This is a genomic window from Bradyrhizobium sp. UFLA06-06 (assembly GCF_054820065.1).
In genome coordinates this window covers 1-115,343 of sequence record NZ_JADFUD010000019.1, presented here as the reverse complement: position 1 = coordinate 115,343, position 115,343 = coordinate 1, and the positions used below count along the sequence as shown (strand labels likewise).

Here is a 115,343-nt window from a genome sequence, read left to right as displayed (position 1 = left end):
AGGCGGACCTTCCCCGGTTCCTCGCGCAGCATCCGTTGCATCATCTTTACGGGGGCGAGCATGCCTTCCTGCTCGATCGCTACACCGGCGCGCTGACCGCCGCAGGCTTTTCCGCGATCGACACGCTGGCGCCGCTGCAAAGCCCGATTAACCTGTTTCCCTATACGCTGGAGACCCTGAAATCGGCGATCGTGACCAGGTTGACGCAAAAGGTTCCGGTGGCGCCGCTGTGGCGAACCGCGTTTGCGTCACGCCTTGTGTTCGGCTCGCTGCTGTCGATGGCCGAGCGTTTCGACAATCGACCGGGCCGGCTCTACTCTTTTGTCTGTCACAAGGCCTGAGCGATGATCGTCTGGGTCACAGGCGCGAACGGGTTCATCGGCCGCCATCTCGTGCATGAGCTGGCGGCAGCGGGCCATGCGGTGCATGGCGTCGGGCATGGTGCGCTCGATGCAGCGGAAGCCCGGCGGCTTGGTTTGCAGAGCTGGATCAACGGTGAAATCGACGCGGCCAATCTCAACGCGCTTGCCACAGCCCACGGGCTGCCGGCGCAGATCTTTCATCTGGCTGGCGGATCGTCGGTCGGCATCTCGATCGAGCGGCCGTTCGAGGACTTTTCGCGGACCGTGGCGAGCACCGCGCGGCTGCTCGAATGGCTGCGCGGATCGGCGCCGAACTGCGCCGTGATCGCGGCGTCAAGCGCGGCCGTCTATGGGGCCGACCATGTCGGCCCGATCGCTGAAAGCGCAATCGCAACGCCGATGTCGCCCTATGGGCAGCACAAGTTGATGATGGAGCAATTGTGCGGGAGCTACGCGCAGTCGTTTGGCATCCGCTGCGCGATCGTGCGGCTGTTCTCGGTCTATGGACCCAATTTGCGCAAGCAGCTGCTCTGGGACATCTGCTCGCGGCTGGCGGCCAAGGAGCAGGTGCTCACGCTTGGCGGGACCGGCAACGAAATCCGCGACTGGACCGACGTGCGCGATGTCGCAAGGCTGCTCGCAAGCGTCGCGGCGCCGTCGCCGCAGGCGGCTTTCCGGGTCATCAATGGCGGGTCGGGTCGCGGGACCAGCGTTGCCGATATCGCAGCCGGTCTCATCCGGCAGTGGGGCAGCAACACGGTTGTGCGACACTCGGGCGTAAGCCGGCCCGGCGATCCCGTGAGCCTGTTGGCCGACGATGCCGTGCTGCGCCAGATCGGGTTCGATTGGCGCATTCCGCTCGATCAAGGCCTTGCCGATTACGTGGCCTGGTTCAAGGGGCAGGCTTCGTGACGCCCCGCCCATTGCGGTTCGCGTTCAGTCACATTTCGCGACGGCTTTGGGCCGGCGGCTACAATTATCAGCGCAATCTGTTCGCGGCGCTTGCCAGGTTTCTGCCCGGCGAATTCGTTCCGATCGTCTTTGCCGGGACCAGGGCCGAGGAGAATGAGCTCGCGGAGCTTGCCGCAATACCGGGTGTCGAGGTCGTTCGATCGGAAGCATTCGATGGACAGCCAGGGTTGGCCGCGGCACTCGGGCTTGGTCTCGATCGCGGAGCCGCGGCGGCGTTTCGAGACGCCGGGATTGATGTCGTCGTCGAATCGGCACGTTTCTTTGGTTGGCGGCTCGCGCGTCCGGCGGTGGCATGGATTCCGGATCTGCAGCACCGCTCTCTGCCGCAACTGTTTCCAGCGACGGCACGCTGGCGCCGCGAGCTTGGCTTTCGCATGCAAATCGCCTCGGGCCGAACCATCATGCTGAGCAGCGAGAGCGCGCTGCGTGATTTCAAGGCCTACTATCCAGGCGCAAGAAACAAGGTCTGCGTGGTTCGCTTCGCGACCCAGCCGCCGGCCGCGTTCCTGAACACCGACCCGTCGGACGTGATCGCGGCATATGATCTGCCTGCGAACTATTTCTACCTGCCCAATCAGTTCTATCGCCACAAGAACCACCAGCTCGTCGTCGACGCCTTGACGATCCTGAAGGGGCGGGCGGTCGACGTGGTGATCTGTGCATCCGGCAGCAAGGAAGATCGGCGCGAGCCGGGCTATTATGATCTGGTCAACTCCGAGATCCAGAAGCGCGGCCTTGAAGCGCACTTCCGCCACCTTGGCGTTATCCCGCTGCCGCATGTCTACGCGCTGCTGCGCGCCTCAACCGCACTGATCAACCCATCGCGCTTCGAGGGCTGGAGCACGACCGTCGAGGAGGCGAAGTCGTTTGGCGTTCCGATGATCCTGTCTGACATCGACGTGCATCGGGAGCAGACCGCCGGTAGCGCCCGCTATTTCGGCGTCGACGATCCGGTCGCGTTGGCGGACCACCTGATGCAGGCCGCGCAGGACGCTCACGGGCCCATCATACGGAACGTCGTCCCGCACCAGGACGACAACGTCAGCGCGTTCGCAGCGAGTTTTGCGGCGACAATGCGACAGGCCGCAGGTCGGGAGCGTGGTGAACAGATCGGAAGATAGACGTTAGTCAGCTCGCGCGAGCGCTCCTTCACCCGGTGAGGTTGACGTTCATCGCGTGAACGGGTTAGAGGTGAGCTCAGGCGCCGGATGGGATTTCAAGCCATAGCGGCTCGAATGCGTTTCCCGTCGCATTGTCCAAGAAACCCAAGCGGATATAGGTCAGTCACTCGTGTGCGGCATATTCGGCCTAGTCGCCAAGAACGGGCTCGTTGATGCTGATCAAGTCGATCGACTGACCGATCTCGTCGCTCACCGCGGTCCGGATGGACGCGGAGTGAGAGTCAATGGCGCGGTCGGGTTAGGGCACCGGCGGTTGGCCATCATCGACTTGACTGACGACGGCGCGCAGCCGATGCGCGATCGACTTCTTCCGATCTGGATCACCTACAACGGTGAGATCTACAACTATCTCGAGCTTCGTACAGAACTCGAAGCGCTCGGTCACGTCTTTCATACCGCCTCCGACACCGAGGTCTTGCTGGCGGCCTATATCCGCTGGGGCGAGAAGTGCCTCGACCGTTTCAACGGCATGTGGTCGTTCGCGATTCACGACGAGCGCGACAATACGCTGTTCTGCGCGCGCGATCGTTTTGGCGTAAAGCCGTTCTACTTCGCAAACACGGCGACGCAGTTCGCCTTCGGCTCGGAAATTCGCCAGCTGCTTCCCTTGATCGGGCGTTCGATCGCGGACGACGATCTCGTCAGGGATTTTCTCGTCTGCGGTTTGAGCGATCACACCAGCCGGACCTTCTTCAAGGGGATCGAGAAGCTGCCGCCCGGACACAAGTTGCGCGTCGACGTGTCGACGGGGCGGATCGAGATCGAGCGCTATTACTCGCTAGCGCCTCGTTTGACCGTGGGGAACGAACAGGATGCGGCCAGGTTACTGGCGGAGCTGCTCGACGACGCGACGCGCCTGCGCCTGCGCTCGGATGTTCGCGTCGGAACCTGCTTGTCGGGAGGTTTGGACAGTTCGAGCGTCGCGACGCTGGCCGCAAGGCACTACGCGTCGTCCTCCAACGGTCGCTTCTTTGCCATCACTGCGGTGAGCGAGCAGGCGGCGAACAACGAGGAAGCCTACGCGGCCGACGTCGTGGAAAAGGCCGAGCTGAACTGGTTGCGCACCAAGCCGAGCTATGAGGATTTCGCATCGACCGCGGAAGCCTTGCTCGAGGTGCAGGAAGAGCCGTTCGCTGGTCCCTCGATCATGATGCAATACGAGGTGATGAAGACGGCGCGCGCGAACGGCGTGATTGTGCTGCTCGATGGTCAGGGGGGCGATGAGACGCTGCTGGGCTATCATCGCTATTATGCGGCGTGGCTCCGCGACCAGCTGGATCGCTCTGGTGTAAGCGGATTTTTTACCGCCTTCCGCGCGGCCACACAGGCTGGCGTTTCGGCTCAACGCTTGCTGATGTACCTGTTTGGCGCCAGCTCGGCGGTGCTAAGGGCCACATTCTACCGTTGGCGATATGCCTTCCTGAAGAACCCGGACTTGCCGGAGTGTCTTCGCCGTTTTGCGCGGGAGACGAGGGACGCGCAGGAAATGCAGGTACTGGAGATCACGGAGACCAATCTGCCGATGCTGCTCCGTTTCGAGGACAAGAACTCGATGCGGTTTGGGATCGAGACGCGATTGCCGTTCCTGGATTACCGATTTGTTGAGTTTGCGTTGAGCTTGCCAACGCGCATCAAGTTGAACAACGGGTGGACGAAGTGGCCGCTCCGTGCAGCCATGCAGGAGGTTCTTCCGACCAGCATCTCCTGGCGCAAGGACAAGATCGGTTTCGCCGCGCCCGATCAGCTATGGCTCAATCGACACTCGCCTGCGATGTATGAAAAGGTGGCCGGCAGCGCACTGCTTGCTCGGTACGCGGACATGGCTGCGGTGAAGAGGAAATTTCACCGGCTCGACCTCGGAATGCGCTGGCGGCTTTATTGCGTGGCGCTTTGGGCTGAACGCTTCGGGGTTGAAGCTCCATGAAGATCTGCATGTTGTCGAGTGTCCATTCGGCCGATGACATTCGAATCGTCGAGAAGGAGGCGCGAAGCCTCTCCGAGGCCGGTCACGACGTGACTGTCGTGGCGCGATCACCCCGTCCGAGCGATCCAGGCCGCATTGAATTCAAGTTGATCGAGGTGCCGCCGGTTGCCCGATGGAAGCGCCCGTGGGTCGTGGGACGAGCGGCGCTCGCGCTTGCCCGCGCGACCGGCGCGGACGTCGTGCAATTTCACGATCCCGAACTGATTCCCTTCGCGCTGCGGCTGAAGAGTCGACGTTGCAAGGTGATCTACGACGTCCACGAGGATGTGCCGGCGGACATCTATTCCAAGAGATGGATTTGGCCCTGGATGCGGCCCGCTGTGGCGCGCGCGATGGAACTGGTGGAGCGGAGCGCCGCGCGCCGTTTTGATGCGATCGTGGCTGCGACGCCGGCCATTGCCGATCGCTTTCGCGTCTATGGTGCGGCCGTCACGCTGGTGCGAAACACCGTGCGACTGGGCGAATTCATCGAGCCGACGCCGACGACGAGGCGCCGGCGGCAGGCGGTTTACGTGGGCCGGACGAGTTTCGATCGCGGGTTGGTCGAAATGGTGGAGGCATGTGCCGCGGTGCGTTTGCCGCTCGTGCTCGCCGGGAGCATCGGCCGCGAAGAAGAAGCCTGGCTCGAGAAATCTTCCGCCGACGTATCATACCGGGGCAGGCTCGGGCGGGGCGAGATAGCGGCGCTGCTGAACGAAAGTCTCATCGGTCTCAATCTGCTGTTGCCCGAACCGAATTATTTGCTGTCACTTCCAACCAAGCTTTTTGAATACATGGCCGCCGGGCTGCCCGTCATTTCAAGTGACCTGCCAAAATCAAAGGAGATCGTCGAGGCGGCGGGGTGCGGATTCGTCGTGTCGCTCAACGATCGCGCGGCGTTGCTGAACAGCCTGTCCATGCTCGCGGATGACCCAGAAGGGGCGATCCGATTGGGGCTGGCGGGACGGGCGGCGGTCGCCGGGAATTTCAATTGGCAGCATGACGCGCTGGAGCTCAACGAACTCTACCGACGATTTGCCTCGCTCGGAGCGGTGGCATGAACATCTGGCTGCTGCATCCCTTTGCAGGAGGTCCGGGCCTGGGGCGCCACTATCGTCCGTTCTGGCTTGCCGACGCCTGGAAACACATGGGGCATCGGGTGCTGGTGGTCAGCGCCGCCTTCCATCATCTGCACAGGCAGCCGCGCGTTCCGGGGCCGCAGCGGATCAACGACGTCGACTTCTGGTTTCTGGATACACCGCGTTATGCCGGCGGCAGCCTGGGGCGGCTTCGGAACAACCTGAGCTTTGGGCCGGCCTTCCGCTCGGCAGCGTCTGCAATCGCCGCGCAGTTCGGCAAACCGGATCTGATGATTGCGTCGAGCCCGCATTTGTTCTTCATCTCGGCGGCAGATCAGATCGCGCGGCAATTCGATGCCAGGTTCTGGCTGGAGGTCCGCGACCTCTGGCCGGAGAGCATCGTGGCGCTTGGAATGACCCCCGCCTGGCATCCGCTGATGAAGGTGCTCGGCTGGAAGGAGCGCTCAGCCTATCGCGCGGCAGATCGCGTGATCTGTCTGTTGGCCGGAGCTGAAGCCCATATGCGCGCGCGTGGCTTGCCGTCTGGTAAGTTCACGTGGATCCCCAACGGAGTGTCCGACGGTGAAATACAGAGCGCGCTGACGATCGAAAATCTGGGTCACCCTCTGATCGATCGCATCAATCTGTTGAAGCGGCAGGGCAGGCGCGTCGTTCTCTACGCCGGCGGCATGGGCCCTCCAAATGCCGTGGAGGCCATTCTCGACGCGGCTTCCATCCTCGGCAAAGCAAACCCCGAGATCCATTTCGTGATGATCGGTTCAGGCACCTCGAGGGAGGCGTTGAGACAGCGGGCGGCCACGCTAGCCAATGTGGAGTTTCACGATGAAGTCGATCGATCGGTCGTGCACGGCATGCTGCATGCCTCCGATTGCGCCGTCGTGGCCTTCCACAACAACGCGCTCTATCACCATGGCATCAGCCCGAACAAACTCTTCGACTACTGCCTGTTTGCCCCGCGGAGCGTCATCGCGTGCGAGGGCAGGGCGCTCGCGGGGCTTGAAGAGCTGGTGACGTCTCGATGTGCACCGGATGATCCGCCAGCGCTCGCCAAGTCCCTGGTCGTAGCGCTGAATGGCCCGGAGCGTTCGCGGGGCGATCGGATCGCCGCAGCCCGGCAGTACAGTTACTCGGTGCTGGCAGCGCGGTACTTAACGCCATTGGATGACCACGCCTGACATTTGGTGGGGACGAGATGTCGGTTCATCCGATAAATTCTTTTTAAAAACAATGACTTGATCTGTTCATCGCGTGAACGATTTGGCTTGACGTTCATCGCATGAACGCGCTAATGCACGCCTTGCAGGAATTGGCGCATGGCAAACACACTCCCGACGGACGACAGAGACAGCGACCGACTTGTGCTCGGTCTGCTCACCTCCGTTGAAATCGACGGGGCGCGCTCGCAGCGGCGCATCGCGGCGGAACTCGGAATCGCGCTTGGCTTGGTCAATGCCTATTTGAGGCGCGCCATCAAGAAGGGGTTCGTCAAGGTTGGCCAGGCGCCGGCCCGTCGATATGCCTATTATCTCACGCCCCAGGGCTTTTCCGAAAAATCAAGGCTCACCGTTGAGTTCCTCTCTTCGTCGTTTTCGCTCTTTCGAAGAGCCAAGGAAGAGTATTCGCGCGTGTTCGATCGCGCTCAGGTGCTGGGCTTCAAGCGAATTGTTTTTGCCGGGAAATCCGATCTTTGCGAAATAGCCATCTTGTGCGCCGTGGACAGCCCGGTGTCCATCGTTGCCGTTGTCGATGCCGATGAAGCCGCGTCACACTTCTTCGGGATCGAAGTGGTGCCGTCCTATGCCGAAGTGGCCGAGCCGTTCGACGCGGTCGTCGTTACACATCTCAACAAGGCCAGGGATGTGTTCGATCAGGCTGTCGATATGTTCGGGCCGGAAAGAGTATTGACGCCGGACCTGCTGGGGTTGCGTCCGCCTGGCGTGCAGAGAGTGGAATGATGGCAACGGAAGCGCAGCTCGGCCTCAGCTGGTATGTCGTGCAGACGCACGTCAATGCCGAAGTGAAGGCGGCGGCCAATCTGGTCCGCCAGGGATTTGGTGTCTATCTTCCGCGCTACCAAAAGCGCCGCAGTCACGCACGCCGGGTCGACGTCGTCGCGCGGCCGCTGTTTCCGCGCTATCTGTTTGTCGCCATCGATCTCGCAACGCAGAGGTGGCGCGCTATTCAATCGACACTCGGTGTTTCCCATCTGGTCTGCTTGCATGGCAGGCCGGCGTCGGTGGAGAACGCCGTGGTCGGGGCGTTGAAGGCGCGTGAGGACGAAGCCGGTTTCATCGCGCTCTCGCGTCGGTCTCCCTTTGCGCCCGGAGACAAGGTGCGGATCACCGAGGGGGCGTTCGCTGATAGTCTCGCGCTGGTGGAAGGCGTCAGCGATCATGAGCGTGTCGCGGTCTTGCTCGACCTGTTGGGGCGCAAGGTGCGTGTGATGGTCGGCGCCAATCTGATTGCCGCGGCCTGACGGCGTCTGCCGTCGGCAGGCGTGGTGGTAGAGAAATCCGGCTCGGGGTGGTGCTCGATTCACCCCGAGTGCGGTAGCTTGGAAAAATTGAACTTCGTTGGGAGGCGTGAGAAGCCAGATGCATTCGTTTGCGTTGATAGGAGCAGCCGGTTACGTGGCGCCGCGTCACATGCGGGCGATACACGCGGTAGGCGGAGATCTGAAGATCGCCTACGATCCAAATGACTCAGTCGGCATTCTGGATAGTTATTTTCCCAATGCCCACTTTTTTACCGAGTTCGAACGATTTGACCGCCACGTCGATAAGCTGCGGCGGCGCGGCGAGAAAATCGACTACGCGTCGATCTGCTCACCCAATCATCTGCATGATGCGCATTGCCGGTTCGCCCTGCGATCAGGAGCCGACGCAATTTGCGAGAAGCCGCTGGTTCTGAATCCATGGAACATCGACGGTCTCGCCGAGATAGAGCAGGATACCGGCCGGCGCATCTCAACCATCCTGCAGCTGAGGCTTCATCCCGCCATCATCAACCTGCGGGAGAAGTTCGGGACGAGCAACAAGCGCCACAAGGTGGAGCTCACTTATATCGCCTCACGAGGCCGCTGGTATTACACATCCTGGAAAGGCGAGGATGCCAAGTCGGGAGGGGTCGCCACCAATATCGGTGTGCACTTCTTTGACATGCTGAGCTTCGTGTTCGGTTCGGTCAAGCGCAATGAGGCGCATCTGCGCCAGCGCGAGCGAGCGGCCGGATTCCTCGAATGCGAGCGGGCAGACATCAGCTGGTTTCTGTCGGTGGACAGCAATGATCTGCCGTCTGATGTGCAAGGCAAGAAGACGACCTTCCGCTCGATCACCGTTGATGGTGAGGAGGTCGAGTTCTCGGAGGGCTTCACGGATCTCCATACGCGGAGCTACCAGGAGATTCTGGCAGGGCGCGGTTTCGGCCTTGACGACGTGCGGGCTTCGATCGACATCGTGTCTGCCTTCCGCCAGGCACCATTGACCACCGGGCATGAATGGCAGCATCCGTCCGCGCGTGGGGCGTCGACCAAATGAGCGAGATGAAGGATGATCCCCGATTTCCGGGCGTGCTGATCCACGCATCCAGCTACGTGGACGATGGCGTGATCATCGGGCGAGGTACCAAGATCTGGCACTTCTGCCACGTGCTTCCCGGCACCGTAATCGGTCAGAATTGTTCGATCGGACAAAATGTCATGATCGGGCCGCGCGTAAAGATCGGCGCCGGGTGCAAGATTCAGAATAATGTGTCGCTCTACGACGGTGTCGAACTCGCAGACGACGTGTTTTGCGGTCCGAGCTGCGTGTTCACCAACGTCAACAATCCGCGTGCCGATGTGTCGCGCAAGGACGAGTTTCGAAGCACACCCGTCGGGCGCGGCGCCAGCATCGGTGCCAACGCCACTATCGTGTGCGGCCATTCGCTCGGCGAATACTGCTTCATCGGCGCCGGCTCTGTCGTGACGAAGAATGTGCCGGCATTCGCCTTGATGATTGGCAATCCGGCGCGACGGGCCGGCTGGATGAGCCGAAGCGGAGAGCGGCTGGGCGCAGATCTGGTCTGTCCGCGAACCGGCGAGAAATACAAGCTCGACTCGTCAGGAGCGCTCAGCGCTGACGCCGGCTAGCGTCGTGCAATTCGAGGAAGTCGATCGACGGGGCAGACCAAGGCCCAAGGAGCTTCTTCTCCACCGCATCGATGAAGCTGATGGAAAATGAAATACTCATCAAATCTGAATGTTTTTCGACTTCTTTCGATCTACGGAGCGCGCGTTATCGAGGGGGTGGCTCACGACGTCCGCCAGCGTTATCTTGGATCAGTGGTCGGCATTGGTTGGGCAGTCCTTCTGCCCGCGATGCAGCTAAGCATCTACGCCGGATTGTATGCCTTCGTATTCAAGGTCCGCCCCAGCGGTCTCAATGAGTGGGGCTACATCCTGCTGGTCTTCTCCGGGCTCGTTCCGATCATGGCCTTCAACGAAGCGCTCACGAGCTCAATTTCCTCGGTCTCTGCAAACAAGAATCTGCTGCTCAACACCGTGTTTCCCGCGGAGTTGATCCCGCTGCGATCCGTGGTGGCGGCGCACTTCCCTCATCTGTTCGGTCTCGCAATCACGCTCTGCCTGGGCTTCGTTCTTGGGCGAACTGATTGGAAGGCCATCGTGCTCGTTCCCGTGTGCTGGCTCCTCCTGTTGATGTTTGCGACTGGAATTGGATGGATACTTTCGCTTGTCTCGTTGATTGCGAAAGACATTCAGCAGGTCATCGGACTGGTTCTTATGGTCATGATGATCATCAGTCCGTTCGCCTATACTCCGGAGATGGTTCCGGGGGTCATGAAGCCGCTGCTTCTCCTGAATCCACTTTCCTACTTCGTGCTGACGTTTCAGCAGCTCATCTGCTACGGCAACTGGCCCGACCCCCGCATTTTCGGCGGCGCAGCTCTGATAGCGATCACGAGCTTTATGGTGGGATATTCGTTCTTCCAGCGCGCAAAGGGTGTGTTCTTTGACTACGCTTGAGCAGTTCGCGATCAAGTTCGAAGCGGTTTCCAAGATCTACAAGCTCTATGGAAGTCAAGGCGACCAGCTGGTCGACGTTCTTGGCCTGCAGCGCTTCGGATTTCGAACCCGCCAACAGCCGAAGATTTTTCCTGCGCTCAGCGACATTTCCATCGCGGTGCCGCGTGGCCACAGGATCGGGATCATCGGGCGGAACGGGGCGGGAAAGACCACGCTGTTGAAGCTGGTCTGCGGAAATTTCTCGCCGACACATGGATCGGTGTCGGTGAACGGGGAAGTTCAGGCGCTGATGGCCGCGGGCCTCGGGTTTCATCCGGAACATACCGGGCGGGAAAACGTCGAAGCGTCATTGCAGTACAACGGCCTTCGCAAGGACGAGTATCGGGACGCAGTCGAGGGAATCATCGAGTTCTGCGAGCTCGGCGACTTCTTCGATCAGCCGATCAAGACCTATTCGTTGGGCATGCTGGCGCGCCTGATGTTTGCCGCCGCAACCGCGATCCGGCCGGAGATATTGATCGTCGATGAAGTCCTCGGCGCTGGGGATGCTTACTTCGTCGCAAAATCGAAGGCCAGGGTGGAGGCCCTGGTGCGAAGTGGCTGCACGATGCTGCTTGTTTCCCACTCAATGCCGCAGGTACTCGAGCTGTGCAGCGAAGTGATCTGGCTTCACGAGGGCAAGATCCGCATGCAGGGGGATGCCTTCGCAGTGGTGAAGGCCTATGAGGAGTTCGTGCACGGAGGGGGCGATCAGCGCTTTCAGGCGCCCGTGGTTTCGTCTGCCGCCGGCGACGATGGCGCAGCGGCAGGGGCTGCTGGTTCAGTGTCGCTGCCAGCGCGATCAGAAAAGCCCGCGGATGGCAAAACAACATTTGATCGAGAGGTCTTGTTGCAGGAGCCGCATTTCGCTCCACACGCGACGGCAGCTGTTTTTCCGGCGATCGAGCCGCCCCGGGATTTCAAGTTCGTCGCGCGTGGTGGGCTATCGAGATGGGCATCAAGCGGCGATTTGAAGCTGTCCGGATTTACGATGGTCACGGAGCGCGGAGAGACCAACAGATTGATGGCGCTGGCGCCGGCCAAGCTGGTGCTGAATGTGGTTGCCTACGTGGATGGGGACTTTGAGTGCCGATACGGCATCGTCGTGCTCGACTATTTGGGAGCATGCCGGGCAAAGCTCATAAGTCCCCCCGACAAGTTTTCCGCGACGAAAGGACAAGAACGCTGCGTGGAAATGCTGTTTAATCCAGTGCAGCTCGGGCCGGGTGAATACGTTGTAAGCCTCAGTATCCATGGGGCCGATCACCTGGCAAAATTCAACGGCACCGTGCGTCACGACTTGTTGTCGCGAAGCTTCGATCTGATCGTTGAGGTTCAGGAATCTCTGGTTGACGTTTCCGCGGACTTCTTTCATTCGGCGGAGTGGCAGTTCGCTCCCGATCAGGACTCGGGTTCGAGCTTGAATCCGGAGGCTCGGCATTTGCTGGATACCGAGATTCGATGACAGGTCGAGTGATGCGGGTTCTGGTAGCCTATTCGGCTGCCGCGAATGTTGTCCCAACAACATTGGAATACCTTACTGCGCTGAAGGACCTTCCCGGCTGCGAAGTCCAGTTCGTGCATTGCACGGACGATGCACGGCTGAATTTTGACATCAATGAATTCGATGTCCTGATCAACAGCTACAGTGCGCGGCTCTGTTTTGATTGGTACTTGAACCCCGATTACGTGCGAGCCGTTCTGTCGTTTCGTGGCCTGAAGATCGCAATAGCGCAGGACGAGTACGATCGGACAGGTGTGCTGCGGAGTGCGATCAGGCGCCTCGGCTTTCACGTTCTGCTTACAAGCGTTCAGAAGGAATTCTGGCCGCTTGTGTACCCCGCGATGCAGCTGCCGGGTGTTGCTTTGAGGCAGGTGCTGACGGGATACGCGCCGGCCGCACATCCGGATCGCCGGATCAAGCCGCTGGCTGAGCGACCTTTTCCGATCGGTTATCGCGGCCGTCAAATCGGCGCGAGGTACGGACGGCTCGGCTTTGAGAAATTCGAGATTGGCCGCTACATGGCCGCGCTTTGCGATGAGTTGGGCCAGCCGCACAACATCAGGACTGATGAAGCCAGTCGAATCTACGGCGAGGACTGGTTCAACTTTATCGGTGACTGCCGAGCTATGCTTGGCAGCGAGAGCGGAAGCAACGCCTTCGATTTCGACCAGGAGCTCGAGCGGGAGATTGAGCGATTCCGTGCCCTGCATGGCCGTGCGCCTGAATATCCAGAGCTGGCTGACTTCCTGGCGCCTTTCGAGCAGCCATTTGATACCGGACAGGTCTCTCCGCGTGTGTTCGAATGCGCTGCGATGATGACGCCAATGATTCTCTTTCGAGGACGCTATTCCGATGCGATCGTCCCGGATGTTCACTACATCCCGTTGGAGAAAGATTTCTCGAACGCCCGCGATGTTCTGGCACAGCTTGACAATCTTGAGTCCCTGCAGGGCTATGTGGAACGAGCTCACGAACATCTGATTGCATCTGGTAACTACAGCTACCGTGCGCTCACTTCGGTGATCGCGTCCGCGATTGAAGAGCTTTATCCAAGCGTCGTCACAGATCCCGAAAGGCAACATTGGCAGTCGGTTGCGCAGCCGTGGCGATCTCCCCATGATCCGCAGGATCCCTACACGGTCGCATTGTCGGAGGTGCCCACCGACGTACCTCAGTTGTCAGCCTATCTGTCTGCCAAGCAGGACCATCTAAGGCAGCTGCTCGAACCGAGGAGCGAGCCGCAAAATGATGCTGTGCCTCAAGCCGCGGATGATGTTCCGCTGGCCGAAGATGATGCTCGTCAGGTGGCGGAGCCGGTCGAGCCGGATATGAGTCCGGTTGGGCCTATCGGGAAAATGTGGAGAGCGGTGCCTGGGAGGGTCAGAAGCCGGGTCAGTCCGCTATTGGCATGGTTGGCGAGATAATTTCTCTGATTGCCACCGGCAAACGCCGAAAGGCGCTCATGTCCGAGCCGTATGGGCTTCGTTGGCGTCGAGGTGAGTGTTGATCTCGTGGCCGGTAATTTCGCTGAAGGACCAACCAAAGTGACACGGCAGGCGTTTGACGTTTTGGTTCTCTACGTCAATTCGGTAGGAGCTTAGATCAATGTTGAGGCGAATAGGAGCATCTTTGGCGAACAAGTTTAAGGGCGGCCGCACGGTGCTTGCGGCTGCGACCTCGCCTCACACCGAGGCCGATCCCTCTTCTGAATCTTACTGGAGCGACTTCAACGTCACGCTCCATAAGAAATTCTCTTCGCCGGCGGAGTCTCTCGACTATATGCATTGGCGAAACGACCAATATGTCGACTACATCAAGTTTCTGCCGGTTTCGTCTCACGATGGCGAGGTGATCGTCGATTACGGCTGCGGTCCCGGTCACGACCTAGTTGGGTTTCTAACGTATTCCCGCCCTGCAGCCGTGTATGGCATGGACATTTCCCGCCCGTCGCTGGCGGAGTCGGCGGATCGCCTGCGCGTTCACGGGTATGATTGCAAGCTTATCCACGTATCCGAAACTGACGATCGCATCCCTCTTGATGATGGAACGGTTGATTATGTGCACTGTTCCGGAGTGCTCAATCACGTCCCGAGCCCGGAGAAAATTCTGAAGGAGTTTCGGCGAATCCTGAAGCCGTCGGGATACGCGCGGTTGATGGTCTACAATCGCAACAGCATCTGGGTTCATCTGTTCGTTTCTCACGTCTTGCCGGCGAGCGACGCAAAATATCGCGGTCTTTCGCGTGAGGAAGCCTTCAGGCGATCTACCGATACTTTCGACTGTCCGATAAGCCGAAATTGGACGACGCAAGAGATGAATGAGCTTGCGCGCATTTCGGGGTTCAGTGCCAAGCACATCGGGAATGCGGTTTCCATCTTCGAAATGTCGTTGCTGCCGCAGCGGTTCACGCCGATGATGGATCGATCCTTCGACGCTGAAAGTCGTCAGTTTCTCTCGAGGCTGGAATTTGATGCCAGAGGTGTGCCGTATGTCGACGGACAGGCCGCCGGAATTGACGGCTGCTACGAGCTTCGGAAAGTGGAATGACATACTCCGTGTACTCGAAGACACTTTCCATTGCTCGTTGCGGTAGTCGCGCGAGTGGGCCGAGTGTCCTGACTCAGATGTCGTATCGCTGATGTGCGGCATATTCGGCGTGTTCGATCGCGGTGGATTCCGCATGCCACCGAGGGATCTCCTCAAGGGGTTGTCCGTTGCTGCGCACCGTGGTCCTGACGGAGAGGGGGCCGTCTGGTTCGATACGCGACAGGGCAGGGGGAAAGTCATTCCCGACGGTGATTTGTCTGCAAATGGAGATGAGGCCAATCTCCTTCTTGCGCACCGGAGGCTCGCCATCATCGACCTGTCGGACTCCGGCCATCAGCCGATGGCGTCCGATGACGGGCGACTCTGGATCACCTACAACGGCGAAATTTATAACTATCTTGAACTGCGCGCCGAACTGGAGGGGCGCGGGGCTATATTCCGCTCTCATTCCGACACGGAAGTCATTCTTCGAGCCTATGAGGCATGGGGACCTGATGCTTTCACCCGCTTCGTCGGAATGTGGGCGCTCGCAATCCTCGATCTTCGCCAACGTCACCTGATTCTGTCGCGCGATCGTTTCGGGATCAAGCCGCTTCACTATGCTGCGGTCGGCGACCGCTTTGCGTTTGGTTCGGAGATCAAGCAACTGCTTGAAGTCCCGTGGGTGCCACGGACGCTCAACACCCGAGCGGTGTACGATTATCTTCAGTACGAGATTTCAGACGTCAGTGACGAGACGTTTTTTGCCGGTATCAGCAAGCTCCGTCCTGGAAGGACGCTCGTATTGCCCCTGGACCAGGGCGGGCTGGACGAGCGGCGGTACTACACCCCCGCCGCGGGTCCCGTGCTCGAGGGCATTTCGCCGGAAGAGGCGGCCCGACGATTCCGCGAACTGCTTCGCGAAAGCGTTCGCATCCATCTACGCGCCGATGTGCCGGTGGGTACCTGTCTTTCGGGCGGACTGGACAGCGGCGCCATTGCGGTGCTGATGCGGGATATTTCACAAGAATCGCAATTGCCGGTCGAGAGGCACGCGTTTAGCTGCCACTTCGACATCGCCGTAGCGAATGAGTTGGAATTCACCCGGCAGAACATGGCTGCAGCCGAGGTGCAGCCGCATTTCATTGAGCCGGGCGACAGGGACATTGAGGCGGACCTGCAAGCTCTCATATGGCATCAGGACGAGCCCTTTGGGTCGACCTCCATCTTCGCGCAGTGGTCGGTGTTTCGCTTGATACGTGATAGGGGCGTGAAAGTGGTGCTCGACGGGCAGGGGTCGGACGAGATGCTCGGAGGCTACGCGAGCACTGTACCGCACTTCTTCCTGGAGATGGCTGCGAAGGGGCGATTCCTGAAGGTATTGCTTGAGAGCTGGCAGTGGTCCCGCATGCAAGGAACACCTTGGCATACGACTCTTCCATGGAGCCGGCTGCGCGGGATATTCGCCGCCCTGGCTGGCGAGAAATCGCCACCAGCGAGCGCGCCTCAGCTCCCCTGGATGCGGGCGGATTTCGAACGAGCATGTGCTGACGCATCGCGGACCAGATTGCAGTCTTTTGAGACCAAGTGGGACGCCAAGGCGCCATTCGCGAGCGTGCTTCGCCGCTTCTTCTTCGAGAGCAACCTGCCGGCGCTGCTGCGCTTCGAGGATCGAAACTCGATGGCTTTCTCGGTTGAATCCAGGGTGCCGTTTCTCGATCATCGTTTGGTTGATTTTGCATTTGCGCTTCCGTCTGACATCAAATTCCGCGGCGGCTACGCGAAGCGTGTGCTGCGTGACGCGATGGATGGAATTTTGCCGGAACCTGTCAGGATGCGCGCTCGAAAGATGGGCTTCGCAACGCCGGAGCTGCACTGGCAGACAACCGTGTTGAGTCCTCTCATCTCGGATGCCGTAAACTCGGATGCTCTTGCCGATTTCATCGACCGCGACGGCGCCCGCGCCGCTTTCTCGAATATCAAGGAAGCTGGCCGTCTCGACTTTTTGCCTTGGCGTTGGCTCAATCTCTATATGTGGCGGAAGCAGTTCAATGTCTGATCGCTCTCACGTATTTTCGTTTCTTGTATCGTGGAAGCCTGGACTCCCGAACTGCCTGATTGCTGGGTGAAGAATCGGATGAAGGACGTGGACCGCAGGCCCGTTGTTGTTTCGCTAACGCCGCTGCCATTGTCGGCTGACAGCCGGACGCTCAAACAAGTCACCTCTGTGCATCGGTTTGGATTCAGATCGATTGTCATCGAGGGGGCGCCGAGCCGCCTTGCCGATGAGCCAATCCCGTTCGAGATCATTTCGATCGGCGCCCGCGCTCAGCCTCAAACGTCCACTGATTCTGCGCCAGTCGCGGCCGAAGCGGTCGCAGCTCCACCCCCCGTGGCTGAGGAGAAATTAGCTGCCGCTGCTCCAGATCCCGTTGGAATTCAGGATATCAAGAGCCTGTCGATACTGCAGCGATGGCCTATTGGCCGGCTTGCCCTTCGTATTCCAGGCTTGAGGCGTGTCGCGCGCGCCCTGCAGCGCAACCTTCTTCGAGCGCTTGTTTCCCTGAATGGAGGCAAGCAACTCCAACAGCGTCCCTCTATCGCGCAGATCATTTTCGCTCTTCCCTACGCGATGATCCTGCTTGCCAGGGAAGTCGTGGGGTGGTTGCCCACTCGAATTCTTCCTGCTGGAATCTCCCAATCACTCCGTGCTGCTGCCATCAACCCTCTGGCCTTCGCTAACTATCTCGCGACATACCTTGATCAACACGTCTTTAAGGTCCTTTCCGTCACTCCTCGTGCCGATCTCTACTATCTTCACTCATTCTATCAATTTCCTGCGGTTTTCCTGCTCTGCCTTCGGTATCGAGCCAGGATGATCTACGACGCACATGATTTCTATCAGCATCAAAAGGAAGACCCCACTGTCTCTTCCTATTGGAAGAAGTGGGTGATTCCGTTCGAAGGCGCGATTGAGGCCGCATGTATCCGGTTCGCCTCCGACGTCGTGACGGTGAATGAGGGTATCGCAGCCTTGATGCGCGAACGGTTTGGGTGCGAGCCGGTGATCCTGCGCAACGCGCATGATTTCCGGTTGGATCGTCAAGTTCCCCGGACAATCCGCGACGCGATTGGTCTCGCGCCGGAAGCGTTCCTCGTCGTGTTTATCGGAAACTATAAGTCGGGCATGACCCTCGAAGGCGCCTTCGACGCCTTGGTATCCCTGCCGAAGCACGTTCATCTCGCATTCCTGGGCGGACGCTATCCCGATTGCAACGACGCGCTAGCGACGCGTGGCCTGGAAGGCCGCGTGCACTTCGTTCCGCCCGTGCTGCCACAGGAAATCGTCCCCGTCGCTGCGTCAGCCGACGTCGCGGTCCTGCTCTATTTCAAGAGGACTATCCAATATCCCAACATCCTGCCGAACGGCTTCTTTCAGTCGGTGGCGGCAGGGTTGCCGCTGGTTTATCCCGATCTCGAGCAGATCCGACGCGTTGCCGAGCGCCACAAGCTTGGAATCATGGCCAATGCGCAGGATGCCAACGAGATCAGATCAGCGCTCCAGCTGCTGGTCGAGAATGACGAAGTTCGCGAGACCTTTCGGGAAAATGTTCGGGTAAGCCGTCAGGAGCTTTGCTGGGCGTATGAGGAGCGAACGCTCGAGCCGCTTCTTAATCGACATCTCAGCAAGTCGGCTCCAAATGTGTCGCGCATTGAAGACAAAGTTGCGCACTGACTGAGAAGTAACAAGGTGACAAAGAAGAAAGTTCTTTTCCTCGACCAAAACGGAACCGGGAAGGTCGTCCTGACGGCTGCGACGGTGCTGCGTGGTGTTTTTGGCGTAAAGGCAGGTGCTCAGCCTCCCGGCCCGCTCCAGCGCAGTGCACTGGTACGCAACCTCTATGCGCATTTGTATGACTTTAACCAGCGCCTCTCATACGTTAGGGACTGGCGCGATGCGTTTTGCCGGTCTCCCAAGCTCGATGTAACGGTTTGCGACATCAACAACCTGGTCGATCTTGGACGCCATCTGCTGCGCATTCGATCTTACGATCTCATCATCGTGTCTCATGTCGCGGCCGGCGACGACCTGTCGCTGATTAGCCGAGCGGCTCCATTCCTGGCCCGCCGCGCTTGTCCCATCATAGTATTCCTTGGCAACGAGTATGATCTGCTCGATCAGAAGCTCGAGTTTTGCCGGGAGGTGAAAGCCGAATTCCTCTGCAGTCAGCTTCCCATTGCGGCGGCCGAATATCTCTATGGCGAGTTGGAAGGAACGCGCATCCTTGCGACGCCGCACGCGCTCAATCCTTCCGTATATTCACCGCAGCCTGATGCGCGTCGTGATATCGACGTGGGGTTTGTCGGTGACATCTATTGGCCCTTTGTTGGAGATCGAGAACGAACCGATCTGATTGGGTATTTTGAAAAGCACGGCGAGGAGCTGGGCATTCGATGTGACATTCGAGGTGGCCGCTCGTCGCGAATGCCGCGCGACGATTGGGCTGTCTTCCTCAATCGCTGCCGCACCTTGATCGGCGCGGAATCTGGGACCTATTACCTCAATGAAAAAGGCGCGCTTCTCGATCGCGCCAGAACCTACAACCTGAAGCAGAACCAGGATGCCAGCTTCGAGGAAGTGTTCGAGAAGTTCTTTATTGGCGTCCCCCGCGGCGTGTCGGGCAAGAGCATCTCGTCAAGGCACTTCGAAGCGATTGGTACCAAGACCTGCCAAGTCCTGATCGAAGGAGGCTATAACGGCATTCTCAGGGCCAACGAGCACTATATCCCCGTGCGGTCCGACCTGTCGAACGTCGACGAGGCTGTCCGTGCGCTCCGGGACGAGACGCATTGCCGCGAGATTGCGGAACGTGCCTATGATTTGGCGATGTCCGGGCACACCTACGATCATCGCGTGGCCGACATTTTGGCACGCGCTCTTTAGCCAATGGGCAGATAATTCAAGATGTGCGGAATCGCGGGAATCCTGAATTTTGATCGGCAAAGGCCGGTTGATCGCGAACTGGTCGTGGCGATGACAAGAGCTGTCGCCCATCGAGGTCCGGACGCCGAGGGCATATGGGTGAACGGCCCTGTGGGGCTGGGTCACCGTCGCCTTTCGATCATCGACCTCTCGGTGGCCGCCGAACAGCCGATGGTTTCCGACGACGGACAGGTCCGCATTGTCTACAACGGCGAAGTCTACAACTTCGTCGAGCTGAGGCGCGAACTGCAAAAGAGAGGCTATGCCTTCCGAACCTCGTCCGATACCGAGGTTATTTTGCAAGCCTATCGATGCTACGGCGTGGACTTCCTGACGCGGTTGCGAGGCATGTTCGCGCTGGCGATCTGGGATGCCGGGCAAAGGACGCTGCTGCTCGCACGCGACCGGATCGGGATCAAGCCGCTCTACTATCATGTTGGCCAGGACGCCGTATCGTTCGCATCGGAGTTGAAGTCACTTCTGGCGGACCCGCGCACGCCGCGCGAGGTCGATCAGGCGGCGCTGGCGGACTTCCTTCATCTCCTCAGCATTCCGGATCCGCAATCAATTCTGAAGGGAATTCGGCGGCTCGAGGCCGGTCACGTGCTTATCGTTCGCGGACGTGATGTGCAGGACCGCGAGTACTGGAGCGTTCCCTTGCCGGCCGCTCCGCGCGCTCTTTCGCTCGCCGACGCTTGCGCTGAATTCGATGAGCGTTTTGGAGGCGCCGTTCGAAGCCATCTTGTCGCGGATGTACCGGTGGGCGCTTTCCTCAGCGGTGGGGTCGACTCGAGTTCGGTCGTCGCCTTGGTCGGGCCGCAGGCCAGCGCCGGCATGCGAACCTTTTCTGTCGTGTTTCGTGGGGATGAGGTTTTCGACGAGGGACCTTATGCCAGGGCCGTGGCGGAGCGCTATGGTACCGCGCACCGGGAGATAGACCTCGGCGCGGAGGCGGGCGACTTTCTTCCCGCGATGGCCTGGCACTGCGATGAACCCTTTGCCGTGTCATCGGCGCTCGGGATCTACTTTCTGGCCAAAGCGGCGAGGGACGACGGAATCAAGGTCGTTCTGACGGGCGACGGCGGTGACGAGGTGTTTGCCGGATACGCTTGGAGGCACCAAGACTTCGTCCCGCTGCGCGGGCAAAAATACGGCCCCCTGCAGCGGATTCTCGCTCGGACTGGAGCCATCGGCAATCGAATTGCTCCGGGACACCGGTTGTGGCGCGCAATGAGCAGGGATCAGCGAGAGTCGGGGCGCTATATCGACAGTTATGCGTGCTTCCGGGACATGGATCTCGTGGATTTTGTGCACCCTGATCTCTGGCCTCATCTAAAGGAAGCGTGGTCGAACAATATCACGGCCCAACACTACGATGCGACGATCGGTCAGCCGGAGCTGACGCGCAAGCTCTACACCGATATGAAGTCATCGCTGATCAGCGAGATGCTGACCAAGGTCGATAGGCTCACAATGGCCGCTGGCGTTGAGGCGCGCGTTCCATTTCTGGATCACGAGCTGGTCGAATGGGCATTCTCATTGCCAGGCGATCTCAAGATCAAGGGAAGCGAGGGCAAATTGATCGTGAAGAAAGCCATGGAGTCGCATCTGCCAACCGACATTCTCTACCGCCCCAAGGCAGGCTTCAATCTGCCGCTTGGCAAGTGGCTGCGGACTGGGTTGAAGGACATGGTCTATGACCTGCTTTCGCCAGCAAGCGTCGCGCGCAGGGGATATTTCAGACCCGATGTTGTCTCGACAATGGTGGATCGTCACATGAAAGGCGGCGACGATATCGGCAACCGGCTGTTCGTGCTGCTCATGCTCGAGCTTTGGCACCGGCAAGTTCTTGATCCCGGCCATTCTGCAATGACCGTCGGTTCGGCGGCTTAGCGGGACGAAGGTGGCAGCTTCGATGACCCGTCCGTTGAAGATTCTGGCGATTGGTTACGCTACGAGCACCCATGTCGTGAACCGGGTGCGCTGTTTTTCCCCCTTGGGGCACAAGGTCTACCTGCTGAGTGCTCCTCCCGCCGCCGGACTGAGCGAAATCATAGAACTCACGCCGTCTGTTCGCCCTGGACAGGATGAATGGATCTCGCGCCTTGTGCGTTTGGGCAGCAAGCTGGCCCGGCGGGATCTGAGCGGACTGTCCGATATGGCGCGGCTGTTCTTCGATTTCCGTCGGCTCGTCAGGACGACAAACCCGGACGTCATCCATGTGCATTACGCATATAGCACCTGGGCGTGGCTGGCAGGCGCTCTGGGATTTCGACCTCTGGTGGTCAGCGTCATGGGGGGCGACGTCCTCTACGAAGAGCAGGGGGCGCCGACGCAACGCGGAATTGCGTTGACCAAGAGACTCTTTGCGGTAGCCGACCGCATAACGGCAAAATCCGACTTCCTGATTGGCAAGCTCAATGAGCTCGGCGGCTACGGCAGCAAAGCGACGCGCGTGGTGTGGGGAGTTGATCCGCAGCAGTTCCGGCCGATGGATGCGTCAGCGCTTCGCGCCGAATGCGGAATTCCGGAAGGCGCCCGGGTCGTGCTCAGCCCGAAGATCCTTCAGCCGTTCTATAATATCGATGTCCTTGTCGAAGCCATGGCGTTGGTGGTCAAGCGGGTTCAGTCGGCGCATCTGGTTGTCACGGAATATGCTGCCGATCCGCAGTACCGCGCAGAACTCGTGGCGCGGATTGAAGCGCTCGGCCTCGCGCGCCATGTCAGCTTTGTTGGCCGCATCCCCCATGACCAGATGCCGATGTTCTATTCCATTGCGGAAGTTGCTGTCGGAATCCCGCGCTCGGATGGCCTGCCGCAGACGCTTCTCGAAGCGATGGCCTGTGGGGTCCCAAACGTCGTCGGTCGGCTCGATCGCTATGGTGAGATTGTCAAGGACGGTGAAAGCGTACTGTTTGCCGACATCGATCCCGCTGATGTCGCCAATGCGATCCTTCGCCTGCTCGAGGATGAGGCCTTGCGTGAGCGTATCGCTGCCAGGGGGCGGACTATCGTTGTCGAACAGGCCAACTTCCCCATCGACGTGCAGCGTGTCGAGGCGATGTATCGGGAATTGGCCTCGAAGCCTCGAAAGCGCGCCTTCTATCGTCCGCTCATGCTGGTCGATGTGGTCCGCTATTGGCTACGCGTCTGACATGAGCTTGCGCCCCCACTCCTGGACTCCCGACCTTATTTCAATTGGATAACTCGCCAGCATGAAGCCGATCGTTCCACTCATCTGCCCTGAGACGGGTGAATCACTGCAGCCATTGCCGATGTCCGACGACATCTCCAACCGGACAACGGCGCTAAAGGCATCCGGTGGTCGTACGTATCCCGTCGTCGGGGGCATTCCGCGCTTTGTTGCGCCGGAGAACTACGCCGCAGCTTTTGGACTGCAATGGAAGACTTTCCGCAAGACCCAGTTGGACTCCTTTACGGGAACGTCGATCAGCCGGGATCGGCTGGAGCGATGTCTTGGCGGCTTCGACGCCGTTCGTGGCAAGAAGGTCCTGGAGGCAGGTTGCGGCGCGGGGCGGTTTACCGAGGTGCTGCTATCCGAAGGCGCGGAGGTGTTTGCGTGCGACCTTTCGACCGCCGTCGAGGCAAACCTGGAGAACTGCGGGGGAAAGCCGGGCTATTTCGTTTGTCAGGCCGATATCCGTGCTCTTCCGGTTGCACCTCAATCATTCGATGTCGTGATCTGCCTTGGAGTCATCCAGCATACCCCCGACCCAGATGAGACCATCAAGGCCCTTGCGGCTCACGTCGCCCCGGGGGGGCTTCTGGTGATCGATCACTATCGATACAGCCACGAGGACATGACCAAGACGCGCCAGCGGCTGCGCAAGTTCCTTATTCGGCAGGATGCAAAGCTTGCGATGAATTTCATCAAGACGCTCGTTGCGGTCCTGTGGCCCTTGCACCGCCTGAGCTGGCGCTACCGAAAGCTTCCGCTCGGCAGCAAATTTCGGCAGGCCGTCCTCTACTACTCGCCCGTTCTCGACTATCACGACTATTATGGACAACTGGGACCCAAGCTGCTCTATGCTTGGGCTGTCCTGGATACTCATGACGCGCTCACCGACCGGTACAAGCACAAGAGGTCGACAGAGCAGATTGCGCAAGCGCTCGATGCGATCGGCCTGGTTGGAGTCGAAGCGAACTACGGTGGGAACGGCGTAGAGGCGCGAGCTCGCGCGCCCGAGCTGTCTCCCGGAAGAAGTTGAGCTATCGAGTGTGGCCGCCGCGCCATGCACAGAGGTAGCTTTCGGATCTCAGGACACTGCTCTCATGGCGTGGGATTGAACGGTCCGGCGCAACCGTGTGATTGCGCCCATTCCTGAATTCGAAACAGCTTAGGGTTATCGTATGTGTGGAATTGCCGGCTTCCTGTCGCTAGGCTCCGATCCCTTTCCCAAGGGAGAGGCAGCGCTGCGCGCAATGTCCTCGCTGATCAGTCATCGCGGTCCCGATGGGGCCGGCGAGTGGACATCGAGGGACAGGCGCGTGGGTTTCGTCCACCGACGGCTCGCCATCATCGATCTGTCGACGGGTGGCGCGCAGCCGATGATTGCGCCGAACGGCACCGTCATCACGTATAACGGTGAGATCTACAACTACATCGAACTGCGCAACGAGCTGTCGTCCGGATGGGCGTTTCGTTCGACGTCAGACACGGAAGTGATCCTTGCCGCTTATGACAAGTGGGGAGACGATTGCGTTTCTCATCTGAGGGGAATGTTCGCATTCGCGATCTGGGATGAGAGACGGCAAAGACTGTTCGCCGCGCGAGACCGTTTCGGGATCAAGCCCTTCTACTATACGGAGCAGGACGGCACTCTGTTCTTTGCATCAGAGGCCAAGGCTTTGTTGCCCCTGCTGCCGGAGATTCGCACTGACTCGACCGCGCTCGCGGAATATCTGACGTTCCAGTATACGATTGGTGCCAAGACGCTCTTTGCGCATGTCAACGCACTCCTGCCTGGGCATGTGTTCACAGTCGACAATGGAAATGTTCGCGTTCAACGCTACTGGGACGTGCAGTATGTCGTCGATTTCGACCACAGCCCGAGATATTTCGAGGAACGATTCAGGGAGTTGATCGCCGACTCCATGAATGTCCATTTGCGGGCTGATGTCCCGATCGGCGGCTACGTGTCAGGAGGACTCGACTCGAGCCTCGTCGCCCTTCTGGCTTCGAGTCACGATCATCGCAATCGTCTCGCTTTCCACGGCCGCTTCACGGAGTACCCGGGGTACGACGAGAGCCGCTATGCGCAGGAAGTGGCCAACCGGGCCGACATGACGGTGCATATCGCGGATATCACCGCGGAGGATTTCAGACGCTCGCTGCACGATGTCATCTACCATCTTGATTTCCCGGTTGCCGGCCCGGGCTCCTTTCCGCAATTCATGGTGTCCGCGCTCGCTGCGAAGCATGTGAAAGTCGTACTCGGTGGGCAGGGCGGGGATGAGCTTCTTGGTGGCTACGCGAGATATCTCGTCGCCTATTTTGAGCAGTGCATCAAGGCCGCCATGGACGGTACGTACCGGGAAGGAAATTACGTCGTTACGATCGAGTCCATCGTTCCGAATCTTGGCTTGCTGCGTGAATACAAGCCGATGATCAAGGAGTTCTGGCGCGAGGGGTTGTTCGACGATCTGGACAAGCGGTATTTCAGGCTTGTTGACCGCTCCACCGACATGGTCGGTGAAGTCGATTGGAAGTCGCTCGACAAGCCGCGCGTCTTTGAGGCGTTCCGCGAAATCTTTAACAACAAGGACAATGTGAGGAAGGAAGCCTATTTCGACAAGATGACTCACTTCGACTTCAAGTGTCTCTTGCCGGCATTGCTGCAGGTCGAAGATCGAATGAGTATGGCGCACGGACTCGAGAGCCGGGTGCCTCTACTCGATCACCCACTGGTCGAGTTTCTGGCGACCGTGCCCGCCGACGTGAAGTTCAAGGGCGGGCAGATGAAGCAACTGATGAAGACCGTCTATCGAGATATTTTGCCCGAGGGCATCTTGAGGCGGCGGGACAAGATGGGCTTTCCGGTTCCGCTGAAGGAGTGGTTTGAAGGGACGCTTCAGGAGTTCGTGACGGATATCTTCGATCAGCAGCGAGCGCGCCAGCGCGACCACTTCAACAGCGGCGTAGTGCTTGCGAACTTTCAGAGTGCTTCCCGCTTCTCGCGCAAGACCTGGGGCCTGTTGTCGCTGGAATTGTGGCACCAGCGCTTCCATGACCGGGCTGCCGAATTCAGAGCCATGGTTCGATCGTAGCCAAACCGAACGGCAGAAAACCCGGGTGATGTTTGACAAAGGCGACTGCCATGTTATCGCATCATGCCGAATGCTCTCCATAGGCTTGGGGCCGCGCCAAGCTTAAATCAGGATCGAAAATGAGACACGGACGCAACATCGCTGTAATTGGGTTGGGCTATGTCGGTTTGCCTGTAGCCGTGTCGTTTGCACGATCGGGCGTGCCGGTGGTCGGGTTCGATATTGACCAAAGGCGCGTTGCCGAGCTCACGGCTGGTAACGACAGAACGCGAGAGGTTGAGGCGCACGATCTGCGTCAGCCGTCGCTCGTCTTCTCATCCGATCTCGAGGCAATGGCTGGCTCCGATTTCTACATCGTGACGGTGCCCACGCCGATCGACGAGGCGAGACGGCCAGACCTGGGCGCCATGATCTCCGCATCGCGATCAATCGGCCGCGTGCTGAAGAGGGGCGATATCGTCGTCTATGAGTCAACGGTCTATCCCGGCGCCGTCGAAGAGGAATGCATTCCGGTCCTGCAGGCGGTATCGGGGCTCAAGGCGGGCGAGGATTTTACGGTCGGCTATTCGCCGGAACGAATAAATCCGGGCGACAAGCAGCACCGGTTCGAAACCATCGCCAAGGTGGTTTCGGCGCAGGATCAGCGCACGCTCGATGTCGTTGCCGAAGTCTACGGATCGGTCGTAACGGCCGGTATTCATCGCGCGCCGACCATCAAGGTGGCAGAGGCAGCAAAGGTCATCGAAAATACCCAGCGCGATTTGAACATCGCCTTCATGAACGAACTGTCGCTGATCTTTCAGGCCCTCAACATCGATACTGCGGACGTGTTGTCCGCCGCACGGACCAAATGGAATTTTCTGCCGTTCCAGCCAGGGCTCGTCGGTGGTCATTGCATCGGTGTTGACCCCTACTATCTGACTTATCGCGCAGAGAAGGCCGGCTATCATCCGGAGGTCATTCTCGCGGGTCGGCGGATCAATGACGGCATGGGGCAGCGGGTGGCGCGGGAGTGCGTCAGGGGGCTGCTGCGACGCAAGGCGCAAAGCGGTGTAGTCACGGTCCTTGGACTCACATTCAAGGAGGACGTCCCGGATACGCGGAACTCGCGGGTCGTCGATATTGTGCGCGAGCTGCAGTCGTTCGGCTTGGTGGTGCAGCTGCATGATCCTCTCGCAGATGCAGCCGATGCTGAGGAAGAATACGGGGTCAAACTCTTGCCGCTCAACGAGCTGCAATCGGCGGATGCCGTCGTTCTGGCGGTAGCCCACAACGAATACGCGACCGGCGGGTGGCCGCTGATTCAGCGGTTGCTGACCGATGGCAATGGTCTGGTCTACGATGTGAAGTCGACGCTTGATCGAGGCACCAGGCCGGCCGGCATTGAGCTGTTGCGACTTTGAGTGCGAGCATGTCCAGCAAGGCAGTTCTTGTCACCGGGGCAGCCGGCTTCATCGGTTTCCACGTCAGTCAGCGCCTGCTGTCGGAAGGCCATGACGTGGTTGGCGTTGATAGTATCAACGACTACTATGATCCCAGCCTCAAGCTGGCGCGCCTGGATCTGCTCAAAAGCAATTCCCGTTTCAGCTTTGAAAAGCTTGATCTCGCTGATCGACGGGAGGCGAAAGCGCTGTTCGATCGGTGTCGCTTTACCAGGGTGATTCATCTGGCAGCGCAGGCCGGCGTCCGATATTCAATCCAAGATCCGCACGCGTATGTCGACGCGAATATGCAGGGCTTCCTCAATATCCTGGAGGGATGCCGGCATAACGGATGTCAACACCTGGTTTACGCGTCGTCATCCTCAGTCTATGGCGCAAACTCCAAGCTCCCGTTCTCGACCGAAGATGGCGTCGATCATCCGATCAGTCTCTACGCGGCTTCCAAGAGGGCGAACGAGTTGATGGCTCATTCCTATAGCCATCTTTATCGCCTTCCCACGACGGGGCTCCGTTTTTTCACGGTGTATGGCCCGTGGGGCCGTCCCGATATGGCGATGTTCATTTTTGCCAGATCCATTCTGGCTGGAGAGCCAATCCGGCTCTTCAATCACGGTCGAATGCGTCGGGACTTCACCTATGTCGACGACGTTAGCCAGGGCATCGTTCGTCTCATCGATCGAGCGCCGCAGGGCCTCCAGGATTGGAACAGCGACAAACCCGACCGAGCGGCCAGCAGCGCTCCGTGGAAGATCTACAATATCGGGAACAACAAGCCCGAGGAACTGACATATGTCATCTCGCTCCTCGAGAAGGAGTTGGGTAAGGTGGCGGTGAGGGAGATGCTGCCGATGCAACCCGGCGATGTCGAGGCGACCTACGCCGACGTCAAGGATCTTGAGCGGGATATCGGCTTTCGGCCCGCGACACCAATCGAGGAAGGTGTCGCGCGCTTCGTCAAATGGTACCGGGACTACTACCGGATTTAGCAACAGTAGCTGACTTTCTCAAATCTGGGTAATCGGATGAAAATCTTTGTCACCGGCGGCGCCGGCCAGGTCGGATCAACCGTCATCGATATGTTCTTGTCGCGCGGCGACGAGGTGGTTGCGATCGACAACTATACGACCGGCCGGGCCGACAATCTGACCAAACATGAAAACCTGACCTTGGTCGAAGACACGATCGCGAATGCCGACGTGATCAATCGACTGTTTTCAGATTTTCGGCCCGAGATCGTCGTTCATACCGCGGCGTCCTACAAGGACCCGGAGGATTGGGGAACCGACGCTCTGGTGAATGCCGTCGGCACGGCAAACGTCGCGAAGGCCTGCAAGACCTTCGGCGTATCTCGCCTGATCTACTTTCAGACGGCGCTTTGCTATGGCACCAAGCCGCTGCAGTCCCCGATCCCACTCGATCATCCGATCAATCCCGTCAATTCGAGCTATGCCATCTCGAAGACGGCCGGCGAGAACTACGTGCAGTTTTCTGGCGTGGATTGGGTCACTTTCAGGCTCGCCAACGTAATTGGGCCAAGAAACGTATCCGGTCCGCTGCCGATCTTCTATGGCCGGTTGGCGAAGGGACAGAAGTGCTTCGTTACGCCGGCCCGGCGGGACTTTTGTTACGCGGGTGATTTGGCAAAGGTCGTTGTCAGGGCCGCCGATGGCGTCGGTCGCGGCACCTATCATTTTTCCTCGGGCAAGGACGTCGCGATCAAGGAGCTCTACGACGCAGTCGTGCGGGCAATGAAGATCAATGACTATCCGGAGCCCGAGGTTAAGCCGCTTGGTCCGGATGATGCCGCTTCCATCCTTCTGGACCCCGAACGCACGTTCAAGGACTTCGGCGCAGTTGAGTTCACTTCGCTCGATGAGATCGCCCGTCTGTCGGTTGAGCGCTGGCAGAGGGAGGGCGTCGTCGGTGGCTACACACACCTGAAGGAAGCGCGTGCGGAAATCCGCACCTGATCGGATCAAGTTCGATGCGCATCATTATCACCGGCGGGGCGGGGTGCCTCGGCTCGAACCTTATTGAGCACTGGTTGCCGCAAGGTCACGAAATTCTTGTCATCGACAATTTCGCGACCGGCAAGCGTGAGGTCGTGCCCGCGCTTCCCGGCCTAAATCTCGTCGAAGGTTCGATTGCCGATCGTGATCTGGTGGCGAAGGCCTTTGCCGACTTTGCCCCAACTCACCTGGTACATTCGGCCGCTTCCTATAAGGATCCGGCAAACTGGCGCGAGGATATCGCGACGAACGTTGAGGGGACCGCGAATCTCATTGAATTCGCGCGGACCGCGGGTATTCGCCGGGTCATAAATTTCCAGACCGTCTTGTGCTACGGGCGCCCCGAGAGCACGCCTATTGCCGTCGAGCATCCGCTGCGGCCGTTCACGAGCTATGGCATTTCAAAGGTCGCCGGCGAGCAATATCTGGCCATGAGCGGTCTGCCTTTCGTTTCCCTGCGCCTTGCGAACGTCGCCGGCCCGCGCCTCGCAATCGGTCCGATCCCGACCTTCTACAAGCGACTGAAGGCGGGACAGGCATGCTTCTGCACGGCGGCCTACCGGGATTTCCTCGATATGTCCGATTTCGTCGCCGCAGTAGACATTGCGATGGCCGAGGGCGCGCCGACCGGCATCTTCAACGTATCCAGCGGAGCGGGACATTCCATCAAGGACGTATACGATCTGGTCCGATCGCATCTTCAGTTGCCGGCCGACCCGGATGTCAAGGTGGTGCCTGTCGGAGAAGATGATGTTCCCTCCGTGGTGCCGGATCCTACCAGGACGCAAGAGATCCTCGGCTGGAAAGCAAGGGTTTCGTTTCAAGAGACAATTCGGCGGCAGCTCTCGTGGTACGACGCCCACGGAGTGACGGACGTCTACAGTCACCTGGCTGCACCTAAGGGGTGAAGATGAGTTCTTTCAATGGAGCTACCGTCCTTGTCGTTGGCGGAGCTGGATTCGTCGGATCAAATCTCGTCAAGAAGCTGCTGGAGCAGGCACCGGCTCGGGTCGTCATAGTCGACAACCTGTTGTCGGCCGACGTTTCAAATGTACCGGACGATCCACGGGTCGAATTCATTCGGAACTCCATCACGGACGACGCAGTGCTTGCGGCGTTGCCGGGAAACCTGGACTACGTCTTTCATCTCGCCTGCTATCACGGCAATCAGTCCTCGATCGCCGATCCGCTTGCGGATCACGCGAACAATACGCTCACGAGCCTGAAGCTCTTTGAAAGGCTCAAGAGCATTGGTTCGCTACGGAAGGTTGTGTACGCCGCCGCAGGCTGTGCCGTGGCCGAGAAGACCTTCCAAGGGGCCGAGGCGACGCGAGAGGATGCGCCGGTTTCTCTGTTTCACGACAGTCCGTACTCGATTTCGAAGTTAATCGGCGAGATGTACGGCAACTACTACTTTGCGCGATATAAGCTGCCGTTCGTGAAGGCGCGCTTTCAGAACGTTTACGGTCCCGGCGAAATCCTTGGCGCCGGCCGCTGGCGCGGAACGGTGCATACCGTATGGAGAAACGTTACGCCGACTTTCATATGGAGAGCGCTGCACGGCGAAGCCTTGCCGGTTGAGAACGGCGGGATCGCATCTCGTGACTTCATCTATGTGGAAGACATGGCGAGAGGATTAATGGCGTGCGCGCTTTTGGGCGAGCCCGGCGAAATTTACAATCTCGCCTCTGGCGTCGAAACCAGCATTCTTGAACTAGCGACCCGCGTGAATTCCATCGTCGGCAATGTGACGCCGATTGCGCTGACGCCGGCGCGGGATTGGGACAGGTCGGGGCAGCGCTTCGGCGATCCGGCCAAGGCGCGTGAGAAACTCGGCTTCGTCGCGACCGTGTCTCACGAGGATGGTCTTCGGAAAACCATCGATTGGACGCGCGCAAATCGCGAGCGCATCGTCGGCTGCATGCGAGATCACGTTGCGCAGCTGCCCGATGTCGCAAGGTATTCCTGAATGCTGAAGATTCTCACGGTTGTCGGCGCCCGTCCGCAATTTATCAAGGCGGCGGCTGTCAGTCGTGCGATCCGCGAGACCAACGGACTCACGGAAGTGATGGTGCATACCGGTCAGCATTTCGACCCGAACATGTCCGACGTGTTCTTCGAGGAGCTGGATATTCCAAAGCCGCAATATCATCTCGATATCCATGGCGGTGGTCACGCCGACATGACGGGACGTATGCTGATTGCGATAGAGCCTATCCTGCTCACGGAAAAGCCCGACTGGGTTGTCGTCTATGGTGACACCAATTCGACTTTGGCCGGCTCGCTCGCGGCGTCGAAGTTGCACATTCCGGTCGCGCACGTCGAAGCGGGGCTTCGTTCGTTCAATCGCCGGATGCCAGAGGAAATCAATCGGCTGGTAACCGACCATCTTGCCACGTTGAATTTCTGTCCGACGGCCGCAGCCGTTGCCAACCTCGCCGCCGAGGGCGTAACCAAAGGCGTACATCACGTCGGCGACGTGATGTACGATGCAACCTTGTTCGTGACGGACAAGGCCGAGGAAAGTTCGACCATACTCACCAGCCTCGGGCTGGTCCCGAAGACATATTCACTTGCTACGATTCATCGCGCTGAAAACACCGACGACCGGGAGCAGCTTCTGGCCGTCGTGCGGTTTCTGCAGGATCAGTCGCAGAAATACCCTGTTGTTCTACCGCTGCACCCGCGCACCCGGCAGGCTGCTTTGCGTATGGGAGTTGCTCTCGACGGCTTGAAGATTATTGATCCAGTCGGCTACTTCGATATGGCCAAGCTTCTGCACAACGCAGTTGAAGTCTATACGGACTCGGGAGGCGTCCAGAAGGAGGCCTATTTCCATCGCGTGCCCTGCACCACACTGCGTGACGAAACCGAGTGGACGGAAACGATTGCACACGGCTGGAATCGGCTCTGGATGCAACCGGCGCAGGCCATTCGGCGCGAGATAGAGGAATACGGGACCGGTCGCGCAGCTTACAATGTCACGCGTTTGTTGAGTTCTGGCGGCTTGCCTTAGGTTGATCGAAGCGTAATTGCCGAGTACTGAAGCTTCGTAGCCTCTGTGCTCGATTCAGTTCAGGACGACCTGCTGCAAGCTTGCATTTTGCAGGCGCTCGCCTGCCGCAGTCGTCGACGTTGCCGTCTGGTCGAACGCTGACCGCGGCGTAATGTACCAGAGCAGGAACAGCAGCCCGGTGCCGTTCGTCAGCAAGGCTGTCGAAAGCGGTACATTGAGGAGAACCTGGGGGAGCAACCCCGCGGAGAGCAGCACGAATTGCGCGGGCAAGCCGGACGACAGGCGATTGCCGAGGGCAATGATCAGGCCGCAGCCCAGCGCGGATACCGGGGCGAGCACGAGGCCGACCGAAGCGACTCCTTCGGTGGCGAACAGCGAAGCGTTGAAGGCGCCGAGATCGTAGGCCTTGGCCATGACGGCCCATATCGGCTCGTCATAGGCGCATGCAACCACGAGCTTCAACGCGTTGATCTGGCAGAAATGGGTCAGCGGGTGCGCCGAGAAGTAGTTGTTGTAGACTTCAAGGGCGAGCGACGGGATCGCGACCATCCTGGTGTTGACGGTGCCGAAATAAACCAGTGCGGGCTTGAGCGGCAGCACCTCGGCTTTGACCAGGAAGAACAGGATAGTGCCGATCAGGATAGGCAGGAAAAACGACAGGATCGTCGTGACCCTGGCCTCAGCCAGCTTGCAGATCAGCGCGAGAAACAGCAGCCAGACCGGAGCAAACAGCGCCATCTTGGTCAGCATGATCGGGTAGAACATTAGCATCAGAAGCAGAGCGGCCCCTGCCTGCCAGATCCGCTTGCTGGCGACGAAGCAGGCGAAGGCGAACGGCAACAGGGCGTTCGAGACGATCCAGACCGCATATCGCAAGACGCCGGGCAACGCGAGCTCCGCGCGATATTTGTAGATCTCGGCGAGATCGACCAGCTTGAGGTTGTAGAGAGACCCGATGCCGATGATTGCGGCCGAGGCAATCAGGATGACGGAAGGCATCATGTGAAAGGCGCGCGCCGGCATGACGACAGCCTGCCGTACCGGCGCGGTGATGAACAGCACGGGGGCGAGGAATGCGAGCGCCGAAAGCACGATCGAGGCGAGCGCCAGGCGATGATCGTAATCGAGCACCGAAAATTCGATCAGCCAGAGATACCCCAGGACCATGATGTAGAAATAGAAGCCGACGAGATAGCCAAAGCTGAAGCGACTGATTGCGAACAGGATGACGACGGGACTGAACGCCAACACGTTGACGATTGCGGATGCCAGGTGTGACTTGTCGAAGGCGATGACACCCGGGAAGGAATCGGTGATCGTGATGCAGTACAGCGAGATGCAGCAAACCACGACGTGGGCATAGGCAAGCAGGGCAAGCTTTGCCTGGCGCCATCCGAAACCAGGCTCCAGCTGAATAGCGCGATCGTTCATTCTCACCTACCGCCGTATCGGCTGTGCGTTTGGACCGTCTCGTGGATAGTCATCGTATTCGGCAGACTGACCCGCGATCGCCAACCGATGCCGCCTTTTGAGCCAGGGGCATGGCACGACGCCGATAAGACGACAAGAACAATGCCGGTCCTTCATCCTATTATTCCTGGTTAATAACGCAAATGCCGCTTGTTGCTCCGCGGGGTAGGGGAGCAGATGTCCCCGATCGGATCGCCGTTATCCGGCGAGGCTTGTCGCAAGGACCTTTGCCACGCTCACAAAGGCCAAGCGCGCCGAGGCCGCGCGAAATCGTGGTGCCGCGGCCGCGCCGCCTGACCGGTGCATGGCCTTGCCTTACCCCGAGTTTTCTGGGTAATGGACGTTATCGCGCGGCTCGCAAGGCCGCTTGTTCCCTCGGCTCTTCGGCCGGCTGCAATGGCCGGCCACGAGACAAGACAGGGCCTGTTGCATGATCAGATTTGGCCTGCTCGGGTGCGGGCGTATCGCCAAGCGTCACTCGGATCTCCTGGGTGGCAATCACATCGAGGGAGCGAGCCTGGTCGCGGTCTGCGATCCGATCCGCGCGCGCGCCGATGCGGTTGCCGGGAAGTTCGGCGTTGCGGCCCATTACGACATGGATGAATTCCTGGCGCGGAAGGACATCGATGCCGTCGCCGTGCTGACGCCGAGCGGGCTGCATCCCGCGCATGTGATCGCCTGCGCCAAGGCCGGCAAGCACATCGTGGTTGAGAAGCCCATGGCGCTGCGGCTGCAGGACGCCGACGACATGATCCGGGCCTGCGACCAGGCCGGCGTCAAGATGTTCATCGTCAAGCAGAACCGCTTCAACGTGCCGGTGGTCAAGGCGCGCGAGGCGCTCGACGCCGGCCGCTTCGGCAAACTCATCCTGGGGACGGTCCGGGTGCGCTGGTGCCGCGACCAGGCCTATTACGACCAGGACGATTGGCGCGGCACCTGGGCCTATGACGGCGGCGTGCTGACCAATCAGGCGAGCCACCATGTCGACATGCTGGAGTGGTTCTTCGGCGACGTGGTGAGCGTGCATGCGCGCGCGGCAACGGCACTGGCCAATATCGAAACCGAGGATACGGCCGTCGCAACGCTGAAGTTCCGCAACGGCGCGCTCGGGATCATCGAGGCGACCACCGCGGCGCGCCCGACCGATCTCGAGGGCTCGCTCTCGATCCTGGGCGAAAAGGGCACGGTCGAGATTTCGGGCTTCGCGGTCAACCAGATCCGGCACTGGCGCTTTGTCGACGAGCTGCCGTCGGACAAGGACGTCGTGGAGAAGTTCTCGGTCAACCCGCCCAACGTCTACGGCTTCGGCCATCAGGCCTATTATCACCATGTGGTCGATTGCCTGGTGAACCAGCGCGCCGCGCTGGTCGACGGGCTCGAGGGCCGCAAGAGCCTGGAGCTGATCTCGGCCCTCTACGAGTCGATCGAGACCGGCGAGGAAGTCGCACTGCGCTTCACGCCACGGCTGAGCCGGCTGGGCGTCGTTTCGTGAACCGGCCGGAGGTGCATCAGGCCAGCGTGCGCGATGTCGCGTTCGGCGAACGCGTCAAGATCGTCGAGCCGTGCAACCTCTATGGCTGCAAGCTCGGCGACGACTGCTTCGTCGGCCCCTTCACGGAAATCCAGAAGGGCGTGATCGTCGGGGCGCGCACCCGCGTGCAGTCGCATGCCTTCGTCTGCGAGCTCGTTACCATCGGCGAGGATTGTTTCGTCGGCCACGGCGTGATGTTCGTCAACGACACGTTCTCCACCGGCGGCCCGGCGCGTGGACGCAAGGAGCTGTGGCGCGAGACGGTGATCGGCAACCGGGTGTCGATCGGCTCCAATGCGACGATCATGCCGGTCAGGATCGTCGACGACGTCGTCATCGGCGCCGGATCGGTGGTGACCAAGGACATCACGATATCAGGCACCTATGCCGGCAATCCGGCGCGCCGGCTGCTGACGAGCCAATAGGGCAATAGGGGAATATCGATGGCGGTGCCGTATGCCGACCTGCAACTGCAATACCAGTCCATCAAGGGCGAGATCGACGCTGCGATCGCCGGCGTGATCCGCGACAACGCCTTCATTCGCGGCGGCTATGTCGACGCCTTCGAGCGAGAATTTGCGGCGGCGGCCCAGGTCGCTCATTGCGTGTCCTGCGCCAACGGCACCGACGCGCTTTACCTCGCCATGCGGGCGCTGAAGGTGAAGCCGGGCGACGAGGTGATCACGACGGCGCATTCCTGGATCTCGACCGCGGCGATGATCACCCATTCCGGTGCCACCGTCGTATTCTGCGACACCGACGAGGCGACGTTCACGATCGATCCGGCGGCCATCGAGGCCGCGATCACGCCGCGCACGGTCGGGATCATCCCGGTGCACCTGTACGGCCAGCCCGCGGATATGGACGCGATCATGGCGATCGCGCAGAAGCACAGGCTGTGGGTGATCGAGGATTGCGCCCAGGCCCATCTGGCGCGCTACAAGGGCCGCATGGTCGGCACCTTCGGCGCGGCCGCGACCTATTCATTCTATCCCGGCAAGAATCTCGGCGCGATGGGCGATGCCGGCGCGGTCGTCACCAGCGACGCGGCGCTCGCCGAGCAGATGGCCATGCTGGCGCGCCATGGTGGACTGGTGAAGCACCAGCACCACATCGAAGGCATCAACAGCCGGCTCGACGGCATGCAGGCGGCGATCCTCTCCGCCAAGCTGCCGCACCTTGCCGCCTGGACCGAGGCCCGGCAGGCCGCGGCCGAGGTCTATGATGCCGGCCTCAACCAGATCGAGGATGTCGTGGTGCCCGAGGTCGCGCCGGCACGCAGCCACGTCTATCACCTCTACACGATCAGGCATCCGCGCCGCGACGCGCTCGCCGCCCATCTCAACGCCAACGGTGTGCAGACCGCCATCAACTATCCCACCGCGCTGCCGTTGCTGCCGGCCTATGCGCGGTTCGAGCATCGGCCGGAGCAGTTCCCCAACGCGCATCGCGATCAGGGCCGGATTCTCTCGCTGCCGATGTTCGCCGAGATCACGCGCCAGCAGCAGGACGAGGTGATCGAGCTGATCCGGAAGTTCTGATCGCGATCGCGGCCTCGCGCCTGACGCTGTGGTCTTCAGCTCCCGAGCAGCAGGGGCCTCAGGAACAGCTCCAGATTGGAGCCTGAGAACAGGTAGCCCTTCAGCCCGGCCGCACGTGCCGCCTCGAGATCCGTCGGTTGATCGCCGACCAGAAAGCTGCGTTCGACGTCGACCGGAAAGCGTTCCAGCAGATCATTGATCATGCCCGGCGACGGTTTGCGCCGGTGGCTGACCTGCCGATATCGTTCAACCGTCCCTTCAGGATGGAACGGGCAGTATTCGAAGGCGTCGATATGCGCGCCGATCCTGCCGAGCTCATCGGCCATCCACTCGTGAAGCTGCCGGACGTGCGTCTCCTCGTAGAGACCCCTTGCGACGCCCGACTGGTTGGTCACGACGAACGCAAAATACCCCATGTCGTTGACCGCCTTGACCGCCTCGCGCGCGCCGTCGATCCAGAGCAGCCTGTGGCTTTCGAAGAGGTAACCGATGTCCTGGTTCAGGACGCCGTCCCGATCGAAGAAGACCGCTGGTCTTCGCGGCTGATCTCCGGAAGCGCTGCTCATGAGGTGATGATCCGTTCGTCTCCACGAGGCATGAACTAGCTCATTAGTTCACAATGCCGCGCACGACAAATGCGGACTGACCACGCCCGGGCGAGTCGCGAGAACTATCGCTCGTCCGCAATCACCTTGCCGTCGTTCGGCAGCGAGCCGGTGCCGACGAGTTCGACGGTGCCCCCCAGCTTGGTGACCGCACGCAGCGTCGCTGCAACTTCGCTCAACAGGGTATCCGGCGCCGAGGCACATTCGGCTCTCAACGTCATCGCGTCGGCCTCGCCGGCGCGCGTGACGACGAGGCGCAGCCGTCCAAGCTCGGGATGGCGCTTGCCGATCTCCGCGATCTGCTCGGGGCGCACGAACATCCCCTTCACCTTGGTGGTTTGGTCGGCGCGGCCCATCCAGCCCTTGATGCGCATGTTGGTGCGCCCGCACCGGCTCGCGCCGGGCAGGGCAGCGGTCAGGTCGCCGAGCGCGAGGCGTATCCAGGGATGGTGCGGATCGAGCGAGGTCACCACGATCTCGCCGACGTCACCCGGCGCAACGGGATCGCCGGTGCCGGGCTTGACGATCTCCAGGATCAGGTCCTCGTTGACCGTCATTCCCTCGCGCGCCGCCGTCTCGAACGCGATCAGGCCGAGATCGGCGGTGCCGAAGGCCTGGTAGGCCTCGACGCCGCGCGACTTCATCTCCTCCTGCAGCGATTTCGGAAATGCCGCGCCTGAGACCAGCGCGCGCTTGATCGACGATACGTCACGGCCGGCGGTGGCGGCCGCGTCGAGCAGGATCTTCAGGAAGTCCGGGGTGCCGCTATAGCCGACCGGGCGATAGGCCTCGATCAGCTCGAATTGCTGCTCGGTATTGCCGGGGCCCGCCGGGATCACCGCACAGCCGAGCGCCCGCGCGGAAGCATCGAAGATGAAGCCGCCGGGGGTGAGGTGATAGCTGAAGGTGTTCAGCACCACATCCCTCTCGCGAAAGCCCGCCGCGAACAGCGCCCGGGCGCCGCGCCAGGGGTCCGCCTGGCGGCCCTCGGGCTCGAAGATCGGTCCGGGCGAGGTGAACAGCCGGGCGAACGAGCCGGGCGTGTCGGCCACGAAGCCGCCGAACGGCGGGGCGGCCTTGTGCAGGGCCGGCAGTTCCGACTTGCGCAGCACCGGCAGTCCCGCCAGCGCCTCCCGGCTGGTGATGGAGGCGGGATCGGTGCCCCTCAACAGGTTGGCATAGGCGGGCGCCGCCATCGCCTTGCGCAGCACCTCGGGCAGTCGGGCGAACAACGCGGCCTCGCGCTCGGCCGGATCGCGCGTTTCAAGGGCGTCGTAATGGTCGGTCATGGCAGGTCCTTGAGAGGATGTGCGCGGGTTGCGTGCCGGTCTGCCCGTGCTATCAGACGGTGACCGCTGACATTGGGACGGTTCCAGGGAGCACGATGGCTGAGGCAGAGAGCGTTGCGGCGGACGGGGCCGCCGACGTCGTCGCGAGGCTGAAGCGCCGCATCATTGGCGAGGCCCTGCCGCTGTGGTCGACCGCAGGCTGGGACAGCACCGCCGGCGGCTTTGTCGACCGGCTGCATCAGGACGGGACAGCGGACCGCGCCGCCCCGCGCCGGATCATGGTGCAGGCGCGCCAGATCTATTGCTACGCCAAGGCGGCCCAGCTCGGCTGGTATCCGGAAGGACGCGCGGTCGCGCTGAAAGGGCTGGACTACCTGCTGGCCAAGGCCAAGGCGCCGGACGGCCGGCCCGGCTTCGTCTACAGCCTGACCGCGGAGGGCGGCGTGCACGATCCGCTGCGCGACACCTACGGCCACGCCTTCGTGCTGCTCGCGCTCGCGACCGTCTACAGCCTCGACCAGGACTCCCAGATCCGCGCCGAGATCGACGCGCTGCTGTCGTTCCTCGACACCCAGCTGCGCTCGCCCCATGGCGGCTTCCACGAGGGCCTGCCGCCCTCGATGCCGCGCCGGCAGAACCCGCAGATGCATCTGTTCGAGGCGATGATCGCCTGCTTCGACGCGACCCACGACTTGTCGTTCCAGAACCGCGCCGGCGATTTCTTCGCGCTGTTCCTCGCCAACCTCTACGACAAGCAGACGCGCACTCTCGGCGAATATTTCGAGGAGGACTGGTCGAAGATCCCGCCGGTCAGCGTCGAGCCCGGGCACCTCGCGGAATGGGTCTGGCTGCTGAAGGGATTCGAGCGCATCACCGGCTGCCCGACCGGGCGCCCGCGCGGCGAGCTGCTGGCATCGGCGCTGCGCTATCGCGACGCGGCCACCGGCTGCCTGGTCGACGAGGGCGACGCCGAGGGCAACATTCGCCGCCACACACGGCGGCTGTGGCCGCAGAGCGAGCTGGCGAAGGCGTGGATCGCGCAAGCCGAGTCGGGCGAAGCCGGCGCGGCGGACGAGGCGCGCGCTGCGCTGGTGCTGCTCGAGCGGCACTATCTCGGCCATCCCGTGACCGGCGGCTGGTACGATCAGTTCGACCGCGACGGCAATTCGCTGGTCGCCACGATCCCGGCGTCGTCGTTCTATCATGTGCTTTGCGCGGTCACTGAAGCCGAGCAGGTGCTCGGATAGGACCGCCTTCCTGGTCTGACGCGTTTTCTGCACACGCAACTCCGCCCGAAAACGCTCGATATCCTCACAGCCAGCGCTTGCGCCGCTTGAAGCTCTTCAGGTTCTTGAAGCTCTTGCGCTGGTCGCCGGCGCCGCCGAGGTAGAATTCCTTGACGTCCTCATTGTCGCGCAGCTCGTCGGCGGAGCCGTCGAGCACCACCTTGCCCTGTTCCATGATGTAGCCATGGCTCGCGACCGAGAGCGCGGCGCGCGCATTCTGCTCGACCAGGAGGATCGTGACGCCGAGGTCGCGGTTGATCTCCTTGATGATCGCGAACACTTCCTTGACGAGCAGCGGCGACAGCCCCATCGACGGCTCGTCCATCAGGATCATCTTCGGACGGGCCATCAGCGCGCGGCCGATCGCGAGCATCTGCTGCTCGCCGCCGGAGAGATAGCCGGCGAGGCCGGTGCGCTCCTTCAGGCGCGGGAAATACTTGAACACCATGTCGATGTCATCAGAGACCTCGCCGTCGCGCCGGGTGAAGGCGCCGAGCTGCAGGTTCTCCAGCGACGTCATGTCGGCGACGATGCGGCGGCCTTCCATCACCTGGAAGATGCCGCGGCGGACGATCTTGTCCGGATCGATGCCGTTGATGCGCTGGCCCTCGAACAGGATCTCGCCGCGGGTGACCTCGCCGTCCTCGGTCTTGAGCAGGCCGGAGATCGCCTTCAGCGTGGTCGACTTGCCGGCGCCGTTGGCGCCGAGCAGCGCCACGATCGCGCCCTTCGGCACCTCGAGGCTGAGGCCGCGCAGCACCAGGATGACGTCGTCATAGACGACCTCAATGTTGTTGATGCTGAGCAGCGGCGGCGGCGGGACGGCCGTCGGCCCCGGGCGGGTGGCTTCGAGGGTTTCGTTCATGGTCTCGATCACTCTCCACTGTCGTCACCCGCGTTTCGTGCGCAACTGCGCACTCGAGCGGGTGACCCAGGATTCCAGAGGCGCCGGCGATCAATCGAGAGGCCGCAGCGTACTGGATCCCCCGCTTTCGCGGGGGATGACGATTGTTGTCGAGGCTGCGCTGGGTGGCAGCCCCACGACCTCACCAGCCAAACCATTCGGGTTTGCGCGGCAGTTCGACGGTCTTCACCTTCTCGAGCTTGATCGTGCCTTTGGCCATCAGGTCGTTGATGTCGCCATCGGTCGCGCCCGAGATCTTCGAGCGATACAGGTCGACCTTCGTGGTCGGGCGGTGATCCTTTTCGGTCCAGGTCGAGGGATTGCAGACGCCGTCCATGCCGGCCGGCACCCAATCCTTCTTCTGGTAGAAGCCCTTGGCGACGTTCTCGCCGGTGGCGCCGCCGTTCTTGGCGGCCCAGTCGAGCGCTTCCTTCAGATAGAGCGCGCTGCAGACCGCGGCGATGTAGTGCACCGGCCGATAGACCTTGCCGGACGGGTCGGACATCTTGGAGATTTCCATCACCGTCTTCATGCCGGGCGCGTTGCCGCCCCAGCTCACCGCCGTGCGGAGCGGGAAGATCACGCCGTCGGCTGCATCGCCGGCGGTCTTCGCCGCGTTCTCGTCCATGCCCCAGACATTGCCGAGGAACTGGACGTCGACGCCGGCGGTCTTGCAGGCCTTCAGCACCGAGATGTTCGAGGCCGCCGTGTTGCCGAGATAGGCATAATTTGCGCCCGAGCTTTTCAGGCTGAGACACTGCGCCGAGTAGTCGCCGGGGGACAGCGCGAACACCAGCGGCGGCAGCACCTCGAAGCCGAGCTCGGTCGCCAGCGCTTCACCGGCCGCCTTCGGCGCGTTCGGATACGGATGGTTGGCGCCCATGTGGACGAATTTCGGCTTGCCGGGCTTGCCCTTGGCCTTCCAGTCCTCCGCGGCCCAAGTCAGCATCGCGCGCATCGAATCCGAATAGCTCGGGCCGTAGAAGAAATTGTACGGCGCGGGCTTGGCCTTGCCGCTGGTGCCTTCCGGATCGGTCAGCGCGGCGGCGTAGGAGCCGGAGATGTCCGGGATCTTGTCCTGCGCCAGGAAGCCGGTGAGGGCCTCGGTATCCGCCGTGCCCCAGCCCATGATCGCCGCGACCTTGCCGTCGGGCGCCGACCATTTCTTGTACAGCGCGATGGCGCGCGGCACCTGGTAGCCATAGTCGTTGCTGTCGACATTGAGCTGCTTGCCGCCGATGCCGCCGTTCTTGTTGACCCAGGCGAAGGTGTCCGCGACGCCCTGGCCATAGGGGGTGCCGACGTCGGACGTGCCGCCCGAGAGGTCCTGCAGATGGCCGATGGCGATCTGCGCCTGCGCGGTGGCGGCCGCGCTGCTGATCAGCAGCGCAAGGGAGACCGAGCTCAAAAGGGATCTAATCGTCATTTTTTCTTTCCTCCTGCTTATTCGTTGAACCGAATTTTGAGTTGCGTTCCGTGCCTTGCGTCAATGCGAGAACGGGTAGAGCTTCCAGTAGGCCTTGATCTGCCGCCAGCGATGCGCGAGCCCGTCGGGCTCGAACATCAAGAAGCCGATGATGATCAGGCCGATCGCGATCTCGCGCAGGAAGGTAATGTTGTTGTTGAGCTGCAGCGCCTTGTCGATGGCGCCGCCCTTCAGCCAGGCGCTCAGCCATTCCATCGATTCCGGCAGCAGCACCACGAAGGCCGTGCCCATCAGCGTGCCCATCACCGAGCCCGTGCCGCCGATGATGACCATGGCGAGGAACAGCACCGAGCGCTCGATGCCGAAGCCTTCCTGCGAGACCACGAGCTGATAATGCGCGTAGAGCGCGCCGGCGATGCCGGCAAAGAAGGCGGCAAGCCCGAACGACAGCGTCCGGTACTTGGTGAGGTTGATGCCCATGATCTCGGCCGAGAGATAGTGATCGCGGATCGCGACCAGCGCGCGGCCGTCGCGAGTGCGCATCAGATTGGTGACCAGGAGATAACTGATCACCATGTAGGCGAGCACGACGTAGAAGTACTGCCGGTCGCCGCGCAGGGTGTAGCCGAAGATCGAGAACGGGTTGGCGCTGGCCGGCACCGAGCCGCCCGAGAACCATTCGGCGCGCGAGAAGAAGTCGAGCAGGATGTACTGCGCCGCCAGCGTCGCGATCACGAGATAGAGCCCCTTCAGCCGCGCCGCCGGCACGCCGAAGATCAGGCCGACCAGTGCCGTGACGACGCCGGCGAGGGGGATGGCAAAGAACACCGGGATCGGCGCATTGTTGGAGATGTAGGCCGAGGTGAACGCGCCGAACAGGAAGAACGCGGCGTGGCCGATCGATATCTGGCCGGTGAAGCCGACCAGGACGTTGAGGCCGAGGGCCGCGATCGCGAAGATGCCGATTTGGATCGCGATCGAGAGCAGGTAGTTGGACAGTAGCATCGGCGCGAAGCAGGCCAGCACAATGCCGAGGATCGCGAAATTGCGGCTGGTTGCGGTCGGGAAGATCGTGGTGTCGGCCGCGTAGCTGGTGCGGAAATCGCCCGAGGGGATGAGTGTGCTTGTCGCCATTGATCAGACCCGCTCAATATCTTTGGTGCCGAACAGGCCGTACGGTTTGATCATCAGGATGATGATCAGGACGTAGAACGGCGCGATCTCGTAGAGATTGCCCCAGTGCAGATACTGGCTGTCGACATACTGGGCGACATTTTCCAACAGCCCGATGATGATGCCGCCGAGCACGGCGCCGCCGACCGAGTCGAGCCCGCCCAGGATCGCGGCCGGAAACACCTTGATGCCGTAGGCGGAGAGGCCGGACGACACGCCGTTGACCACGGCGACCACGACGCCGGCGACCGCCGAGACGGTGGCCGAGATCGCCCACGCCATCGCGAACACGTTCTTGACGGAAATGCCGAGCGACTGCGCGACCTGCTGGTTGAAGGCGGTGGCGCGCATCGCCAGGCCGTATTTCGAGGCGCGGAAGAACCAGGCCATGCCGACCATCATGGCGAGCGAGACCACGAGGCTCATGACATAGACGGTCTGGATCTGCAGCCCGAACAGGCTGACCGACTGGCTCTGGAACACGCGCGGGAACGGCTGCGGGTTGACGCCGAAGATCCACTTCAGCGCGGCCTGGAACACCGTCGACAGGCCGATCGTCACCATGATCACGGAGATGATCGGCTCGCCGATCATCGGACGCAGGATCACGACCTGGATCGCGATGCCGAAGATGAACATGAAGACCAGCGTGATCGGCATGCCGACCCAGAACGGCACTTGATACTTCGTCAGCAGCGCCCAGCACACCCAGGCGCCGACCAGCAGCAATTCGCCCTGCGCGAAGTTCACGACCTGCGTCGCCTTGTAGATCAGCACGAACGACATCGCGACCACGCCGTAAAGCGTGCCGACCACGAGGCCGTTGACGATCAGCTGGATCAGGAACTGGGTGTTCATGGGGTGCGGTCGCTCCGAACTGCGGCGCCAGCACCCTCTCCCCTTGTGGGAGAGGGTGGCTTCGCAAAGCGAAGCCGGGTGAGGAGTTGTCTCCGCATCGCGATCGTGGAGAGGGTACCCCTCACCCAAGCGAGTTCGTGTCGACTGGCGGTGTAGCCCTCTCCCACAAGGGGAGAGGGCACATTCATGAGCACCGCGCTCCGGTCGCGCAAGACAGTCATTCCGCGGCCTCCGCGAGCACGGCGCGGGCGAGGTCGACGACCTCGAGCGTGGTGCGGACGCGCTGCGTCGAGCCGTCCTGGAAGCGGATCACGGTGTCGACGGGGATGCGGGCCTTGCCGCGGTAGATCGCATCGATGATGTCGGCGTATTTCTCGTTGATGACGCCGCGGCGGACTTTTCTGGTCCGGGTCAGCTCGCCGTCATCGGCATCGAGCTCCTTGTAGAGCAGCAGGAAGCGCGAGATGCGTTGCGCAGGCGGCAGGGTAGCGTTGACCGTTTCGACCTCTTTCTTGAGCAGCGCATAGACCTCGGGCCGCGAGGACAGGTCGGTGTAGGTCGTGAACGAGATCCGGTTCTTCTCCGCCCATTTCGAGATGATCGAGTAGCGGATGCAGATCATCGCGGCGAGTGCGTCGCGGCCGGCGCCGAGCACCACCGCTTCGGCGACATAGGGCGAGAACTTCAGCTTGTTCTCGATATATTGCGGCGAGAAGCGCTCGCCGCGCGAGGTCTCGGCGAGATCCTTGATGCGGTCGATCACGACAAGCTGCCGGTTGTCGTTGTAGTAGCCGGCATCGCCCGAATGCATCCAGCCGTCCTTGATGTCGGCGACCGAGGCTTCGGGGTTCTTGTAATAGCCGTGGAACATGTTGGGATGCCGGACCACGATCTCGCCGACGCCGTTGACGTCGGCATTGTCGATGCGGATCTCGATGTCATCGGCCATCGGCACGCCGGTGGTGTCGGGATCGACCTTGCCTTCGGGATGCAGCGTATAGGCGCCGAGCAGCTCGGTCTGGCCGTACAGAGTGCGCAGCGGCACGCCCATCGCCTGGAAGAACTTGAAGGTGTCCGGCCCGAGCGCCGCGCCACCGGTCGCCGCCGAGCGCAGCCGCGTGAAGCCGAGCCGGTCGCGCAGCGCGCGGAACAGGAGCTGGTCGGCGAAAACAGAACGCTTGCCCTCGGCAAGCGCCGCCAGCCCGGTCTTCATGCCGAGGTCATAGAGCCGCTGCTTGAACGGCGAGGCGTCCATCACCCCGGCGCGGACGTCGGCCGCGATCGATTCCCAGACCCGCGGCGCGAACAGCACGAAGGTCGGCGCGATCTCGCGGAAGTCGTGCATCATGGTGTCGGGCTCTTCGACGAAGTTGACCTTCATCCGGGAGAGCAGCCCTTTGCCCAGCGCGTAGATCTGTTCCATGATCCAGGGTAGCGGCAGCACCGAAACATATTCGTCGGCCGGCCCCTTCGGATCGAAGGCGAGATAGGTCGCGCAGTGCCGCAGCACGCGCCCGGCCGAGAGCATCGCGAGCTTCGGATTGGCCGTCGTGCCCGAGGTCGTGCAGAGGATCGCGACGTCCTCGCCCTTCGTGGCGTCGACCAGCCGCTCGTAGAGCCCAGGCTCGCGCGCGGCGCGATTGCGGCCCAGCGCAACGAGCTTGCTCGCCTCCATCAATCGCGGATCGTCGTATTTGCGCATGCCGCGCGGGTCGGAATAGACGATGTGCTTGAGGCGGGGCACGCGATCGGCCAGGCCGAGCAGCTTGTCGACCTGTTCCTCGTCCTCGGCGAAGACCAGTTTGGCCTCGCCATAGGTCAGGAGATAGGCAGCCTCCTCGTCCAGCACGTCGCGGTAAAGACCGAGGCTCATCGCGCCAATCGCGTGGGCCGCGATCTCGGCGGCGACCCAGTCCGGCCGGTTGTCGCCGATGATGCCGATCACGTCGCCGCGGCCAAGCCCGAGCTCGACCATGCCGAGCGCGAAATCATGGGTGCGGGTCTGGTAGTCGTTCCAGGTGAATTCGCGCCACAGCCCGAAATCCTTCTCGCGCAGCGCGATCTCTTGGCCGTGCTCCTTCGCGTTCAGGCGCAGCATCTTGGGAAAGGTGTCGGCCCGCGCGGCGCGACCGGCATAGTCCATCATGCCGCGCTCTCCTGCACCGCCGGCTTGTCGTCGGGGTCGACCAGCACTTCGTCTTCCTCGCCGAGATAGGCGCGCTTGACATGGGGATCGGCGAGCACGGTGGCCGGATCGCCCTCGGCGATCTTGCGGCCGAAATCGAGCACCATGACGCGGTGGGAGATGTCCATCACGACGCCCATGTCGTGCTCGATCATCATCACCGTCATGCCGAACTCTTCGTTGAGATCGACGATGTAGCGCGCCATGTCTTCCTTCTCTTCGAAGTTCATGCCGGCCATCGGCTCGTCGAGCAGGATCAGTTGCGGCTCGAGCGCCATCGCGCGGGCGAGCTCGACGCGCTTGCGCAAGCCGTATGGCAGGGTGCCGGCGGTGGCCTTGCGAACCGACTGCAGGTCGAGGAAGTCGATGATCTCCTCGACCTTGCGACGGTGCTCCAGCTCCTCGCGGCGCGCGCCGGTCAGCCAGTACAGCGATCCCGTGATGAAGTTGTTCTTCAGGAGGTGATGGCGGCCGACCATGATGTTGTCGAGCACGCTCATGTGGTGGAACAGCGCGAGATTCTGGAAGGTCCGGCCGATGCCGAGCCGGGGCCGCGCGTTCGGGTTGAGGCCGGTAATGTCCTGGCCGCGATAGAACAGCTGGCCTTCGGTCGGCCGGTAGCGGCCGGAGATACAGTTGACGATCGAGGTTTTGCCGGCGCCGTTCGGGCCGATGATGGAGAACAGCTCGCCCTCGTTGACGCCGAAGCTCACTTCGGTCAGCGCGCGGACGCCGCCAAAGCGCAATGAGACTCCGCGCACCTCGAGACTATTAGCCACCCTGTTCCCTCCAGATACGGGCGCTTAGGCGCGCTCTTTATCTTCGCTTCGATCCTGCTTCGATCTTGCACTTCGATCTTACATGGGCCACCGAAGGGAGACCATCCGACTAATGATGCCGGCGTTCGGGAGATCGCTCGCCCCGATCGCCTGCGTCATGCGCGGTAACGCCGCACCCTGCCTGCAAGCCCGTCTCTCACGTCGTCCGCCTTCAGCGATCCATCGAGGAGCTGCGCGACGTTACGCGAGGTGGCTCTGAATACGAGAAAGCGATAGGTTGAATTGTCATGTGCCCGACATTTGGTCAGGAATTTTCGCTGGCATTCCAGGCCCCGGGTCCCTGGCTTCGCGCACGGCGTTGCTGCGGTGCAATATCTTTGCAGTATCTTGGGGTGGGATGCCGTCGCTAGAATGATTGCTGCTGATTACCTGAGGCGCATCGCGGCCTGGTCGCGCGAACTGAGCGAGCAAGAAATCGAAATCGCGCGCGCCGGCATTTCCGAGAAATCCTACCGCGCCAACGAATTCATCTTCATGCGCGGCGACAATTTCCAGTACTGGACCGGCATCGTCACCGGGCTGGCGCGCATGGGCATCGTCTCGCGCGGCGGCAAGGCGGCGAGTTTCGCGGGCCTCACCGCAGGCGCGTGGTTCGGCGAGGGGACCGTGCTCAAGAATGAGCCCCGGCGCTACGATGTGGTCGCGCTGCGCGACACGCGACTGGCGATGATGGATCGCCGGACCTTCGTCTGGCTGTTCGAGAACAGCGTCGGCTTCAACCGATTCCTGGTCGGCTCGCTCAATGAGCGGCTCGGCCAGTTCATCGCGCTGCTCGAATATGGCCGCACGCTGGACGCCACGGCGCGGCTGGCGCGCTCGATCGCCTCGCTGTTCAATCCGATTCTCTATCCCGACCTGACGCTGCACCTCGAGATCACCCAGGAGGAGATCGGGGCGCTGTCGGGAATCTCCCGGCAGAATGCCAACCAGTGCCTGAAGCGGCTCGAGCGGGAAGGGCTGTTGCGGCTCGAATATGGCGGGGTGACCATCCTCAACCTCGACCGGCTGCGCCACTATGGCGAGTGACGGGTTCCGGGCGCATTGAGCCGTTTTCGCAGGCCTAAAGTCCTGATTTCAAACGATTAAGCCATTAGACTTGGGGCAGGCTGGATGCTACAGACCGGCCTCGTCGGGATCGCGCGGTTTTCGCGCTCTCTGGAGATGACATGGCGGTTAAGGATTCGGCGGCTCAGGACTCAAAGCGGCGCGTTGCGCTGATCACCGGCGTTACCGGGCAGGACGGCGCGTATCTCGCCGAATATCTGCTCGGTCTCGGCTATACCGTGCACGGGATCAAGCGGCGGTCGTCCTCGTTCAACACCGCGCGCGTCGACCATCTCTACCAGGACCCGCATGCCGGCAACGTGCCGTTCCTGATGCACTACGGCGACATGACGGATTCGACCAATCTGATCCGGCTGGTGCAGCAGATCCGGCCGACCGAGATCTATAACCTCGCCGCCCAGAGCCACGTCCAGGTCAGTTTCGAGAGTCCGGAATACACCGCCAACGCCGACGCGATCGGCGTGCTGCGGCTGCTGGAGGCGATTCGCATCCTCGGCATGGAAAAGGAAACGCGGTTCTACCAGGCCTCGACCTCGGAGCTTTACGGGCTCGTGCAAGAGGTGCCGCAGAAGGAGACCACGCCATTCTACCCGCGCTCGCCCTATGGCGTCGCCAAGCTCTACGGCTACTGGATCACGGTGAACTACCGTGAGGCCTACGGCATGTTCGCCAGCAACGGCATCCTGTTCAACCATGAGAGCCCGATCCGCGGCGAGACCTTCGTGACGCGCAAGATCACCCGCGCCGTCGCCCGAATCGAGGTCGGCCTCGAGAACAAGCTCTATCTGGGCAATCTCGACGCCAAGCGCGACTGGGGCCACGCCCGCGACTATGTCGAGGGCATGCACAGGATCCTGCAGGTGGACGAGCCCGGCGACTTCGTGCTCGCGACCGGCGAGACGCGGTCGGTCCGCGAGTTCGTCGAGCTGGCGTTTGCGGAGGTCGGCCGCAGCATCGAATGGCGCGGCAAGGGCGTCGAGGAGGTCGGTATCGACAAGGCGTCCGGCAACCCCCTGGTACAGATTGATCCGACCTATTTCCGCCCGACCGAGGTCGATCTTCTGATCGGCGACGCCAGCAAGGCGCGCGCCAAGCTCGGCTGGGCGCCGAAGACGCCGTTCGCGCAGCTGGTGAAGGAAATGGTCGCCAGCGATCTCGTCGAGGCCAGGCAGGATGCGGCCAATGGCAAGCACGGCGTTTGAGCTGAAGGGCAAGACGGTCTTCGTTGCCGGCCATCGCGGCATGGTCGGCTCGGCGCTGATGCGCCGGCTGGCGCGCGAGGAGGCCGACCTCCTGACGGTGTCGCGCAGCGAGGTCGACCTGCGCGACCAGGCCGCGGTGAATGCCTGGTTTGCCGCGAAGCGGCCGCAGGCTGTATTCCTCGCTGCCGCCAAGGTCGGCGGCATCGTCGCCAACAACACGCTGCGGGCGGAATTCCTCTACGACAATCTGGCGATCTCGAGCAACGTGATCCAGGCGGCCCACGTCAATGGATGCGAGAAGCTGATGTTCTTCGGCTCGTCCTGCATCTATCCGCGCCTGGCGCCGCAGCCGCTGCGCGAGGATTCGATGCTGACCGGCCCGCTGGAGCCGACCAACGAACCCTATGCCATCGCCAAGATCGCCGGCATCAAGATGGCCGAGGCCTATCGCAGCCAGTACGGCGCCGATTTCATCAGCGTGATGCCGACCAATCTCTACGGTCCCGGCGACAATTATCACCCCGAATACAGCCACGTCGTCGCCGCGCTGATCCGCCGCTTCCACGAGGCCAAGGTTTCGGGCGCCGGCAACGTCGCGGTGTGGGGCACCGGCACGCCGCGCCGCGAATTCCTCTATGTCGACGATCTCGCCGACGCCTGCATCCATCTGATGAAGGCCTATTCCTCGCCCGAACTGGTCAATATCGGCACCGGCGAGGACATCACCATTGCCGAGTTCGCGCGCGTCGTCGCGGCCGCCGTCGGCTATCGCGGCGGGATCAGCTTCGACACGTCGCGCCCGGACGGCACGCCGCGCAAGCTGCTCGACGTCGGCCGGCTGGCCAGGCTCGGCTGGCGCGCCACCACCTCACTCGAGGATGGCATCGCCCTCGCGTACCAGGCCTATCTGCGCGAGACGAAGTGACGCGGTGAACCTCGCACCCTCCGACTGAGAATATCTGTCGGCTTGGCGACGCTGCGCGGCTAGGATGCGCGTGCCCAAGCGTGCCGCAAGAGCCGCCAGTGCGTCGGAGGAGACATCATGAAGGTTCTACGCCGCCAGTTCCTGCAACTTGCAGCTACGGCTGCGCTTCCGCTCACATTTGGAAAAGCGATTGCCGAGGCCTATCCGGCGCGGCCGGTTCGCCTCGTGATCGGCTATACGCCCGGCGGTTCGGCGGACCTGACGGCGCGGCTGATGGGGCAGTGGCTGTCGGAAAAGCTCGGGCAATCCTTCATTGTCGAGAACCGGCCGGGCGGCGGGACCAACATCGCCACGGAGCAGGCGCTGCGCGCGGCGCCCGACGGCTACACGCTGCTGCTGGTCGCGCCGGCAAATGCGATCAATGCGACGCTCTACCAGAAGCTCCCCTTCGACTTCATGCGCGAGATGGAGCCGATCGCGGGCATTATTCGCTTTCCCAACGTCGTGGTGGTGCACCCCTCGCTGCCGATCAAGTCGATTCCCGAATTGATCGCTTATGCAAAGGCCAATCCCGGCAAGCTCAACATGGCGTCCTCAGGCAACGGTTCGACGATCCACATGTCGGGCGAACTGTTCAAGATGCTGACCGGCATCAACATGCAGCACGTGCCCTACCGGGGCGGCGCGCCGGCGCTCACCGATATGCTGTCCGGCGTGATGCAGGTGATGTTCGACAATCTTCCGACCTGCGCCGAGCACGTCAAATCCGGCAAGCTGCGCGGACTTGCGGTCACCAGCACGACCCGTTCGGACGTGCTTCCGGACCTGCCGCCGGTCGCCGACTTCCTGCCGGGTTACGAGGCGAGCGCCTGGTACGGCCTCGCGGCGCCGAAGAACACGCCGCCTGAAATCGTCGACAGGCTCAACAAGGCCGTCAATGAAATCCTCGCCGATCCCAAAGCCAAGGCGCGGTTTACCGAGCTCGGCGCGATCATGCTGCCGGGTTCGGCCGCCGACTTCGGCAAACTGGTGGCCGACGAGACCGAGAAGTGGGGCAAGGTGGTCAGGTTCGCCGGCGCCAAAGTGGACTAAAGCGCGATGAGATTCGGTCAAATCGTCATCGCGCTTTAACTTGTTGTTTAAGCATGGTCTTCCCGGAAAACCGCTTCCCACTTCTCCGGATCATGCTTTAGCTTCGCGCCGTCGCGCGCGGTGGATTTTTTGAAAGCGCCGCCGCCATCGCCGATATCAGCGGCCGCATGAAGAAGGCGTCTTCGGCCGGGTAGATGTCGGTGCGCAGGCCGTGGGATTTGAGCTCGTCCGATACCGCCGGTCCGACGGAAGCGATCGGCGTACCCTCGAACCCCTGGCGCAACCTGTCCTCGCAACCGCGCGCCCGTGCCACCTCGATGAGCCGACGGACCTGACCGAGATTGGTCAACGCGATCGCGTCGATGCGGCCCTGCGCCATCTCCTCGATCGCGGTGACGATGTTGGCGTCGGCGGCCTGCGCATCATAGACATAGGGCAGCACCGTATCGACCTCGGCGCCCTGTGCCTTGATCGCGCCGATCAGGGTGGCATGATCCTTGTCCGGATAGAGCTGCAAGCCGAGCCGATGGCCGGTCAGGTCGAGCTTCGACAGCATCTCCGCGACGCCTTCCGACGTCGGCTTCTCGGTCGTCATTTGCGGTTCCAGGCCGATCTCGCGCAGCGCCCGGCCGGGCTTGGGGCCGCGGGCGAATTTGCGCGCCTTGGCGAGGCCATCGATGAACTCCCGCTCGACGCCGATCCGGCGCACGACCTTCATCAGCCGGCGCAGCCCTTCGCCGGTCATCAGCACGAGATCGTCGAGCGGCCGTTCGATGGCGCGGCGAATCCAGCCCTCGATCGGCGCCGCATCAGGCGCATCGTGGATGGTGAACATCGGGCATTGCAGCACGTCGGCCCCCTGCTCGGCGAGCAGGCGGGAAAACTGCGCCTCCTCGCGCGTCTCGAGGATCAGGATGCGGTAGCCGTTCAGCCGTTCAGCCATGATGGTCCCTAACAAACATTGTCGTCATTTGTTCGATTTGACCCCCGCGCCGGGATTGGCGCAAGGCCGCCTGCGGTGTAGACGAGGGCCGAAAATGACCGTTCCACCAATCTGCTCAAGCTTTGGTCAATTGGCATGCCCGACCATCAGTTCGTTTTGACCCTGTCCTGTCCGGACCGTCCGGGAATCGTCTCGGCAGTCTCGACGTTTCTCGCCCATAACGGCCAGAACATCCTGGACGCCCAGCAGTTCGATGACGTGGAGACCGGCAAGTTCTTCATGCGCGTGGTGTTCACCGCGGCCGACCTCGCGGTCGAACTCGCGGCGCTGCAGACCGGCTTTGCCGCGATCGCCGAACGCTTCGGCATGGAATGGCAGATGCGCGATCGCGCCAGCCGCCGCCGGGTGATGCTATTGGTGTCGAAGTCCGATCACTGCCTGGTCGACATCCTCTACCGCTGGCGCACCGGCGAGCTCGAAATGATCCCGACCGCTGTTGTCTCCAACCATCCGCGCGAGACCTATGGCTCGCTCGATTTCGGCGATATCCCGTTCCATCATCTGCCGGTGACGAAGGAGACCAAGCGGCAGCAGGAAGACGCGGTGTGGAAGCTGGCCCAGGACACCAAGACCGATCTCGTGGTGCTGGCCCGCTACATGCAGATCCTGTCGGACGAGATGTCGGCGCGGCTGTCGGGCCGCTGCATCAACATCCATCATTCCTTCCTGCCGGGCTTCAAGGGCGCCAAGCCCTACCACCAGGCGCATGAGCGCGGCGTCAAGCTGATCGGCGCCACCGCGCATTACGTCACCAGCGATCTCGACGAGGGGCCGATCATCGATCAGGACGTCGAGCGCATCAGCCATCGCGACACGCCTGAGGACCTCGTGCGCAAGGGGCGCGACATCGAGCGCCGGGTGCTGGCGCGCGCGATCCGCTACCATCTTGCCGACCGCGTCATCCTCAACGGGCGCAAGACCGTGGTGTTCGTGGACTGATCCGCGGTTCACTCGGCTGTCGCGCTTTGACGGCTATGGTATAGCCCTGCAACGAGGCGCTGCATGAAACTCATCCACATGAGCGACATCCATCTGACGAGGCCGGGGCGGGCGATCTTTGGTCGCGATCCGCTGCGGAATTTCGATCGCGCGCTCGATCAGGTGCTTGCCGATCATCGCGACGCCGAACTCATGGTGATCACGGGTGATCTTTCCGATCTCGGTGAGCTCGCGGACTATCATTTGCTGCGCGAGCGCCTGAGCGGATTTCCGATCCCGGTGCGGCTTTGCATCGGCAACCACGACCATCGCGCGACGTTTCTCGACGTGTTTCCCGAATGCGCCGACACGGACGGATTCGTACAAGGGGTTCACGACGCTTCCTTCGGCCGCTGCCTGCTGCTCGACACGTACGAGCCGCAGACGGCCGCCGGCAGCTTTTGCCGGACGCGGCAGTCCTGGCTGGAGCGGCAGCTAGCGGAGCATGACGGGCCATTCTTCCTGTTCATGCACCACAATCCATTCCCGACGCATATCGGTCCGCTGGACCGGATCGGGCTGCTCGATGATACCGCGTTCCGGTCGATCGTCGCGAGGCACCGAAGCAAGATCAGGCACATCTTCTTTGGTCACTGCCATTTGGTGCTCAGTGGTTCGGTTGCCGGCGTCCCCACAACCTCGCTGCGTGGAACGAACCACGCCAGCTATCCCGTGTTCGCGGACGTGCTGACCGTTGCCGATCTGCCGGAGGCCTACGGCGTGGCCTTCATGGGCGCTGACTACGTCACCGTGCACATGGTGGAGTTCGGCTACCGCGGCGAAATCCTCAGCGAGGATTCCCTCGACTAGGCTGTCCCCGGGCCCGTCACAACGCGATGAAAGCCCAGCCGTGCAGCCGGATGCTCAATGGACCGCGTCCTGCGCGGTCGAGGCCGGCTTCGCCTCGTCGCCACGCTGGGCCGCAGGCATCAGCCGCTTGCGTTCCCGATCCTGCATGAACTTGTCGTATTCCGGGGTGCCCGGCCGCGGCGGCGCATCCGCCGGCAGGCCGCCGGCCCAGGCTGGAATGGTGTCGGCCATGCCGGCCGAGAGCTTCTGGTTCATGGAACTGCATCCCCCGAGCGCGCCGGCCGCGAGCGTGAGGGCAGTCAGGACAGCGATGGGGCGCGTGACGATTGGCATTGGAAGCAGGATACAGCCCTGGTCTTTATGGATGATGATCTCGGGCGCGACCGTTCGGCTGCAATTGTGCTTGTTTGTTGACATTGCCGCTGCGTTTGTACGATCGTACAAATGAATCGAGCCGGAGCGGCGGCCTTGAATGCGCGAGACCGCTTCTCGCGGAGGCATTGAGTCTTGTGGAGCGATGTTGGTATCATGATACTTGTCTCTGCAGCCAGACCCGATCGCGTCGCGCGCGGCACACGTCCATCGTCCGATTGACAGAGGGCACGGGGAGACGCCTTGTCGCGTTGCGGCTTGGCCGTGCATGCTTGAGTTAAAACAAGGCAAGAGCCGGGACCAAGGCTCGATGCAGAAGAGCGGAAGGGGGAGGGACGTCGATGTTCAATCGTCGCAAAATGTTGCTGTGGGGCGCCGCTTCGGCCCTGCTTCCGGGGTTGTGCGCCAGCATGCCGGCGTGGGCGGACGACGCCGTCAAGATCGGGCTGATCCTGCCGATGACCGGCGGTCAGGCGTCGACCGGCAAGCAGATCGATAACGCCATCAAGCTCTACATGCAGCAGAAGGGCGACACCGTCGCCGGCAAGAAGATCGAGATCATCCTGAAGGACGACGCCGCGGTGCCGGACAACACCAAGCGGCTTGCGCAGGAGCTGATCGTCAACGACAAGGTCAATTTCATCGCCGGCTTCGGCGTGACGCCCGCGGCGCTCGCCGCGGCGCCGCTGGCGACGCAGGCCAAGATCCCGGAAGTCGTGATGGCGGCCGGCACCTCCATCATCACCGAGCGTTCGCCCTACATCGTGCGTACCAGCTTCACGCTGGCGCAGTCCTCCACCATCATCGGCGACTGGGCGGTGAAGAACGGCATCAAGAAGGTCGCGACGCTGACCTCCGACTATGCGCCAGGCAACGATGCGCTGACCTTCTTCAAGCAGCACTTCACCGCCGGCGGCGGCGAGATCGTCGAAGAGGTCAAGGTCCCGCTCGCCAATCCGGACTTCGCGCCGTTCCTGCAGCGCATGAAGGATTCCAAGCCCGACGCGATGTTCGTATTCGTGCCGGCCGGGCAGGGCGGCAACTTCATGAAGCAATATGCCGAGCGCGGGCTCGACAAGAGCGGCATCAGGGTGATCGGACCCGGCGACGTCATGGATGACGATCTGCTCAACAATATGGGCGATGCCGCGCTCGGCGCGGTGACGGCGCATCTCTATTCGGCCGCGCATCCGTCCGCGATGAACAAGGACTTCGTCGCCGCCTACAAGAAGGCGTTCGGCAACCGCCCGGGCTTCATGGCGGTCAGCGGCTATGACGGCATCCATCTGATCTACGAGGCGCTGAAGAAGACCAATGGTGCGACCGACGGCGACAAGCTGATCGAGGCGATGAAGGGCATGAAGTGGGAGAGCCCGCGCGGCCCGATCTCGATCGATCCGGAGACCCGCGACATCGTGCAGAACATCTATATCCGCAAGGTCGAGAAGGTCGACGGCGAGCTCTACAATGTCGAGTTCGCGACCTTCGAGGCCGTCAAGGATTCCGGCAAGACCAAGAAGTGACGCGCGAAAGCGCGTCATTCCGAGGCGCGCAATAGCGCGAACCTCAGATGCGCGATTGCGCATCGGGGGATCTCGAAATAATTGAAGAAGATTCCGGGTTCGGCGCAAGCGCTGCCCCGGAATGACGAGTCACCATCAGGTTTGCCGTCACTCCATGGCCTCTATCCTCACCAACCTGTTCGACGGCGTCGCTTACGGCATGCTGTTGTTCGTGCTCGCCTGCGGGCTTGCGGTGACGCTCGGGCTGATGAATTTCGTCAACCTCGCGCATGGCGCCTTCGCGATGGCCGGCGGCTATATCTGCGCCGTGCTGGTGAATAATTCCGGCTGGCCGTTCTTCGCAGGCCTGCCGCTCGCCTTTGTCGGCAGCGCCGTGATCGGCATTGCGCTGGAGCGCACGCTGTACCGCCATCTCTATAGCCGCAGCCATCTCGATCAGGTGCTGTTCTCGATCGGTCTGGTGTTCATGTCGGTCGCGGCGGTCGACTACATCATGGGATCGTCGCGGGTGTTCATCAAATTGCCGGCGGCGCTGGAGGGCCAGATCGACCTGTTCGGCGTCGGCATCGGCCGCTACCGGCTGATGATCGTCGTGATCTGCGGCTTGCTCACGCTGGCGCTGCAGTTGATCCTCGCCAAGACCCGGTTCGGCAGCCGGCTGCGCGCCGCAGTCGACGATCCGCGCGCGGCGATCGGGCTCGGCATCAACGTGCCGCAGGTGTTCGCCTTCACCTTTGCGTTCGGCTGCGGCCTCGCCGGCCTCGGCGGCGCGTTGAGCGCGGAGATCCTCGGGCTCGATCCGTATTTCCCGCTGAAATTCATGATCTACTTCCTGATCGTCGTCACCGTCGGCGGCTCTTCCTCGATCACCGGACCGTTCCTGGCGTCGCTTTTGCTCGGCATCGCCGACGTCGCCGGCAAGTATTACGTGCCCAAGCTCGGTCCGTTCGTGATCTACACCGTCATGATCGTGATCCTGCTCTGGCGTCCCAACGGCCTGTTCGGCCGTACCGCGGCGCGGTGAGGCGGGCATGACGGCGCTATCAGACGTTTCCACTCACGCGATGGCCAGCGCGCGCTGGCGGATCAGCGAGGTCGCCTTCTGGGCGCTGGCGCTCGCCTGCGCCTTCCTGTTCCCGTCGCGCTATTTGATCATGACCGACATCGTACGGCTCGGTTTGTTCGCGCTGTCGCTCGACCTGATCCTCGGCTACGCCGGCATCGTTTCGCTCGGCCACGCGGCCTTCTTCGGCGTCGGCGCCTATTCGGCCGGCTTGCTGGCGCTGCACGGCATCATCAACGAGCCCGTCATCGCGCTGGTTGCCGCCGGTCTGGTTGCGGCGCTGCTCGGTTTCCTGACCAGCTTCCTCGTCATCCGCGGCGTCGACCTGACACGGCTGATGGTGACGCTCGGCATCGCGTTGCTGCTGGAAGCGCTCGCCGAGCGCTTCTCCAACATCACCGGCGGCACTGACGGCCTGCAGGGCATCGAGATGCAGCCGATCCTCGGGCTGTTCACCTTCGACATGTTCGGCAAGACCGGGTTCTTCTACTCGCTGATCGTGCTGTTCATCCTGTTCCTGCTCGCCCGCCGCGTGGTGCATTCGCCGTTCGGCCTGTCGCTGCGCGCGATCAGGAACAATCCGCTGCGCGCGGCCGCGATCGGCGTGCCGGTCAACCGCCGCCTGTTCGCGGTCTATACGCTCGCCGCCTTCTATGCCGGGATCGCCGGCGCGCTGTTCACCCAGACCACGGCACTCGCCTCGCTCGACGTGTTCTCCTTCGAGCGCTCCGCCGACCTGATGCTGGTGCTGGTGATCGGCGGCACCGGCTATCTCTATGGCGGGCTGATCGGGGCCGTCGTGTTCAAGATGCTGCAGGAGCTGTTTCAGAGCATCACCCCGCAATACTGGCTGTTCTGGATCGGCCTCGTGCTGGTCGTGATCGTGCTGGTCGGCCGCGCGCGCATCCATCGCTGGGTGCTGTTCGTGCCGAACCTGATCATCCGCCAGTTCGCCGGCCGCAAGGCCGCCGTCGCCGTGCCGGAGAGCGACGCGTCATGACGATCGCGCTGGAAACACGAGGCCTCGAAAAATCCTTCGGCGCCCTTCGCGTCACCCGCGATCTTTCGCTGAAGGTGATGCAGGGCGCCCGCCACGCGCTGATCGGGCCGAACGGCGCGGGCAAGACCACCGTGATCAATCAGCTGACCGGCGTGCTGACGCCGAACAGCGGGCGCATCCTGCTCGAAGGCAGCGACATCACCGGTCTGTCCGTGCACAAGCGGGTGCTGCGCGGGTTGTCGCGCACCTTCCAGATCAACCAGCTCTATCCCGACCTGACCCCGCTCGAAACCATCGGGCTTGCGGTCTCCGAACGGTTGGGCCGCGGCGGCGACTGGTGGCGACGGATGGGGACCCGGAGCGACGTCAATGCCGAGATCGCCGATATCCTGTCGCGCTTCCATCTGCTCGACGTGATGACGGAGTTCACCTCGACCTTGCCCTATGGCAAGCAGCGCCTGCTCGAGATCGCGGTCGCGATCGCCGCGAAGCCGCGGGTGCTGCTGCTCGACGAGCCCGCGGCCGGCGTGCCCGAGAGCGAGCGCCACGATATCCTGGCGGCGGTCGCGGCACTGCCGCGCGACGTCACGGTGCTCCTGATCGAGCACGACATGGACCTCGTATTCTCCTTCGCCGACCGCATCTCGGTGCTGGTCAATGGCGGCCTGCTCACCGAGGGCGCGCCCGACGAGGTCGCGCGCGATCCGCAGGTGAGGGCGGTCTATCTCGGCGAGGCGGCCGATGCCTGATCTTCTTTCCATCCAGGGCCTGCGTGCCGGATACGGCGAGGCGGTGGTGCTGCCCGATATGTCGCTGGCGCTTGCGGAGGGCCAGGTGCTCGCGCTGCTCGGCCGCAACGGCACCGGCAAGACCACGCTGATCAATTCGATTGTCGGCATCGTCAGGCGCCTCAGTGGCAGCGTCGCGCTCGCAGGCCACGACATCACGGCGATGCGGCCCGACCAGCGCGCCCGCGCCGGGATCGGCTGGGTACCGCAGGAGCGCAACATCTTCCGCTCGCTGACGGTGGAGGAGAACATGACCGCGGTGGCGCAGCCCGGGCCGTGGACGGTCGAGCGGGTCTACGAGATGTTTCCGCGGCTGCAGGAGCGGCGCCGCAATTTCGGCAACCAGCTGTCCGGTGGCGAGCAGCAGATGCTGGCGATCGGCCGCGCGCTGACCCTGAATCCGAAAGTGCTGCTGCTCGACGAGCCGACCGAAGGCCTCGCGCCGATCATCGTTGAGGAATTGTTAAAAGCGATCGGAACCATCACGCGCTCGGGCGGCATCTGCTCGATCATCGTCGAGCAGAACGCGCAAAAGATTCTGGGGCTTGCCGACCGCGTTGTGATATTGGAACGCGGCACGATCGTGCATGATGCCGCAAGCAGCGCGCTGAAGGCCGATCCCTCCGTCCTCGAGCGCCACCTCGGCGTCTCCGGGGCCAAGGCACATTAGAAGGCACATTAGAAGGCACACTGGAAACGTCCGGGAGTTGACCATGCAGCGAACCAAGCCTCCGTTCCGCGCCGACGAGGTCGGCAGTCTGTTGCGGCCGCCGAAGATCAAGGAGGCGCGCGCCAGATTGGAGAAGGGCGAGATCTCGGCCGACGAGCTGCGCAAGGTCGAGGACATGGAAATCGAGAAGGTCGTGCACAAGCAGGCCTCGGTCGGCCTGAAGCTTGCGACCGACGGCGAGTTCCGCCGCTCCTGGTGGCACTTCGATTTCCTCAGCCACCTGACCGGCTGTGAGCTGTTCCATCCCGACATGGGCATCCAGTTCGCCGGCGTGCAGACCCGGCACGACGCCATCAGGGTGATCGGCAAGCTGGATTTCTCCGATCATCACCCGATGCTCGATCACTTCCGCTTCCTGAAGAAGTACGCCGACCAGGCGCATGTCACGCCGAAGATGACGATCCCCTCGCCGGCGGTGCTGCATTTCCGCGGCGGCCGCAAGCTGATCTCGAAGGAAGTCTATCCGGACCTCGAGGAATTCTATCAGGATCTCGGCAAGACCTACCGCAAGGCGGTCAAGGCGTTCTACGATGCCGGCTGCCGCTATTTGCAATTCGACGACACGGTGTGGGCCTATCTGTGCTCGCAGGAGGAATTGCAGAAGTCGCGCGACCGCGGCGACAATCCGGACGGTTTGCAGGAGATCTACGCCCGCGTCATCAACTATGCGATCGCCGACCGTCCGTCCGACATGGTGATCACGACCCATGTCTGCCGCGGCAATTTCCGCTCGACCTGGATCTCCTCCGGCGGCTACGAGCCGGTCGCCGAGACCCTGCTCGCCGGCACGAATTACGACGGCTACTTCCTCGAATATGATTCCGACCGCGCCGGCGGCTTCGAGCCGCTGCGCTTCCTGCCCAAGGGCAACAAGGTCGTGGTGGTCGGCGTCATCACCTCGAAGTTCGGCGAGCTCGAGAAGAAGGACGACATCAAGCGGCGGCTGGAGGAGGCATCCAGATTTGCCCCGATCGAGCAGCTCGCGGTGTCGCCGCAATGCGGCTTTGCCTCGACCGAGGAAGGCAACATCCTCTCCGAGGAAGAGCAGTGGGCCAAGCTGCGGCTCGCGGTCGAGGTCGCGAACGAGGTGTGGGGGAAGTGACGCGCTAGCGTCATTCCGGGATGGTGCGCGAGCACCAGGCCCGGAATCTCGAGATTCCCCGGGGCACAATTGCGCCCCTGAGGTTCGACGCTGCGCGTCGCCCCGGAGTGACGCTGTCCCGTCGCACCATCATTGCTCCGCCAGGTAGACCTCGCCGAGCAGCGACGAGTTCGACCACGGCACCTGCTTGCCCTTGGTCGCGGCGACGACCTCGGCGCGGACCCGCGTCAGCATCTGCTGCACCTCGAGGCCGGGCGTGCCGACATGGCGCGACAGCGCCGCCGAGAACGGGCTGTTGGCGCCTTCGCCGTCGAGCGCGACCTGGCCCGGCGCGGTCGCAAACGCGATCAGCGTGCCGGCGCCGAGCGTCGAGCCCGATCCGAGCGAGGCGGGCGCGGCAAGGCCGGAGCCCGCTTCGATGCCGCGGCTTGGACCCGCGGAGGCCTGCTGCGGCGCCATCGGATTGTTACGGCAGGCATCGAGGATCAGGATGTTGGTGCGGATCTGGTCGTCGAGCCCGGCCATGATGGTGTCCATGTCGACCATCGCGTCGGTGGCGCGGCTGCCTGCCTTGAACTCGATATCGACCGGCACGAGATAGTTGCGGCCGTCGACCTGCACGCCGTGACCGGCATAGTAGACCACGGCGATCTGCGACCGCGCCGCCTCGCGCAGGAAATCGTTGATTGTCTTCTGCATCGTGCTGCGATCGAGATCGAGCCCCTCGGAGACGGTGAAGCCGATGTCGCGCAGGCTCCTGGCGATGGCGCGCGCATCGTTGGGCGGATTGGGCAGCGCCTTGACATGCGCATAGGCGCCGTTGCCGATCACCAGCGCGACGCGCCGGCCGGTTGCTGCCGCCCGGACCGGCGCGGCGGGCGGGGCCGGTGCCGTGACGGAAGCGGCCGGTGGCGCGGCCGGGCTGCTCTCGGCGGCCGGCGCCGCCGCGGTCTTGCGCGGTGCCGCGTCGGCCTCCTTGAGCAGTGCGAGTCGCACTTTCGCGGTGGCCTGGTTGGCCTTGCTACCGGCATCGGACGCCACGCCTTCGAGCACCGAGGCGTAATCTTCCTTGGCATGCGCAGCATCACCCTTCGCTTCGTAGCTGAGGCCGCGCTGGGTATAGGCCGAGATCAGCACGCTGCCGGGCGGCGTCATGATGTTGACGGGCGCTTTGGCCTTGGCGAGCCGGATTGCCTCCGACGTGTCCGCAATCGCGCGCTCGATCTCGCCCTTGGCGCGCCAGATCACCGCGCGGCTGATCAGCGGCTGCGGCAGCGACGGGTCGATCCTGACCGCCTCGTTGATGTCGGCGAGCGCGCCGTCGAGATCGCCGAGCGCCCGCTTCGACGCGCCGCGGTTCTGATAGGAGAAGGCTGACTTCGGACCGGCCTTGATCGCAGCGTCATAGTCGGCGATCGCCTTGGCGTAGTCGCCCTTGCTGCGATAGGCGTTGCCGCGGTTGTGGAAGATGATGCCGCTCGGCGGCCCCATGCGCAGCGCATCGTTGAAGTCGGCGATCGCGATGTCGTACTCGCCCTTGTCGAAATAGGCCGAGCCCCGGAGATTGTAGATAGCGGTGCTGGGCTTGAGGCGCAGCGCCTCGGTGGCGTCGGATATCACCTGGGCGTAGTTGCCCTTCTTGTTCCAGCCGACCGCGCGCCAGAAATAGATGGTCGCGAGCCTCTCGCCGGAAAACACCTTCAGCGCGATGATCTTGCTGCAGGCGTCGATCATCTGGTCGGCCGGCGTGGTCTCGGTCGTGCAGAGCGGGCCGAGCTGGGAGCGCGCCTGGGCCAAACAGGGCGCCGACCAGAGCAGAGCGGCCAGGAGGGCGGGGATCAGGAGCAAGCGGCGCATCGGTCATCCGGGGGTAAAGCCGTCATGGCGATCGACGACGGCAGGGCGGTCCAAGAGACGGTCCAGGGGGGCGGTCCTGACTGTTTGGTGATCGGGCAGCAGAGGGGGGTTCAACTGGTGGGAAAATGGTGATAACACGCTGTCAGTCATCATTTCTGCCCACTTCCGTCCCACTCGCCGCTGCCCACCCCAGGCGCCATGAAGAACGACGAAATCCTCAGCCAGATCACGGATTTCTGCCGCCGCTCCGACATGGCGGAGACGACGTTCGGCCGCCGTGCCGTCAACGACGGCAAGCTGGTGTACCGGCTGCGCGAGGGCAAGCGCATCACCATCGATACGCTCGACCGCATCAACGCCTTCATCGCGACCTCGACGCCGGGCGGCGTGGCGCCGCCGCGTGGCCTCGTGGTGCCGCCGGAAAAGCGCGATCCACGGGGCAATTTCCGGTTCTTCGAGAACCGCCAGCGTTACCTGCTGTTCGTCCACACCTGCAGCGAGAAGCGAGTGATCGCCGACCGGGTCGCGCTGGAACTGGCGGCCATCCACCCGCGGCCGCCGGCGCTGCGGGTGTTCGATGCCGGAATGGGCGACGGCACGGTGCTGGCGCGGGTCCTGCGCGCCATGCATGGCCGCTTCCCACATATGCCGTTCTATGTCGCCGGCAAGGAACTGAGCCTCGAGGACGTCCGCCTCACCCTCGACAAGGTCCCTGACCGCCTGTTCGAGCATCCGGCCAGCGTCTTCGTGTTCACCAACATGTATTACGCCGAGGCGCCCTGGCTGACGCCGAAGAACTCCGCGGCGGCCGCCAGCATGATCTGGCACGAGGTGCCGCTCCGCGGGGCGTCCTCGGGTGAGTTCGAGGCCCAGATCGCCGAACTCGGTCCATTCCTGGAGCAGAACTGGCGGGCCAATCTCAGCCCCGGCAATGCGATGCCGATCTATGAGCGGCCGGTGGCGCTGGTCCTGTACCGCGACGATCACCGGTTCCTGCTCGATTCCATCATTCCGCGGGCCGGCCGCACCGAAGCCAATTTCGATCTTGTGATCGCCTCGCAACCGTACCGTGCCAAATCCTCGGTGAACTTCCGCGCCAAGCGGATCATCGCGCCGCTGGCCCGCGCGCTGCGCGGCGGCGGGCGGCTGATAGGAATCCACTCCCACGGCGGCGACCCCGGACTTGAAATCATTCAAGCGGTCTGGCCCGGAGAAAATCCTTTCGCCGTCAGCCGTCATGAGATACTGCGCGCGGTGAAATACGAACTGGGCTCCGCCGGACGCGAGCTGAACTTCAACGCCTACGCCGATAACCGTTCGATCTTCCGATATGATATGGAAGCGCTGCCCAATGAGGTAACCGGCTCGATCGGAACCTCGACGGCCTTTGCTGCGTGGAATGCGGCGGTGTATGTCGCGCAGATCGAAGATGAGCGGTTGACCGAAACGACCGAAAACGGACGAGCTCTCGAAGCCACACGCGAAGTTCTCCGCAAACACAACGGGCTGTGGTTCTACGACGAATCCTACGTCATCTCGCGGCGACGAGACTGACATGCCGGGGACATATTCACCAACCAACGTCGGACTTCGACTTAACAAGGGGTTTGCTTGATGCGCGCGTCTTACCTGTTCACCAGCGAGTCGGTCTCGGAAGGCCATCCGGACAAGGTCTGTGATCGTATCTCGGATGAGATCGTCGATCTGTTCTATCGCGAGGGACCGAAAGCGGGCATCGACCCGTGGCAGATCCGCGCGGCGTGCGAGACGCTCGCGACCACCAACAAGGTGGTGATCGCCGGCGAAACGCGCGGCCCGAGCTCGGTCACCAACGACCACATCGAGAGCGTGGTTCGCTCTGCAATCAAGGACATCGGTTACGAGCAGGACGGCTTCCACTGGAAGAACTGCGACATCGAGATCCTGCTGCATCCGCAGTCGGCCGACATCGCGCAGGGCGTCGACGCGCTGCAGCCGGGCGAGGTCAAGGAAGAGGGTGCCGGCGACCAGGGCATCATGTTCGGTTACGCCACCAACGAGACGCCGGACCTGATGCCGGCGCCGATCTTCTACGCCCACAAGATCCTGCGGCTGATCTCCGAAGCGCGCCACTCCGGCCGCGAGAAGGTGCTGGGCCCGGACTCCAAGAGCCAGGTGACCGTGCAGTACGAGAACGGCAAGCCGGTCGGCGTCCGCGAGATCGTGGTCTCGCATCAGCATCTGGTCGAGGACCTGTCGTCCAAGCAGATCCGCGACATCGTCGAGCCCTATGTCCGCGAGGCGCTGCCGAAGGAGTGGATCAGCGACAAGACGATCTGGCACATCAATCCGACCGGCAAGTTCTTCATCGGTGGTCCCGACGGCGACTCCGGCCTGACCGGCCGCAAGATCATCGTCGACACCTATGGCGGCGCGGCTCCGCACGGCGGCGGCGCGTTCTCCGGCAAGGATCCGACCAAGGTCGACCGCTCGGCCGCCTATGCCGCGCGCTATGTCGCCAAGAACATCGTCGCGGCCGGTCTCGCGGACCGCTGCACGCTGCAACTCGCCTATGCGATCGGCGTGGCGCGTCCGCTGTCGATCTACATCGACACCCACGGCACCGGTAAGGTGTCGGAGGATCAGCTCGAGAAGGCGGCGGCCAAGGCGATGGATCTGACGCCGCGCGGCATCCGCAGCCATCTCGATCTCAACCGCCCGATCTACGCGCGCACCTCGGCCTACGGTCATTTCGGCCGCACGCCCGACAATGAGGGTGGCTTCTCCTGGGAGAAGACCGATCTCGTCGAGCAGCTGAAGCGCGCGCTCTGATACTTGCGTCATTCCGGGGCGCTCGCGAGAGCGAGCGAACCCGGAATCCCTAATCATCATCTCGAGATTCCGGGTTTGCCTCTTCGAGGCGACCCGGAACGACCCGTTCAACAACAGGACGCTCAAATGAACGCCCCCACGAAGCCCGGCTTCACCGACTACATCGTCAAGGACATTGCGCTCGCCGATTTCGGCCGCAAGGAGATCTCGCTGGCCGAGACCGAGATGCCCGGCCTGATGGCCACCCGCGAGGAGTATGGCCCCAAGCAGCCGCTGAAGGGCGCGCGCATCGCGGGCTCGCTGCACATGACGATCCAGACCGCGGTGCTGATCGAGACGCTGGCCGCGCTCGGCGCCGACATCCGCTGGGTCTCCTGCAACATCTACTCGACCCAGGATCACGCCGCCGCCGCGATCGCCGCCGCCGGCATTCCGGTGTTCGCCGTCAAGGGCGAGACGCTGACCGAGTACTGGGACTACACCGCGAAGCTGTTCGACTGGCACGGCGGCGGCACGCCGAACATGATCCTCGATGACGGCGGCGACGCCACCATGCTGGTGCATGCCGGCTACCGCGCCGAGCAGGGCGACACCGCCTTCCTCGACAAGCCGGGCTCCGAGGAAGAGGAGATCTTCTACGCGCTGGTCAAGCGCCTCCTGAAGGAGAAGCCGAAGGGCTGGTTCGCCGAGATCGCCAAGAACATCAAGGGCGTCTCGGAAGAGACCACCACGGGCGTGCATCGCCTCTACGAGATGGCCAACAAGGGCACGCTCCTGTTCCCGGCGATCAACGTCAACGACAGCGTCACCAAGTCGAAGTTCGACAACCTCTATGGCTGCCGCGAATCGCTGGTCGACGGTATCCGCCGTGGCACCGACGTGATGCTGTCGGGCAAGGTCGCGATGGTCGCCGGCTTCGGCGACGTCGGCAAGGGCTCGGCCGCCTCGCTGCGCCAGGCCGGCTGCCGCGTCATGGTCTCCGAGGTCGATCCGATCTGCGCGCTGCAGGCGGCGATGGAAGGCTATGAGGTCGTGACCATGGAAGACGCGGCGCCGCGCGCCGACATCTTCGTCACCGCCACTGGCAACAAGGACATCATCACCATCGAGCACATGCGCGCGATGAAGGATCGCGCCATCGTCTGCAACATCGGTCACTTCGACAACGAGATCCAGATCGCTTCGCTGCGCAATCTGAAGTGGACCAACATCAAGCCGCAGGTCGACGAGATCGAATTCCCCGACAAGCACCGCATCATCATGCTGTCGGAAGGCCGGCTGGTGAACCTCGGCAATGCGATGGGCCATCCGTCCTTCGTGATGTCGGCCTCCTTCACCAACCAGACGCTGGCGCAGATCGAGCTGTTCGCCAACAACAAGGACAGCAAGTACGCCAAGAAGGTCTACGTGCTGCCGAAGACGCTGGACGAGAAGGTCGCCCGCCTGCACCTCGCCAAGATCGGCGTCAAGCTGACCGAGCTGCGCAAGGACCAGGCCGACTATATCGGCGTCAAGCAGGAAGGTCCGTACAAGTCGGATCACTACCGCTACTGATCCGCGGTCATCGCGAGCGATGAAGTGAAGAGCCCCGGCAAGGTCCGGGGCTTTTTGCTGGGCTGACTTGCAGGCGCCTCTCCATTCGTCAGGGCGACACCGATTGTGCGGCGCGGCCTGCATCTACAAGCCGTCGTCCCGGCGAAGGCCGGGACCCATACGCCGCGGCGGATGTTGTCGGCGGGACTCGTCATTCCAGCATCGCACAACAATGAACTTCGGTGGTTATGGGTCCCGGCCTTCGCCGGGACGACGATGAGGATGGTTCTGGGTTCATGATGTCAGCCAAGCTCTCGGTGTAATCACCCGCGCATGCGCATGAGAGAGCGGCTGAACACTCTGATCACTTCACCGCAATATCGACACCCCGCGCCGTGCCGTGCCCCAGCTGCCGCGAGATATCGCCCGCGTAGCCCCGCAACGCGACGGCGATCGCACTGTCCCAGCTGGCGTCGAAGGTGCCTTCCGGCCCTATCGCGGTGATGACGAGCGCAACGTGGCCGGCGTGATCGAACACCGGCGCGGCGAAGGCGTTGACGCCGGGCAGCGGATCGCCGATCGCCCGTGCCAGCCCGCGGCTGCGGACCTCGGCGAGGATCTCGGCTGTCTTCGCGTCCGCCGGCGGACGTTTCGGATTGTAGCCGACGCCGAGGCGATCGAGGCCGCTCTCGAGCGCGGTCCTGATCGCGTTCGGCGGCATGAAGGCGGCGAAGGCGCGGCCGGTCGCGGTCTCGAGCAGCGCCACCACCGATCCGACGCGCATCGCGATATGCACCGGATGGCTCGGCTCCTCGAGCCGTACCACGGTCGCGCCGTGGGTGCCCCAGACCGACAGCGACACCGCGTGATTGATGCTGTCGGCGAGCGCTGCGATCCGCGGCGTTGCGATCCGCACCGCGGACTGCCGGCGCAGGCTGATCAGGCCGAGCTCGAGCGCCAGCGCCCCGATCTCGTAGCGGCCGGTGGTCTCGTCCTGCTCGATCAGGCCGATGCGGGAAAAGCTGACGAGATAGGGATGCGCCTTGGCCGGCGGCATGCCGGCTTCGCGCGCGAGATCGCGCAGCATCATCGGTTCGCCGCTGCGGGCCAGCGCGCGGAGCAATTCTCCGCCGACCTCGATCGACTGTATGCCGCGGCTCTCTCTCGTCATGTGGCCCTGTTGGCGTTCCGGATTCGCAATTAGCAGGAAACCTTGCCGTCCGCGAGACACGAGGCAGCAGGATCAATCTGGCGCGTCATATCCGCCTCTATCACCGTCACCCTGAGGAGCGCGCATCTCGCGTGCGTCTCGAAGGGTCGACGGCCCCACTGGTGGCCGTGCATCCTTCGAGGCTCGCTCCGCTCGCGCCTCAGGATGACGGGTTTGACCTGCCCCTCTGCTCCGCCGCCTCACCCGCAATGTGCTTGCCTGCGATGTAGCCGAAGGTCAGCGCGGGCCCGAGCGTGATGCCGGCGCCGGGATAGTTGCCGCCCATGATGCTCGCCATGTCGTTGCCGGCGGCATAGAGGCCGGCGATCGGCTGGCCGTCGGCGTCGAGCGCGCGGGCATTGGCGTCGGTCCTTATGCCGGCATAGGTGCCGAGATCGCCGACCACCATCTTGATGGCGTAGAACGGCCCGTGCTGGATTGGCGCGATGCAGGGGTTGGGCCCGTGCAGCGCATCGCCCTGGTAGCGGTTATAGGCGCGCGAGCCCTTGCCGAAGGCGGGATCGCGGCCCTCCGCCGCGGTGCTGTTGAACTCCGCGACGGTCGCCTCGAGCGCCTTGGCGTCGATGCCGGCCTGCGCGGCGAGCTCCGTCAGCGTCGCGCCGCGCTTGAGATAGCCGGTCTTCAGATGATGGCCGAGCGGCATCGGGCGCGGCGGCACGCAGCCGAGGCCGTATTTGCGCAGCGTCTCGTGATCGCAGATCAGATGCGCCGCGATCTCCTCGCCGGGCTTCGCCGCCTTGATCATCGCCTGCACGAAGTCGTGGTAGGAATTGCCTTCATTGGCAAAGCGCCTGCCGTCGGCCATCACCGCGATCACGCCCGGCTTGGCGCGATCGATGAAATGCGGCATCACGCCCTTCGAGCCGTTCTTGCGCGTCGTGACCGAGACCGGCACCCAGGCCGCGGCATTCGGCAGCGAGTCGTCGACGCGGCCGCCGGCGGCTTCCGCAAGGCGCAAGCCGTCGCCGGTGTTGCCGACAGGGCCCGGCGAGTAATGCTCCTTTCCAGTCGGCGCATGCGGAAACATCTTCTGCCGTCGCGCGACGTCGTGCGGAAAACCGCCGCAGGCGAGCACCACGCCACGCTTCGCGTTGACGCGGATCGTGCGCCCTTCGCGCACGACGATTGCGCCGCGCACCACACCGTTCTCGACGATCAATTCGCGCACCGGCGAGTTGAGCCAGAGCGGGATCTTGAGGTCGAAAGCGGATTTCGCCAGCCGGCCGGCAAGCGCGTTGCCGTTGGTCAGCGTCATGCCGCGGCCGTTGCGCATCACGTCGATGGCGTGTTTCGACAGCCGTTTGGCGACATAGGCCGCCGAGGTCAGCGATCTCGTCGCGCGCATGAAATGCACGATCTCCTTGCCGGAGCCGAGCATCATGCCGAACACGGTGAGCTCGGGCAGGGGGCTGCCGAGATCCTTGAGGGCGTCGCCGAGCTCGTGGGCGTCGAACGGCCGCGTCACCATCGACCGGCCGCCCTGCGCGCCGCCGGGCGCTTCCGCATGATAGTCCGGGAAGGTCAGCGGCATGTCGAAGCGCACCGCGGTGCTGGTGGTGAAGAAGTCGACCGCTTTCGGCCCTTCGGTCAGGAACGCATCGACGCGCGCTGCGTCAAAGCTGTTGCCGGCCTCGTGGCGCAGATAGGTTTTGGCCTGATCGGGGCTCTCCTCGATGCCCCAGGCCTTGGCCAGCGAGGTGCCGGGAATCCACAGCCAGCCGCCGGAGCGCGCAGTGGTGCCGCCGAACCGCGGCTCCTTCTCGACCACCAGGACCTTGAGGCCGTGATGGCCGGCGGTGACCGCCGCGGACAGCCCGGCGCAGCCGGAGCCGACGACCAGCGCGTCGCAATCATAAACTTCTTCGTTGGCCACGCGATCGATCCTATTTCTTGAGCAGCGGGCACTTCGACTCGGAGACCGGACGATAGGCGTCCTCGCCCTTCACCGTCTTGACGATGTCGAGATAATCCCACGGCTCCTTGGATTCCGAAGGCTTCTTCACCTTCGCCAGATACATGTCGCGGATCACGCGGCCGTCCTCGCGCAGCTTGCCGCCATGCACGAAGGTGTCCTCGATCGGCAGCTCGCGCATCTTGGCCATCACCGCCTTCGGATCGTCGGTGCCGGCGGCCTGGATCGCCTTGAGATAATGCAGCACCGAGCCGTAGACGCCGGTCTGGATCATGGTCGGCATCACATTGGCACGGGCGTAGAACTTCTTCGACCAGGCGCGCGTCTTCTCGTCCATGTTCCAGTACGATGCCGTCGTCATGTAGGTGCCCTGCGCGGCGTTGAGCCCGATCGCATGCACGTCGGTGTCGAACATCAAAAGGCCGACCAGCTTCTGGCCGCCCTGCACGAGGCCGAACTCGCCGGACTGCTTGATCGAATTGTCGGTGTCCTGGCCGGCATTGGCGAACGCCACCACGTCGGCCTTCGAGCTCTGCGCCTGCAGCGCAAAGGAGGAGAAGTCGGCAGTGTTGGTCGGATGCTTGACGCCGCCGAGCACCTTGCCGCCCATCTCGTTGATGAAGCGCGTCGCATCCTTCTCGAGCTGCTGCCCGAAGGCGTAATCCGCGGTGACGAAGAACCAGGACTTGCCGCCTTCCTTGATCACGGCCGAGGCCGTCACCTTGGACAGTGCGTAGGTGTCGTAGGCGAAATGCACCGTATTGGGGCTGCACAATTCGTCGGTCAGCGAGCTCGCGCCGGGGCCGGACAGGAGCGCGATCTTGTTGCGCTCGCGCACCATGTTGTGCACGGCGATCGCGATGCCGGAATTCGGGATGTCGACGACCGCGTCGACCTTGCCGTTGTCGAACCAGCCGCGCGCGATCTGCACGCCGACATCGGTCTTCATCTGGTGGTCGGCGGAGATGATCTCGATCGGCTTGCCGAGCACGGTGGGGCCGAATTCCTCCACCGCCATCCTGGCTGCCTCGACCGAGCCTGGGCCCGAATTGTCGCGTCCCCAGCTCGACAGGTCGGTCAGCACCCCGATGCGCACGACGTCATCGGAAACCTGGGCGTGAGCGGCCGTGGTCATCGCCGCGACAATGGCTGCCGCCAGAAACTGTCTCATCATTCCTCCCTCTGGGTGTCCGCGCTTTTCGGCGGGTCATCTCAGGATTAGGAATTGTCTAATCAGTTTGTCAATGGCGAATTAAGTGTGTGAATAGTGTCACAAAGTTGGCGCCGGCGCGGCACGGCGCTTCACATTTGGTGAGCGAACGCTTACGTGGCTCATCCGGGACGACACCGCGGCAAGGCTTCCGGCTCAGTTGCCAGACCGCGCCGCAGTGCCAAGTCACTATGAAACAGGGGAATTTTCGCGGACGGCGACGCGTTTCGCCGCCCGGACCGGGCCACCCGTGAAGGGCAAGGCTCCTGCGGGGCGGGGCACGAAGGGCGTCGGCGGGCAGCGATCATAGACGGATCATGTTGAGACAGCTCTTCGCGCCGCAGCTCGTCATTCTTTACGTGCTGGTGGTCTCTACGCTCTACGTTCACTTCCGCGGCAAGCAGCGGTTGCGCTTCGCCCGCCAGCTCGGCGATCACTCGACCTACCTCGCGCCCTACAATGTGCTGATGTATGCCGGCTCCGCCGTGCCCAACACGCCGGTGATCCCGGTGGAGCAGTTTCCCGAGCTCAAGAAGCTCTCCGACAATTGGGAGACGATCCGCGACGAGGCCACGCGCCTGTTCGACGAGGGCTTCATCCGCGCCGCGGCCAAGAACAACGACTGGGGCTTCTATTCCTTCTTCAAGAGCGGCTGGAAGCGCTTCTATCTGAAATGGTACGACGACTTCCTGCCCTCGGCACGGACGCTGTGCCCGAAGACGGTGGAGCTGCTCAACTCGATCCCGAACGTGCATGGCGCGATGTTCGCGATGCTGCCGCCGGGCGGCAAGCTTGGGGCGCACCGCGATCCCTTCGCCGGCTCGCTGCGCTATCACCTTGGCCTCGTGACGCCGAACTCGAAACAGTGCCGCATCCTCGTCGACGGCGTCGAATGCGTCTGGCGCGACGGCGAGGCCTTCATGTTCGACGAGACCTTCATCCACAGCGCCGAGAACAAGACCGACGTCAACCGCATCATCCTGTTCTGCGACGTCGAGCGCCCGATGAAGTACGGCTTCATGACGGCGATGAACCGCTGGGTCAGCCACAACATCGTCAAGGCGTCGGCCACCCAGAACGTCGACGGCGAGCATGTCGGCGCGCTGAACAAGGTGTTCGGCAAGCTCTACGAGATCCATCTCGCCAGCCGCAAGGTCAAGGAGTGGAATCGGAACGTGTATTACACGCTCAAATATTCCGCGACCGTGCTGATCCTCGGCCTGATCGTAATGTCGGCGCTGCATTGATCGCGGCGTTGCCGCGCTGAAAAGCAGAGCCCTGGAGCAATCCGGGCTTTTGCCTTTTTTGGGCGTGTAGTGATGCGTGACGTCCGCTCGCAGGAGCAACAGCGATATGTGCGCCGGACTTGAGTGTGTTGCGCTTTTGACGCAAACGAGATCTCAAGCGAGAGCCGCCGTGGCAGTGGCGCGGATATTGCCTTTCTGTTCGGGGTGCGCTGGCACAGTCTTAAATCGTCCGTAAGGTGGCTTGGAGTCTCATGCAAGGCCAAACACAGGGAAATCTGAAGTACCCGGAATCGACGCTGCTCAAGTCGTCTGATGGTTTGGGCTGGTCCACAATATCTGCCGACCTTCGAACACACCGCAGCTGGCAGGGGCAGCCTACTGCCCTTGCGTCGCACGTCGAAGTGACCGTTGCAGTCCGTGGTTCGGACGAAGCCGTTGCGATCTGCAAGGTGGCTGGAAAATGGCACCCGGTGCCGTTGCAGACAGGGACAATCTGGCTCAATCCGGTCGGAGCCAAGGCCGACGAAATCCGTATCTCCGCGAGCGAGGTGCGCGCCCTGCACTTATATGTGCCCACTTCGGCATTTGCGCGGCTAAGTCATGATTACAATCTGCCCCTACTGCCTGGCAATTCGGTCCGCTACTCATCCGGTGTGCAGGATGAAGTGATCAGGCAGATCGGGCTGTCGATGCTGTCGGAGATGGAATGCCCGACCGCGGCGGGGCGCATGCTGGCGGAAACCTCGTCATTCTTCCTCGCTGCGCGGCTCATGCAAGCGCACGCCGAGTCCATGATCGCCGGCGGCGTGTCGGTCTCCGCTCAACGTTTGGAAAATGGCAGGCTGAAGCGCGTGCTCGCCTACGTCGAAGAGCATATCGATGACGACGTTACGGTAACTGAACTCGCCGACGTCGCTTGTCTCAGCGTCTTTCATTTTACTCGGGCGTTCGCTGCGGCAATGGGGGTGCCTCCGCATCGTTACGTCAGCCAGCGCCGCCTCGAGGCGGCGAAGGCGTTGCTAGCGACGAACAGGTCGTCTCTGAGCGAAATCGCACTAAAGTCCCGGTTCTCCTCGCAATCGAGTTTTACGCGTGCCTTCAAAAGGGCGACCGGCGTCACGCCGGCGGAGTACCGGCAAAAAGCACGATAGCGGCGCTGCGCAGCAAGATCGGTCAAAACAACAGCAGGCACGGGACAGACGCAGGGGAAGCTGCTTCCTAATGTTGGCTGAGGCCTGCTCTCGTCCGGATGGGGTGACCAGGCTCCACAGACGAACAGACGGAGCTCTCCCTTGAGCCGAATTGCGAAACTCGCAGCCTTGATTATCGGAGCAAATCTCGTGACCCACGTTGCCGCAGCGGCGCCCGACGCCGCGATCGACCCGCGGATTGATCCTCAGATTCGATCCTTCCTCGCCAAGATCAACAAGGACGGAAGTCCCTTCTGGGAACTGCCGCAGCCGAAGCCGCAGGAGATTCTATCCGGTCTCCAATCGCAAACCGTCGTCGATATGTCCGGCGTCACGACGACCGAACGGACGATCAGTCAGGACGGCCGCACGGTGAAGCTGTTCATCATGAAGCCAGAGCACGTCGGAGAAAAGCCGGGCGTGCTGCTTTTCATCCATGGCGGGGTCTGGATCGTCGGTAACTTCCAGAACCACCAGCGCCTCTTGCGTGACCTTGTCGTCGGTTCGGGCCAGATTGGTGTGTTCGTCGAGTACACGCCGCTTCCGTCGGCGAAGTTTCCGACACAGCTGGAGGAATGCTATGCCGCGCTGAAATGGGTTGCCGCGCATGCAGGTGAGTTTGGCGCGGATGGCAGCCGCATTGCGGTGGCCGGCAATTCCGTCGGCGGCAACATGACCGCCGCGCTTACTCTGATGGCGAAGGACCGCAACGGACCCAAGGTCGGTTACCAGATACTCTTTGTTCCGGCGACCGACGCGAGCGTCGATACCGAGTCGTACCGCGAATATGGAACCGGACGCTTCCTGGCGCGCGCCTTCATGAAATATGGCTGGGACCTCTATGCACCGGACGCTCGGACCCGAGACAATCCCTATGTCTCGCCGCTCCGCGCCAGCATCGATCACCTCAAGGGGCTGCCACCCGCGCTCGTGATCACCGCTGAGAACGATCCTCTGCGCGACGAGGGTGAAGCCTACGCGCGCAAGCTAAAGCAGGCAGGCGTCAGCGTCGATGCGGTTCGTTACAACGGGACTATCCACGACTTCATGCTGCTGAACGCCCTGCGCCATGAGCCCTCCACCGAGGCGGCGATCGAGCAAGCCAATGTGGGCGTGCGCCAGCGCCTTCAGCCCTTGGCGAACTAGCGGGTCCGATCACGACGCGGCGGCTAAGGCCGCCGCGTCCAAGACCCCCCGGAGCGAGCTCCGAGGCTTGTTTTCCGGGACGCATACTGAGAAATGCGCGATGTCCGAAGTCCAGGACTTATGGCGGGGATGCGCTCATAACTTGAGCAGATCAACCATTGCTACTAACCGGACAGGTGAGGTTGTGCAGAGCACTGCAGCACGGTCCGAAGTGCGGGCGTGAGGAGCGAAACGGCCAGGATCAGTCGCGTTCGAAGACCTTGGCGCCGGGGTAGACGCGCCGGGCGTACGCGACGACCCACTCCCGGTCCTGCGTCTCCACGAATGGAGTTCGGATCTTGCACGACCCGACGATGAGGTGCCACAGGCCATTAAGCTTCTGAATGTTGACGATCATTTGAGTGTTCCTCGAACAACCCGCATGCGTGACGGTCTTGCTATTCACGAATCGGAGCAGTGATCCTGATCACAGATTCGGGAGCACAACTCGCGCCCTCTGTAGAACGAGGATCGCTACTGTTAGTCGCGCCTCCGAGGAGTGAAGTTCGGAGCTATTTGTGCGTCCGCTGGAGTAGCCCCGAGCATAAAATGGCCTCTCCATCGCTCAATTGTACGAGCGTCAGCACAGGTCATGACAAGGAATAGAGAAGTTATACCAACGTATGTCTGTCCGCAGGCGTAGCGGGAGTGGGTTGCCGGAACCTGGACGACCGTTCATCGCCTCTTAGCCAACATTCCGCTTGGCGCAGCACGACGCCCTTCACTCTCGATCCGTTACACTGAAGTGATACAGTCGTATCCGGCATTTCGCATTGAGGGGACTTGTCATGTCGGAGACGTCAGGAGCATTCGCGACCACTGCGCTGAGCGGCTACGAGCTGCTGGCCGATCCGCAGCTGAACAAGGGCACGGCGTTCTCCGAGGCCGAGCGCGAGGCGTTCGATCTGCACGGCCTGCTGCCGCCCAATATTTTGACGCTGGACGAACAGGTCTCGCGCCGCCTCGAGGCGCTCCGCGGCTTTGAGACCGACATCGAGCGCTATGCCTTTCTGCGCGAGCTGCAGGACACCAACGAGACGCTGTTCTACGCGCTCCTGGTCGGCAACCTGGAAGAGCTGTTGCCGATCGTCTACACGCCGACCGTCGGCGAGGGCTGCCAAAAATTCAGTCGACTGTTCCGCAAGCCGCGCGGGCTGTTCCTCAGCATCCCGCATCAGCACCGGATCGACCGCATTTTCGCCCATCCGCGCTTCGATCACGTCGAGGCGATCGTGGTGACCGATGGCGAGCGCATCCTCGGCCTCGGCGACCAGGGCGCCGGCGGCATGGGCATCCCGATCGGCAAGCTCGCGCTCTACACCGGCTGCGGCGGCCTGCATCCGGCAACGACGCTGCCGATCATGCTCGACGTCGGCACCGACAATCCCGATTGCCTCGCCGATCCGCTCTATATCGGCTGGCGCAACGAGCGCGTCCGCGGCCAGGCTTATGACGACTTCATCGAGGCGTTCGTCGCGGCGGTCGTGAAGCGCTGGCCGCGCGTTCTGCTGCAATGGGAGGATTTCGCCAAGAACAACGCGACGCGCATGCTCGAGCGCTATCGCGACCGGCTCTTGACCTTCAACGACGACATTCAGGGCACCGCGGCGGTGGCGACCGGCGCCTTGCTCTCCGCCATCAACGTCACCGGCGTGCCGCTCACCGAGCAGCGCGTCGCCGTGCTCGGCGCGGGCTCGGCCGGATGCGGCATCGCCAGCCTGATCCGCGCCGCGATGGTCGATGCCGGCCTGCCGGAGAGCGAGGCGGCGAAGCGCTTCTTCATGGTCGACCGCGACGGGCTGCTGCTCGAGGGCATGAGCGGGCTCGCCCCGTTCCAGCTGCCGTTCGTGCAGAACAGGCAGGCGATCGCGGGCTGGCAGCTCAGCCACCCCGACAAGATCGCGCTGCTCGATGTCGTGCGCAACGCCAGGCCAACGGTGCTGATCGGCGTCTCCGGCCAAGCCGGCGCATTCTCCGAACCGATCGTCCGCGCGATGGCCGAATGCAACAAGCGGCCGGTGATCTTCCCGCTGTCCAACCCGACCTCGCGCGAGGAAGCGACACCGGTCGATATCGAGGCGTGGACCGAGGCGCGGGCGCTGATCGGCGTCGGCAGCCCGTTCCCGCCGATCATGCGCGACGGCGCGCGCTTCAAGGTCGACCAGACCAACAACTCCTACATCTTCCCGGGTGTCGGCGTCGGCGCGCTCGCGGTCGGTGCCAGCCGGGTCAGCGACGGCATGTTCATGGCCGCCGCCAAGGCGCTGGCCAGCGTCTCGCCGGCGCGCGACAACCCGAAGCACAATCTGCTGCCGCCGGTCAGCGCCTTGCGCGACGTCTCGCAGACCGTGGCGCTTGCGGTCGCGCTGCAGGCCCACAAGGAGGGATTGGCGAGGGATGTTCCGATCGACCAGGTCGAGGCGCGGATTCACGCCAAGGTCTGGACGCCGCGCTACGCGCCGTACCGCCGCAGCGATCGGGCTTAGAGCTCGGCGCGTCGGCGCGGCGCGATCCTCCGCGCCGCGCGCGGCCCCGCATCGGTCTGGCTACCTCCTGATTCTGGCAGGGGCGCGAACTCGACCTCGCTCGCGCCTTCTCAATGGGCTTGACCGAAGTAAGAATTTTCTTCAATCTTGGTATGCCAAATGCCAGTGGCGGTCCTTCGGGGATTTGGACGTCGCGGTGTCCGCAGCCCGCGATCGCACAACATCGACACAACGAGAAAACGGGGAGGGAAGTCGAATGGCCAATCTTGGCATGTCGCGCAGGGAGTTGCTGGTCGGGTCCATGCTCACGGCGGTCGCCGCGGCGGCGCCGCGAGCGCTCTGGGCCCTCGACAATACGGGCGCGCTGGCGCGATCGAAGACAGGCATGGTGACGAGCCCGCACGAGCTCGCCACGCAAGCGGGGCTCGAGGTGCTGCGCAAGGGCGGCAATGCGATCGAGGCGGTCATCGCCATCGGTGCCACGCTGTGCGTGACCTATCCGCATTTCAGCGGTCTCGGCGGCGACAGCTTCATGGTGATCAGTGACCGCAAGGGGAATGTGCGGACGCTGTCCGGCGCGGGTCAGGCCGCGCTCAACCTGCCGAACTACAGCGGCTCGGTCCCGATCCGGGGGCCGGGGTCGGCGCTGACCGCGGCCACGACCGTCGACGTCTGGGACCAGGCGTTCGATTTCAGCCGCAAATCGTGGGCCGGAAAGCAGAGCTGGGCGTCGCTGTTCGCGCGCCCGATCGAATACGCCAGCAAGGGTTTCCCGGTCACGCCGTCGCAGCGCTTCTGGCAGGACATGGAAGTGAAGAACCTGAAGGACTGGCCCGACATCCAGCGCATCTTCATGCCCGCCGGCCGGATGCCTGAAATCGGCGAGCCGCTGGTTCAGGCCGAACTCGCGAAATCGCTGGAGATGCTGGCGGCAAATGGCGGGCGTGATTTCTACGAAGGAAAGCTCGCCGCGCGCATTGCGGCCGGACTGAAGCAGATCGGCTCGCCGCTGACCGCCGACGATCTGGCGCGCTGCCGCGCGCGCGACGAGACGCCGTTGCGCGTCGGCTACCGCGGCGGCGAGCTGCTCGGGCTGCGTCCGCCGACGCAAGGTCTCACGACGCTCGAGATCATGGGCATCCTCGACCGCTTCGAGCTCGCGAAATATCCGGAAGGGAGCGCGGACTACTATCACCTGCTGGTCGAAGCGGTGAAGCAGGCCTTCATCGACCGCAGCCGCTACATCGGCGATCCGGAATTCGTCGACGTTCCGGTCAATCAGCTGCTCTCGGCGAGCTACCTCGACGCGCGCGCGAAGGCGATCAGCCTCGAGAAGGCGATGCCGTGGCCGCACGTGTTCAAGAAGGGCGACACGGTTTATCTCGCCGCGACCGACCGCGACGGCAATTGCGTCAGCATGCTGCAAACCGTCTACTACGATTGGGGAAGCGGCATGGTGGCCGGCGACACCGGCATCATCTGGCACAACCGCGGTGCGTCGTTCAATCTCGACCCGGCCAGCCCCAACTGCCTCAAGCCGGGCAAGCGGCCGTTCCACACGCTCAATCCCGGAATCTATCTCAAGAGCGGACGGCCGCATCTGCTGTACGGCACGCAGGGAGCCGACGGCCAGCCGCAGACGCTCGCGGCGGTGCTGACCAGGCTGATCGACTACAACATGGATCCGCTCACCGCGTTGTCGCGACCGCGCTTCCTGCTCGGCAAGACGTTCTCCGATGCGCGCGACAGCCTGAAGCTGGAGAAGGATGCCGGTGAAGAGGTCTTCAAGGCGCTCGCCGGGCGAGGCCACGAAATCAGTCCGATACCGGCCCAGAGCCCGCTCGCGGGACATCCGGGTGCGATCCGGATCGACGCCGACGGAAGCATCACCGGGGCGCATGATCCGCGCAGCGACGGGCGGGCCCTCGGCCTGTCATGAGACGAAGCGCGGCAGATTGACGGAGCCGCCCGGCGGCTGCCGGGCGCATCCGGCAGCCATGTGCGAAGCATGGTCCGCCACTCGGTGGGCGAGCCGTGGCGGACGACGCGTTCGGCGCGTTGCGACCTGTCGCTCGCCATGGCCGACTGAAGGCCGACTAAAGTTCAAGCCTCGACGGTCCGTTCCGGTGGAACTTTCCCGGGCGCGTTATCGTTCGTACTCAAACGAACCACCGTCAATATCCGTCCGGGGGCCTGCGAGGGAGACACCCCCATGGCAACATTTGGCCCAACGCTTCGTCCAACCCCCGGCCTCGACGCTAACCAGCTCACGCCGTCCGAGCATCAGGTCCAGCTGCGCCGCGCGGTGATCGCCTCCACCGTCGGGACCGCGATCGAGTGGTATGACTTCTTCCTCTACAGCACCGTCACCGGCCTGGTTTTCGCGAAACTGTTCTTTCCGCATTCCGATCCCTGGGTCGGCACGCTCGAGGCCTTCGCCATCTATGCGGTCGGCTTCGTCGCGCGGCCGATCGGGGCAGCGATCTTCGGGCACTATGGCGACCGCATCGGCCGCAAGTCGACGCTGATCGCGACGCTGCTGTTGATGGGACTGGCGACCGCTGCGGTCGCATTGGTGCCGACCTATTCCAGCATTGGCATCTGGGGCGCGGTGATCCTGACCGTGCTGCGCTTCATCCAGGGCGTCGGCGTCGGCGGCGAATGGGGCGGCTCGGTGCTGATGTCGATGGAATGGGCGCGCAACGATCGCTCCCGCGGCCTGATCGCGTCATGGCCGCAATTCGGCGTGCCCTGCGGGCTGTTCCTCGCCAATCTTGCCGTGCTGGCCTTCAGCCAGATGTCGGGCGACCAGTTCCTGGCGTGGGGCTGGCGCGTTCCGTTCGCGCTCAGCATCGTCCTGGTCGGCGTCGGCCTCTACATCCGACTCGGCATTCTGGAAACGCCTGTCTTCACCAGGCTGCTGGCCGAGCGTCAGCTCGACCGCACGCCGATGCTGACGGTGATCCGCGATCATCCGAAGGAGATCCTGCTGTCCGCCTTCGCGCGGATGTCCGAGCAGGCGCCGTTCTACATCTTCACCGCCTTCGTGTTCTCCTACGGCGTCGGAACGCTGCACGTGTCGCGCGACTTCCTGCTGACCGCGGTGCTCGCGGCCTCGGTGCTGTCGTTCGTCTCGATCCCGCTGTGCGGGCACATCTCCGATCAGATCGGCCGCAAGAACATGTACATGATCGGCGCTGCCGTGACCGGCGTGTTCGGCTTCATCTATTTCGCGATGCTTAACACCGGATCGGAAACGATCATCTTCCTCGCGATCTTCCTGTCGCTGATTCCGCACGACATGCAGTACGGCCCGCAGGCGGCCCTGATCGCAGAGAGCTTTACTGGTCGCCTGCGCTACAGCGGCGCCTCGCTCGGCTATCAGCTTGCTTCCGTGATCGCCGGCGGTCCGGCACCGCTGATCGCGACCTGGCTGTTCGGCACGTTCCATTCGGCGACCGCGATCGCGGCCTATATCGCGGCTTGCGCAATCATCACGCTGGTCGCGACCGCGATGATGACCGACTACACGGGCAGGGACATCAATGCGCCCGAGGCGCATCAGCAGCGGGTTTGAGCAGCAAGGGAGCAATCGATGATGATGTGGCGAAAAGAATCCGCGCTCGATCTCTATAACCTCGTCGCAGCGATCTTCCTGCTGGCTGCGCCGTGGCTGTTCGTGCAGGCCAATCCGACGGCGGCGATCGATCTCAGGATCAGCGGTGCGGCGATCGCGATCATGTCGCTGGCGGCGATCGTTGCGTTCTCGATCTGGGAAGAATGGATCAACCTGGTCGTCGGATGCTGGCTGATCGTCTCGCCCTGGCTGCTCGGCTTCGCGCATACCCGCGCGATGCATTTTGCCATCGCCGCCGGCGCGGTGGTGGCGTTCATGGCACTGCTCGAGCTGTGGCTCGAGTACGAGAAGACGCATTTCGGCCCGGCCACGTCGCAGATCGCCGAACGGCAGTAAGATCCGCCGCCGGCGAGACCGAGGTGTGGCTCTTTGTCTTTGAGCATGGTCCTCGGAAGACCGCTTCGCAACTTTTCCGGATCATGCTCTAGCAGCCGCGGCAAATGCCCTTGATCTTGCGGTCGACAAGCGCGTCCTCCTGATCGATGACTTGCTGCGATGTCGTTGTCGTCGCCGGAATATCGGCGGCGCGCGGCTGGCGATGGCCGACCGGCGCCGACCACGGCCTGCTCGCGGTTTCGTTTGACGCATAGGCGCGGGGCTGCTGGACCGCCGCCTGTGCGAAGCAAGCGGTCGCCATTGCCGCGGACATAATCGCAGCCCAGCCAAGTCGTACGCCGGGTCGTCGAAGATCGATCATGAAAATCTCCATGCCGTCATCGCCGCGTTTGCGCGCGGCCTTGATGACATGGAGTGCTCCGGTCGCTCCGGTATTCCCCGCTCCATCTGATGTGATCGGGCGCTCGCGGTGCGGTGATCGCGCGTGATGAAATAATTTCCGGGCGCGTGCGGTCCTGATCACAGGAGCCGAGCTAGGTCGGCTTCATCCACCGTACGGAGAAATCCCATGACCAAATTGACCCTTGCAGCGCTTGCGCTGGTTGCGGCGGCCGCCTGTTCGGCGCAGGCGTTCGCCGCCGGCAACAACGCTACGGTGCGGCGCGCCAATGCTGCGATGACGACAACGACGGTCAGCAGCAAGACCACCGATTGCGTGCGCGCGCCAAAGGTCGGATCGTTCGCGACCGCCCCCTTCGCCGAGCCGCCCTGCATGCCCGGCACTATGCGCTGACCGCGCACAGCAAAAAGCCCCGGACCTGAAGTCCGGGGCTTTGGGCCTGGCCTCGTCTCCTGAGGCGGTTATTCCGGCTTGCCGATCGTCACCGCGAGCTTGCCGACGCCGTCGACACCGCATTCGAGCTTATCGCCCACCTGCAGCTGCGAGACGCCGGCGGGCGTGCCGGTCATGATGATGTCGCCGGCGGCGAGCTTCACCTGCTGCGAGAGCTGCCAGATGATTTCAGGCACGTTCCAGATCAGCTCGGTGAGGTCGCCCTTCTGGGCTTCCTTGCCGTTGACGGTGAGCCAGATCTTGCCCGCGGTCGGGTGGCCGATCTTCGCGGCCGGCTGGATTGCGGAGCAGGGCGCGGAATAGTCGAACGATTTGCCGATCTCCCAGGGCCGCTCCTTCTTGCGCGAGGCGATCTGCAGGTCGCGGCGCGTCAGGTCGATGCCGACGGCATAGCCGTAGACATGCTCGAGCGCCTTGTCGGCGGGAATGTTCAGCCCGCCGCTCTTCATCGCCACCACCAGCTCGATCTCGTGATGCAGGTCCTTGGTCAGCGGCGGATAGGGGATGGTCGCGCCGTCGGGCACCAGCATGTCGGCATGCTTGCCGAAGAAGAACGGCGGCGCGCGCTCGTCATTGCCCATCTCCCTGATATGCTCGAGATAGTTGCGGCCAACGCACCAGATGCGGCGGACCGGATAGGTGCCGGATTCGCCGACGACGGGAAGCGAGGGCTGCGGGGGCAGCGGAATGACGGTGGATGCGGCGTTCATGAACAGGTCCCGGAGGGTTGAAGGAGGGAGCGCGGGCGGTATTTACGCGCTTACGCCGCTCAGGGCTAGTGGCCGCGGCTGCATCCGGCGCAGAGGTGAGGCCAGCTTTCCGCCGAGCGCGGCCGCCTTTGGTCGACAATGGCGGTGGTGCCTATGAGGAAATGGCTTTCGATCGGCCTGGTGCTGGTCGCCGTGGTCCTGATCGCCGCCGCCGTTCGCTTTTTCACGGTCGTCCCGGAGCGGATCGATCGGGCGCAGAACAGGGTCCAGCGCGTGGCGCTGGATATCACGCCCGCCGCAACGGCCTTGCAGGCGACGCTCGACGTGGCGGACATGCATGCGGACAGCCTGCTGTGGAAGCGTGACCTGATCGCGCGATCCGATCGCGGCCATATCGATCTGCCGCGCCTGATCGAGGGACACTACGCGCTGCAGGTGTTCTCATCGGTCACCAAGTCGCCCAAGGGCCAGAACTATGATGCCAACGGCGCCGACACCGACACCATCACGAACCTCGCCATCATCGATCTGCAGCCGCCACGGACGTGGTTCTCGTTGCTGCAGCGCTCGCTGTGGCATGCCGAGAAATTGCACAGCTTCGCCGAGCAGTCCGCCGGGCGGCTGCGCCTGATTACGACGCCGGCCGACCTCGATCGCCTGCTCGCCGACCGCAAGAGCGGCGCGACGGTGGTTGGCGGCATGCTGTCGATCGAGGGTTTGCAGGACATCGAGGGCAATATCGCCAATCTCGACGTGCTCTACGCCGCCGGATTCAGAATGGCCGGTCTCGCGCATTTCTTCGACAACGACGTCGCGGGCTCGATGCATGGCGTCGTGAAGAGCGGCCTGACGCCGCTCGGCCGGCAGGTGGTGCAGCGGATGGAGGCGATGGGCATGATCGTCGACCTCGCGCATGCGAGCCACGCGGCGGTCGCCGAGGTGCTGGCGATGGCGACGCGCCCCGTGGTCTCGAGCCACGGCGGCGTTCAGGCGACCTGCAAGGTCAACCGCAACCTCACCGATGACGAAGTCCGGGGTGTCGCGCGGACCGGCGGCGTGGTCGGTATCGGTTTCTGGCAAGGCGCGGTCTGCTCGCTCGATCCGAACAATGTGGCGCGGGCGATTGCCCATGTCCGCGACCTGGTCGGGATCGACCATGTCGGCCTCGGCTCGGATTTCGACGGCTCGACCACGACGGGCTTCGATGCCGGCGAGATCGTCGCCGTGACCCAGGCGCTGATGTCGCGCGGGTTCTCGGAGGACGACATCCGCAAGGTCATGGGCGGCAACGTGCTGCGCGTGCTCCGCGCAGGCATTGCCCCGAAGGGATGAGAGGCGGGCCCTAGCCGGTGGCGCTGATCGGCGCCAGCGCCAGCGGCGACGGGTCGTGGTGGTGCTGCAGGCGGAAGAACGAGGCGTAGCGGCCGCCGCGGCGCAGCAACTCCTCGTGCCGTCCGCGCTCGACGATCTCGCCGCCCTCGACCACCAGGATCGCATCGGCATGCATGATGGTGTGCAGGCGGTGCGCGATCACGATCGTGGTGCGGCCCTGGCAGAGATGCTCGATCGCTTCCTGCACCTGCTTCTCGGACTCCGAGTCGAGCGCGGCGGTTGCCTCGTCGAGCAGGATGATCGGCGCGTTCTTGATCAGCGCGCGGGCGACCGCGATGCGCTGGCGCTGCCCGCCGGACAGCTGGGTGCCGTGCTCGCCGACCGGCGTGTCATAGCCGAGCGGGAAGCTCATGATGAAGTCGTGCGCGCAGGCGGCCTTGGCGGCGTCGACGATCTCTTGCTCGGTGGCGCCCTGCTTGCCGAAGGCGATGTTGGCACGAATGGTATCGCGGAACAGATAGACGTCCTGCCCGACATAGGCGGTCTGCTGCCGCAGCGACTTGCGCGACACCGACGAGATCGACTGTCCGTCGATCACGATGTCGCCCTCGCGCGTCTCGTAGAAGCGCAGCAGCAAGGCCAGCACGGTCGATTTGCCGCCGCCGGAGGGGCCGACCAGCGCGGTCACCTTGCCGGGCTCGGCGACGAAGCTCATGCGGTTCAGCACCGGCTCGCCCGGCCGATAGGCGAAGCTGACGTCGCGCAGCTCGATCCGCGCGTCGGAGAGTTTCAGCGCCGGCTTGTCGTCATCGGTCTGTTCGCTCGCCGGGCTATCGACCACCTCGAGCAGCATCCGCGCGCCGACCAGCTGGCTGTTGAGGTCGATGTTGAGCCGCGCCAGCCGCTTGGCCGGCTCGGTCGCCATCAGGAAGGCGGTCAGGAACGTGAAGAACTGGCCCGGAGTGGAGCCGAGCGCCACCACGCTGTAGCCGCCATACATCAGGCAGCCGGCGACCGCGAAGCCGCCGAGCATCTCCATCAGCGGATTGGAACGGTTGGCGACGCGCGCCATCTTGTTGGCATTGCTCTCGACGGTTGCGATGTGCTCGTCGATCCGCTGCTGCATGGTGCCTTCCAGCGTGAACGCCTTCACGGTGCGGATGCCCTGCAGCGATTCCTGCATCGTCTCCATGATGTCGGCGGTGCCGGTGAACTGGTTGTAGGCGAGCCCCTTGATCCGCTTCACCAGCCTGCGCAGCATCAGCATCGCCGGCGGCACCGCCACGAGCCCGATGAACGACATCAGCGGATCCTGCCAGACCATGACGGCGACCATGCTGATGAGCATCAGGAAGTCGCGGCCGATCGCATTGACCAGCATGTTGAGTACGTCGGTGATCGACTTGGCGCCGGCGGTCAGCCTCGCCAGGAATTCCGACGAGTGCCGCTGCGAGAAGAAGCCGATGCTCTCGCTCATCAGCTTGGCGAATAGCTGCCGCTGGTTGCGGGCGAGGATGGCGTTGGAGATCTTGTTCAGGATCACCATGTGGCCGTAGGTCGCCACGCCCTTGATGAACAGCAGCACCACTGTGATCCCGGCGAACATCGCGATACCGGGGATGTTCTTGTCGACATAGGCCTGGTTGATCACCTGGCCGAGCACGTAGGTGGCGCCGGCCGTCGAGCCGGCCGCAACGGCCATCAGGGCGAACGCCGTCAGATAGCGCCGCCAATAGGTAATCCCTTGTTCCATGACCAGGCGGCGAATCAGGATCGCCGCGCCATAGGGATCGTCGGTGATTTTCTTTGGAAACTGGGCCATCCGCGTTCCATTGACGGCGGGCAGCGCCGGCCGTCAGGGTTGCGGACCTCCTTGCCCGCTTGGCGGGGCTTTTTCAAGCACAATAACTGCTTGATAACGGTTTGTTTTTTAGGCCGATTCCGCCTGTGGCGCGGAGCCCGCGCGCTCCCGGAACAGCTTCTCCTCCCAGGCCAGTGCGTGGCTCGCGATGGTCTCGAGATCGTCGAAGCGCGGCGTCCAGTCGAGCAGCGAGCGGATCCTTGTCGTGTCGGCCACCATGGTCATGATGTCGCCGGGCCGGCGCGCGGCGTAGGCGACCGCGAAGTTGCGCATCGAGACCCGGCGCACCGCCTCGATGGTTTCGAGCACGGAATAGCCGCGGCCATAACCGCAATTCAGCGTCACCGATTGCCCGCCGGCGCGCAGATAGGACAGCGCCGCGCGATGCGCCTCGACGAGGTCGCTGACATGGATGAAGTCCCTGATGCAGCTGCCGTCCTGGGTCGGATAGTCGGTGCCGAACACGTCGATCTTGGCGCGCTGGCCGGTTGCGGCCTCGACCGCGATCTTGAGCAGATGGGTGGCGCCGATGGTGGCCAGGCCGACGCGGCCCTTCGGGTCGGCGCCGGCGACGTTGAAGTAGCGCAGCACGACGTAGCTCATGCCGTGAGCGGATGCGACGTCGTGCAGCATGATCTCGGTCATCAGCTTCGACGAGCCGTAGGGCGACAGCGGACGGGTCGGTGCGATCTCCGGCACCGGCACCTGGTCCGGGTTGCCGTAGACGGCCGCGGTCGAGGAGAAGATGAAGCGGCTGACGCCGCCCTTCACGGCCGCGTTGAGCAGGCTGCGCGTCGTCATGGTGTTGTTGCGGTAGTAGCCCAGCGGATCGCGCATCGAGTCCGGCACCACGACGGAGCCCGCGAAATGGATGATGCTGTCGATGCCGTGCTGGGCGATCACGCCTTCGACGAGGTTCTCGTCGCCGGCGTCGCCAATGAACAGCGGCACGCCTTCGGGCAGGAACGCGGAGAAGCCGGTGGAAAGGTTGTCGATCACGACGACGCTCTCGCCGGCATCGACCAGCGCATGAACCATGTGACTTCCGATATAGCCGGCGCCGCCGGTCACGAGCACGGTCATGGATAGAGCTCTCCCGATATTCTTTAACTGGTGATGCTAGCGGGAGTGCGGTGAAGAGGGGGTTTCGCCGCGGCCGAACTGGCCACTATGCTTAATGTTGCGTATAGGAACTGGCACGAAACGGAGACTTGCGTGCCGATCGAGAACACACCTGCCGGCGAGCTCGAGCTCATCGTGCCCAATCTGCACCGACGCTATTCGGGTGTCACCGCAACCAACCGCATGGTCGCGCCGAAACTTGCAAAGATGCTTCGCGCAGGTTGGCTCGGCTCGCATCGGCCCGACGGCATCGACGCGATCGGATTTGCCGATCTCCTGCACCTGTGGCGGCGCGCGCGGCCCGTGATCTGGCATGCGCGGCGCAACGACGAGATGATTGCCGGGCTCGTGCTGCGCGCGCTCGGCTGGCCGCTGAAACTGATCTTCACCTCGGCGGCGCAGCGCCATCACACCTGGCTGACGCGCTGGCTGATCCGCAACATGGATGCGATCATCGCGACCAGCCCGCTGTCGGCCTCCTATCTGAAGCGTGACGCGACGGTGGTGATGCACGGCGTCGACACCGATCGTTATGCGCCGCCCGCCGATCGCGCGGCAGCCTTCGCCGAGAGCCGACTGCCGGGGCGCTATGGGATCGGCTGCTTCGGGCGGGTACGCGCGCAGAAGGGCAGCGACGTCTTCGTCGAGGCGATGTGCAGGCTGCTGCCGCGCTATCCCGATTTCACCGCCGTCATCGTCGGCGCCGTGGTGCCGGAGCAACTGGCCTTTGCCAACGAGCTGAAGCGGAAGATCGAGGCCGCCGGCCTGCAATCGCGCATCATCATCACGGGCGAACTGCCGATCGAGGATGTCGTGCGCTGGTACCAGCGGCTGACGATCTACGCCTTCACCTCGCGCAATGAAGGTTTCGGCCTGACCCTGATCGAGGCGATGTCGGCGGGCGCGGCGCTGGTGGCGGCGCGCGCGGGCGCAGCCGAGTTCGTGGTCGAGGACGGCGTCACCGGCGTGCTGACGCCACCCGGCGACGTCGACGCGCTGGTGGCCGCGCTGGAGCCGTTGATGCGCGATCCGGCAGCGGCCGCGGCGATGGGGGCGCGGGCGCGCCAACGAGTTGTGGATAAGTTCAGCCTCGATGCGGAAGCGGGCGCGATCGCCAAGGTCTATCGCGCGCTGACCTGAGCCAGCACGCGCTGCGCAATCTCCACGACCTCTTCGGCTGCGATGTCGCGCATGCAGCGATGGTCGTTCATGGTGCAGACCGTGCGCTGGCACGGCTGGCACGACAACTTGCTCCTGGTCTGCAGCACCGTCGCGGCGAGGCCGTTGAGGGGCGCCCAGAGATAAGGATCGGTCGGGCCGAAGATGCCCATGGTCGGCGTGCCGATTGCGGCGGCGATGTGCATCAGCCCGGAGTCGTTGGTCACAGCGACGCCGGCCGCGGCCATCGCAAGGATGCCGTTGCGCAGATCGGTGCCGGTGAGGTCGCGGACCCGCGCGCCGCCGACCGCCGAAATCTCCTGCGCCAGCGCCTTCTCGCCGGGGCCGCCGACCACCCAGACGTCGAAGCCGCGTTCGGCGAACAGCCGAGCGGCTTGCGGATAATAGGTCCAGCGTTTCGAGGCGCCGACCGAGCCGGGTCCGAGTGCGATGGCGGGACCGCGGCCGAGGCCGTTGGCCTGCCGCCAGCGTTCGATGTCGTCCGCGGGAACCCGGAGCTGCGGCACCGGCCATTCCGGCGGACGGACGGTGCCGTCAGGCAGCGCCAGGATGGCGTTCTTGTCAATGAAGCGCGGCTGCCGCTTTTCGCCCCATCGCATCGCGTTGATCAGGCCGAACCGCGCCTCGCCAAAGAAGCCGACCCGTTCCGGGATGCCCGCCAGCGCCGGCGCGAGAGCAGCCTTCCAGGTCCGCGGCAGCACCAGCGCGGTGGCGTAGTTCCGGCTGCGAAGCTCGGCCGCGAGGGCCCGTTGCTGGGCCAGCGCCAGCCGGCTGCGCGGCAAGTCGGACACGATCCCGGCGCGAACATCGGGCATATAATCGACCAAAGGGGCGCAAAGCCTGGATGTCAGAAGGTCGATCGGCCGGTTCGGCCAGCGCTTGCGGAGCACCCTGACCACGGTGTGGCCACGCACGAAATCGCCGATCCAAACATAGGGCACCACGAGGATAGGTCTGGTATCCTCGGCATCCTGTGTTTCGATATCAGGTATTGAATCAATATTCATTTCTAAATAGGCCAAGGCCGATCGGGCGCGGCCAAGTCGGTAACCGGTTCGCGATGAGAGGTAAAGCCGTCGTTGCCTGCGACGCGGGAGTGGGGCAAAGCTGACGGCTGCAAAGGAATCTGGCGGGATTTCATCATGTTTCTGGTAACCGGGGGCGCCGGTTTTATCGGATCGAACGTCGTGGCCGCGTTGAACGACGCCGGGCACAGCGACGTCGCGGTCTGTGACGTGCTTGGACAGGACGGCAAGTGGCGGAACCTGGCCAAGCGCCAGCTTGCCGATGTCGTTCCGCCGGCCGAACTCGGCGACTGGCTGAAAGGGCGGCGGCTCACCGCCGTGATCCATCTCGGCGCCATCTCCGAGACCACGGCAACCGACGGCGATCTGGTGATCGAGACCAATTTCCGCCTCTCGATGCGGCTGCTCGACTGGTGCACGGCGAATGCCACGCCGTTCATCTATGCCTCCTCGGCCGCGACCTATGGCGACGGCGAACGGGGGTTCGACGACGACGCGTCGGTCGAGGCGCTGAAGCGCCTGCGGCCGATGAACCTGTACGGCTGGAGCAAGAACCTGTTCGATCTTGCGGTCGCCGAGCGGGTGGCGAAGGGCGAGCGTCTGCCGCCGCAATGGGCCGGGCTGAAATTCTTCAACGTGTTCGGCCCCAATGAATATCACAAGGGCCCGATGATGAGCGTGCTGGCGCGCCGCTTCGACGACATCAAGGCGGGCCGTGTCGTGCAGCTGTTCAAGTCGCATCGCGAGGGCATCGCCGACGGCGATCAGCGCCGCGACTTCATCTATGTCGACGACGTCGTGCGGGTGATGATGTGGCTGATCGCGACGCCGCGGGTCTCCGGGCTGTTCAATGTCGGTACCGGCAAGGCGCGCAGCTTCAGGGACCTGATCGTCTCGGCCTATGGCGCGCTCGGGCTCGAGCCGAACATCCAGTATGTCGACATGCCCGAGCAGATTCGCGGCAGCTACCAGTACTTCACCCAGAGCGCCGTCGATCGTCTCGGGCGCGCCGGATACAATGGCGGTTTCACCCGCCTGGAAGACGCAGTCGGGGCCTATGTGACGGGCTTTCTCGATCGCGCGGATCGCTATCGCTAGTGCGGATGACGGTGACTGATGTTCGATTTTGAAGCGATCTCGCGTGCAATGTCCGGCCAGACCGTGCTCTGCGTCGGCGACCTCATGCTCGACGAGTTCGTCTATGGCGAGGTGTCGCGAATCTCGCCGGAGGCGCCGGCGCCGGTGATCGCGGTCAGGCGCAGCGAGACCAATATCGGCGGCGCCGGCAACGTCGCGCGCAACATCGCCGCGCTTGGCGGGCGCTGCATCTTCGTCGGCCTGATCGGCGAGGATGCCGCCGGCGCGGTGCTGGCCGAGGCGCTGGCGAAGGAGGCCGCTATCGAGGCCGTGCTGGTGCGCGACGCCGCGCGTCCGACCACGCGCAAGGTGCGCTTCGTCTCCGAGCAATTCTCGACCCACATGCTGCGCTCCGACTGGGAGCTCGCCGCGCCGGCCGCGTCGGCCATCGAGCAGCAGCTGATCGATGCGATCCTGCCGCGTCTTGCGCGGGCCGACATCGTGCTGCTGTCGGACTACGCCAAGGGCGTGCTCACCGCGCGCGTGATCCGCAATGTGATCGACGCGGCGCGCCAGGCGCAAAAGCGCGTCATCGTCGACCCCAAGAGCGCCAATCTCGCGATCTATCGCGGCGCGACCGTGCTGACGCCGAACCGCAAGGAATTCGCCGAAGCGACCCGCAGCCGCGCCGACAGCCACGACAGCATCGCGCAGGCCGCGCCCGATGCGATGTATCTCGCGGATTGCGAGGCGATGCTGGTGACGCAGGGCGAGCGCGGCATGACGCTGGTGACGCGCGGCGGCGAGTCGATCCACGTGCCGGCGCTGCCGGTCAAGGTGCGCGATGTCTCCGGCGCGGGCGATACCGTTGCCGCGGCGCTGGCGCTGGCGCTGGCGGGCGGCGCCGATTGGGAAGGCGCGCTGCGGATCGCGAGCGCGGCGGCGGCGGTTGCGGTCGGCAAGACCGGCACCGCGATCGTCAAATCCGCCGAATTGCGCCGAAGGATCCTGCCGCACGCTTCGTTGGCGGCCGAGGAGAAGATCGTCCCGGCCGGCGGCGACATCGATGCACATCTCGAGGAGTGGCGCCGGCAGGATCTGCGCATCGGCTTCACCAATGGCTGCTTCGACATTCTGCATCCCGGCCACGTCAAGGTGCTGACCGCCGCGCGCGGCGCCTGTGACCGCCTGGTCGTCGGGCTGAACAGCGACGCCTCGGTGAAGCGGCTGAAGGGCGAGGGACGTCCGGTGCAGGACGAGCGCGCCCGCGCCGAGGTGCTGGCGGCGCTGGAAGCCGTCGACCTCGTCGCGATCTTCGAGGAGGACACGCCGATCAATCTGATCACGCAGGTGCGACCGAGCGTGCTGGTCAAGGGCGGCGACTATACCCGCGAGCAGGTGGTCGGCCACGAGATCGTCGAAGCCGCCGGCGGCGAGGTGGTGCTGGTCGAGATTCTGGCCGGCCACAGCACGACGTCGCTTGTTGCGCGGGCCCGTGAGGGCAAGGCGTGAGCGCAAGCATGGCATCCCCGGCAGGCGCCGCGGCGTGTCCGGCCTGGCGCGATCCGGCGCGCTGGCAGACCGCGACCGATGTGGTCGCGGTCCTGATTGCGCTGTCGCTGCCGTGGTCGACCTCGCTGGTCGGCATCTTCGGCGTGGTGCTGCTGATCGCGATTGCGCCGACGGTCGATCTGAAGGCGTTCTGGGCGCTGCTGAAGCGGCCGATCTGCCTGGCGCCGGTCGCGTTGTTTTGCCTCGCGCTTGTCGGCACGCTCTGGTCGGACGCCGCCTGGGGCGCGCGATTCTACGCGGTCGGACCGACCGCAAAGCTCCTGGTGCTTCCGGTCCTGCTCTATCATTTCCAGCGCTCGGCCCGCGGGACTTGGGTGTTTGTCGCCTTTCTGGTCTCCTGCACGCTGTTGATGCTGATGTCCTGGCTGGTGCTTGCCTATCCGCACCTCGCGCTGAGGGCGCCCGCGCCTGGCGAGCAGGGCGTCTTCGTCAAGAACTACATCGACCAGAGCCAGGAATTCACGTTGTGCGCGGTCGCGCTGGCCTATCCGATCGTGATGCTGCTGCGGACCAAACGCATCCTGCCGGCCATGTTGCTGATCGCGATTGCGCTCAGCCTGTTCGCCAACATGGCGATGGTGGTGGTGTCGCGCACTGCATTGGTGACGGTTCCGATCATGTTCGCGGTGTTTGCGCTGCTCCATCTGCGCTGGCGCAGCATCGTCCTGATCCTTTGCGCGGCCGCCGCGTTAGCCGTGGTGGCGTGGTACGGCTCAGCGCAATTGCGCTCGACGGCGGAGTCATTCGAGCGCGACTACAAGCTCTACATGCAGCGCAACGAGCCGACCTCGCTCGGCTTGCGGCTCGAATTCTGGCGCAAGTCGCTCGGCTTCTTCGCCGAGGCTCCGGTCATCGGCCACGGCACCGGCGCGACGCGGGGCCTGTTCGAGCGCGTCGCGAAGGGTGGTGTGACCCAGGCTTCCGGCGAAGTGATCGGAAACCCCCACAATCAAACGTTGAACGTCGCCGTGCAGTGGGGCATTGTGGGTGTAGCGATACTGTACGCGATGTGGCTCCTGCACCTTTTGCTGTTCCGCGGCGGCGGTCTCGTCGACTGGATCGGGCTTCTCGTCGTGGTACAGAATATTTCTAGTTCGTTGTTTAATTCACACATCTTCGACTTTCATGAGGGCTGGATGTATGTGCTGGGCGTCGGAGTTGCGGGCGGCATGGCGTTGAAGGGGCAATTGGGGGCCGATATGGAACCCGAACCTCCTGCTCGTCCATGATCGCTGGCAAGGGCTCTGCAGATACGCTATCAGCCTGCCAATGTCCCATCGCGAACTCCCAGTTGCCGGCAACCCGTCCGTTAGATGACGCGCCTTTCACAATTCACCCTGCGCAATTTCCTGATTTTGGTGCATGACGCGCTCGCGACGACGTTTGCGTTGCTGGGGAGCTTCTATCTGCGTTTCGAGGGCAGCCTCCTTACCGATCGACTGCCGCATCTGCTGCTGATTCTGCCCTGGTTCGTGCTTTTCAGCGTTTTCGTCAGCTATTTCTCCAATCTGACCACGGCGAAATGGCGCTTCACCTCGCTGCCGGACGCGGTGAATATTCTGCGGGTTGCAGCTGTGCTGACGCTGGCACTGGTCGTGCTGGACTACGTCTACTTCTTCACCGGAACGAATTCGCAAAGCCCGGTGTTCCTCGGCCGGGTCACGATCATCCTGTTCTTCTTCCTCGAGGTGTTCGCGCTGAGCGCGTTGCGTCTCGGCTACCGCTATTTCCGCTACTCGCGCACGCGCCTGCATGCCCGATCCGACAATGCCGCGCCGGCGCTGCTGGTCGGACGTACGGCCGATGCCGAAGTCGTGCTGCGCGGCATCGAGAATGGCGCGATCAAGCGGCTCTGGCCGGTCGGCGTGCTCTCGCCGTCGGACGCGGACCGCGGCCAGATGATCCGCAACATTCCCGTGGTCGGCGGCGTCGACGACATCGAGGCGGTGATTCGGGATTTCGAGACCCGCCAGCGGCCGATCAAGCGCGTGGTCATGACACCGTCGGCCTTCGAACCCGAAGCGCATCCGGAAAGCGTGCTGATGCGCGCCCGGCGGCTCGGTGTGATGGTCAGTCGGCTGCCGTCGCTGGAGGGCGGCGACGCGCCGCGACTGACCAACGTCGCCGTCGAGGACCTGCTGCTGCGCCCGAGCCAGAAGATCGACTACGCGCGGCTCGAGACGCTGGTGAGGGGCAAGTCCGTCATCGTGACCGGCGGCGGCGGCTCGATCGGCGCCGAAATCTGCGAACGGGTCGCGACCTTCGGCGCGGCGCGCCTCCTGGTCGTTGAGAACTCGGAGCCGGCGCTCTATGCGGTCACCGAGGCGCTGTCGGCGCGCGACTCCGGTCCCGAGATCGAGGGCCGGATCGCCGATATCCGGGATCGCGAGCGCATCACGCGGCTGATGAGCGAGTTCAAGCCCGACATCGTGTTCCATGCCGCGGCGCTCAAGCATGTGCCGATCCTGGAGCGCGACTGGAGCGAAGGCGTCAAGACCAACATCTTCGGGTCGGTGAACGTGGCCGACGCCGCGCATGCCGCGGGCGCCAGCGCGATGGTGATGATCTCGACCGACAAGGCGATCGAGCCGGTGTCGATGCTGGGCCTGACCAAGCGGTTCGCCGAGATGTATTGTCAGGCGCTGGACCATGACCTGATGACCGAGGCAAGGGGCAAGCCGCACATGCGGCTGATCTCGGTGCGGTTCGGCAATGTGCTGGCGTCCAATGGATCGGTGGTGCCGAAATTCAAGGCGCAGATCGAGACCGGCGGACCGATCACGGTGACCCATCCGGACATGGTTCGCTACTTCATGACGATCCGCGAGGCCTGCGATCTCGTGATCACCGCAGCGACGCACGCCGTGACGCCGGCGCGGCCCGACGTCTCGGTCTACGTGCTGAACATGGGGCAACCGGTGAAGATCGTCGATCTCGCCGAGCGGATGATCCGTCTGTCGGGTCTGCAACCCGGCGTCGACGTCGAGATCGTGTTCAGCGGCATCCGTCCCGGCGAGCGGCTGAACGAGATCCTGTTCGCAAGCCAGGAGCCGACGCTCGAAATCGGCGTCGCCGGCGTCATGGCGGCCAAGCCGAACCAGCCTCCGATGTCGACGCTGCGCAAGTGGCTTGCGGCGCTGGAGGATGCGATCGAGAGAGATGACCGTGTGACCATCCGCGCCGTCCTTCAGGACGCCGTGCCCGAGTTCGGATCGAATGCCGCCTGACCGCGCCGTTCTGCGGACGCCGAGACAGGACCGTTTCGAAAGCCATTGATGCCTAGTTCTCGAAAAGTCGTGGTCGTCAGCCAGCACTATCCGCCGGACCACAGCACGACCGCCGCGATCATGTCTGCGATCGCCGAACGGATCGCGCAGGAGTCGGAGGTGATGGTGGTCTCCGGGATGCCGGGCTCGGCGCGGGCACCGGCGCCCGGGCGGCCCACCGTCGTCGAGATCAGGAACTGGCTGCCGGGAAAGGCGGCGCTGATCAAGCGCGCGCTGGCCGAGGCGCTGTTCACCGCCCGGATCTTCTTTGCGCTGTTGTCGCGCCTGAAGCGGGGCGATGTGGCGCTGACGGTGACCGCTCCCTTCGCGCTGCCCTATGCGGTTGCCGCCGCGGCAAGGTTGAAGGGGGCCAAGTCGGCGCTGATCCTGCACGACCTGTTTCCCGATGTGCTCGTGATGGCCGGGCTGCTGCGGCCGTCCTCGCTGGTCGCGCGGGCGATGCGCACGATCAATGCGCTGATGTTCCGAGCCCTGAACGCTGTCATCGTGATCGGCCGCGACGCCGAGAAGCTGCTGCTGCGATATGGCGGCATGACTCAGGACAAGATCAGGTTCATCCCGAACTGGGCCACGCTCGACCCCGGCAACCGTCCCGTCAGCCCCGACAATCCGTTTCGCAAGGCCATCGCCGCCCGCTTCGTCGTCGGGCTGTCCGGCAATCTCGGCTTCACCCACGATCCGGACATCGTGTTCGAGGCCGCGCGGCTGTTGCGTGACGAAGGCGAGATCCATTTCCTGCTCTCGGGATGGGGCATCGGCTTCGCGCGGCTCAAGGAGCTGCAGGCCACCGCGCGGCTTGCCAACGTCACGCTGGTCGACCGCGTCGCGGACAGCGAGCTGGATGCGCTGCTCTCCAGCGCGGACGTCTGGCTCATTCCCTATCGCAAGGACGTCGCCGGCGTGTCGGTGCCGAGCCGGTTCTATAATCTGCTCGCGGCCGGCCGGCCCGTCATTCTCGTCTCCGAGCCCGAGGCCGAGGCCGCGCTCACCGTCAGCGAAAACCGGCTGGGCTGGGTCGTCACGCCGGGAAGGCCCGATCAACTCGCCGATGCCATCCGCCTGGCGTCGCGATCGCAAGACGCTGCGATGGCCGAGCGCGCCGTCGCGACCGCGCGGACCTTCAGTCCGGAGCGGGCGCTGGCGAGCTATGCTGCGCTGGTCCAGGAGCTGCTATCCAATCGCGATGTGGAGCGGACGGTATGAATGACGGTCGCCGGACGGTTCTGGTCACGGGCGCCAGCGGCTTTGTCGGCCGCCATGTGGTGCCCGTATTGGCGCGCAACGGCTGGGTGGTGCGACGCGCGGTGCGAACCGCGCCGCAGGATGCGAACGACGTGACGATCGGCTCGCTCAGCCCGGTCACCGATTGGAGCGCCGCGCTCGATGGCGTGGACGCGGTGGTTCATCTTGCGGCCCGCGTTCACCAGCAGTCCGACGAACAGGCGATAGAGCTCTACCGCAACGTCAATATCGAGGGCACGCTGCATCTGGCGCGCTCCGCGGCCGCTGCCGGCGTGCGCGATTTCATCTTCGTCAGCACGATCCTGGTACATGGGCGCAGCAATTACGGGCGTCCTCCGTTTCGCGAGGACGATGTCCTGACACCGCGCGGCCTCTACGGAAACTCGAAGGCGGCCGCCGAGGTTGGCTTGAAGGAAATTGTGCCGGGCAGCGGCATGAGGGTGACCGTCATCAGGCCGCCGCTGATCTACGGCGCCGGCGCCAAGGGAAATTTCGCGTTGCTCAAGCGTGCCGTGATCAATCGCATGCCGCTACCGCTCGCCTATGTGAAGAATCGCCGCGCGTTCGTGTCGGCGGAAAACCTCGCGTCGTTCATCTTGCACCGGTTGTCGCACCCGGGAAGCGATTTCGACGTGTTCCTGGTGGCTGACCGCGAGCAGGTGTCGACGCGGGAATTCGTCGAGCGCCTGGCCCGGGCGGCGGATACCTCGCCGCGTCTGTTCTGGCTGCCGGCGCCGCTGTTGAAGATGGCGCTCGGGATCAGCGGCCGCAAGGAAGCCTATGACAGCCTGTTCGCCTCGCTCGAACTTGATCTTTCCAAGATCGCGGGCACCGGATGGCAGCAGCCGATCAGCCTCGACGAGGGGCTGCGGCGCGCGCTACGCCAAACGGATAGCTGAGCTGAGGCGATCAGAGCGGTCGCGAGAACCGCCGCAGCTGCCGGGCGACGGCGAGCGCACCGGCCAGCAGCAGCGCGATGTCTGCGGTGGGCGAATTGAGGGCGACCGAGGCGAATGCGAGCAGCGCCAGCACCGCGTTCAGCGCAAACACCTCGCCGACGACGCGCCACACCGTGAATCCGTTGTCGGTCGCGCGCTGGTAGAAGTGCGAGCGATGCGCGGCCCAGAAAGGCTCGCGCCGCGCCATGCGGCGAAACAGCGTGACCGTCGCGTCCGTCAAATAGTACAGCGGCAGCAGCAGCGCGGCGGCGAACTGCCGATGCAGGGCGAGCTCGAGCAGGCACCAGCCGAGCAGCAAGCCGATCGGCAGGCTGCCGACATCGCCGAGGAATATCCTTGCGACCGGTCGGTTGAACGGCGCGAAGCCGAGCAGCGCGCCGCACAGCGCTGCCGCGACCAGCGCGGGAGCTGCGGGGACATAGCCGAAGCTGCCGAGCAGGGCGATCGCCACGGTGATCGGCACGGCCTCGGCCGCGGTCATCAGGTCGAGCCCGTCCATGAAGTTGACGAGGTTCACGAACCAGAGGCCGGCGATCAGCAGCAGGCCGCGTTCGAGCCAGACCGGGCTGGCCGGAACCAGCCTGAGACCATCAGGCGCGGAAAACACCACGGCCGCAACGGCGGCGGCCTGCAGCAACAGCCGCGGGACGACGGGCAGCGAGCGGATGTCGTCGGCAAAGCCCACCACCGCAATGAACAGGCAGGCCGCGAAGACGATGAACGGAATCGTCAGGTCCTGCGATCCGGCCAGGACGATGACGATCCCGCCCGCCAGCAGCGTCGCCGCCGTGACCGCGATGCCGGCACCCTGCGGCGTCGGAATACGGTGCGACGAGCGCGCATTCGGCTTCGCCAGCGCCACACGCAGCAGCAGCGGCCGCGTCGCCTGGATCAGGACAGCCGAGATCGACGCAGCCAGGACCGCTGCGATCAATGACAGGAGGATTTCGAAAGCGCTCATTGTGGTCCGGCTATTGCGATCCCGGGATTCGCGGTTGCGATCCCGGGACTTCGATCGGTTCTGTGCCCTTGGCGGCCTTCTCCGGGCTCAGGATCCACACCAGGCCGCCAAACACGCCAACCACGAACGATACCGCGCCGAACAACAGCGAGATGTTGACGCCCTCATTGGCGATCAATCCGGCGTAGCCGAAGGCCAGCGCCATCGTGGCCTCGCGCACGCCCCAGCCCGCGATCGAGATCGGCATCATCGTGATCAGCATCACCGGCGGCAACAACTGGAAGATCTGGCCGAAGGTGACAGGGGCCGTGATCGACTTCACCACGCACCAGGCGATCACGACCGTCACCACGTGAATGGCGATCGAGAGGATTGCGACCCTCAATCCGCGCTTGCGGCTGAACAACACCCGGTTCGCGATGACAGCGCAGGCGTGGATGTGATGCGTCGCCCACCATTGCTTCAGCCAGGCCCACGGCAACACGCCGATCAGCAGGAAGCCAAATCCGGCCGCGAGTGCGGCGAGGTCGAGAAGCAGCAACGCCATCCGGCCGTGGGAATCGGAAATCAGCCGATAGCTCCAGGGCAGGGTGGCGGCGATGACGACGGCGAGGGCGATCAGTCCGATCGCGCGATCGACGAAAATCGAATAGGTGGCTGCGCGCCACCCCGCACCGGCGCGCGCGACGAGCCAAAGCCGGACCGCGTCGCCGCCGATCGAGGACGGCAGTGTCTGGTTGAAGAAGGTGCCGATCACGTTGAAGCGCATGGCCTGACCGGTCTCCAGCGGGGCGCCGCACTCCACGCTGATCTCCCGCCAGCGCAACACGCCGAGAAAGATCTGCAGGAACGTGACCGCGATCGCGAGACCGAGCCAGCCCAGGCTCTCGACCTGGATCCGGGAGGCGAGGTCGTACAGATTGACCTTGCGCAGCGAGAAATAGAGCAGCGCGGCCGAGATCAGGATCTTGACGGTCGAAAGCAGGATTCGGCGCATTTCCGTTCGCGCTGCCAGGTTTCAGAATGTGTCAAAAACAGCGCAAAACGCTTTCGCGCGCCCAAATTCGCCGCCTTGGTATGGTTTCCGCGCCGATCTGGCAATACCCGTACTGGTCCCTATTGCGGCAGGCGCGAAGGGGTGGCTAAAGAGGCCGGAACGGGGGACGGCCGGCCACTCACCGGGGATTTACGTTACCGGTAAAATCCGACCAGACGCGTGGGGGCGCGTGCTACTGCTTGGATAGTGCTTCCGAGGCAACAGGGCCGCCGGCTGCGACGGCCCGGGCCGATTTGGTGTGTCGTCCGCAGGCGGATAGGACAGATTTGCACGACAGGACTTGAGGCATCGATGGATCGACGAATTATTCCCCTGATCATGTGCGGCGGCGCAGGCACGCGCCTGTGGCCGGCGTCACGCGAGGTGCATCCGAAGCAGTTCCTGTCGCTGTTCGGGGCCCGCTCGACCTTCCAGGAGACGCTGCTGCGGGTCTCCGACGCCGGCCTGTTCGAGCGTCCGATCGTGATCACCAACGAGGCCTATCGCTTCATGGTGCTGGAGCAGCTGGCCGAGATCGGCCGTGAGGCCGACGTGCTGCTGGAGCCGATGCGCCGCGACTCGGGGCCGGCGATCGCGGCCGGTGCGGCGTTCGCGCAGAGCCGCGACAGCGAAGCGATCGTGCTGGCGCTGGCCGCCGACCATCTGGTGCGGGACACCGCGGCTTTCGTTGCCGCGTGCCGCGGCGGGTTGGTGGCCGCGGACGCCGGCCGCATCGTGACATTCGGCGTCAAGCCGGAGCGGCCGGCTACCGAATACGGCTACATCAATCCGGGTGAGGCGGTCGCCGGCGAGGTGCGCACGGTGGCGAAATTCGTCGAGAAGCCGGATGCCGCGACGGCGGCGGGCTATATCGATGCAGGCTATCTCTGGAACAGCGGCAACTTCATGTTCCGCGCCGGCGTGCTGCTCGACGAGTACCGCAATGTCGATGCGGACAGCGTGGCCTCGGTGGAGCAGTCGGTTGCGTCGGCGGCGCGCGATCTCGGCTTCGTCAAGCTCGATGCACAGGCCTTCGGCGCGGCGAAGGCGATCTCGATCGATTACGCCGTCATGGAGAAGACATCGCGTGCCGCGGTGGTGCCGGTGGCATGCGGCTGGTCAGACATCGGCTCGTGGCGTCAGGTCTGGGAGCTGTCGGACAAGGACAGCCTCGGCAACGCTGCGCGCGGCACTGCGGTGTTCGAGGACTCCCGCAATTGCAACGTCTCGACCGACCGGGCGCTGGTTGCGCTCGAAGGCGTCGATGACCTCGTCGTGGTCGCGACCCAGGACGCCGTGCTGGTGTCGCGCCAGAAGGACGCCAACGGGCTGAAGCGGCTGGTCGCGAAATTGAAAGTGGCGGCGCCGGAGGTGACCGAGAATCACATCAAGGTGCATCGCCCCTGGGGCTCCTATCAGTCGGTCGACAATGGCGATCGCCACCAGGTCAAGCGCATCGTCGTCAAGCCGGGCGGACGGCTGTCGCTGCAGAAGCACCATCACCGCTCCGAGCACTGGATCGTGGTGCGCGGCACCGCGCAGGTCACCGTCAACGAGCTGATCAAGACGGTGCACGAGAACGAATCGATCTACATCCCGATCGGCGCGGTGCACCGGCTGGAGAACCCGGGCAAGATCCAGCTCGAGCTGATCGAGGTGCAGACCGGCAGCTACCTCGGCGAGGACGACATCATCCGCATCGAGGATGACTATCGGCGCACCTGAGGCGAACGGGCCCCGCGCTCAAGATCGAGTCGCGGGCGATGTAACTCTTTGAATCAAAACGTGTCCGGATTTCGCCGTTGGCATTCGCCACATTTGTGACGCCGTGCTATAGCGGCTGCCAACGAAGCGGGTCGTGATTTGCGCCAAAGGCGCGGATCGGGCAGAGGGGCCTTGGTGCTGATTCCCTCGGAGCTGGGATGGCTCCCTGAGAAGCCGGGACAACCGCCAGAACGTTACTTGGGGTCTACGATATGAATGCAAAAATGTCCGCAGCGGGCGCGAAGGCCGATATCGGCCGCGCATTGCGCGTCGGCGTGATCGGCGCCGGCGTGATGGGCAGCAACCATGCCCGCGTGCTGGCCGGGCTGCCCGGGGTGCTGTTGATCGGCATCGTCGATCCGCTGCCGGAACATCGCACGCGCGCCATCGACCTCGTCGGCTGCCGCGCCTTCGAAAGCCTCGATCAGCTGTTCGCCGAGGGCATCGATGCGGTGACGATCGCAGCCCCCACCCATCTGCATCACGAGATCGCGCTCGCCTGCATCGCGCGCAACATTCACATCCTGGTCGAGAAGCCGGTCGCATCCACGGTCGAAGAGGGCCGCGAGATCGTCGCGGCCGCCGAGCGGGCCGGCGTCACGCTGATGGTCGGCCATGTCGAGCGTTTCAATCCGGCGGTCGCCGCGATCAAGAAGGCGATCTCGGGCGAGGACATCCTGTCGATCGGCATCACCCGGGTCGGCCCGTTCCCGCCGCGAATGTCCAATGTCGGCGTCGTGATCGATCTTGCCGTGCACGACATCGACCTGATCCGCTGGTTCACCGAGTCCGACATCGTCGAAGTGCAGCCGCAGCTCTCGAGCGCGGTCGCCGAGCGCGAGGATATCGCGCTGCTGCAGTTCCGTACCGCGTCCGGCGTGCTCGCCCACATCAACACCAACTGGCTGACGCCGTTCAAGGCGCGCAACGTGACCGTCGCAACCCGCGGCAAGTATGTGATGGGCGATCTGCTCACGCGTCAGGTCACCGAGTGTTTCGGCTTCAAGCCGGACGGCAGCTATTCGATGCGTCATCTGCCGGTCGGTCATGACGAGCCGCTGCGCGCCGAACTGATCGCCTTCCTCGATGCCGTGCGCGGCGGCAAGCTGCCGGCCGTGTCCGGCGACGAGGGCGTGGCGAGCCTCGAGATCGCGATCCGCTGCCTGGAATCGCCCGCCAGGCCCGCCGCCTCGACGATGCGCAAGGGGCCGCGCCGCATCGCCGGCTGATTGTCCATTCATTCAACACGTGCAAAGAGCTTCCATGAACCAGCATATGCAGCTTGAGCCCATTCCCTTCATCGATATCGCCGCGCAGCGCCGGCGGCTCGGCAAGTCGATCGATGACGCGGTCGCGCGCGTGCTCGACCATTGCCAGTTCATCAACGGTCCCGAAGTGACCGCGCTGGAGAAGGCGCTGGCGGATTATAGCGGCGCCAAGCATGTGGTCAGCTGTGCGAGCGGCACGGACGCGCTCTTGATGGTCCTGATGGCGAAGAATGTCGGGCCGGGCGACGCGGTGCTGTGCCCGACCTTCACCTTCTGCGCGACCGGCGAGGTCGTGACGCTGACCGGCGCGACGCCGGTTTTCGTCGATGTCGATGAGGAGACCTTCAACATCGACGTCAACTCGCTGAAGCGCGGCATCGCGACGGCGCGCGCGCGCGGGCTGAAGCCGGTCGCCGTGATCCCGGTCGACCTGTTCGGCCAGAGCGCCGATCACGATGCGATCGGCGCGGTCGCCGAGGCCGAGGGGCTTTTCGTACTTGACGATGCCGCGCAGGGCTTTGGCGCCACCTACAAGAACCGCAAGCTCGGCACTTTCGGGCTCGCGACCGGGACCAGCTTCTTCCCGGCCAAGCCGCTCGGCTGCTTCGGCGACGGCGGCGCGATCTTCACCGACGACGAGGAGCTCGCGCGCACCCTGCGCAGCATCCGCGTGCACGGCCAGGGCTCGGACAAGTACGACAATGTGCGGCTCGGCCTCACGGCGCGGCTCGACACCATGCAGGCGGCGATCCTGCTCGAGAAGCTGAAGATTTTCGACGACGAGATCGCGGCGCGCAACAAGGTGGCGGAGCGCTATTCGCGCGCGCTCGGCAACCTCGTCGCGGTGCCGCGCCTTGCGCCGGGCTGTACCTCGGTGTGGGCGCAGTACACCATCCGCCTGTCCGACGGCATCGATCGTGACACTTTCGCGGCGGCCCTGAAGGCGCACGGCGTCCCGACCATGATCTACTATCCCAAATCGGTGCACCAGCAGACGGCCTACAGCCACTATCCGGTTGCCGACGGCGGCCTGCCGGTCAGCGAGCGCCTGTCCAAGGACGTCATCGCCCTGCCGATGCACCCCTATCTCGACGAGGCGACGCAGGACCGCGTCATCCAGGCTGTGCGCAGCGCGCTACAGGCATGATCCCGAAAAGTGGCTTCCGGTTTTCGGGCAGGATCATGCCTAAATCGTTAACGGCCTGACAGGAAACTTTTTCGTACCGTAATCATGCGCTAGAAGCAGCGCATGCTTGGGCGCATCTTCACCGTCGGCGGCTATACCCTGCTATCGCGGGTCACCGGGTTCGCGCGCGACATCATGCTCGCGGCGATCCTCGGCGCCGGGCCGGTTGCCGACGCCTTCTTCGTGGCTCTGCGGCTGCCCAATCATTTCCGCGCGATCTTTGCCGAAGGCGCCTTCAACGCCGCCTTCGTGCCGGCCTATGCCCATGTCCATGGCGAGCGCGGTGAGGCGTCGGCGCGGCTGTTCGCCGACCGCATCTTCACGCTGCTGTTCGCCTCGCAGGTGATCCTGCTGGCGGTGGCGATGGCGTTCATGCCGCAGGCGATGAGCATCCTCGCGCCGGGCTTCACCGAGGACGCGGCGCAGCGCAAGCTCGCGATCGAGCTGACGCGGATCACCTTTCCCTATCTGCTGCTGATCACGCTGGTGACACTCTATGGCGGCATGCTCAATGTGATGCATCGATTCGCCAGCGCGGCCGCGGCGCCGATCTTCCTCAACCTTGCCATGATGATGACGCTGGCGCTCGCGGCGTTCTTTCCGAGCGCCGGCCATGCCGCGGCCTGGGGCGTGCTGATCTCGGGCTTCCTGCAATTCTTCCTGCTCGCCGGCGACCTGGCGCGCCACGGCGGCCTGCCGCGGTTCGCGCCCTTGAAGCTCGACGAGGACGTTCGCGGCTTCTTCCGCGCGCTGGGGCCGGCGACGCTGGGCTCGATGGGCACGCAGGTCGCGCTGTTCGCCGACACCATCATCGCGACCTTCCTCCCCGCAGGCGCGCTGTCGGCGCTGTATTATGCCGACCGCCTGAACCAATTGCCGATCGGCGTGATCGGGATCGCAATCGGCACCGTGCTGCTGCCGGAGATGTCGCGGCGGCTGAGCGCAGACGACCACGCCGGCGCGATGGCCGCGCAGCGCCGCGCCTTCGATTTCACGCTGCTGTTCTCGGTGCCGTTCGTGGCGGCGTTCCTGACGGTCGCCGATCCGATCATGCGCGCGATGTTCGCCCGCGGTGCCTTCTCCAAGGCCGATGCCGCAAGTGCCGGCGCCACGCTCGCGGCCTATGCGGTGGGGCTCATTCCGTTCGTGATGATCCGCAGCGCGGTTGCGACCTTCTACGCCCGCAAGGACACCGCAACGCCGGTAAAAGCGGCGCTGACCGGGGTCGCGGTCAACGTCGCGCTGAAGATCGCGCTGGTCGGCACGCTGGCGCAGGTCGGGCTCGCGCTCGCGACCGCAATCGGGGCCTGGGTCAATCTGCTGCTGGTGCTGATGTTTGCCGTGCGCCGCGGCTACCTCGCGCTCGATCGCGCGCTGATCCGCTCGTTCGGCACCTTCGCGCTGTGCGGCGTGCTGCTCGCGGTCGCGCTGTGGCTGACCTCGCATTTCGCGGTGGTGTGGTTCGCGCCGATGCAGATCTTTCGCGACGAACTGATCCTGCTGCTGCTGATTGCGGTCGGCGTCTTCGTCTATGCCCTCTCGATCCTCACGCTGTTCGGCCGCGGCTGGCTGTTCGCGCTCCGCCGCGTATAGTTTTACCTGTCAAATCAAATGCATAGGAGGCGGCTGTGTGATAGCGCCGCGCGCGGCGGAAAGCGGTTTGCGCTTCGCTGACAACCACGCCAATATGCATGCAAACAACCAAGGCAATTGGAGAGACGATGGCAGCTCCCATCAAATTCGGCGTCGGACAAAGTGTGCGGCGCAAGGAGGACGACGCTCTGATTCGCGGCAGGGGCCGCTACACCGACGACGTTGCACCGTCTCCCGCATTGCACGCGCTGATGCTGCGCTCGCCGCATGCGCACGCGACCTATACGATCGATGCCGGCAAGGCCCGCGGCATGCCCGGCGTGGCGCTGATCCTGACCGCGGCCGACGTCGCCGAGCTCGGCGGCCTGCCGTGCCTGTTCAATCTCGAAACCGATCCGTTCACCGCACCGCCTTATCCGATCCTCGCCAAGGACGAGGTGCGCCATGTCGGCGACGCGGTGGCCTTCGTGGTCGCCGATACCGTCGATCATGCCCGTGACGCGATCGAGGCGATCGACGTCAAATGGACGCCGCTGCCGGCGGCGGTCGGCCTCGTCAATGCGGTGAAGAAGGACGCGCCGCAGGTCTGGCCGGATAAGCCCGGCAATGTGCTGTTCGACGTCTCGATCGGCGACAAGAAGGCCGCCGAGGACGCGTTCGCCAAGGCGCATGCGGTGGCCGAGATCACCATCGTCAATCCGCGCGTCATCACCAATTTCATGGAGACGCGCGCCGCGGTCGCGGAATATGACGCCAAGAAGGACCATCTGACGCTGACGATCGGCAGCCAGGGCAGCCACCGCCTGCGCGAGATCCTCTGCGACATGATCCTGAAGATGCCGAAGGAGAACATGCGGGTGATCTGCCCGGATGTCGGCGGCGGTTTCGGCACCAAGCTGTTTCCCTATCGCGAATATGCGCTGATCTCGGTCGCCGCGCGCAAGCTCAAGAAGAGTATCAAATGGACGGCCGAGCGCTCCGACCATTTCATGGGCGACGCGCAGGGCCGCGACAATCTCACCACCGCGAAGATGGCGCTCGCCGAGGACGGCAAATTCCTCGGCATGGATGTCGACCTGATGGGCGACATGGGCGCCTATCTCTCGACCTTCGCGCCTTACATCCCGCATGGCGGCGCCGGCATGCTGCCGGGCCTCTATGACATCCAGGCCTTCCACTGCCGGGTCCGCACCGTGTTCACCAACACGGTGCCGGTCGATGCCTATCGCGGCGCCGGCCGCCCGGAGGCCGCCTATGTCATCGAGCGCCTGGTCGATGCCGCCGCGCGCAAGCTCGGCATGACGCCGGACGCCATCCGGCGGAAGAATTTCATTCCGCCGAAGGCGCTGCCGTACACGACAGCGACCGGCAAGGTCTACGACTCCGGCGACTTCGTCGCGCATATGAAGCGCGCGATGGAAATTGCCAACTGGAAGGAGTTTCCGAAGCGCGCCAAGGCCGCCAGAAAGGACGGCCTGGTGCGGGGCATCGGCATGGCGAGCTATGTCGAGGTCTGCGGCACCATGGGCGAGGAGACCGCCAATGTGGCGCTCGATCCCAATGGCGATATCTCGGTCCTGATCGGCACGCAGTCGAGCGGGCAGGGCCACCAGACCGCCTATGCGCAGATCGTCGCCGAGCAGTTCGGCGTGCCGCCCGAGCGCGTCCATGTGCTGCAGGGCGATACCGACAAGATCGCGACCGGCCTCGGCACCGGCGGCTCGGCATCGATCCCGTCCGGCGGCGTCAGCGTGCAGCGCGCGACGCATGATCTCGGCAACAAGCTGAAGGAGCTTGCGGCGCAGGCGCTGGAAGCCGGCGCCGGCGATCTCGAGATCGCCGACGGCCGCATCCGCATCGCCGGCACCGACCGTTCGATCAGCTTTGCCGATCTCGCCAAACGTCCCGGCGGCGATACGTCGAAGATGAATGCGAGCGCGACCTTCGCCAGCGCCGACGGCACCTATCCGAACGGCACCCATCTCGCCGAGGTCGAGATCGATCCCGCCACCGGTATCATCAAGATCGTCGGCTACGTCATCGTCGACGATTTCGGCGTCACGCTCAATCCGCTGATGCTGGCGGGCCAGGTTCATGGCGGCGCGATGCAGGGCATCGGTCAGGCGCTGATGGAGCAGGCGGTGTACAGCCCGGCCGACGGTCAGCTCGTCACCGGCACCTTCATGGACTACGCGCTGCCGCGCGCCTCCGACGGGCCGTCCTTCGTGTTCGAGACCCATAACGTGCCCTGCACGACCAATCCAATGGGCGTGAAGGGCGCGGGCGAGGCCGGCGCGATCGGCTCGTGCCCGGCGGTCGTCAACGCGATCGTCGAGGGGCTGCATCGCGAGTACAAGATCGACCACATCGACATGCCGGCGACGCCGGAGCGGGTCTGGGTCGCGATCCGCGAGGCGCAGCGCCGCCATAATCTGTAACGGGAATCCGCGCGGGAATAAAACCTCGCACTCGGGTTCCTATCGAGAAGCCGTGACTCGCGCGCGCGGGTCACGGCGTTGCTTCGAAACGCTCGCAGGACGGAGAATTCACCGATGAAGCGGATTGTTGTTGTTGTGGGAGGTCTGCTGCTCGGCGCCGGCGCCGTGATGGCCGATCAGAAGATCGCTGTCGAGCAGGACAACCTGATGCGGGGGCAGGCGAAGAGCATGTACGATGTGATCGGCAAGATGGTGAAGGGCGATATCCCCTACGACCAGGCGGCGGTGGATGCGGCGATCGCCGACCTCGAAGCGAGCGTGCCCAGGATCCCGACAGTGTTTGCGACGAATCCTAAGGAAGATGTCAAAAACGCGACCTACGGATCGTCGCCGAAAGTTTGGAAGAGCAAGGCCGATTTCGACTCCAAGGTGCCTCCGGTGTCCAAGGCCATCGCGGACGTCAAGGGCAAGATCAAGGATATCGATGGCCTCAAGGTCGCCTTCAAGTCGATCAACGACCGCTGCTCGGACTGCCACGAGGTGTATCGTGTCAAGCTGAAGTGATTCCGCGGGGACGCGATCCCTGCGGCAGCAGCTGTGGGCGTGAGGAGCAGGCGAGTTGAAAGAGGGCGGATGCCGCGGCATCTGCCCTCTTTCTTGTCGGCCTGCGTTTGAAGCTTACTTCGTCACCTGACCGCGGATCTCACCGCCCGGGTTGGCCGCGGTGTGAACGTTGACATAGTACTTGCCGGCGAGGAGATCGGCGGCCTGCGCGTCGGTCAGCGTTGCGCTGCCTTCGACCGGGCTCGACGTCGCGTTCGGGATCGCGACTGCGACACCGGAATTCTTGCCGGCCTCGGCGGGGCCGTGGAAATGCGCGGCGGTGACCGGGCCCGAGAGGCCGGAATAGGTCACCTTCCAGCTCAACTTCTTGCTGGCGGCATCGTAGTCGATGTCGGCGGTGCCGGTGCCGGCGCTGGTATTCGGCGGCACTTCGCTCTTGCTATCCAGCTTCGCCGTGAACTTCTCGGCAAAGGCCGGACCGGCGAGGGCGATGGCGGCGCCGAGCGTCAGCGTGGCAAGCAAGGTCTTGTTCGACATGGTTCTCTCCCCTTTGACGTCACAGGATGGTTGCAATCTTCAAACAGCAGCTTTTCGGATTTATTCCCCAAATGATCGTGGGTGCGGCAAATTTGATGCGAGCTTGTCCGACTGGTTGCCATCATACTGGTCCATGAACTGACGCGACCAATGACGGATCGGTGAATGCTGCGACGAATTTTCCTCCTGGCGATTCTAGCCGGCGTAATCGGCGTTGGCGTGTTCTGGTGGCTGACGATCCCCGCGACCGTTGCCGCCGACGCGCTGCCGGCCTTTCAGCCTGACCTGGCCAACGGCCTCACAACGTTCAATGCCGGAGGATGTTCCTCCTGCCATGCCGTGCCGAAGCAGGACGACCGCACGAGGCTCGGCGGCGGGCTCGCGATCACCTCGCCGTTCGGCACCTTCTATGCGCCGAACATCTCGCCCGACCCGAACGACGGCATCGGCCGCTGGAGCGAGGCCGATTTCGTCACGGCGGTCATGAAGGGCACCTCGCCATCGGGTGCGCACTATTTCCCGGCGTTTCCGTACCCGTCCTATCAGCACGCCAAGGTCAGCGATGTGCGCGACCTGTTCGCCTATCTGAAGACTTTGCCGCCGGTCGCCGGCAAGGTGCGCGACCACGATTTGCCGTTTCCGTTCAACATCAGGCGCAATGTCGGCGTCTGGAAATTGCTGTTCATGAACGGCAAGCCGTTCATCGCGGATGCAAGCCGCTCCGCGCATTGGTATCGCGGCGCCTATCTCGTCAACAGCTTCGGCCATTGCGCCGAGTGCCACAGCCCGCGCAATGTCCTCGGCGGCATCGTCACCGCGCAGCGCTTTGCCGGTGGTCCGAATCCGGAGGGCGAAGGCTGGGTGCCCAACATCACGCCGAGGGGGATCTCGGACTGGAGTGTGAAGGATATTGCCTATTTCCTCGAGAGCGGCCAGACGCCGGACGGCGATAGCGCGGGCGGATCCATGGTGCGCGTGATCCGCAATACCTCGCAACTCTCGTCGTCCGACCGCGATGCGATCGCCGAGTACATCAAGTCGCTGCCGCCGGTCGAGGGACCGCCGAAGCCGGTGAAGAAGGAGAAGGAGAAGGAGTCGTAAAGCCGGATGAGCTTTGGTTGAACCGGCTCGCCGCGGTTTCGGTTCACCTCTCCCAAGGGAGAGGTGAACTTTCGACGCCGTTCAAGCTCGACCCAATCACATCATGCGCTCGTGGGCGCGATCTACTTTGCGCCGAACGCCTTGAAGGTGATGATGGTGAGCGTGTCCTGGATGCCCGGGATCACCTGAACCTTCTCGTTGATGAAATGGCCGATGTCGGTGTCGTGGTCGACGTAGAACTTGACCAGGAGGTCGTAGTTGCCCGCGGTGGAATAGATCTCGGACGCAATCTCGGCCTCCGCCAGCGCGTTGGCGACGGTGTAGGACTGGCCGAGCTTGCATTTGATCTGGACGAAGAAAGGAACCATCAAAGTCGTCTCCGGGGATTTCCGCGACTATAGGCCCAAAACGGGCGGCCAAGGCAAGGGGACAAGAAGCGGGCAAGGCAGCGTCAAGGCAAGGCCAACGCGCGGTAAAGTCAGGCGAACTTGCCGTCGATCCGCGGCCGGGCTAGGACAGGCCATGGTCTTGTTCGCGATGGTCGCATTCGTATCAACTGCCGGTGCTGCACGATGACGCCGGTCGCGCTCACCATTGCCGGCTCCGATTCCTCGGGCGGGGCGGGCATCCAGGCCGACCTCAAGAGCTTTGCCGCGCTCGGAGTCTATGGCGCCTCCGCGATCACGGCGCTGACCGCGCAGAACACCAAGGGGGTCAGCGGCATCCATCCGGTACCCGCTTCATTCGTCACCGCCCAGATCGACGCGGTGTTCTCCGACCTCGAGGTCGGCGCGGTCAAGATCGGAATGGTGGCGCAGGCCGAGACGATTGCGGCGATCGCCGATGGGCTGAGGCGCTGGGCGCCGCGCCATGTCGTGCTCGATCCGGTGATGGTCGCAACCTCGGGCGATCGGCTGCTTGCCGCCGAGGCGGCCGATGCGCTGAAGACCCTGCTGTTTCCGCTGGCCTCGCTGATCACGCCGAACCTGCCGGAAGCGGCGGCGCTGCTCAATGAGCCGGTCGCCGCAAGCGAAGCCGACGTCGAGCGACAAGGCAAGCGATTGCTGGCGATGGGATGTCGCGCGGTGCTGGTCAAGGGCGGCCACGGCCACGGCGCCGACAGCATCGACTATCTGATCGATGCCGAGCACAGCATCGCGCTGGCTGCGCCGCGCATTGCGACCGCCAATACGCACGGCACCGGCTGCTCGCTGTCCTCGGCAATCGCAGCAGGGCTCGCGACGGGCGAGAGCATGGAGACCTCCGTGCGCAACGCCAAGGCCTGGATCACCGAAGCAATCGCCGCTGCCGATCGTTTTGCCATCGGCCACGGCCATGGGCCGGTGCATCACTTTCACAAATATTATTGAGGCTCTTGTAGCCCGGATGGAGCCAACGGGTCGCGCGAACGCGCGCCCGATGACAGGCTCCGCGAAATCCGGGGCTGCACTTTCCGCGGATGCAGAACCCCGGATTACGCTTCGCTTCATCCGGGCTACGCTTCATCGCCGCTTCGAATTCGCCTCGTTCCGCCGCATTACGCAGGCCACACAACGCCTCTTCCACACAGCCGCGGCCGCCGATGTCGCCAGATTGTCGCACGCTGCTGTTATCCGCAGGGCAGGGGCGTACTGCTGATTCTCGTTAACTGTTTGTGGGGCCTTGGGTCGCGGGGATCGTCATCGCCTTGTCACAGGAATCTGTTAGGTGCACAGGCATGGGAAGTGACTCCTTGAGTGAAGAAAGTCCCGAGCGGCACTTTCGCACTTTGTTTATCTCCGATGTCCATCTCGGAGCCCGCGGTTCGCAAGCCGACCGCCTGCTGGACTTCCTCCGCTCTCACGATGCCGACACGATCTACCTCGTTGGTGATATCGTCGACGGCTGGGCGCTGAAGTCGAACTGGTACTGGCCGCAGACCCATAACGATTTCGTGCAGAAGATGCTGCGCAAGGCGCGCAAGGGCGCCAAGGTGATCTACGTCCCGGGCAACCACGACGAGTTCCTGCGCAAATATTACGGCACGCATTTCGGCGGCATCGACGTGGTGGAGAACACCGTTCACACCGGCGCCGACGGCAAGCGCTACCTCGTGATCCACGGCGACATTTTCGATCTCGTGGTGCAGAACGCGCGCTGGCTCGCCCATCTCGGCGACAAGGCCTACGACTTCGCGATCCAGATGAATCGCTTCGTCAACTTCTTCCGCAAGATGTTCGGCGTGCCGTACTGGTCGCTGTCGCAATGGGCCAAGCTGAAGGTCAAGAAGGCAGTGAACTATATCGGCGCGTTCGAGGCGACGCTTGCCGGCGAGGCGCGGCGCCACGGCTGCGACGGCGTGATCTGCGGCCACATCCACTACGCGACGATTCATGACGAGCACGGCATCCGCTACATGAATTGCGGCGACTGGGTGGAGAGCTGCACCGCGCTCGCCGAGCATGAGGACGGCCATTTCGAGATCATCACCTGGACCGACCCGGTGCGCCGGATCGCGCCGGTTCCGCGAGTGACGGCACGCGCTGCATGACGCATATCCTGGTCGCGACCGATGCGTGGCATCCCCAGGTCAACGGGGTTGTCCGCACGCTGACCATGATGGCACAGGCGGCGAAATCGCTCGGCGTCGAGGTGAGCTTCCTGACGCCGGACGAGTTCCGCACGTTCGCGATGCCGAGCTATCGCGATCTCCGGCTGGCGCTGCCCTACCGGGCCAAGGTCGCAAGTCTGATCGAGGCGGCGAGGCCCGACAGCATCCATATCGCGACCGAGGGCCCGATCGGGCTTGCGGTGCGCCGCTATTGCCGCAAGCGCGGCCTGCCGTTCACGACGAGCTTCCATACCCGCTTCCCCGAATACGTCTCGGCGCGGACGCCTGTCCCGGAGGCCTGGGTGTGGCGGGCGCTGCGCTGGTTCCACAGGCCGAGCCGGGCGGTGATGGCGGCGACCCCGGCGCTGGCAGCCGAGTTGCGTCAGCGCGGCTTCCGCAACGTGGTGCTGTGGTCGCGCGGCGTCGATACCGCGCTGTTCCATCCGCGCGACGTCGATCTCTGCCTGCCGCAGCCGGTCTATCTCAGCGTCGGTCGGGTGGCGGTGGAGAAGAACCTTGAGGCCTTCCTTGATCTCGATTTGCCGGGAACCAAGGTCGTGGTCGGCGACGGCCCGGCGCGGGCGGCGCTGGAGCGAAAATATCCGGACGCCGTGTTCCTCGGTGCCCGCCATGGGGAAGAATTGGCTGAGATCTACGCCGCGGCCGATGTGTTCGTTTTCCCGAGCCGGACCGATACGTTCGGTCTGGTGCTGCTTGAAGCGTTGGCGAGCGGCCTGCCGGTTGCCGCTTTTCCGGTCACCGGTCCCCGCGACGTGATCGGCGCGGCGCCGGTCGGTGTGCTTGACGAGGATTTGCGCCATGCCTGCCTGGAAGCGCTCAGCATCCCGCGGCAGGCCTGCGTCGATTTCGCCGCGCTCCACACCTGGCAGGCGTCCGCCCGGGTGTTCATCGACCGTTGCATGAACGTCCGTCCCGCGCCGCCGGATGGCGAGGGGGAGGCGTTCGAATTCGGTGCCGAAGAGCACCATTTCGCCGTCCTGCCGACACCACAGCCAAACTCACGCTAGTTGGGTCACGCTAAAGCGTCTTGCCCGCCAGCCCGTCGCCGCGATACAAATCGCGAATGACGGACACCGTTCTCAATCCACCCGTCGCTGCCGCGGACATCGATGCCGCCGCAAGGGTGGTCGCGCCGTTCGCGGTGCGCACGCCGCTCCTGACCTTCCCCGTTCTCAACGAACGCGTCGGCACCCAGGTCTTCCTCAAGCCCGAAATGCTGCAGCGGACCGGATCGTTCAAGTTTCGCGGCGCCTTCAACAAGCTTGCCTCGATCCCGCAGGACAAGCGGAGCGGCGGCGTCGTCGCGTTCTCCTCGGGCAACCACGCCCAGGGCGTCGCCGCGGCGGCCAAGATCCTCAACATGCAGGCGACCATCGTGATGCCTGCGGACTCGCCGATCACCAAGCGCGAGCGCACCAAATCCTATGGCGCCGAAGTCGTGCTCTACGACCGCGATCGCGACGACCGCGAGGCGATCGCCAACGGCATTGCCGGCAAGCGCGGCGCGACCTTGGTGCGCCCCTACGACGATCCCTTCGTGATCGCGGGCCAGGGCACCGCCGGCCGCGAGATCGCCGAGGACATGGCCGCGCTCGGACTGACGCCGGACATCGTGGTCGCGCCGGCTTCAGGCGGCGGATTGATCGCCGGCGTCGCAACCGCGGTGAAGGCGAAATATCCGCAGGCCCAAGTGATCGTCGCCGAGCCCGCGGGCTATGACGATCACGCCCTGTCACTCAAGGTAGGACATCGCGAGGCGCATCCGGTCGCGGCGCGGACCATCTGCGATGCGCTGATGGCGATGATACCGGGCGAGCTCACCTTTGCCATCAACAGCAAGCTGCTGGCGAACGGTGTCAACGCCACCGATGACGAAGTCGGCGCCGCCGTTGCCTTCGCCTATCGCGAGCTGAAGCTCGTGGTCGAGCCCGGCGGCGCGGTCGGGCTCGCCGCGCTGCTTGCGGGACGGATCGACGCCAAGGGCAAGAACGTCGTCATCGTGCTCTCGGGCGGCAATGTCGACACCGACCTGTTCGCGAAACTCGTTGCCTGACACCGGGTTAGGCACAGATGCTGCCGCGGTACATGAGCCGGCTCACGTTGCGCGTGCGGTCCATGGAACATGAATGCTTCGCGCGCCTCGCGTCGTGCGCGGGTCAAGCCCGGCAATGAGAGGATATGAAAAGTCTAAAGCGTGATGGCATTAAGTTCGATAGCCTGAATTTTTGAGGTAGTTGGCACATTCCTCGGAGGTGAAGGCG

At 63.4% G+C, this 115,343-nt stretch carries 98 protein-coding genes (1 of these 98 running past the window's edge); 73 read left to right on the top strand and 25 right to left on the bottom strand.

Annotation, left to right across the window (positions count from 1 at the left end; genetic code table 11):
* From IF803_RS18380 to wecB, 27 genes are all read left to right on the top strand, one after another.
* Positions 1-341, top strand: partial view of a class I SAM-dependent methyltransferase gene (locus IF803_RS18380; RefSeq protein ID WP_461193022.1) — the final stretch only. It extends 511 nt beyond the left edge of the window; 341 of the gene's 852 nt are visible here — the last part of the coding sequence; the start codon falls outside the window, past its left edge; its stop codon occupies positions 339-341.
* Positions 342-344: 3 nt separating this feature from the next.
* Positions 345-1,274, top strand: a complete 930-nt coding sequence (locus tag IF803_RS18375; protein ID WP_461193021.1) for an NAD-dependent epimerase/dehydratase family protein — start codon at positions 345-347, stop codon at positions 1,272-1,274.
* 227 nt (positions 1,275-1,501) lie between these two features.
* A complete protein-coding gene (locus IF803_RS18370) occupies positions 1,502-2,455 on the top strand; it encodes a glycosyltransferase family 4 protein (protein WP_461193020.1) in 954 nt (317 codons plus the stop codon).
* Between the two features lie 169 nt (positions 2,456-2,624).
* Complete coding sequence (gene asnB / locus IF803_RS18365; protein ID WP_196238211.1) at positions 2,625-4,439, top strand: asparagine synthase (glutamine-hydrolyzing); 1,815 nt, start codon at positions 2,625-2,627, stop codon at positions 4,437-4,439.
* A complete protein-coding gene (locus tag IF803_RS18360) occupies positions 4,436-5,539 on the top strand; it encodes a glycosyltransferase family 4 protein (RefSeq protein ID WP_461193019.1) in 1,104 nt (367 codons plus the stop codon). The genes asnB (IF803_RS18365) and IF803_RS18360 overlap by 4 nt, the downstream gene beginning before the upstream one ends.
* On the top strand, positions 5,536-6,753 hold the full coding sequence (locus IF803_RS18355) for a glycosyltransferase family 4 protein (protein ID WP_461193018.1): 1,218 nt from the start codon (positions 5,536-5,538) through the stop codon (positions 6,751-6,753). The genes IF803_RS18360 and IF803_RS18355 overlap by 4 nt, the downstream gene beginning before the upstream one ends.
* A 138-nt stretch (positions 6,754-6,891) precedes the next feature.
* Entirely contained in the window at positions 6,892-7,533 is a 642-nt protein-coding gene (locus IF803_RS18350) for a winged helix-turn-helix transcriptional regulator (RefSeq protein ID WP_028343100.1), read from the top strand.
* Entirely contained in the window at positions 7,530-8,054 is a 525-nt protein-coding gene (nusG, locus tag IF803_RS18345; RefSeq protein WP_028343099.1) for a transcription termination/antitermination protein NusG, read from the top strand. The genes IF803_RS18350 and nusG overlap by 4 nt, the downstream gene beginning before the upstream one ends.
* A gap of 118 nt (positions 8,055-8,172) precedes the next feature.
* The gene (locus tag IF803_RS18340; protein ID WP_461193017.1) at positions 8,173-9,114 is read left to right on the top strand and encodes a Gfo/Idh/MocA family oxidoreductase; all 942 of its coding nucleotides are present in this window, start codon (positions 8,173-8,175) and stop codon (positions 9,112-9,114) included.
* Complete coding sequence (locus tag IF803_RS18335; protein ID WP_080686884.1) at positions 9,111-9,707, top strand: acyltransferase; 597 nt, start codon at positions 9,111-9,113, stop codon at positions 9,705-9,707. The genes IF803_RS18340 and IF803_RS18335 overlap by 4 nt, the downstream gene beginning before the upstream one ends.
* An 87-nt stretch (positions 9,708-9,794) precedes the next feature.
* Positions 9,795-10,601, top strand: a complete 807-nt coding sequence (locus tag IF803_RS18330; RefSeq protein WP_080686883.1) for an ABC transporter permease — start codon at positions 9,795-9,797, stop codon at positions 10,599-10,601.
* Positions 10,588-12,105 (top strand): ABC transporter ATP-binding protein, encoded by a 1,518-nt coding sequence (locus IF803_RS18325; protein ID WP_461193016.1) that lies wholly within the window; start codon positions 10,588-10,590, stop codon positions 12,103-12,105. The genes IF803_RS18330 and IF803_RS18325 overlap by 14 nt, the downstream gene beginning before the upstream one ends.
* Positions 12,102-13,568, top strand: coding sequence for a hypothetical protein (locus tag IF803_RS18320; protein WP_461193015.1), 1,467 nt, complete (start codon positions 12,102-12,104; stop codon positions 13,566-13,568). The genes IF803_RS18325 and IF803_RS18320 overlap by 4 nt, the downstream gene beginning before the upstream one ends.
* A gap of 205 nt (positions 13,569-13,773) precedes the next feature.
* Complete coding sequence (locus tag IF803_RS18315; RefSeq protein ID WP_304496239.1) at positions 13,774-14,691, top strand: class I SAM-dependent methyltransferase; 918 nt, start codon at positions 13,774-13,776, stop codon at positions 14,689-14,691.
* A 91-nt stretch (positions 14,692-14,782) separates the two neighbouring features.
* Positions 14,783-16,729: an asparagine synthase (glutamine-hydrolyzing) gene (gene asnB / locus IF803_RS18310; RefSeq protein WP_028343093.1), complete on the top strand. Its 1,947-nt coding sequence runs from the start codon at positions 14,783-14,785 to the stop codon at positions 16,727-16,729.
* A gap of 78 nt (positions 16,730-16,807) precedes the next feature.
* Positions 16,808-18,406 carry a glycosyltransferase gene (locus IF803_RS18305; RefSeq protein ID WP_461193014.1) on the top strand — a complete coding sequence of 533 codons (1,599 nt, stop codon included), beginning with the start codon at positions 16,808-16,810 and terminating at the stop codon, positions 18,404-18,406.
* A 15-nt stretch (positions 18,407-18,421) separates the two neighbouring features.
* Positions 18,422-19,615 (top strand): glycosyltransferase family protein, encoded by a 1,194-nt coding sequence (locus IF803_RS18300; protein ID WP_155258680.1) that lies wholly within the window; start codon positions 18,422-18,424, stop codon positions 19,613-19,615.
* Positions 19,616-19,636: 21 nt separating this feature from the next.
* Positions 19,637-21,547, top strand: coding sequence for an asparagine synthase (glutamine-hydrolyzing) (gene asnB / locus IF803_RS18295; RefSeq protein WP_461193013.1), 1,911 nt, complete (start codon positions 19,637-19,639; stop codon positions 21,545-21,547).
* A 22-nt stretch (positions 21,548-21,569) separates the two neighbouring features.
* On the top strand, positions 21,570-22,808 hold the full coding sequence (locus IF803_RS18290) for a glycosyltransferase family 4 protein (protein WP_304496234.1): 1,239 nt from the start codon (positions 21,570-21,572) through the stop codon (positions 22,806-22,808).
* 61 nt (positions 22,809-22,869) lie between these two features.
* The gene (locus IF803_RS18285) at positions 22,870-23,883 is read left to right on the top strand and encodes a class I SAM-dependent methyltransferase (protein WP_461193012.1); all 1,014 of its coding nucleotides are present in this window, start codon (positions 22,870-22,872) and stop codon (positions 23,881-23,883) included.
* 142 nt (positions 23,884-24,025) lie between these two features.
* Complete coding sequence (asnB, locus tag IF803_RS18280; protein WP_304496232.1) at positions 24,026-25,942, top strand: asparagine synthase (glutamine-hydrolyzing); 1,917 nt, start codon at positions 24,026-24,028, stop codon at positions 25,940-25,942.
* A gap of 119 nt (positions 25,943-26,061) precedes the next feature.
* Positions 26,062-27,345, top strand: a complete 1,284-nt coding sequence (locus IF803_RS18275; RefSeq protein ID WP_461193011.1) for a nucleotide sugar dehydrogenase — start codon at positions 26,062-26,064, stop codon at positions 27,343-27,345.
* 8 nt (positions 27,346-27,353) lie between these two features.
* The gene (locus IF803_RS18270; RefSeq protein WP_461193010.1) at positions 27,354-28,370 is read left to right on the top strand and encodes an NAD-dependent epimerase; all 1,017 of its coding nucleotides are present in this window, start codon (positions 27,354-27,356) and stop codon (positions 28,368-28,370) included.
* Positions 28,371-28,406: 36 nt separating this feature from the next.
* Positions 28,407-29,354 carry an NAD-dependent epimerase/dehydratase family protein gene (locus tag IF803_RS18265; RefSeq protein WP_028343083.1) on the top strand — a complete coding sequence of 316 codons (948 nt, stop codon included), beginning with the start codon at positions 28,407-28,409 and terminating at the stop codon, positions 29,352-29,354.
* A gap of 14 nt (positions 29,355-29,368) precedes the next feature.
* Positions 29,369-30,301, top strand: a complete 933-nt coding sequence (locus IF803_RS18260) for an NAD-dependent epimerase/dehydratase family protein (protein ID WP_304496230.1) — start codon at positions 29,369-29,371, stop codon at positions 30,299-30,301.
* A gap of 2 nt (positions 30,302-30,303) precedes the next feature.
* On the top strand, positions 30,304-31,362 hold the full coding sequence (locus IF803_RS18255; RefSeq protein WP_304496229.1) for an NAD-dependent epimerase/dehydratase family protein: 1,059 nt from the start codon (positions 30,304-30,306) through the stop codon (positions 31,360-31,362).
* Positions 31,363-32,409 (top strand): non-hydrolyzing UDP-N-acetylglucosamine 2-epimerase, encoded by a 1,047-nt coding sequence (wecB, locus tag IF803_RS18250; RefSeq protein ID WP_461193009.1) that lies wholly within the window; start codon positions 31,363-31,365, stop codon positions 32,407-32,409.
* A 54-nt stretch (positions 32,410-32,463) separates the two neighbouring features.
* On the opposite strand, the gene IF803_RS18245 is transcribed toward wecB, so the two are convergent.
* Positions 32,464-33,840, bottom strand: coding sequence for a hypothetical protein (locus IF803_RS18245; protein WP_461193008.1), 1,377 nt, complete (start codon positions 33,838-33,840; stop codon positions 32,464-32,466).
* Between the two features lie 469 nt (positions 33,841-34,309).
* Here IF803_RS18245 and IF803_RS18240 point away from each other — a divergent pair, with 469 nt between their 5' ends.
* The 3 genes from IF803_RS18240 to IF803_RS18230 are packed head-to-tail and all read left to right on the top strand — an operon-like array spanning position 34,310 to position 36,951.
* The gene (locus IF803_RS18240; RefSeq protein ID WP_304496226.1) at positions 34,310-35,371 is read left to right on the top strand and encodes a Gfo/Idh/MocA family protein; all 1,062 of its coding nucleotides are present in this window, start codon (positions 34,310-34,312) and stop codon (positions 35,369-35,371) included.
* On the top strand, positions 35,368-35,835 hold the full coding sequence (locus IF803_RS18235) for an acyltransferase (RefSeq protein ID WP_018272672.1): 468 nt from the start codon (positions 35,368-35,370) through the stop codon (positions 35,833-35,835). Before IF803_RS18240 ends, IF803_RS18235 begins: the two co-directional genes overlap by 4 nt.
* A gap of 18 nt (positions 35,836-35,853) precedes the next feature.
* On the top strand, positions 35,854-36,951 hold the full coding sequence (locus IF803_RS18230; protein ID WP_304496225.1) for a DegT/DnrJ/EryC1/StrS family aminotransferase: 1,098 nt from the start codon (positions 35,854-35,856) through the stop codon (positions 36,949-36,951).
* 35 nt (positions 36,952-36,986) lie between these two features.
* On the opposite strand, the gene IF803_RS18225 is transcribed toward IF803_RS18230, so the two are convergent.
* On the bottom strand, positions 36,987-37,517 hold the full coding sequence (locus IF803_RS18225) for an HAD family hydrolase (protein ID WP_028343076.1): 531 nt from the start codon (positions 37,515-37,517) through the stop codon (positions 36,987-36,989).
* A gap of 104 nt (positions 37,518-37,621) precedes the next feature.
* Positions 37,622-38,845 (bottom strand): phenylacetate--CoA ligase family protein, encoded by a 1,224-nt coding sequence (locus IF803_RS18220; RefSeq protein WP_028343075.1) that lies wholly within the window; start codon positions 38,843-38,845, stop codon positions 37,622-37,624.
* A 95-nt stretch (positions 38,846-38,940) separates the two neighbouring features.
* Between IF803_RS18220 and IF803_RS18215 the strand changes: the two genes are divergently transcribed.
* Entirely contained in the window at positions 38,941-40,092 is a 1,152-nt protein-coding gene (locus IF803_RS18215) for an AGE family epimerase/isomerase (RefSeq protein ID WP_028343074.1), read from the top strand.
* A 64-nt stretch (positions 40,093-40,156) separates the two neighbouring features.
* Here IF803_RS18215 and IF803_RS18210 read toward each other — a convergent pair whose 3' ends face one another.
* The 6 genes from IF803_RS18210 to IF803_RS18185 form a co-directional block, all read right to left on the bottom strand.
* Positions 40,157-40,996, bottom strand: coding sequence for an ABC transporter ATP-binding protein (locus tag IF803_RS18210; RefSeq protein WP_461193007.1), 840 nt, complete (start codon positions 40,994-40,996; stop codon positions 40,157-40,159).
* 181 nt (positions 40,997-41,177) lie between these two features.
* A complete protein-coding gene (locus IF803_RS18205; protein WP_304496221.1) occupies positions 41,178-42,461 on the bottom strand; it encodes an ABC transporter substrate-binding protein in 1,284 nt (427 codons plus the stop codon).
* A gap of 60 nt (positions 42,462-42,521) precedes the next feature.
* Complete coding sequence (locus IF803_RS18200) at positions 42,522-43,595, bottom strand: branched-chain amino acid ABC transporter permease (protein ID WP_057020451.1); 1,074 nt, start codon at positions 43,593-43,595, stop codon at positions 42,522-42,524.
* Positions 43,596-43,598: 3 nt separating this feature from the next.
* The gene (locus tag IF803_RS18195; RefSeq protein ID WP_028343071.1) at positions 43,599-44,492 is read right to left on the bottom strand and encodes a branched-chain amino acid ABC transporter permease; all 894 of its coding nucleotides are present in this window, start codon (positions 44,490-44,492) and stop codon (positions 43,599-43,601) included.
* A 217-nt stretch (positions 44,493-44,709) separates the two neighbouring features.
* Positions 44,710-46,638 carry an AMP-binding protein gene (locus tag IF803_RS18190; RefSeq protein ID WP_461193006.1) on the bottom strand — a complete coding sequence of 643 codons (1,929 nt, stop codon included), beginning with the start codon at positions 46,636-46,638 and terminating at the stop codon, positions 44,710-44,712.
* On the bottom strand, positions 46,635-47,456 hold the full coding sequence (locus IF803_RS18185) for an ABC transporter ATP-binding protein (protein WP_461193005.1): 822 nt from the start codon (positions 47,454-47,456) through the stop codon (positions 46,635-46,637). The genes IF803_RS18190 and IF803_RS18185 overlap by 4 nt, the downstream gene beginning before the upstream one ends.
* 411 nt (positions 47,457-47,867) lie before the next feature.
* On the opposite strand from IF803_RS18185, the gene IF803_RS18180 reads away from it, so the two are divergent.
* The 4 genes from IF803_RS18180 (at position 47,868) to IF803_RS18165 (ending at position 51,800) form a co-directional block, all read left to right on the top strand.
* On the top strand, positions 47,868-48,542 hold the full coding sequence (locus tag IF803_RS18180) for a Crp/Fnr family transcriptional regulator (protein ID WP_028343069.1): 675 nt from the start codon (positions 47,868-47,870) through the stop codon (positions 48,540-48,542).
* A 140-nt stretch (positions 48,543-48,682) separates the two neighbouring features.
* A complete protein-coding gene (gmd, locus tag IF803_RS18175; RefSeq protein WP_461193004.1) occupies positions 48,683-49,783 on the top strand; it encodes a GDP-mannose 4,6-dehydratase in 1,101 nt (366 codons plus the stop codon).
* Complete coding sequence (gene fcl, locus IF803_RS18170; protein WP_461193003.1) at positions 49,764-50,708, top strand: GDP-L-fucose synthase; 945 nt, start codon at positions 49,764-49,766, stop codon at positions 50,706-50,708. The genes gmd and fcl overlap by 20 nt, the downstream gene beginning before the upstream one ends.
* 117 nt (positions 50,709-50,825) lie before the next feature.
* Positions 50,826-51,800, top strand: coding sequence for a Bug family tripartite tricarboxylate transporter substrate binding protein (locus tag IF803_RS18165; protein ID WP_461193002.1), 975 nt, complete (start codon positions 50,826-50,828; stop codon positions 51,798-51,800).
* Between the two features lie 97 nt (positions 51,801-51,897).
* Here IF803_RS18165 and IF803_RS18160 read toward each other — a convergent pair whose 3' ends face one another.
* Positions 51,898-52,743, bottom strand: coding sequence for a uroporphyrinogen-III synthase (locus IF803_RS18160; protein WP_461193001.1), 846 nt, complete (start codon positions 52,741-52,743; stop codon positions 51,898-51,900).
* A 135-nt stretch (positions 52,744-52,878) separates the two neighbouring features.
* Between IF803_RS18160 and purU the strand changes: the two genes are divergently transcribed.
* Positions 52,879-53,742 carry a formyltetrahydrofolate deformylase gene (purU, locus tag IF803_RS18155; RefSeq protein ID WP_461193000.1) on the top strand — a complete coding sequence of 288 codons (864 nt, stop codon included), beginning with the start codon at positions 52,879-52,881 and terminating at the stop codon, positions 53,740-53,742.
* 63 nt (positions 53,743-53,805) lie between these two features.
* Positions 53,806-54,591, top strand: a complete 786-nt coding sequence (locus IF803_RS18150) for a phosphodiesterase (RefSeq protein WP_461192999.1) — start codon at positions 53,806-53,808, stop codon at positions 54,589-54,591.
* A gap of 54 nt (positions 54,592-54,645) precedes the next feature.
* On the opposite strand, the gene IF803_RS18145 is transcribed toward IF803_RS18150, so the two are convergent.
* Positions 54,646-54,846, bottom strand: coding sequence for a hypothetical protein (locus tag IF803_RS18145; protein WP_420888139.1), 201 nt, complete (start codon positions 54,844-54,846; stop codon positions 54,646-54,648).
* Between the two features lie 458 nt (positions 54,847-55,304).
* Here IF803_RS18145 and IF803_RS18140 point away from each other — a divergent pair, with 458 nt between their 5' ends.
* From IF803_RS18140 to IF803_RS18115, 6 genes are all read left to right on the top strand, one after another.
* Positions 55,305-56,486: an ABC transporter substrate-binding protein gene (locus IF803_RS18140; protein WP_461192998.1), complete on the top strand. Its 1,182-nt coding sequence runs from the start codon at positions 55,305-55,307 to the stop codon at positions 56,484-56,486.
* Between the two features lie 154 nt (positions 56,487-56,640).
* A complete protein-coding gene (locus tag IF803_RS18135) occupies positions 56,641-57,510 on the top strand; it encodes a branched-chain amino acid ABC transporter permease (RefSeq protein ID WP_028341590.1) in 870 nt (289 codons plus the stop codon).
* Positions 57,511-57,517: 7 nt separating this feature from the next.
* Positions 57,518-58,549 carry a branched-chain amino acid ABC transporter permease gene (locus IF803_RS18130; protein WP_461192997.1) on the top strand — a complete coding sequence of 344 codons (1,032 nt, stop codon included), beginning with the start codon at positions 57,518-57,520 and terminating at the stop codon, positions 58,547-58,549.
* The gene (locus IF803_RS18125) at positions 58,546-59,298 is read left to right on the top strand and encodes an ABC transporter ATP-binding protein (RefSeq protein WP_461192996.1); all 753 of its coding nucleotides are present in this window, start codon (positions 58,546-58,548) and stop codon (positions 59,296-59,298) included. Before IF803_RS18130 ends, IF803_RS18125 begins: the two co-directional genes overlap by 4 nt.
* Positions 59,291-60,007 (top strand): ABC transporter ATP-binding protein, encoded by a 717-nt coding sequence (locus IF803_RS18120; RefSeq protein ID WP_461192995.1) that lies wholly within the window; start codon positions 59,291-59,293, stop codon positions 60,005-60,007. The genes IF803_RS18125 and IF803_RS18120 overlap by 8 nt, the downstream gene beginning before the upstream one ends.
* A 43-nt stretch (positions 60,008-60,050) precedes the next feature.
* Entirely contained in the window at positions 60,051-61,169 is a 1,119-nt protein-coding gene (locus IF803_RS18115; RefSeq protein WP_461192994.1) for a cobalamin-independent methionine synthase II family protein, read from the top strand.
* A 129-nt stretch (positions 61,170-61,298) separates the two neighbouring features.
* Here the strand turns inward: IF803_RS18115 and IF803_RS18110 are convergent, their stop codons facing one another.
* Positions 61,299-63,026: a caspase family protein gene (locus tag IF803_RS18110; RefSeq protein WP_461192993.1), complete on the bottom strand. Its 1,728-nt coding sequence runs from the start codon at positions 63,024-63,026 to the stop codon at positions 61,299-61,301.
* A 198-nt stretch (positions 63,027-63,224) separates the two neighbouring features.
* Between IF803_RS18110 and IF803_RS18105 the strand changes: the two genes are divergently transcribed.
* The 3 genes from IF803_RS18105 (at position 63,225) to ahcY (ending at position 67,391) form a co-directional block, all read left to right on the top strand.
* Positions 63,225-64,580 carry a hypothetical protein gene (locus tag IF803_RS18105; RefSeq protein WP_028341596.1) on the top strand — a complete coding sequence of 452 codons (1,356 nt, stop codon included), beginning with the start codon at positions 63,225-63,227 and terminating at the stop codon, positions 64,578-64,580.
* Between the two features lie 60 nt (positions 64,581-64,640).
* Positions 64,641-65,837, top strand: coding sequence for a methionine adenosyltransferase (gene metK / locus IF803_RS18100; protein ID WP_028338318.1), 1,197 nt, complete (start codon positions 64,641-64,643; stop codon positions 65,835-65,837).
* Positions 65,838-65,963: 126 nt separating this feature from the next.
* Positions 65,964-67,391: an adenosylhomocysteinase gene (gene ahcY / locus IF803_RS18095; RefSeq protein ID WP_018272646.1), complete on the top strand. Its 1,428-nt coding sequence runs from the start codon at positions 65,964-65,966 to the stop codon at positions 67,389-67,391.
* 343 nt (positions 67,392-67,734) lie between these two features.
* Here the strand turns inward: ahcY and IF803_RS18090 are convergent, their stop codons facing one another.
* The 3 genes from IF803_RS18090 to IF803_RS18080 all read right to left on the bottom strand — a co-directional run bounded on the left by IF803_RS18090 (position 67,735) and on the right by IF803_RS18080 (position 71,687).
* The gene (locus IF803_RS18090) at positions 67,735-68,541 is read right to left on the bottom strand and encodes an IclR family transcriptional regulator (RefSeq protein WP_461192992.1); all 807 of its coding nucleotides are present in this window, start codon (positions 68,539-68,541) and stop codon (positions 67,735-67,737) included.
* 199 nt (positions 68,542-68,740) lie between these two features.
* Positions 68,741-70,474: an FAD-dependent oxidoreductase gene (locus IF803_RS18085; RefSeq protein WP_461192991.1), complete on the bottom strand. Its 1,734-nt coding sequence runs from the start codon at positions 70,472-70,474 to the stop codon at positions 68,741-68,743.
* Positions 70,475-70,484: 10 nt separating this feature from the next.
* A complete protein-coding gene (locus IF803_RS18080) occupies positions 70,485-71,687 on the bottom strand; it encodes an ABC transporter substrate-binding protein (RefSeq protein ID WP_439711107.1) in 1,203 nt (400 codons plus the stop codon).
* A 353-nt stretch (positions 71,688-72,040) separates the two neighbouring features.
* Here IF803_RS18080 and IF803_RS18075 point away from each other — a divergent pair, with 353 nt between their 5' ends.
* The 3 genes from IF803_RS18075 to IF803_RS18065 all read left to right on the top strand — a co-directional run bounded on the left by IF803_RS18075 (position 72,041) and on the right by IF803_RS18065 (position 75,306).
* The gene (locus tag IF803_RS18075) at positions 72,041-72,970 is read left to right on the top strand and encodes an aspartyl/asparaginyl beta-hydroxylase domain-containing protein (RefSeq protein ID WP_461192990.1); all 930 of its coding nucleotides are present in this window, start codon (positions 72,041-72,043) and stop codon (positions 72,968-72,970) included.
* A gap of 251 nt (positions 72,971-73,221) precedes the next feature.
* The gene (locus tag IF803_RS18070; protein ID WP_461192989.1) at positions 73,222-74,121 is read left to right on the top strand and encodes a helix-turn-helix domain-containing protein; all 900 of its coding nucleotides are present in this window, start codon (positions 73,222-73,224) and stop codon (positions 74,119-74,121) included.
* Between the two features lie 141 nt (positions 74,122-74,262).
* Positions 74,263-75,306, top strand: coding sequence for an alpha/beta hydrolase (locus IF803_RS18065; RefSeq protein WP_461192988.1), 1,044 nt, complete (start codon positions 74,263-74,265; stop codon positions 75,304-75,306).
* A 241-nt stretch (positions 75,307-75,547) separates the two neighbouring features.
* On the opposite strand, the gene IF803_RS18060 is transcribed toward IF803_RS18065, so the two are convergent.
* Complete coding sequence (locus tag IF803_RS18060) at positions 75,548-75,703, bottom strand: hypothetical protein (RefSeq protein ID WP_018272638.1); 156 nt, start codon at positions 75,701-75,703, stop codon at positions 75,548-75,550.
* A gap of 430 nt (positions 75,704-76,133) precedes the next feature.
* On the opposite strand from IF803_RS18060, the gene IF803_RS18055 reads away from it, so the two are divergent.
* From IF803_RS18055 to IF803_RS18040, 4 genes are all read left to right on the top strand, one after another.
* Positions 76,134-77,831 carry an NAD-dependent malic enzyme gene (locus IF803_RS18055; RefSeq protein ID WP_461192987.1) on the top strand — a complete coding sequence of 566 codons (1,698 nt, stop codon included), beginning with the start codon at positions 76,134-76,136 and terminating at the stop codon, positions 77,829-77,831.
* Positions 77,832-78,087: 256 nt separating this feature from the next.
* Positions 78,088-79,770, top strand: a complete 1,683-nt coding sequence (gene ggt, locus IF803_RS18050; RefSeq protein ID WP_461192986.1) for a gamma-glutamyltransferase — start codon at positions 78,088-78,090, stop codon at positions 79,768-79,770.
* 273 nt (positions 79,771-80,043) lie between these two features.
* Positions 80,044-81,408, top strand: a complete 1,365-nt coding sequence (locus IF803_RS18045) for an MFS transporter (protein ID WP_461192985.1) — start codon at positions 80,044-80,046, stop codon at positions 81,406-81,408.
* An 18-nt stretch (positions 81,409-81,426) separates the two neighbouring features.
* On the top strand, positions 81,427-81,804 hold the full coding sequence (locus IF803_RS18040) for an SPW repeat protein (RefSeq protein WP_461192984.1): 378 nt from the start codon (positions 81,427-81,429) through the stop codon (positions 81,802-81,804).
* A gap of 88 nt (positions 81,805-81,892) precedes the next feature.
* Here IF803_RS18040 and IF803_RS18035 read toward each other — a convergent pair whose 3' ends face one another.
* Positions 81,893-82,165 (bottom strand): hypothetical protein, encoded by a 273-nt coding sequence (locus IF803_RS18035; protein ID WP_461192983.1) that lies wholly within the window; start codon positions 82,163-82,165, stop codon positions 81,893-81,895.
* Positions 82,166-82,372: 207 nt separating this feature from the next.
* Here IF803_RS18035 and IF803_RS18030 point away from each other — a divergent pair, with 207 nt between their 5' ends.
* Complete coding sequence (locus IF803_RS18030) at positions 82,373-82,597, top strand: hypothetical protein (RefSeq protein WP_461192982.1); 225 nt, start codon at positions 82,373-82,375, stop codon at positions 82,595-82,597.
* 68 nt (positions 82,598-82,665) lie between these two features.
* On the opposite strand, the gene IF803_RS18025 is transcribed toward IF803_RS18030, so the two are convergent.
* The gene (locus tag IF803_RS18025; protein WP_461192981.1) at positions 82,666-83,367 is read right to left on the bottom strand and encodes a fumarylacetoacetate hydrolase family protein; all 702 of its coding nucleotides are present in this window, start codon (positions 83,365-83,367) and stop codon (positions 82,666-82,668) included.
* Positions 83,368-83,520: 153 nt separating this feature from the next.
* Between IF803_RS18025 and IF803_RS18020 the strand changes: the two genes are divergently transcribed.
* Positions 83,521-84,699: a dipeptidase gene (locus tag IF803_RS18020; protein ID WP_461192980.1), complete on the top strand. Its 1,179-nt coding sequence runs from the start codon at positions 83,521-83,523 to the stop codon at positions 84,697-84,699.
* 10 nt (positions 84,700-84,709) lie between these two features.
* Here IF803_RS18020 and IF803_RS18015 read toward each other — a convergent pair whose 3' ends face one another.
* Complete coding sequence (locus IF803_RS18015) at positions 84,710-86,521, bottom strand: ABC transporter ATP-binding protein (RefSeq protein ID WP_461192979.1); 1,812 nt, start codon at positions 86,519-86,521, stop codon at positions 84,710-84,712.
* Between the two features lie 108 nt (positions 86,522-86,629).
* On the bottom strand, positions 86,630-87,643 hold the full coding sequence (gene galE, locus IF803_RS18010; RefSeq protein ID WP_461192978.1) for a UDP-glucose 4-epimerase GalE: 1,014 nt from the start codon (positions 87,641-87,643) through the stop codon (positions 86,630-86,632).
* A 138-nt stretch (positions 87,644-87,781) separates the two neighbouring features.
* Here galE and IF803_RS18005 point away from each other — a divergent pair, with 138 nt between their 5' ends.
* Entirely contained in the window at positions 87,782-88,822 is a 1,041-nt protein-coding gene (locus tag IF803_RS18005; protein WP_461193029.1) for a glycosyltransferase family 4 protein, read from the top strand.
* Here the strand turns inward: IF803_RS18005 and waaF are convergent.
* Positions 88,804-89,868 (bottom strand): lipopolysaccharide heptosyltransferase II, encoded by a 1,065-nt coding sequence (waaF, locus tag IF803_RS18000; RefSeq protein ID WP_461192977.1) that lies wholly within the window; start codon positions 89,866-89,868, stop codon positions 88,804-88,806. The two genes, IF803_RS18005 and waaF, sit on opposite strands and share 19 nt — an antisense overlap.
* Positions 89,869-90,003: 135 nt before the next feature.
* Here waaF and rfaD point away from each other — a divergent pair, with 135 nt between their 5' ends.
* The 6 genes from rfaD to IF803_RS17970 all read left to right on the top strand — a co-directional run bounded on the left by rfaD (position 90,004) and on the right by IF803_RS17970 (position 97,963).
* Positions 90,004-90,984, top strand: a complete 981-nt coding sequence (rfaD, locus tag IF803_RS17995) for an ADP-glyceromanno-heptose 6-epimerase (protein WP_304496191.1) — start codon at positions 90,004-90,006, stop codon at positions 90,982-90,984.
* 18 nt (positions 90,985-91,002) lie between these two features.
* Complete coding sequence (gene rfaE1 / locus IF803_RS17990) at positions 91,003-92,475, top strand: D-glycero-beta-D-manno-heptose-7-phosphate kinase (RefSeq protein ID WP_304496190.1); 1,473 nt, start codon at positions 91,003-91,005, stop codon at positions 92,473-92,475.
* Positions 92,476-92,483: 8 nt separating this feature from the next.
* Complete coding sequence (locus tag IF803_RS17985; RefSeq protein ID WP_461192976.1) at positions 92,484-93,764, top strand: O-antigen ligase family protein; 1,281 nt, start codon at positions 92,484-92,486, stop codon at positions 93,762-93,764.
* 84 nt (positions 93,765-93,848) lie between these two features.
* Positions 93,849-95,762: a nucleoside-diphosphate sugar epimerase/dehydratase gene (locus IF803_RS17980; protein WP_028341618.1), complete on the top strand. Its 1,914-nt coding sequence runs from the start codon at positions 93,849-93,851 to the stop codon at positions 95,760-95,762.
* A 48-nt stretch (positions 95,763-95,810) separates the two neighbouring features.
* Positions 95,811-97,025, top strand: a complete 1,215-nt coding sequence (locus IF803_RS17975) for a glycosyltransferase family 4 protein (RefSeq protein WP_461192975.1) — start codon at positions 95,811-95,813, stop codon at positions 97,023-97,025.
* Positions 97,022-97,963, top strand: a complete 942-nt coding sequence (locus tag IF803_RS17970) for an NAD-dependent epimerase/dehydratase family protein (protein WP_028341620.1) — start codon at positions 97,022-97,024, stop codon at positions 97,961-97,963. Before IF803_RS17975 ends, IF803_RS17970 begins: the two co-directional genes overlap by 4 nt.
* A gap of 10 nt (positions 97,964-97,973) precedes the next feature.
* Here IF803_RS17970 and IF803_RS17965 read toward each other — a convergent pair whose 3' ends face one another.
* Together IF803_RS17965 and IF803_RS17960 are read right to left on the bottom strand one after the other, a co-directional pair.
* Positions 97,974-98,984: an MraY family glycosyltransferase gene (locus IF803_RS17965; protein ID WP_461192974.1), complete on the bottom strand. Its 1,011-nt coding sequence runs from the start codon at positions 98,982-98,984 to the stop codon at positions 97,974-97,976.
* A 10-nt stretch (positions 98,985-98,994) separates the two neighbouring features.
* Positions 98,995-99,981, bottom strand: a complete 987-nt coding sequence (locus tag IF803_RS17960) for a lysylphosphatidylglycerol synthase transmembrane domain-containing protein (RefSeq protein WP_461192973.1) — start codon at positions 99,979-99,981, stop codon at positions 98,995-98,997.
* 351 nt (positions 99,982-100,332) lie between these two features.
* Here IF803_RS17960 and IF803_RS17955 point away from each other — a divergent pair, with 351 nt between their 5' ends.
* The 6 genes from IF803_RS17955 (at position 100,333) to IF803_RS17930 (ending at position 108,833) form a co-directional block, all read left to right on the top strand.
* Positions 100,333-101,745 carry a mannose-1-phosphate guanylyltransferase/mannose-6-phosphate isomerase gene (locus tag IF803_RS17955; RefSeq protein ID WP_028341623.1) on the top strand — a complete coding sequence of 471 codons (1,413 nt, stop codon included), beginning with the start codon at positions 100,333-100,335 and terminating at the stop codon, positions 101,743-101,745.
* Positions 101,746-102,008: 263 nt separating this feature from the next.
* Positions 102,009-103,013 (top strand): Gfo/Idh/MocA family oxidoreductase, encoded by a 1,005-nt coding sequence (locus IF803_RS17950; RefSeq protein WP_141713452.1) that lies wholly within the window; start codon positions 102,009-102,011, stop codon positions 103,011-103,013.
* Positions 103,014-103,047: 34 nt separating this feature from the next.
* On the top strand, positions 103,048-104,199 hold the full coding sequence (locus IF803_RS17945; RefSeq protein ID WP_461192972.1) for a DegT/DnrJ/EryC1/StrS family aminotransferase: 1,152 nt from the start codon (positions 103,048-103,050) through the stop codon (positions 104,197-104,199).
* Positions 104,200-104,301: 102 nt separating this feature from the next.
* Positions 104,302-105,831, top strand: coding sequence for a murein biosynthesis integral membrane protein MurJ (gene murJ / locus IF803_RS17940; protein ID WP_304496183.1), 1,530 nt, complete (start codon positions 104,302-104,304; stop codon positions 105,829-105,831).
* A gap of 128 nt (positions 105,832-105,959) precedes the next feature.
* Positions 105,960-108,269 (top strand): xanthine dehydrogenase family protein molybdopterin-binding subunit, encoded by a 2,310-nt coding sequence (locus IF803_RS17935; RefSeq protein WP_461192971.1) that lies wholly within the window; start codon positions 105,960-105,962, stop codon positions 108,267-108,269.
* Positions 108,270-108,383: 114 nt separating this feature from the next.
* The gene (locus IF803_RS17930) at positions 108,384-108,833 is read left to right on the top strand and encodes a cytochrome c (protein ID WP_028341628.1); all 450 of its coding nucleotides are present in this window, start codon (positions 108,384-108,386) and stop codon (positions 108,831-108,833) included.
* A 114-nt stretch (positions 108,834-108,947) separates the two neighbouring features.
* Here the strand turns inward: IF803_RS17930 and IF803_RS17925 are convergent, their stop codons facing one another.
* Entirely contained in the window at positions 108,948-109,370 is a 423-nt protein-coding gene (locus tag IF803_RS17925) for a CHRD domain-containing protein (protein ID WP_028341629.1), read from the bottom strand.
* A 165-nt stretch (positions 109,371-109,535) separates the two neighbouring features.
* Here IF803_RS17925 and IF803_RS17920 point away from each other — a divergent pair, with 165 nt between their 5' ends.
* Complete coding sequence (locus IF803_RS17920; protein ID WP_461192970.1) at positions 109,536-110,471, top strand: c-type cytochrome; 936 nt, start codon at positions 109,536-109,538, stop codon at positions 110,469-110,471.
* Positions 110,472-110,593: 122 nt separating this feature from the next.
* On the opposite strand, the gene IF803_RS17915 is transcribed toward IF803_RS17920, so the two are convergent.
* Positions 110,594-110,839 carry an Lrp/AsnC ligand binding domain-containing protein gene (locus IF803_RS17915; protein ID WP_016845986.1) on the bottom strand — a complete coding sequence of 82 codons (246 nt, stop codon included), beginning with the start codon at positions 110,837-110,839 and terminating at the stop codon, positions 110,594-110,596.
* A 204-nt stretch (positions 110,840-111,043) separates the two neighbouring features.
* On the opposite strand from IF803_RS17915, the gene thiD reads away from it, so the two are divergent.
* The 4 genes from thiD (at position 111,044) to IF803_RS17895 (ending at position 115,135) form a co-directional block, all read left to right on the top strand.
* A complete protein-coding gene (gene thiD, locus IF803_RS17910) occupies positions 111,044-111,841 on the top strand; it encodes a bifunctional hydroxymethylpyrimidine kinase/phosphomethylpyrimidine kinase (protein WP_461192969.1) in 798 nt (265 codons plus the stop codon).
* A gap of 347 nt (positions 111,842-112,188) precedes the next feature.
* Positions 112,189-113,001, top strand: a complete 813-nt coding sequence (locus IF803_RS17905) for a UDP-2,3-diacylglucosamine diphosphatase (RefSeq protein ID WP_026193024.1) — start codon at positions 112,189-112,191, stop codon at positions 112,999-113,001.
* Positions 112,998-114,089 carry a glycosyltransferase family 4 protein gene (locus tag IF803_RS17900; protein ID WP_461192968.1) on the top strand — a complete coding sequence of 364 codons (1,092 nt, stop codon included), beginning with the start codon at positions 112,998-113,000 and terminating at the stop codon, positions 114,087-114,089. The genes IF803_RS17905 and IF803_RS17900 overlap by 4 nt, the downstream gene beginning before the upstream one ends.
* 56 nt (positions 114,090-114,145) lie before the next feature.
* Positions 114,146-115,135, top strand: a complete 990-nt coding sequence (locus tag IF803_RS17895) for a threonine/serine dehydratase (RefSeq protein WP_461192967.1) — start codon at positions 114,146-114,148, stop codon at positions 115,133-115,135.
* Positions 115,136-115,343 lie beyond the last annotated feature (208 nt).

Coding starts and splice junctions, on each gene's coding strand:
- IF803_RS18375 (WP_461193021.1), top strand. CDS start 345: ATGATCGTCTGGGTCACAGGCGCGAACGGGTTCATCGGCCGCCATCTC.
- IF803_RS18360 (WP_461193019.1), top strand. CDS start 4,436: ATGAAGATCTGCATGTTGTCGAGTGTCCATTCGGCCGATGACATTCGA.
- IF803_RS18355 (WP_461193018.1), top strand. CDS start 5,536: ATGAACATCTGGCTGCTGCATCCCTTTGCAGGAGGTCCGGGCCTGGGG.
- IF803_RS18350 (WP_028343100.1), top strand. CDS start 6,892: ATGGCAAACACACTCCCGACGGACGACAGAGACAGCGACCGACTTGTG.
- nusG (WP_028343099.1), top strand. CDS start 7,530: ATGATGGCAACGGAAGCGCAGCTCGGCCTCAGCTGGTATGTCGTGCAG.
- IF803_RS18340 (WP_461193017.1), top strand. CDS start 8,173: ATGCATTCGTTTGCGTTGATAGGAGCAGCCGGTTACGTGGCGCCGCGT.
- IF803_RS18335 (WP_080686884.1), top strand. CDS start 9,111: ATGAGCGAGATGAAGGATGATCCCCGATTTCCGGGCGTGCTGATCCAC.
- IF803_RS18330 (WP_080686883.1), top strand. CDS start 9,795: ATGAAATACTCATCAAATCTGAATGTTTTTCGACTTCTTTCGATCTAC.
- IF803_RS18320 (WP_461193015.1), top strand. CDS start 12,102: ATGACAGGTCGAGTGATGCGGGTTCTGGTAGCCTATTCGGCTGCCGCG.
- asnB (WP_028343093.1), top strand. CDS start 14,783: ATGTGCGGCATATTCGGCGTGTTCGATCGCGGTGGATTCCGCATGCCA.
- IF803_RS18305 (WP_461193014.1), top strand. CDS start 16,808: ATGAAGGACGTGGACCGCAGGCCCGTTGTTGTTTCGCTAACGCCGCTG.
- asnB (WP_461193013.1), top strand. CDS start 19,637: ATGTGCGGAATCGCGGGAATCCTGAATTTTGATCGGCAAAGGCCGGTT.
- IF803_RS18290 (WP_304496234.1), top strand. CDS start 21,570: ATGACCCGTCCGTTGAAGATTCTGGCGATTGGTTACGCTACGAGCACC.
- IF803_RS18285 (WP_461193012.1), top strand. CDS start 22,870: ATGAAGCCGATCGTTCCACTCATCTGCCCTGAGACGGGTGAATCACTG.
- asnB (WP_304496232.1), top strand. CDS start 24,026: ATGTGTGGAATTGCCGGCTTCCTGTCGCTAGGCTCCGATCCCTTTCCC.
- IF803_RS18275 (WP_461193011.1), top strand. CDS start 26,062: ATGAGACACGGACGCAACATCGCTGTAATTGGGTTGGGCTATGTCGGT.
- IF803_RS18270 (WP_461193010.1), top strand. CDS start 27,354: ATGTCCAGCAAGGCAGTTCTTGTCACCGGGGCAGCCGGCTTCATCGGT.
- IF803_RS18265 (WP_028343083.1), top strand. CDS start 28,407: ATGAAAATCTTTGTCACCGGCGGCGCCGGCCAGGTCGGATCAACCGTC.
- IF803_RS18260 (WP_304496230.1), top strand. CDS start 29,369: ATGCGCATCATTATCACCGGCGGGGCGGGGTGCCTCGGCTCGAACCTT.
- IF803_RS18255 (WP_304496229.1), top strand. CDS start 30,304: ATGAGTTCTTTCAATGGAGCTACCGTCCTTGTCGTTGGCGGAGCTGGA.
- wecB (WP_461193009.1), top strand. CDS start 31,363: ATGCTGAAGATTCTCACGGTTGTCGGCGCCCGTCCGCAATTTATCAAG.
- IF803_RS18245 (WP_461193008.1), bottom strand. CDS start 33,840: ATGAACGATCGCGCTATTCAGCTGGAGCCTGGTTTCGGATGGCGCCAG.
- IF803_RS18240 (WP_304496226.1), top strand. CDS start 34,310: ATGATCAGATTTGGCCTGCTCGGGTGCGGGCGTATCGCCAAGCGTCAC.
- IF803_RS18230 (WP_304496225.1), top strand. CDS start 35,854: ATGGCGGTGCCGTATGCCGACCTGCAACTGCAATACCAGTCCATCAAG.
- IF803_RS18225 (WP_028343076.1), bottom strand. CDS start 37,517: ATGAGCAGCGCTTCCGGAGATCAGCCGCGAAGACCAGCGGTCTTCTTC.
- IF803_RS18220 (WP_028343075.1), bottom strand. CDS start 38,845: ATGACCGACCATTACGACGCCCTTGAAACGCGCGATCCGGCCGAGCGC.
- IF803_RS18215 (WP_028343074.1), top strand. CDS start 38,941: ATGGCTGAGGCAGAGAGCGTTGCGGCGGACGGGGCCGCCGACGTCGTC.
- IF803_RS18210 (WP_461193007.1), bottom strand. CDS start 40,996: ATGAACGAAACCCTCGAAGCCACCCGCCCGGGGCCGACGGCCGTCCCG.
- IF803_RS18205 (WP_304496221.1), bottom strand. CDS start 42,461: ATGACGATTAGATCCCTTTTGAGCTCGGTCTCCCTTGCGCTGCTGATC.
- IF803_RS18200 (WP_057020451.1), bottom strand. CDS start 43,595: ATGGCGACAAGCACACTCATCCCCTCGGGCGATTTCCGCACCAGCTAC.
- IF803_RS18195 (WP_028343071.1), bottom strand. CDS start 44,492: ATGAACACCCAGTTCCTGATCCAGCTGATCGTCAACGGCCTCGTGGTC.
- IF803_RS18190 (WP_461193006.1), bottom strand. CDS start 46,638: ATGATGGACTATGCCGGTCGCGCCGCGCGGGCCGACACCTTTCCCAAG.
- IF803_RS18180 (WP_028343069.1), top strand. CDS start 47,868: ATGATTGCTGCTGATTACCTGAGGCGCATCGCGGCCTGGTCGCGCGAA.
- gmd (WP_461193004.1), top strand. CDS start 48,683: ATGGCGGTTAAGGATTCGGCGGCTCAGGACTCAAAGCGGCGCGTTGCG.
- fcl (WP_461193003.1), top strand. CDS start 49,764: ATGGCAAGCACGGCGTTTGAGCTGAAGGGCAAGACGGTCTTCGTTGCC.
- IF803_RS18165 (WP_461193002.1), top strand. CDS start 50,826: ATGAAGGTTCTACGCCGCCAGTTCCTGCAACTTGCAGCTACGGCTGCG.
- IF803_RS18160 (WP_461193001.1), bottom strand. CDS start 52,743: ATGGCTGAACGGCTGAACGGCTACCGCATCCTGATCCTCGAGACGCGC.
- purU (WP_461193000.1), top strand. CDS start 52,879: ATGCCCGACCATCAGTTCGTTTTGACCCTGTCCTGTCCGGACCGTCCG.
- IF803_RS18150 (WP_461192999.1), top strand. CDS start 53,806: ATGAAACTCATCCACATGAGCGACATCCATCTGACGAGGCCGGGGCGG.
- IF803_RS18145 (WP_420888139.1), bottom strand. CDS start 54,846: ATGAACCAGAAGCTCTCGGCCGGCATGGCCGACACCATTCCAGCCTGG.
- IF803_RS18140 (WP_461192998.1), top strand. CDS start 55,305: ATGTTCAATCGTCGCAAAATGTTGCTGTGGGGCGCCGCTTCGGCCCTG.
- IF803_RS18135 (WP_028341590.1), top strand. CDS start 56,641: ATGGCCTCTATCCTCACCAACCTGTTCGACGGCGTCGCTTACGGCATG.
- IF803_RS18130 (WP_461192997.1), top strand. CDS start 57,518: ATGACGGCGCTATCAGACGTTTCCACTCACGCGATGGCCAGCGCGCGC.
- IF803_RS18125 (WP_461192996.1), top strand. CDS start 58,546: ATGACGATCGCGCTGGAAACACGAGGCCTCGAAAAATCCTTCGGCGCC.
- IF803_RS18120 (WP_461192995.1), top strand. CDS start 59,291: ATGCCTGATCTTCTTTCCATCCAGGGCCTGCGTGCCGGATACGGCGAG.
- IF803_RS18115 (WP_461192994.1), top strand. CDS start 60,051: ATGCAGCGAACCAAGCCTCCGTTCCGCGCCGACGAGGTCGGCAGTCTG.
- IF803_RS18110 (WP_461192993.1), bottom strand. CDS start 63,026: ATGCGCCGCTTGCTCCTGATCCCCGCCCTCCTGGCCGCTCTGCTCTGG.
- IF803_RS18105 (WP_028341596.1), top strand. CDS start 63,225: ATGAAGAACGACGAAATCCTCAGCCAGATCACGGATTTCTGCCGCCGC.
- metK (WP_028338318.1), top strand. CDS start 64,641: ATGCGCGCGTCTTACCTGTTCACCAGCGAGTCGGTCTCGGAAGGCCAT.
- ahcY (WP_018272646.1), top strand. CDS start 65,964: ATGAACGCCCCCACGAAGCCCGGCTTCACCGACTACATCGTCAAGGAC.
- IF803_RS18090 (WP_461192992.1), bottom strand. CDS start 68,541: ATGACGAGAGAGAGCCGCGGCATACAGTCGATCGAGGTCGGCGGAGAA.
- IF803_RS18080 (WP_439711107.1), bottom strand. CDS start 71,687: ATGATGAGACAGTTTCTGGCGGCAGCCATTGTCGCGGCGATGACCACG.
- IF803_RS18075 (WP_461192990.1), top strand. CDS start 72,041: ATGTTGAGACAGCTCTTCGCGCCGCAGCTCGTCATTCTTTACGTGCTG.
- IF803_RS18070 (WP_461192989.1), top strand. CDS start 73,222: ATGCAAGGCCAAACACAGGGAAATCTGAAGTACCCGGAATCGACGCTG.
- IF803_RS18060 (WP_018272638.1), bottom strand. CDS start 75,703: ATGATCGTCAACATTCAGAAGCTTAATGGCCTGTGGCACCTCATCGTC.
- IF803_RS18055 (WP_461192987.1), top strand. CDS start 76,134: ATGTCGGAGACGTCAGGAGCATTCGCGACCACTGCGCTGAGCGGCTAC.
- ggt (WP_461192986.1), top strand. CDS start 78,088: ATGGCCAATCTTGGCATGTCGCGCAGGGAGTTGCTGGTCGGGTCCATG.
- IF803_RS18045 (WP_461192985.1), top strand. CDS start 80,044: ATGGCAACATTTGGCCCAACGCTTCGTCCAACCCCCGGCCTCGACGCT.
- IF803_RS18040 (WP_461192984.1), top strand. CDS start 81,427: ATGATGATGTGGCGAAAAGAATCCGCGCTCGATCTCTATAACCTCGTC.
- IF803_RS18035 (WP_461192983.1), bottom strand. CDS start 82,165: ATGATCGATCTTCGACGACCCGGCGTACGACTTGGCTGGGCTGCGATT.
- IF803_RS18030 (WP_461192982.1), top strand. CDS start 82,373: ATGACCAAATTGACCCTTGCAGCGCTTGCGCTGGTTGCGGCGGCCGCC.
- IF803_RS18025 (WP_461192981.1), bottom strand. CDS start 83,367: ATGAACGCCGCATCCACCGTCATTCCGCTGCCCCCGCAGCCCTCGCTT.
- IF803_RS18020 (WP_461192980.1), top strand. CDS start 83,521: ATGAGGAAATGGCTTTCGATCGGCCTGGTGCTGGTCGCCGTGGTCCTG.
- IF803_RS18015 (WP_461192979.1), bottom strand. CDS start 86,521: ATGGCCCAGTTTCCAAAGAAAATCACCGACGATCCCTATGGCGCGGCG.
- galE (WP_461192978.1), bottom strand. CDS start 87,643: ATGACCGTGCTCGTGACCGGCGGCGCCGGCTATATCGGAAGTCACATG.
- waaF (WP_461192977.1), bottom strand. CDS start 89,868: ATGAATATTGATTCAATACCTGATATCGAAACACAGGATGCCGAGGAT.
- rfaD (WP_304496191.1), top strand. CDS start 90,004: ATGTTTCTGGTAACCGGGGGCGCCGGTTTTATCGGATCGAACGTCGTG.
- rfaE1 (WP_304496190.1), top strand. CDS start 91,003: ATGTTCGATTTTGAAGCGATCTCGCGTGCAATGTCCGGCCAGACCGTG.
- IF803_RS17985 (WP_461192976.1), top strand. CDS start 92,484: ATGGCATCCCCGGCAGGCGCCGCGGCGTGTCCGGCCTGGCGCGATCCG.
- IF803_RS17980 (WP_028341618.1), top strand. CDS start 93,849: ATGACGCGCCTTTCACAATTCACCCTGCGCAATTTCCTGATTTTGGTG.
- IF803_RS17975 (WP_461192975.1), top strand. CDS start 95,811: ATGCCTAGTTCTCGAAAAGTCGTGGTCGTCAGCCAGCACTATCCGCCG.
- IF803_RS17970 (WP_028341620.1), top strand. CDS start 97,022: ATGAATGACGGTCGCCGGACGGTTCTGGTCACGGGCGCCAGCGGCTTT.
- IF803_RS17965 (WP_461192974.1), bottom strand. CDS start 98,984: ATGAGCGCTTTCGAAATCCTCCTGTCATTGATCGCAGCGGTCCTGGCT.
- IF803_RS17960 (WP_461192973.1), bottom strand. CDS start 99,981: ATGCGCCGAATCCTGCTTTCGACCGTCAAGATCCTGATCTCGGCCGCG.
- IF803_RS17955 (WP_028341623.1), top strand. CDS start 100,333: ATGGATCGACGAATTATTCCCCTGATCATGTGCGGCGGCGCAGGCACG.
- IF803_RS17950 (WP_141713452.1), top strand. CDS start 102,009: ATGTCCGCAGCGGGCGCGAAGGCCGATATCGGCCGCGCATTGCGCGTC.
- IF803_RS17945 (WP_461192972.1), top strand. CDS start 103,048: ATGAACCAGCATATGCAGCTTGAGCCCATTCCCTTCATCGATATCGCC.
- murJ (WP_304496183.1), top strand. CDS start 104,302: ATGCTTGGGCGCATCTTCACCGTCGGCGGCTATACCCTGCTATCGCGG.
- IF803_RS17935 (WP_461192971.1), top strand. CDS start 105,960: ATGGCAGCTCCCATCAAATTCGGCGTCGGACAAAGTGTGCGGCGCAAG.
- IF803_RS17930 (WP_028341628.1), top strand. CDS start 108,384: ATGAAGCGGATTGTTGTTGTTGTGGGAGGTCTGCTGCTCGGCGCCGGC.
- IF803_RS17925 (WP_028341629.1), bottom strand. CDS start 109,370: ATGTCGAACAAGACCTTGCTTGCCACGCTGACGCTCGGCGCCGCCATC.
- IF803_RS17920 (WP_461192970.1), top strand. CDS start 109,536: ATGCTGCGACGAATTTTCCTCCTGGCGATTCTAGCCGGCGTAATCGGC.
- IF803_RS17915 (WP_016845986.1), bottom strand. CDS start 110,839: ATGGTTCCTTTCTTCGTCCAGATCAAATGCAAGCTCGGCCAGTCCTAC.
- thiD (WP_461192969.1), top strand. CDS start 111,044: ATGACGCCGGTCGCGCTCACCATTGCCGGCTCCGATTCCTCGGGCGGG.
- IF803_RS17905 (WP_026193024.1), top strand. CDS start 112,189: ATGGGAAGTGACTCCTTGAGTGAAGAAAGTCCCGAGCGGCACTTTCGC.
- IF803_RS17900 (WP_461192968.1), top strand. CDS start 112,998: ATGACGCATATCCTGGTCGCGACCGATGCGTGGCATCCCCAGGTCAAC.
- IF803_RS17895 (WP_461192967.1), top strand. CDS start 114,146: ATGACGGACACCGTTCTCAATCCACCCGTCGCTGCCGCGGACATCGAT.